Source organism: Listeria grayi DSM 20601 (genome assembly GCF_000148995.1).
GTDB classification, from domain to species: Bacteria; Bacillota; Bacilli; order Lactobacillales; family Listeriaceae; genus Listeria; species Listeria grayi.
This window is the reverse complement of record NZ_GL538352.1, coordinates 1305673-1421015: the sequence shown is the minus strand read 5'-3', so window position 1 is coordinate 1421015 and position 115343 is coordinate 1305673. Positions and strand designations below refer to the sequence as shown.

At 41.5% G+C, this 115343-nt stretch carries 110 protein-coding genes, 1 other RNA gene and 1 other annotated feature (2 of these 112 only partly in view); of the genes, 41 read left to right on the top strand and 70 right to left on the bottom strand.

Annotation, left to right across the window (positions count from 1 at the left end):
* Positions 1-210, top strand: partial view of a PTS sugar transporter subunit IIA gene (locus HMPREF0556_RS07105; protein ID WP_003756981.1) — the 3' portion only. Its footprint begins 99 nt before the window's first position; the window shows 210 of its 309 coding nt (coding positions 100-309); the start codon falls outside the window, past its left edge; the stop codon is at positions 208-210.
* Positions 211-251: 41 nt separating this feature from the next.
* On the opposite strand, the gene HMPREF0556_RS07100 is transcribed toward HMPREF0556_RS07105, so the two are convergent.
* Positions 252-791, bottom strand: coding sequence for a TetR/AcrR family transcriptional regulator (locus HMPREF0556_RS07100; RefSeq protein ID WP_003756979.1), 540 nt, complete (start codon positions 789-791; stop codon positions 252-254).
* 154 nt (positions 792-945) lie between these two features.
* On the opposite strand from HMPREF0556_RS07100, the gene HMPREF0556_RS07095 reads away from it, so the two are divergent.
* From HMPREF0556_RS07095 to HMPREF0556_RS07085, 3 genes are read left to right on the top strand one after another with little or no spacing between them, the layout of a single operon-like run.
* The gene (locus HMPREF0556_RS07095) at positions 946-1686 is read left to right on the top strand and encodes an SDR family oxidoreductase (protein WP_003756977.1); all 741 of its coding nucleotides are present in this window, start codon (positions 946-948) and stop codon (positions 1684-1686) included.
* A 31-nt stretch (positions 1687-1717) separates the two neighbouring features.
* Positions 1718-2617 (top strand): SDR family oxidoreductase, encoded by a 900-nt coding sequence (locus HMPREF0556_RS07090; protein WP_003756974.1) that lies wholly within the window; start codon positions 1718-1720, stop codon positions 2615-2617.
* A gap of 15 nt (positions 2618-2632) precedes the next feature.
* Positions 2633-2965, top strand: coding sequence for a nuclear transport factor 2 family protein (locus HMPREF0556_RS07085; RefSeq protein ID WP_036105428.1), 333 nt, complete (start codon positions 2633-2635; stop codon positions 2963-2965).
* Positions 2966-2981: 16 nt separating this feature from the next.
* On the opposite strand, the gene HMPREF0556_RS07080 is transcribed toward HMPREF0556_RS07085, so the two are convergent.
* Entirely contained in the window at positions 2982-4271 is a 1290-nt protein-coding gene (locus tag HMPREF0556_RS07080; RefSeq protein WP_003756970.1) for a polysaccharide deacetylase family protein, read from the bottom strand.
* Between the two features lie 114 nt (positions 4272-4385).
* Complete coding sequence (locus tag HMPREF0556_RS07075) at positions 4386-6161, bottom strand: oleate hydratase (RefSeq protein ID WP_003756967.1); 1776 nt, start codon at positions 6159-6161, stop codon at positions 4386-4388.
* Positions 6162-6318: 157 nt separating this feature from the next.
* On the opposite strand from HMPREF0556_RS07075, the gene HMPREF0556_RS07070 reads away from it, so the two are divergent.
* Positions 6319-7218: a helix-turn-helix transcriptional regulator gene (locus tag HMPREF0556_RS07070; RefSeq protein ID WP_036105421.1), complete on the top strand. Its 900-nt coding sequence runs from the start codon at positions 6319-6321 to the stop codon at positions 7216-7218.
* A gap of 58 nt (positions 7219-7276) precedes the next feature.
* On the opposite strand, the gene HMPREF0556_RS07065 is transcribed toward HMPREF0556_RS07070, so the two are convergent.
* Both HMPREF0556_RS07065 and HMPREF0556_RS07060 read right to left on the bottom strand, forming a co-directional pair.
* A complete protein-coding gene (locus HMPREF0556_RS07065) occupies positions 7277-7855 on the bottom strand; it encodes a PepSY domain-containing protein (protein WP_169308996.1) in 579 nt (192 codons plus the stop codon).
* 27 nt (positions 7856-7882) lie between these two features.
* Entirely contained in the window at positions 7883-8455 is a 573-nt protein-coding gene (locus HMPREF0556_RS07060; protein ID WP_003756960.1) for a TetR/AcrR family transcriptional regulator, read from the bottom strand.
* Between the two features lie 138 nt (positions 8456-8593).
* Here HMPREF0556_RS07060 and HMPREF0556_RS07055 point away from each other — a divergent pair, with 138 nt between their 5' ends.
* Positions 8594-10231: a muramidase family protein gene (locus HMPREF0556_RS07055; protein ID WP_003756958.1), complete on the top strand. Its 1638-nt coding sequence runs from the start codon at positions 8594-8596 to the stop codon at positions 10229-10231.
* Positions 10232-10353: 122 nt separating this feature from the next.
* On the opposite strand, the gene HMPREF0556_RS07050 is transcribed toward HMPREF0556_RS07055, so the two are convergent.
* The 3 genes from HMPREF0556_RS07050 to HMPREF0556_RS07040 form a co-directional block, all read right to left on the bottom strand.
* Positions 10354-10683, bottom strand: coding sequence for a cyclic-di-AMP receptor (locus HMPREF0556_RS07050; protein ID WP_036105415.1), 330 nt, complete (start codon positions 10681-10683; stop codon positions 10354-10356).
* Positions 10684-10775: 92 nt separating this feature from the next.
* Positions 10776-11408, bottom strand: coding sequence for a dTMP kinase (tmk, locus tag HMPREF0556_RS07045; RefSeq protein ID WP_040486546.1), 633 nt, complete (start codon positions 11406-11408; stop codon positions 10776-10778).
* A 47-nt stretch (positions 11409-11455) separates the two neighbouring features.
* On the bottom strand, positions 11456-12841 hold the full coding sequence (locus tag HMPREF0556_RS07040; protein ID WP_003756950.1) for an aminotransferase class I/II-fold pyridoxal phosphate-dependent enzyme: 1386 nt from the start codon (positions 12839-12841) through the stop codon (positions 11456-11458).
* 115 nt (positions 12842-12956) lie between these two features.
* On the opposite strand from HMPREF0556_RS07040, the gene dhaK reads away from it, so the two are divergent.
* The 3 genes from dhaK to dhaM are packed head-to-tail and all read left to right on the top strand — an operon-like array spanning position 12957 to position 14936.
* Positions 12957-13946, top strand: coding sequence for a dihydroxyacetone kinase subunit DhaK (gene dhaK / locus HMPREF0556_RS07035; RefSeq protein ID WP_003756949.1), 990 nt, complete (start codon positions 12957-12959; stop codon positions 13944-13946).
* Between the two features lie 18 nt (positions 13947-13964).
* Positions 13965-14561 carry a dihydroxyacetone kinase subunit DhaL gene (gene dhaL, locus HMPREF0556_RS07030; RefSeq protein WP_003756946.1) on the top strand — a complete coding sequence of 199 codons (597 nt, stop codon included), beginning with the start codon at positions 13965-13967 and terminating at the stop codon, positions 14559-14561.
* Positions 14562-14936 carry a dihydroxyacetone kinase phosphoryl donor subunit DhaM gene (dhaM, locus tag HMPREF0556_RS07025; protein ID WP_003756944.1) on the top strand — a complete coding sequence of 125 codons (375 nt, stop codon included), beginning with the start codon at positions 14562-14564 and terminating at the stop codon, positions 14934-14936.
* A 29-nt stretch (positions 14937-14965) separates the two neighbouring features.
* On the opposite strand, the gene HMPREF0556_RS07020 is transcribed toward dhaM, so the two are convergent.
* Positions 14966-15376, bottom strand: a complete 411-nt coding sequence (locus tag HMPREF0556_RS07020) for a hypothetical protein (protein ID WP_003756942.1) — start codon at positions 15374-15376, stop codon at positions 14966-14968.
* Positions 15373-15582 carry a helix-turn-helix transcriptional regulator gene (locus tag HMPREF0556_RS07015; protein ID WP_003756939.1) on the bottom strand — a complete coding sequence of 70 codons (210 nt, stop codon included), beginning with the start codon at positions 15580-15582 and terminating at the stop codon, positions 15373-15375. Before HMPREF0556_RS07015 ends, HMPREF0556_RS07020 begins: the two co-directional genes overlap by 4 nt.
* Before the next feature lie 153 nt (positions 15583-15735).
* Here HMPREF0556_RS07015 and HMPREF0556_RS07010 point away from each other — a divergent pair, with 153 nt between their 5' ends.
* Positions 15736-17391: a peptide ABC transporter substrate-binding protein gene (locus HMPREF0556_RS07010; protein WP_003756937.1), complete on the top strand. Its 1656-nt coding sequence runs from the start codon at positions 15736-15738 to the stop codon at positions 17389-17391.
* Between the two features lie 43 nt (positions 17392-17434).
* Here HMPREF0556_RS07010 and HMPREF0556_RS07005 read toward each other — a convergent pair whose 3' ends face one another.
* The 16 genes from HMPREF0556_RS07005 to tadA all read right to left on the bottom strand — a co-directional run bounded on the left by HMPREF0556_RS07005 (position 17435) and on the right by tadA (position 32818).
* Positions 17435-17695 carry a YaaL family protein gene (locus HMPREF0556_RS07005; RefSeq protein WP_003756936.1) on the bottom strand — a complete coding sequence of 87 codons (261 nt, stop codon included), beginning with the start codon at positions 17693-17695 and terminating at the stop codon, positions 17435-17437.
* Positions 17696-17712: 17 nt separating this feature from the next.
* Positions 17713-18309, bottom strand: coding sequence for a recombination mediator RecR (gene recR / locus HMPREF0556_RS07000; protein ID WP_036105391.1), 597 nt, complete (start codon positions 18307-18309; stop codon positions 17713-17715).
* Between the two features lie 109 nt (positions 18310-18418).
* Entirely contained in the window at positions 18419-18736 is a 318-nt protein-coding gene (locus tag HMPREF0556_RS06995) for a YbaB/EbfC family nucleoid-associated protein (protein WP_003756933.1), read from the bottom strand.
* A 23-nt stretch (positions 18737-18759) separates the two neighbouring features.
* Positions 18760-20502 carry a DNA polymerase III subunit gamma/tau gene (gene dnaX, locus HMPREF0556_RS06990; protein ID WP_003756930.1) on the bottom strand — a complete coding sequence of 581 codons (1743 nt, stop codon included), beginning with the start codon at positions 20500-20502 and terminating at the stop codon, positions 18760-18762.
* A gap of 137 nt (positions 20503-20639) precedes the next feature.
* Positions 20640-21095, bottom strand: coding sequence for a DUF3284 domain-containing protein (locus HMPREF0556_RS06985; protein WP_003756928.1), 456 nt, complete (start codon positions 21093-21095; stop codon positions 20640-20642).
* On the bottom strand, positions 21095-21289 hold the full coding sequence (locus tag HMPREF0556_RS06980; RefSeq protein WP_003756926.1) for a DUF3188 domain-containing protein: 195 nt from the start codon (positions 21287-21289) through the stop codon (positions 21095-21097). The genes HMPREF0556_RS06985 and HMPREF0556_RS06980 overlap by 1 nt, the downstream gene beginning before the upstream one ends.
* Positions 21286-21510 carry a hypothetical protein gene (locus tag HMPREF0556_RS06975; protein WP_003756924.1) on the bottom strand — a complete coding sequence of 75 codons (225 nt, stop codon included), beginning with the start codon at positions 21508-21510 and terminating at the stop codon, positions 21286-21288. Before HMPREF0556_RS06975 ends, HMPREF0556_RS06980 begins: the two co-directional genes overlap by 4 nt.
* 128 nt (positions 21511-21638) lie before the next feature.
* Positions 21639-23003: a PTS sugar transporter subunit IIC gene (locus tag HMPREF0556_RS06970; RefSeq protein ID WP_003756922.1), complete on the bottom strand. Its 1365-nt coding sequence runs from the start codon at positions 23001-23003 to the stop codon at positions 21639-21641.
* A 348-nt stretch (positions 23004-23351) separates the two neighbouring features.
* Entirely contained in the window at positions 23352-24020 is a 669-nt protein-coding gene (locus tag HMPREF0556_RS06965; RefSeq protein ID WP_003756919.1) for a hypothetical protein, read from the bottom strand.
* 155 nt (positions 24021-24175) lie between these two features.
* Positions 24176-24442, bottom strand: an RNA gene (gene ffs / locus HMPREF0556_RS13170) — signal recognition particle sRNA large type.
* A 95-nt stretch (positions 24443-24537) separates the two neighbouring features.
* Positions 24538-26043, bottom strand: coding sequence for a gluconokinase (locus HMPREF0556_RS06960; protein ID WP_050777013.1), 1506 nt, complete (start codon positions 26041-26043; stop codon positions 24538-24540).
* Between the two features lie 90 nt (positions 26044-26133).
* Positions 26134-27876: a thiol reductant ABC exporter subunit CydC gene (cydC, locus tag HMPREF0556_RS06955; RefSeq protein ID WP_003756916.1), complete on the bottom strand. Its 1743-nt coding sequence runs from the start codon at positions 27874-27876 to the stop codon at positions 26134-26136.
* Positions 27873-29597 carry a thiol reductant ABC exporter subunit CydD gene (gene cydD, locus HMPREF0556_RS06950; RefSeq protein WP_003756914.1) on the bottom strand — a complete coding sequence of 575 codons (1725 nt, stop codon included), beginning with the start codon at positions 29595-29597 and terminating at the stop codon, positions 27873-27875. Before cydD ends, cydC begins: the two co-directional genes overlap by 4 nt.
* Positions 29597-30610 carry a cytochrome d ubiquinol oxidase subunit II gene (cydB, locus tag HMPREF0556_RS06945; protein WP_036105380.1) on the bottom strand — a complete coding sequence of 338 codons (1014 nt, stop codon included), beginning with the start codon at positions 30608-30610 and terminating at the stop codon, positions 29597-29599. The genes cydD and cydB overlap by 1 nt, the downstream gene beginning before the upstream one ends.
* Positions 30597-32003, bottom strand: coding sequence for a cytochrome ubiquinol oxidase subunit I (locus HMPREF0556_RS06940; protein WP_003756910.1), 1407 nt, complete (start codon positions 32001-32003; stop codon positions 30597-30599). Before HMPREF0556_RS06940 ends, cydB begins: the two co-directional genes overlap by 14 nt.
* 332 nt (positions 32004-32335) lie before the next feature.
* Complete coding sequence (gene tadA / locus HMPREF0556_RS06935) at positions 32336-32818, bottom strand: tRNA adenosine(34) deaminase TadA (RefSeq protein WP_036105375.1); 483 nt, start codon at positions 32816-32818, stop codon at positions 32336-32338.
* A 181-nt stretch (positions 32819-32999) separates the two neighbouring features.
* On the opposite strand from tadA, the gene HMPREF0556_RS06930 reads away from it, so the two are divergent.
* Positions 33000-34577, top strand: a complete 1578-nt coding sequence (locus HMPREF0556_RS06930; protein ID WP_003756906.1) for an acetate--CoA ligase — start codon at positions 33000-33002, stop codon at positions 34575-34577.
* Between the two features lie 45 nt (positions 34578-34622).
* Here the strand turns inward: HMPREF0556_RS06930 and HMPREF0556_RS06925 are convergent, their stop codons facing one another.
* Positions 34623-34907, bottom strand: a complete 285-nt coding sequence (locus HMPREF0556_RS06925; RefSeq protein ID WP_003756904.1) for a hypothetical protein — start codon at positions 34905-34907, stop codon at positions 34623-34625.
* Positions 34908-35036: 129 nt separating this feature from the next.
* Here HMPREF0556_RS06925 and HMPREF0556_RS06920 point away from each other — a divergent pair, with 129 nt between their 5' ends.
* Positions 35037-35915 carry a helix-turn-helix domain-containing protein gene (locus HMPREF0556_RS06920; protein ID WP_003756903.1) on the top strand — a complete coding sequence of 293 codons (879 nt, stop codon included), beginning with the start codon at positions 35037-35039 and terminating at the stop codon, positions 35913-35915.
* A gap of 72 nt (positions 35916-35987) precedes the next feature.
* Here HMPREF0556_RS06920 and HMPREF0556_RS06915 read toward each other — a convergent pair whose 3' ends face one another.
* The 12 genes from HMPREF0556_RS06915 to serS all read right to left on the bottom strand — a co-directional run bounded on the left by HMPREF0556_RS06915 (position 35988) and on the right by serS (position 46661).
* Complete coding sequence (locus tag HMPREF0556_RS06915) at positions 35988-36593, bottom strand: HAD family hydrolase (RefSeq protein WP_003756901.1); 606 nt, start codon at positions 36591-36593, stop codon at positions 35988-35990.
* A complete protein-coding gene (locus HMPREF0556_RS06910; protein ID WP_003756899.1) occupies positions 36586-36936 on the bottom strand; it encodes a hypothetical protein in 351 nt (116 codons plus the stop codon). Before HMPREF0556_RS06910 ends, HMPREF0556_RS06915 begins: the two co-directional genes overlap by 8 nt.
* Positions 36937-37001: 65 nt before the next feature.
* The gene (locus tag HMPREF0556_RS06905; protein WP_003756896.1) at positions 37002-37961 is read right to left on the bottom strand and encodes a LacI family DNA-binding transcriptional regulator; all 960 of its coding nucleotides are present in this window, start codon (positions 37959-37961) and stop codon (positions 37002-37004) included.
* A gap of 127 nt (positions 37962-38088) precedes the next feature.
* Positions 38089-38778, bottom strand: coding sequence for an NAD-dependent protein deacylase (locus tag HMPREF0556_RS06900; RefSeq protein WP_003756895.1), 690 nt, complete (start codon positions 38776-38778; stop codon positions 38089-38091).
* 14 nt (positions 38779-38792) lie between these two features.
* A complete protein-coding gene (locus HMPREF0556_RS06895) occupies positions 38793-39989 on the bottom strand; it encodes a multidrug efflux MFS transporter (protein ID WP_040486545.1) in 1197 nt (398 codons plus the stop codon).
* 139 nt (positions 39990-40128) lie between these two features.
* Positions 40129-41571 carry a phytoene desaturase family protein gene (locus HMPREF0556_RS06890; protein WP_003756890.1) on the bottom strand — a complete coding sequence of 481 codons (1443 nt, stop codon included), beginning with the start codon at positions 41569-41571 and terminating at the stop codon, positions 40129-40131.
* Positions 41568-42635: a glycosyltransferase family 2 protein gene (locus HMPREF0556_RS06885; protein ID WP_003756888.1), complete on the bottom strand. Its 1068-nt coding sequence runs from the start codon at positions 42633-42635 to the stop codon at positions 41568-41570. The genes HMPREF0556_RS06890 and HMPREF0556_RS06885 overlap by 4 nt, the downstream gene beginning before the upstream one ends.
* A 14-nt stretch (positions 42636-42649) precedes the next feature.
* Positions 42650-43363, bottom strand: coding sequence for a lysophospholipid acyltransferase family protein (locus HMPREF0556_RS06880; RefSeq protein WP_003756886.1), 714 nt, complete (start codon positions 43361-43363; stop codon positions 42650-42652).
* Positions 43341-44042, bottom strand: coding sequence for a carotenoid biosynthesis protein (locus HMPREF0556_RS06875; RefSeq protein WP_050776997.1), 702 nt, complete (start codon positions 44040-44042; stop codon positions 43341-43343). The genes HMPREF0556_RS06880 and HMPREF0556_RS06875 overlap by 23 nt, the downstream gene beginning before the upstream one ends.
* Before the next feature lie 175 nt (positions 44043-44217).
* Positions 44218-44562, bottom strand: coding sequence for a hypothetical protein (locus HMPREF0556_RS06870; RefSeq protein WP_003756882.1), 345 nt, complete (start codon positions 44560-44562; stop codon positions 44218-44220).
* 14 nt (positions 44563-44576) lie between these two features.
* The gene (gene fsa, locus HMPREF0556_RS06865) at positions 44577-45224 is read right to left on the bottom strand and encodes a fructose-6-phosphate aldolase (RefSeq protein WP_003756879.1); all 648 of its coding nucleotides are present in this window, start codon (positions 45222-45224) and stop codon (positions 44577-44579) included.
* 147 nt (positions 45225-45371) lie between these two features.
* Positions 45372-46661: a serine--tRNA ligase gene (gene serS / locus HMPREF0556_RS06860; protein WP_003756878.1), complete on the bottom strand. Its 1290-nt coding sequence runs from the start codon at positions 46659-46661 to the stop codon at positions 45372-45374.
* A 61-nt stretch (positions 46662-46722) separates the two neighbouring features.
* Positions 46723-46946 (bottom strand) — a binding site (T-box leader).
* Positions 46947-47061: 115 nt separating this feature from the next.
* Here serS and HMPREF0556_RS06855 point away from each other — a divergent pair.
* Positions 47062-47652 carry an anthranilate synthase component II gene (locus tag HMPREF0556_RS06855; protein WP_003756876.1) on the top strand — a complete coding sequence of 197 codons (591 nt, stop codon included), beginning with the start codon at positions 47062-47064 and terminating at the stop codon, positions 47650-47652.
* The gene (gene pabB / locus HMPREF0556_RS06850) at positions 47633-49351 is read left to right on the top strand and encodes an aminodeoxychorismate synthase component I (RefSeq protein WP_040486544.1); all 1719 of its coding nucleotides are present in this window, start codon (positions 47633-47635) and stop codon (positions 49349-49351) included. Before HMPREF0556_RS06855 ends, pabB begins: the two co-directional genes overlap by 20 nt.
* Before the next feature lie 45 nt (positions 49352-49396).
* On the opposite strand, the gene pbpD1 is transcribed toward pabB, so the two are convergent.
* From pbpD1 to HMPREF0556_RS13795, 7 genes are all read right to left on the bottom strand, one after another.
* Positions 49397-50716 (bottom strand): D-alanyl-D-alanine carboxypeptidase PBPD1, encoded by a 1320-nt coding sequence (gene pbpD1 / locus HMPREF0556_RS06845; RefSeq protein WP_040486543.1) that lies wholly within the window; start codon positions 50714-50716, stop codon positions 49397-49399.
* A 125-nt stretch (positions 50717-50841) separates the two neighbouring features.
* On the bottom strand, positions 50842-52536 hold the full coding sequence (locus tag HMPREF0556_RS06840) for a CocE/NonD family hydrolase (protein ID WP_003756870.1): 1695 nt from the start codon (positions 52534-52536) through the stop codon (positions 50842-50844).
* Positions 52537-52563: 27 nt separating this feature from the next.
* Positions 52564-54711 (bottom strand): DNA topoisomerase III, encoded by a 2148-nt coding sequence (locus HMPREF0556_RS06835; RefSeq protein ID WP_003756869.1) that lies wholly within the window; start codon positions 54709-54711, stop codon positions 52564-52566.
* 5 nt (positions 54712-54716) lie between these two features.
* Entirely contained in the window at positions 54717-56498 is a 1782-nt protein-coding gene (gene recQ / locus HMPREF0556_RS06830; RefSeq protein WP_003756866.1) for a DNA helicase RecQ, read from the bottom strand.
* Between the two features lie 198 nt (positions 56499-56696).
* The gene (gene guaB / locus HMPREF0556_RS06825; RefSeq protein ID WP_003756862.1) at positions 56697-58163 is read right to left on the bottom strand and encodes an IMP dehydrogenase; all 1467 of its coding nucleotides are present in this window, start codon (positions 58161-58163) and stop codon (positions 56697-56699) included.
* Positions 58164-58483: 320 nt separating this feature from the next.
* Positions 58484-60106, bottom strand: a complete 1623-nt coding sequence (gene abc-f, locus HMPREF0556_RS06820; RefSeq protein WP_040486542.1) for a ribosomal protection-like ABC-F family protein — start codon at positions 60104-60106, stop codon at positions 58484-58486.
* 103 nt (positions 60107-60209) lie between these two features.
* Positions 60210-60332: an RAxF-45 family protein gene (locus tag HMPREF0556_RS13795; protein WP_390620695.1), complete on the bottom strand. Its 123-nt coding sequence runs from the start codon at positions 60330-60332 to the stop codon at positions 60210-60212.
* A 233-nt stretch (positions 60333-60565) separates the two neighbouring features.
* On the opposite strand from HMPREF0556_RS13795, the gene HMPREF0556_RS06815 reads away from it, so the two are divergent.
* From HMPREF0556_RS06815 to HMPREF0556_RS06800, 4 genes are all read left to right on the top strand, one after another.
* Positions 60566-62005 carry a glycoside hydrolase family 1 protein gene (locus HMPREF0556_RS06815; RefSeq protein WP_040486541.1) on the top strand — a complete coding sequence of 480 codons (1440 nt, stop codon included), beginning with the start codon at positions 60566-60568 and terminating at the stop codon, positions 62003-62005.
* 134 nt (positions 62006-62139) lie between these two features.
* Positions 62140-63498 (top strand): PTS sugar transporter subunit IIC, encoded by a 1359-nt coding sequence (locus HMPREF0556_RS06810; RefSeq protein WP_003756854.1) that lies wholly within the window; start codon positions 62140-62142, stop codon positions 63496-63498.
* 21 nt (positions 63499-63519) lie between these two features.
* Positions 63520-64422, top strand: coding sequence for an ROK family protein (locus tag HMPREF0556_RS06805; RefSeq protein WP_003756852.1), 903 nt, complete (start codon positions 63520-63522; stop codon positions 64420-64422).
* Positions 64422-64733 carry a PTS sugar transporter subunit IIA gene (locus HMPREF0556_RS06800; RefSeq protein ID WP_003756851.1) on the top strand — a complete coding sequence of 104 codons (312 nt, stop codon included), beginning with the start codon at positions 64422-64424 and terminating at the stop codon, positions 64731-64733. The genes HMPREF0556_RS06805 and HMPREF0556_RS06800 overlap by 1 nt, the downstream gene beginning before the upstream one ends.
* Before the next feature lie 82 nt (positions 64734-64815).
* Here HMPREF0556_RS06800 and HMPREF0556_RS06795 read toward each other — a convergent pair whose 3' ends face one another.
* From HMPREF0556_RS06795 to HMPREF0556_RS06780, 4 genes are all read right to left on the bottom strand, one after another.
* Positions 64816-65565, bottom strand: coding sequence for a MurR/RpiR family transcriptional regulator (locus HMPREF0556_RS06795; protein WP_040486639.1), 750 nt, complete (start codon positions 65563-65565; stop codon positions 64816-64818).
* A 67-nt stretch (positions 65566-65632) separates the two neighbouring features.
* Positions 65633-66277: a DUF1129 domain-containing protein gene (locus HMPREF0556_RS06790; RefSeq protein WP_050777012.1), complete on the bottom strand. Its 645-nt coding sequence runs from the start codon at positions 66275-66277 to the stop codon at positions 65633-65635.
* 105 nt (positions 66278-66382) lie between these two features.
* Complete coding sequence (locus HMPREF0556_RS06785; RefSeq protein ID WP_050776996.1) at positions 66383-67462, bottom strand: ABC-2 transporter permease; 1080 nt, start codon at positions 67460-67462, stop codon at positions 66383-66385.
* Between the two features lie 72 nt (positions 67463-67534).
* Positions 67535-68422 (bottom strand): ATP-binding cassette domain-containing protein, encoded by an 888-nt coding sequence (locus HMPREF0556_RS06780; protein ID WP_040486540.1) that lies wholly within the window; start codon positions 68420-68422, stop codon positions 67535-67537.
* A gap of 127 nt (positions 68423-68549) precedes the next feature.
* Here HMPREF0556_RS06780 and gshAB point away from each other — a divergent pair, with 127 nt between their 5' ends.
* Together gshAB and ychF are read left to right on the top strand one after the other, a co-directional pair.
* On the top strand, positions 68550-70898 hold the full coding sequence (gshAB, locus tag HMPREF0556_RS06775) for a bifunctional glutamate--cysteine ligase GshA/glutathione synthetase GshB (RefSeq protein WP_003756837.1): 2349 nt from the start codon (positions 68550-68552) through the stop codon (positions 70896-70898).
* 60 nt (positions 70899-70958) lie between these two features.
* Positions 70959-72059, top strand: coding sequence for a redox-regulated ATPase YchF (ychF, locus tag HMPREF0556_RS06770; RefSeq protein WP_003756836.1), 1101 nt, complete (start codon positions 70959-70961; stop codon positions 72057-72059).
* 59 nt (positions 72060-72118) lie between these two features.
* Here the strand turns inward: ychF and HMPREF0556_RS06765 are convergent, their stop codons facing one another.
* From HMPREF0556_RS06765 to serC, 13 genes are all read right to left on the bottom strand, one after another.
* A complete protein-coding gene (locus HMPREF0556_RS06765; RefSeq protein WP_003756834.1) occupies positions 72119-73585 on the bottom strand; it encodes a catalase in 1467 nt (488 codons plus the stop codon).
* A gap of 106 nt (positions 73586-73691) precedes the next feature.
* The gene (locus tag HMPREF0556_RS06760; protein ID WP_003756833.1) at positions 73692-73892 is read right to left on the bottom strand and encodes a DUF951 domain-containing protein; all 201 of its coding nucleotides are present in this window, start codon (positions 73890-73892) and stop codon (positions 73692-73694) included.
* Between the two features lie 27 nt (positions 73893-73919).
* On the bottom strand, positions 73920-74771 hold the full coding sequence (locus HMPREF0556_RS06755) for a ParB/RepB/Spo0J family partition protein (RefSeq protein ID WP_003756831.1): 852 nt from the start codon (positions 74769-74771) through the stop codon (positions 73920-73922).
* Positions 74764-75525, bottom strand: a complete 762-nt coding sequence (locus HMPREF0556_RS06750) for a ParA family protein (RefSeq protein WP_003756830.1) — start codon at positions 75523-75525, stop codon at positions 74764-74766. The genes HMPREF0556_RS06755 and HMPREF0556_RS06750 overlap by 8 nt, the downstream gene beginning before the upstream one ends.
* A gap of 167 nt (positions 75526-75692) precedes the next feature.
* Positions 75693-76421: a helix-turn-helix domain-containing protein gene (locus HMPREF0556_RS06745; RefSeq protein ID WP_003756827.1), complete on the bottom strand. Its 729-nt coding sequence runs from the start codon at positions 76419-76421 to the stop codon at positions 75693-75695.
* Between the two features lie 146 nt (positions 76422-76567).
* The gene (locus HMPREF0556_RS06740) at positions 76568-76828 is read right to left on the bottom strand and encodes a hypothetical protein (RefSeq protein WP_040486539.1); all 261 of its coding nucleotides are present in this window, start codon (positions 76826-76828) and stop codon (positions 76568-76570) included.
* A gap of 12 nt (positions 76829-76840) precedes the next feature.
* On the bottom strand, positions 76841-77695 hold the full coding sequence (gene noc, locus HMPREF0556_RS06735) for a nucleoid occlusion protein (protein WP_003756824.1): 855 nt from the start codon (positions 77693-77695) through the stop codon (positions 76841-76843).
* A 102-nt stretch (positions 77696-77797) separates the two neighbouring features.
* A complete protein-coding gene (rsmG, locus tag HMPREF0556_RS06730; protein ID WP_003756822.1) occupies positions 77798-78514 on the bottom strand; it encodes a 16S rRNA (guanine(527)-N(7))-methyltransferase RsmG in 717 nt (238 codons plus the stop codon).
* A 22-nt stretch (positions 78515-78536) separates the two neighbouring features.
* A complete protein-coding gene (gene mnmG, locus HMPREF0556_RS06725) occupies positions 78537-80429 on the bottom strand; it encodes a tRNA uridine-5-carboxymethylaminomethyl(34) synthesis enzyme MnmG (protein WP_040486538.1) in 1893 nt (630 codons plus the stop codon).
* A 17-nt stretch (positions 80430-80446) separates the two neighbouring features.
* The gene (mnmE, locus tag HMPREF0556_RS06720; protein ID WP_003756819.1) at positions 80447-81820 is read right to left on the bottom strand and encodes a tRNA uridine-5-carboxymethylaminomethyl(34) synthesis GTPase MnmE; all 1374 of its coding nucleotides are present in this window, start codon (positions 81818-81820) and stop codon (positions 80447-80449) included.
* A 309-nt stretch (positions 81821-82129) separates the two neighbouring features.
* Positions 82130-83368, bottom strand: a complete 1239-nt coding sequence (locus HMPREF0556_RS06715; protein ID WP_003756817.1) for a DUF1015 domain-containing protein — start codon at positions 83366-83368, stop codon at positions 82130-82132.
* Positions 83369-83400: 32 nt separating this feature from the next.
* Positions 83401-84588 carry a phosphoglycerate dehydrogenase gene (locus tag HMPREF0556_RS06710; protein WP_003756814.1) on the bottom strand — a complete coding sequence of 396 codons (1188 nt, stop codon included), beginning with the start codon at positions 84586-84588 and terminating at the stop codon, positions 83401-83403.
* Positions 84581-85678 carry a 3-phosphoserine/phosphohydroxythreonine transaminase gene (gene serC / locus HMPREF0556_RS06705; RefSeq protein WP_040486537.1) on the bottom strand — a complete coding sequence of 366 codons (1098 nt, stop codon included), beginning with the start codon at positions 85676-85678 and terminating at the stop codon, positions 84581-84583. Before serC ends, HMPREF0556_RS06710 begins: the two co-directional genes overlap by 8 nt.
* A 277-nt stretch (positions 85679-85955) precedes the next feature.
* Here serC and HMPREF0556_RS06700 point away from each other — a divergent pair, with 277 nt between their 5' ends.
* On the top strand, positions 85956-86555 hold the full coding sequence (locus tag HMPREF0556_RS06700) for a nitroreductase family protein (RefSeq protein ID WP_003756810.1): 600 nt from the start codon (positions 85956-85958) through the stop codon (positions 86553-86555).
* A 130-nt stretch (positions 86556-86685) separates the two neighbouring features.
* Positions 86686-87420: an oxygen-insensitive NADPH nitroreductase gene (gene nfsA / locus HMPREF0556_RS06695; protein WP_003756808.1), complete on the top strand. Its 735-nt coding sequence runs from the start codon at positions 86686-86688 to the stop codon at positions 87418-87420.
* A 108-nt stretch (positions 87421-87528) separates the two neighbouring features.
* Here the strand turns inward: nfsA and HMPREF0556_RS06690 are convergent, their stop codons facing one another.
* The 6 genes from HMPREF0556_RS06690 to rpmH all read right to left on the bottom strand — a co-directional run bounded on the left by HMPREF0556_RS06690 (position 87529) and on the right by rpmH (position 90411).
* Positions 87529-87855, bottom strand: a complete 327-nt coding sequence (locus HMPREF0556_RS06690) for a thioredoxin family protein (protein ID WP_003756805.1) — start codon at positions 87853-87855, stop codon at positions 87529-87531.
* Between the two features lie 126 nt (positions 87856-87981).
* Positions 87982-88188: a hypothetical protein gene (locus tag HMPREF0556_RS06685; RefSeq protein ID WP_003756803.1), complete on the bottom strand. Its 207-nt coding sequence runs from the start codon at positions 88186-88188 to the stop codon at positions 87982-87984.
* 150 nt (positions 88189-88338) lie between these two features.
* Complete coding sequence (gene jag, locus HMPREF0556_RS06680) at positions 88339-88962, bottom strand: RNA-binding cell elongation regulator Jag/EloR (RefSeq protein ID WP_003756800.1); 624 nt, start codon at positions 88960-88962, stop codon at positions 88339-88341.
* Positions 88959-89774, bottom strand: coding sequence for a membrane protein insertase YidC (gene yidC / locus HMPREF0556_RS06675; RefSeq protein WP_050777011.1), 816 nt, complete (start codon positions 89772-89774; stop codon positions 88959-88961). The genes jag and yidC overlap by 4 nt, the downstream gene beginning before the upstream one ends.
* An 82-nt stretch (positions 89775-89856) precedes the next feature.
* Positions 89857-90210: a ribonuclease P protein component gene (gene rnpA, locus HMPREF0556_RS06670; RefSeq protein WP_036105288.1), complete on the bottom strand. Its 354-nt coding sequence runs from the start codon at positions 90208-90210 to the stop codon at positions 89857-89859.
* 66 nt (positions 90211-90276) lie between these two features.
* Positions 90277-90411, bottom strand: coding sequence for a 50S ribosomal protein L34 (gene rpmH / locus HMPREF0556_RS06665; RefSeq protein WP_003756795.1), 135 nt, complete (start codon positions 90409-90411; stop codon positions 90277-90279).
* 560 nt (positions 90412-90971) lie between these two features.
* On the opposite strand from rpmH, the gene dnaA reads away from it, so the two are divergent.
* The 18 genes from dnaA (at position 90972) to HMPREF0556_RS06575 (ending at position 112782) form a co-directional block, all read left to right on the top strand.
* Positions 90972-92309: a chromosomal replication initiator protein DnaA gene (gene dnaA, locus HMPREF0556_RS06660; protein WP_036105285.1), complete on the top strand. Its 1338-nt coding sequence runs from the start codon at positions 90972-90974 to the stop codon at positions 92307-92309.
* Between the two features lie 178 nt (positions 92310-92487).
* Positions 92488-93633 (top strand): DNA polymerase III subunit beta, encoded by a 1146-nt coding sequence (gene dnaN, locus HMPREF0556_RS06655; protein WP_003756791.1) that lies wholly within the window; start codon positions 92488-92490, stop codon positions 93631-93633.
* 68 nt (positions 93634-93701) lie between these two features.
* Positions 93702-95063, top strand: a complete 1362-nt coding sequence (locus tag HMPREF0556_RS06650; protein WP_003756789.1) for an MATE family efflux transporter — start codon at positions 93702-93704, stop codon at positions 95061-95063.
* 240 nt (positions 95064-95303) lie between these two features.
* Entirely contained in the window at positions 95304-95522 is a 219-nt protein-coding gene (gene yaaA / locus HMPREF0556_RS06645; protein ID WP_003756786.1) for a S4 domain-containing protein YaaA, read from the top strand.
* A gap of 26 nt (positions 95523-95548) precedes the next feature.
* Entirely contained in the window at positions 95549-96658 is a 1110-nt protein-coding gene (gene recF, locus HMPREF0556_RS06640) for a DNA replication/repair protein RecF (RefSeq protein WP_003756784.1), read from the top strand.
* A gap of 32 nt (positions 96659-96690) precedes the next feature.
* Positions 96691-98631: a DNA topoisomerase (ATP-hydrolyzing) subunit B gene (gene gyrB / locus HMPREF0556_RS06635; RefSeq protein ID WP_003756782.1), complete on the top strand. Its 1941-nt coding sequence runs from the start codon at positions 96691-96693 to the stop codon at positions 98629-98631.
* Between the two features lie 41 nt (positions 98632-98672).
* Complete coding sequence (gene gyrA, locus HMPREF0556_RS06630) at positions 98673-101195, top strand: DNA gyrase subunit A (RefSeq protein WP_003756780.1); 2523 nt, start codon at positions 98673-98675, stop codon at positions 101193-101195.
* 64 nt (positions 101196-101259) lie between these two features.
* Positions 101260-101778: a hypothetical protein gene (locus tag HMPREF0556_RS06625; protein ID WP_040486536.1), complete on the top strand. Its 519-nt coding sequence runs from the start codon at positions 101260-101262 to the stop codon at positions 101776-101778.
* A 467-nt stretch (positions 101779-102245) separates the two neighbouring features.
* A complete protein-coding gene (locus tag HMPREF0556_RS06620) occupies positions 102246-102542 on the top strand; it encodes a hypothetical protein (RefSeq protein WP_003756776.1) in 297 nt (98 codons plus the stop codon).
* The gene (locus tag HMPREF0556_RS06615) at positions 102539-103891 is read left to right on the top strand and encodes a tripartite tricarboxylate transporter permease (RefSeq protein ID WP_003756775.1); all 1353 of its coding nucleotides are present in this window, start codon (positions 102539-102541) and stop codon (positions 103889-103891) included. Before HMPREF0556_RS06620 ends, HMPREF0556_RS06615 begins: the two co-directional genes overlap by 4 nt.
* Before the next feature lie 21 nt (positions 103892-103912).
* Entirely contained in the window at positions 103913-104881 is a 969-nt protein-coding gene (gene mvk / locus HMPREF0556_RS06610; RefSeq protein WP_003756773.1) for a mevalonate kinase, read from the top strand.
* Complete coding sequence (gene mvaD, locus HMPREF0556_RS06605; protein WP_003756772.1) at positions 104838-105809, top strand: diphosphomevalonate decarboxylase; 972 nt, start codon at positions 104838-104840, stop codon at positions 105807-105809. The genes mvk and mvaD overlap by 44 nt, the downstream gene beginning before the upstream one ends.
* Entirely contained in the window at positions 105799-106872 is a 1074-nt protein-coding gene (locus HMPREF0556_RS06600) for a phosphomevalonate kinase (RefSeq protein ID WP_003756769.1), read from the top strand. The genes mvaD and HMPREF0556_RS06600 overlap by 11 nt, the downstream gene beginning before the upstream one ends.
* A 267-nt stretch (positions 106873-107139) precedes the next feature.
* Complete coding sequence (gene qoxA, locus HMPREF0556_RS06595; protein WP_040486535.1) at positions 107140-108237, top strand: cytochrome aa3 quinol oxidase subunit II; 1098 nt, start codon at positions 107140-107142, stop codon at positions 108235-108237.
* An 18-nt stretch (positions 108238-108255) separates the two neighbouring features.
* Complete coding sequence (gene qoxB / locus HMPREF0556_RS06590) at positions 108256-110232, top strand: cytochrome aa3 quinol oxidase subunit I (protein ID WP_003756764.1); 1977 nt, start codon at positions 108256-108258, stop codon at positions 110230-110232.
* Entirely contained in the window at positions 110220-110828 is a 609-nt protein-coding gene (qoxC, locus tag HMPREF0556_RS06585) for a cytochrome aa3 quinol oxidase subunit III (protein WP_003756762.1), read from the top strand. The genes qoxB and qoxC overlap by 13 nt, the downstream gene beginning before the upstream one ends.
* Before the next feature lies 1 nt (position 110829).
* Positions 110830-111159, top strand: a complete 330-nt coding sequence (gene qoxD / locus HMPREF0556_RS06580; RefSeq protein WP_003756760.1) for a cytochrome aa3 quinol oxidase subunit IV — start codon at positions 110830-110832, stop codon at positions 111157-111159.
* Between the two features lie 183 nt (positions 111160-111342).
* A complete protein-coding gene (locus HMPREF0556_RS06575) occupies positions 111343-112782 on the top strand; it encodes a 6-phospho-beta-glucosidase (RefSeq protein WP_003756758.1) in 1440 nt (479 codons plus the stop codon).
* 226 nt (positions 112783-113008) lie between these two features.
* Here the strand turns inward: HMPREF0556_RS06575 and HMPREF0556_RS06570 are convergent, their stop codons facing one another.
* Entirely contained in the window at positions 113009-113578 is a 570-nt protein-coding gene (locus HMPREF0556_RS06570) for an NAD(P)H-dependent oxidoreductase (protein WP_003756756.1), read from the bottom strand.
* 303 nt (positions 113579-113881) lie between these two features.
* Here HMPREF0556_RS06570 and HMPREF0556_RS06565 point away from each other — a divergent pair, with 303 nt between their 5' ends.
* Positions 113882-115343, top strand: partial view of a beta-glucoside-specific PTS transporter subunit IIABC gene (locus tag HMPREF0556_RS06565; RefSeq protein ID WP_003756754.1) — the 5' portion only. It continues 443 nt past the right edge of the window; 1462 of the gene's 1905 nt are visible here — the first part of the coding sequence; its start codon is at positions 113882-113884; the stop codon falls past the right edge of the window.

The following is a 115343-nucleotide window of genomic DNA, read 5'->3' as shown; positions in this document are numbered from 1 at the left end:
GACTTTGAACAAGCAGATGCAGGAATCGCTCAAGCAGAAGCGTCCTTATTGGAAGCTCATCACTCCCAAACAAAATTGATCCAAGGGGAGGCGCGTGGTGAACGTACAGAAGTATCTTTACTTCTTGTTCACGCGCAAGACCACTTGATGAACGCCATCACGTTCAAAGACTTGGCGAAAGAGATCGTTGACCTTTATCGCAGTAAATAAATATAAAAAGCGTCCTGAGAAGATCAGGGCGCTTTTTATATTTATTTTTTATCCTCCGAAACGAGACGCCATACTTTTTCAAACAATGCTTCATACTCCTCATTGCTCCATCTATTAGCGAAATAGGGATTATGAAAATAAATAAATGCGGTAATGATCGCTTGCCCTTCTCCCTTCCATCCACTCACTTCCTCTGCCTTTTCAGCAAGGTGCTGCAAGTGATCTTCCACTAATTCGCCATTTTTTTCTATATAATCTGTATACAAAAAGAACATCCGTTTATCTGTGTGATAAAGTTTCTTTTTCGTATTTGCTAATATCCAAAGCCAGTCATGGAGCGCTTGCTTCCCCGTACTCGTAACGGGGCTTATCCACTCAAATAGTTCTCTAGACGTTTCTTCTAGCCAATGTAGGGCCAATTTCTGAAACAGGTCTTCTTTATTACGATAATGCTTATAGAGCGCGGCATGCGTTACGCCCAAGTTTCTCGCAACATCATAAAGCGTTGTTTTCTCCATACCTTTTTCATACACGATTTTTTCCGTCATCGAAAAAATTTTTTCTTCTGTTAATTTTGCCATTATCTTTTACCCCTCATCTTATTGATATACCTATTCTACCATACTTTTTAAGAAAAAAGTTACAAAACGTTGACAAAGTAACTTAATGGTGTATAATACTATTAAAAGTTACTAATTTAATAAATTGTAACTAAATTTGAAGGAGTGATCACAAATGGCAAATGTAACGAATAAACGAGTAGCGATTGTAACTGGAGGTTCTGGTGGTATCGGGAAGGCAGTTGCAGAAAAGCTCGCAGCAGAAGATTTTGCAGTTGCGGTACATTATTCTGGTAACAAAGCAAAGGCAGACGATTTAGTGAATACGATCGTTGCAAACGGCGGCGAAGCAATCAGCGTCGGTGGAGATGTCGCGGAAGAAGCAGCAATGACAACATTATTTGACGAAGTGGAACATGCTTTTGGCGGTATTGATGTCGTTATCAACACAGCAGGTATCATGCGTTTAAGTCCTGTCGCAGAATTAGATTGGGATATCTTTGATCAAGTTCACCGTACCAATACACGCGGAGCTTTTGTCATTGCAAAAATCGCCTCAAAACGTGTTCGTGAAGGCGGAGCAGTCATTCATTTCTCTACTTCTGTAACACGTACTAATTTCCCGACTTACGCAGCATATGCAGCAAGTAAAGCAGCTGTAGAAACATTGACGAGAATCTCATCTAAAGAGTTACGCGGCAAGAATATTACTGTTAATGCAGTAGCCCCTGGCCCCACTGCTACACCGTTATTCTTAGATGGCAAAGATGAAGAAACGATCGCTAACATCGCTAATGCCAATCCAATGGCACGATTAGGTACGCCGGAAGACATCGCAGAAGTAAGTGCTTTTCTTGCGGGTCCAGGTCGCTGGGTAAATGGTCAAGTTGTTTTCGCAAATGGCGGTATGGCTTAAACACATTATTAGATGAAAGAAGGAAATTCAAATGGAACAAGTAATCGTGATCACAGGGGCATCGAGCGGTTTTGGCGCATTGACTGCTCGCGCTCTGGCAAATGCAGGACATATCGTCTATGCTGGAATACGGGAGACTACTGGGCGGAATGCGGTCAAAGTAAAAGAACTAGAAGCGTTTGCTGAAACAAGTGGTGTTAAGATATCCGCATTAGAAATGGATGTCCTTTCGCAAACTTCCGTCGATAACGCAATAGCGCAAGTAGAAAAAGAACGAGGCCAGATCGACGTTATTATCCACAATGCAGGACATATGGTCTCAGGGGCTGCCGAAGCCTTCACACCTGAACAACTGGCTCAGCTTTATGATGTGAATGTCCTATCGACTCAGCGTGTCAACCGTGCTGCTCTTCCGGGAATGCGTAAACGCCAAGCTGGGCTCATATTATGGGTATCCAGCTCAAGCGTAAAGGGCGGGACACCACCATTTCTCAGCCCTTACTTTGCTGCTAAAGCAGGCATGGACTCACTGGCTGTATCTTACGCAGGAGAGCTTGCTCAGTTTGGCATCGAGACTTCGATCATCGTCCCAGGCGCCTTCACTAAGGGCACCAATCACTTTGCTAATTCCGGTCATCCTGCTGACACAAAGATCCAGGCTGAATACGATGCGAAATATCCAGATTTGATGGAAAACATCGGTAAGAAGCTAGCAGAAATAGAACCCGCTGATGCCGATCCTTCCTCTGTAGCTGCAGAGATCATCCGCATCATTTCTCTTCCTGCCGGCGAACGCCCTTATCGCGTGCATGTCGACCCCACTGATGACGGCTCGAAAGCAGTGTCTGATATCGCCGACCAAAACAGGATCGGCTTTTTAAATCGAATCGGCCTAGCAGATTTTTTAAAGACAATAATTCAAGATAACTGATTGGAGGTTTTTTTCATGGTAAACAACGACTTGCCTATGGCGATCCAGCAGTTTATCGCTACAACGAACGTCGGAGATACGCAAGGCTTCCTTTCCCTATTCACAGCAACTGCGCTGATAGATGATTGGGGCAGAAAATTCCACGGTCCAAGCGGCGCTGCTGATTGGAACCGTACAGATAATATGGGCGTAAACGCACACTTCGATCTGGTGACTTTCGCTAAAGAGAAGCCGGACGAGTGGAAAGTTACGTTAAAAGTATCCGGCGACGGTTACAACGGCACAGGACCATTACTTTTCAAACTGGCAGATGATAAAATCGAACAACTGCTTATTATTCCGAACTAAAAAAGAACCCGCTGCTTTAAGCGGGTTCTTTGCCTTTGCGCTCTTTTTTGTCATAGACCTTGCGCACATCAAAAAAAGGGTCTAACACTTTATTTTTCCCAGCTAAATCTGAAGCCATCCTAATTCCGTCGACATTGATACGCGCATTGCGGTAAAAACCTTTCCCTTTTTGCCCCCAGGAGAAATGGGTAGCATCGACATTGCAGAATATCTGGAAACCTTGTTTTTTCAAATAGTTAAACTTCGGATTTTTCGTCGTATATGGCTGCCAGTCATTGATGTCTGCCCCAAATGGATAGATCAGTACATTTGTTTTTCCGATTATCGGCTTCACTTCCCGCTGCCATCTCTCGTTGTCTTGCTTGATTGCAGCAACAGAAGAAGTTGTCATATTAAGATGGCCCCAACTGTGAGATGCGAATCCCCAGCCTTCACGTTTCAATTCAGCAGCTACTTTTTTCGCTTCATGAATCGCTGTCTTTGTTTTTCGATTGTTCCCATACTCAGAGAGTGAAGTCCGATAGCCGAGAACGCCATTATATCCCGTTAACGCAATCGTTCCTTTTTGACCATGATAGGAAAAATCGGGATGTTTTTTCACAAAAGAATCCACGATCGGTATCAAATCATAATCGCCAATCTTTTTTTTACGATCATCCATATAAACATTCTTGATCTGATGATTTTTGGTGCGGATAAGCCGATCAGCAAAGCCGTCTCCTTTCATATAGGTATAATAACTTACATCATCTTGCGAAAGTATCAGCGGTTTTTTCCCCTTTGGCAAACGCACACCTTTAAAATGGAGATGCCCATTTTCGGTTTTTATGATCTCATCTAATCGAACTAAGACATAGCCGCGCTCATATAGCTGTTTCAATGACTTCTCAAATTCCGTTTTTGTGACCATATAATCTTTATAACCCTTGGCCTTCCGTGAATGGAATGCTTTTTGGCTATCTATTATCAAACTGTGGAAAAAGAGGTGCGGAAATTGATCTGGCTTCTTCCAATGCACCAGTTTTTCCTTTTCCTTTCCCCATTTATCCGCAAGTACTTTGCCCCGATCTCCTTGCTCTTTAAGAGTAGCAATCGCCCGATCATAATCATATTGAGCAGCGGAAAATTTGGCTGCTGCTATTTTTTTCGCTCTGATTTTTTTGGTTTTATCTATCTCGCTTGATTTAGTACGAGTCGTTTTTCTCATATTTTTATTATTAGAACTCGTGCAGCCCGACAAAAGCATCGATAACGAAACAACTGCTACAAAAATGATCCACCTATGTTTTGAGATTACTTTCAACATATACTAAGCCTCATCCCTTCTATTGAAGGTCCATTTTAACATAAATGTAATATTTTTTAAAAACATAAAAAAACCGGGCTCCTATTCCAAAAATTCGGAGTCCGGTTTTTATCGTTAAATCAATTTAGCATCCCTGAGTATCTCACCAATAAACGTATCCTTGTTTTTCTTAGCCATGCGTTCGATCACTTTTCGTTCAATAAACGGAAGATCCATATCTACCAATTTTTTCTGATCAGATAAGAAATAAGCAGCATTAGTGAGTTTGCGGATATCATAAGAAGAAGCAAATACTTCTGGAACGCCGCGCTCCACGTTTAATAATTGGTAGACGGCTTCCATCGCTGTCCGGACAGAATATTCGGTTGTAAACACCGTATCCCGTTCTGTCTCCGCAAAATTGCCGATAAATGCTAAGTTTTTCGAACCATGCGGCACGACTAATGGTCTGTCGCCTTGTTTGCGTAGCATAAAGTATGAAGTGATAAACGGCATGTAAACTGGAACGACCTTGCAGGAATCTTCGTTCGCCATGTGAGAGATCTCTACTTCTGGAACGCCTAAATGGTATAGAAGCTCTTGGACGATCTCTTCCCCGCTACATGCTTCGATTGGTTTTTTGATATAGTTTCCCGGCGTGTTCGATAACAAACCGTACACCCAAGTGACCGTTTGATTATCCTTTTGTTCCTTAAAGTGAGGTTGTCGATGCGTTGCAAAGCTCATGAGCCAATTAGAATCTTTGATCGTGATGATACCGCCACTGACGATTTTCCCAGTGCGTAGTTTCCGTTGCGTCAAGCGTTCGATGTAAGGTGCGATCGCATCATTTTCCCATGTGATCGTGGCAGACACGAACCAGCTTTCTTCCGGCAAATTTTCGTAAAAAACTTCCGGATGACCAAACTCTGGTGACTGTTTAGCCAGATTTTTCCATAATGTCCAGCTACCACCGAGATCGTGCGAGATAGGCGCCGGCGTATGATGATTTCCTTGAGTAGAACTTTCTGTAATCGAACCATTGGTCACAAATACCAGGTCCTTTTCAGTCAGCGGGATCTCTTCGCCCTGACCGTTTCTGGTGATCAGCAAACGACGAGCGGTTTTCGATTCCGCGGCAACTTCTACAGTAATATCATTTACTTGGACATCGTACTGGAAGGAGACGCCGTGATTTTTCAAATAAGCCAAAAGCGGTTTTACTAAAGATTCGTATTGGTTATATCGTGTAAACTTCAACGCTGTAAAATCAGGAAGGCCCTCAATGTGGTGGATGAAGCGTAATAAATAGCGGCGCATCTCGATTGCAGAATGCCATTTTTCGAACGCAAACATCGAGCACCAATATAACCAGAAGTTAGAAGCAAAAAACGCTTCACCGAATACATCTTCAATTCGTTTTCCTTCTAATTTTTCTTCGGTTGCCATAACGAGCGAGATAATCTCCTTTTGGGCATCTTTAGAAAGTGTGAATTTCCCATCATCAGGTACGCGTTCGCCGCGGTTGTGGATCATCCGGCAATTGGAGGAGTTTGGATCATCTAGGTCGAGCCAGTAAAATTCATCTAATACCGAGGCATCTTCGACTTCAAGCGAAGGAATCGATCGGAACAGATCCCAGAGACATTCAAAATGAGCTTCCATCTCGCGCCCACCTCGTGTGACCAATCCTTCATGCTCCACTACTTTCCCGTCAAGCGATCCTCCTGCAACAGGAAGTTCCTCTAATATCCGGATCTGGTTTCCCGGCATATGTCCATCACGAATCAAAAATGCAGCGGCTGCTAAGCCTGCCAGTCCACCCCCGACGATATACGCCGATTTCTCTTCCACTCCTGCCGGTTTCCTGCTGCGTGCAAATGCTTCATAGTTCCCATTCGTATAACGCATTTCGCCCCACTTCTTTCTTTGATTATTTTTGTGAAAAAGCTATCAATGTTAATCTCTACCCTTCCACTTATTTTATAAACGAGCCCACACGTCTGCTTTTTATAGTGATAAAATCATGGTATACTTTCAAAGATTCCAACAAAGCGAGGTGCAAGTGATGAAATCCAATCGGTTATTTAAAATGGTCTATCTCTTGATGAGCAATGATAAATTATCTGCGAAAGAGTTGGCGGATAAGCTAGAGGTTTCGGTTCGAAGCGTGTATCGTTATATGGAGAATCTCTCGGAAGCCGGTATCCCAATTTATGCCAGTCAAGGCAGAAACGGCGGGATCTCTTTGCTGCCTCAATTCCGAATGAATAGTGCTCTGGTCTCGGAAAAAGAACAAAATGATATTCTTGCATCACTGCAAAGTTTTGCCTCGATCGAGCAGAGCGATCAAGATACTTTGGACAAACTATCCGCTGTCTTCCAAAAGAAACCGATCTCTTGGATCGAGATCGATCCTTCCACTTGGAGCAACAGCCGCGAACAAAAATCTACATTGGCAATAATCAAACAAGCGATTTTCCAGTCCCAGATGCTTACTTTTGATTATCTCAATTCTAAGAATGAACAACTTGCCCGGGAAGTATATCCTTATCAAGTTGTTTTTAAAGATCGGGCTTGGTATTTAAAAGGATATTCCATAGAAAGAGAAGATTGGCGTCTATTCAAGCTGACACGCATGCACAATGTCACAATTGACACTTTCACCTCTCCAAACACTACTTTAGTGCCGAAGCAGCAGCAATTTGAAAGTACGACGAATAAAGTAGATCTGATTTTGAAAGTGGATACGCAGCTAAGTTACCGTATTTTTGAAGAATTTTCTAAAGAAGATATTTATCCCACTGATGACGATCATTATCTTGTCACCTGTTCCATCAGCGACGGCGAATGGCTGGACAGTTATTTACTTTCTTTTGGAGCGCATCTTCAGGTGATCGCTCCGACAGCAGTTCAATTACGGCTGAAACAAAAACTACAAAAAATGCTCGCGAATTATCAAACATGATTTGTTCTACATTAAAAAAGACAGGCTTCGAATTCATCGAAACCTGTCTTTCTCTTGATCAATCTCGTTCTACTTGAATTACTTTCCCATCTGTTCCTTGTACGGTGATCTCATGTTCCTGATTACCACTTTGAAGATTGATTTTATAGATCGGTTTTCCGTAAGAAGTATCGATCTCGTAGCTTGATACGTCACCTTTCTTTTCTTTTACTGCAGCAGCCATAGCTTCTTTTGGTGTAATGATTTTTTCAAAGTCGATAACCTTGCTATAGCGGGAATTGTCATCTTTATCGGCTTTCTCTTGGTTATCTTGGAGAATTTCTTTACTTTTTGCATCGATCTCCATTTCGTATTCCGTTCTAGCTTTTTTACCCTCAATATTATAAATATACCGGCCATCATCATGTTCAAGTTTAAACTGTGTGATCGGTGTATCCGGATGTTTCTTTTGGAATTCTTGTACCGCATCTTTAAAAGAAACTTGCAAATTCTGTTTCCTCAAATCATTCTTACTTTCCATGCGATTGTCCGCTTGTTGCTTATCCCGCGGAGCTTTCGATTCGTTTCCACATGCAGTCAATGCGACCATAAAAACTGCCAGTGCAAAGATGCCCAAATATTTTAAAGTTCGTTTCACCATCGTCTCCTCCTCCATTATTGTTTTTTATGCTTTTTTTACAATCCGGCGCAACACTTCCGTTAACGTTTCCGCGTTGATATCGATCAATGGCGGACGGTCATGGACGTCACTCTTTACTTTTTCTACCATCACTAATAAAATCACACTGTTCAAAATAAGCGATACTGCTTCGGCATCTTCCTTAGCCGTCTGCACATCTAAAAGCCCTTCAATCTTTTCATCCACCTTTTGGTATAAGTATTCCACTGCTGACGGATCGATAAACGCCATATCCTTACTTCCCATTTCTTTGACCGAAATAATCATAAAATCCCGGTATTGCTGATACAATGTCAAAATATAGCGGCTTGCTTCCTGCAGAAACACGTCATAATTTGCAAAATCTTGTTCAAAAAACGTATCTATTTCTGCTTTCATCGTTTCGATCTGCAATTCCAACGTTTGATGGATCAGATTTTCTTTATTTTTAAATTTCTTAAAGATCGTCGCTTCATTTATATGTGCTGCTTCGGCTAATTGGCGCGTCGTCGCACCTTTTATACCGTGCGTTGCAATCATTTTGAGGGTCGCATCCATAATGCTTTCGTTGGTAATCATTTCTGTTCTCCTTCCTAAAGCAAGTACTTACTTATCCAAGTATATCAAAACCCTTTGTGCAGTTCAAGCTGAGATAAATACGTAAGATTTGTGGATTTTTCACATAAAATGTGTAATAATTAATATTATTAGTAAAGTTTGAGGAGTGATTTTTTGCTTAAACCACGGAAAGTACGGATCGCGGAAAAGTTGTTAGCGGAAAAGGGTTTGAAGAAGAAAAAAATGACAAAGACGAGTATTGCATTAGCAGGAATCTCAGCAGTTGCTGCTTCCATTTCAGCACCTAGTCTTATTGCTTCTACCAATGTAGATGCCGCTGTTACGGATCAGACTATATATAGTTTTATCGATAGCATTGCACCGGCGGCAAAAGACATTGCGGCAAAAAACGATTTGTATGCTTCTGTCATGATCGGTCAAGCGATCTTGGAAAGCGGCTACGGAACAAGCACACTGAGCAAAGCCCCCAATTATAATCTATTTGGGATAAAAGGAGCTTATAACGGCCAATCTGTAACTGTCAAAACGCAGGAAGATGATGGTAACGGAAATATGTCTACAATTTCTGCCAATTTCCGTAAATATCCTTCGGTCGCAGCGTCGTTGCAAGATTATGCAAACATCCTGCATAACGGTACGAGCTGGGCCCCACTTTATTATCAAGGTACATGGAAAAGTGTCGCTCCCACATATGCAGATGCTACTGCTGCTCTGACAGGTACTTATGCAACGGATACGAAATACAATATAAAAGTCAACAGTATCATTGAACAATATGGTTTAACTGCTTATGACACAGGCGGCTCGCCTTCTAGACCAGCTGATGTCAATAATAATGCGAAAACTTACAAAGTGGTAAGTGGCGATAATTTATCAAAAATCGCAACAAAATATAAAGTGACTGTAGCAAACTTAAAAGCTTGGAACAGTCTGAAATCCGATACTATCTATGTCGGCCAAGTATTAAAAGTTTCTGCAGGCACTGTAACTCCAGCTCCAACACCTACTCCTCCTGCGAATAATACGACGACAACCACTTATACCGTCGTGAGCGGCGATAACTTATCGAAGATCGCAGCGAAATATAAGGTTACTGTGGCCAACTTGAAATCGTGGAACAATCTAAAATCCGACACCATTTATGTCGGGCAAAAATTGAAAGTTTCTAAAGCAACTTCTACTCCGGCTCCAAAACCGTCGGCACCGAAGCCTACTGCTCCTAGCACTTCCACAGCGAAAACGTATACCGTCGTGAGCGGCGATAACTTATCGAAGATCGCGAAGAAATATAAAGTGACCGTGGCAAACTTGAAATCATGGAACAGTCTAAAATCCGATACCATTTATGTCGGGCAAAAATTGAAAGTTTCTAAAGTAGCTTCTGCACCGGCTTCCAAACCAGCAGCATCGAAACCTGCTGCTCCAGCTGCTTCCACAGCGAAAACGTATACTGTCGTGAGCGGCGATAACTTATCGAAGATCGCGAAAAAATATAAAGTGACCGTGGCCAACTTGAAATCATGGAATAGTCTAAAATCCGATACCATTTATGTCGGGCAAAAATTGAAAGTTTCTAAAGCGACATCTTCTACTGCAAGTAAAGCAAGCACTGCTTCCAGTAGCAGTTCAAGTAGCGCGAAGACCTATACAGTTAAAAAAGGCGACACTCTGTGGAGTATTGCGCAAAAAAATAAAACGACCGTCGATAAACTAACAAAATTAAATAAACTTCATTCTTCTGCCATTTATATCGGACAGAAATTGAAATTAAAATAAAAGAACGGCAGCCAGCATTTACTGGCTGCCTCTTTTTATCTTTAAAAATCAAAAAAGCGAGCAGGCTACCCTCCTCGCTTTTCCTTTAGACATACTATATGAATCAACTAATCCATTAATTATTAGAAATGGTGGAAACCATCGACTGGCATAACAAAAACTGTCGCCCCGCCTACTTGGACTTCGATCGGGTATGGTACATACGTATCAACGGTAACCCCTAGAGAAGCAGAAGGTGTGGTCATTTGTTCGCGTGATTTACAGTTTTCGCGGATAATATCCAGTGCTGTCTCGACCCGCTCATCTTCTACCCCAATCAGAAAAGTGGTATTTCCTGATCGCAAAAAGCCACCTGTAGTCGCCAGTTTTGTTGCCCCAAAGTTCTCTTTTGTCAGTGCATCAGATAGACGATTACTATCTTGATCTTGGACAATAGCAAAGATTAATTTCATCGTTTTCACGTCCCTTCTTTCGTAAATATTTCCCCAAAAATACAATTTCTAAGCATTTGCCTTATTATACTAAATTTTACGGCAATCGAAAATCATTTTCTTCCAAGGCATGTCAGCAAATCTGCTATGATCGCGTCAGCAATAGCATCCGGTGCCTGCATGGCATCCATTCGTTTAAACCGTTCGGGAAAACGATTCATCACTTCCGCATACGCTCTTCCTACACGCTGGTGGTAAACGATATCTTCCTGATCTAGTCGATTGATCTCCCGGCCTTTATTTGCAGCGATTCGTTCCAGACCTACTTCGGCAGGAACATCTAAGTAATATGTTCTGTCCGGCATGGTGTCCTCCACCGCATAATGATTGATTGCAAGAACCTCATCCATATCTAGGTTGCGTCCTCCTGCTTGATAGGCTAGCGAACTGTCTAAAAAACGATCGCATAAGACTACTAAATTTTCCGCTAGCGCCGGACGGATCGTTTCGACAACATGCTGTCTTCGGGCTGCCGCGATCAGCAATACTTCCGTGCGCGGATCCATCGCCTCATTCCCGATGCCGAGGATCACTTCGCGCAGTTTTTCCGAGATCGGGCTGCCGCCTGGTTCGCGCGTTTTGATGTAGGCGATATTCTCCGCAGTCAGTTTTTCTGCTATTTTATTCCCCACAGTTGTTTTGCCAGAGCCATCCGGTCCCTCTAGCGTTATAAAAAATCCACTCATAATCTTTTCCTTTCCACTCATGTCTTTATTCAGATTATAGCACAAATCTATTCGCAAAAAACGCTTATCTTATTGTCAGCAAGTGCCTTTCCACCATGCCGATGAAGTTGCTTGCTCCTCTCTAGCTGGTGAACGATTTCCGCGGTAAGACGTTCCCCTCGCATGACCGCAGGAATACCAGGCGGGTATACAGCGATCGTTTCAGCAGAGATACGGCCGACGCTGTTTTTTAATGCCAGCCATTCTTCCTCTCGGTCTTGCATAGCTGCGTAATCTAACGCAAGCTCCGTTATAGAATTCTCGATGCTGGCTTTTTTTGCGGGTAAATCGGATTCTCGCTCCTCTAGCAGCAGATCTTCCTCGGGTAAAAATCGCATTCCTGTTTTAAGAAGTGGAAAAATCAGTAAAACCTGCTGTTCATCTGCTAATTCCGTGAAGTATCCCTTTTCTTCGAGTGCCTGCTGCAATTCAAAACCGCTATATCCTGTTTTACGGACGACCAGTTTCAGAGGATCATCTGGGAATACACAGGTAACACCTTGTTTCGTCAGCCACTCCACCCAAATCTCTTTCATTTCCATAAAAGCTGCGCTGTCATTCTCATTGTAATTTGCTAAGTAATGCCGTGCTTTATCGAGCGAAGCCATTACCAGATATGATGGACTGCTCGTTTGAAAGAGCTGGAGATAGTATGCGAGCTTGTTTTGGAGTTCAAGGGCATTTGTATGGATATGTAAGAACGCACCCATGGTGAGAGCTGGAAGTGTCTTATGCGCAGATTGGACAACAACATCAGCGCCCAAGTCCAGTGCGCTTTCTGGAAACAGCGAACTAGCTGCTAAATGCGCGCCATGCGCCTCATCAACGAGTGCAAGCTTGCCATATTTATGGACGAGCCGAATCGCCGCGCCAATGTCAAACGTCGTTCCGTAATAGCTCGGATATGTAAATACGCATGCCCGGCAGGATGGATATTTTTTCAAGGCGGTTTCCAACTGCGTCAAATCAACACCACTTGCTACTCCTAGCTTCTCATCGACTTTCGGTGTTAGGAAAATCGGAACCGCTCCTGCCAGCTCGATTCCATGCAAGATGGATTTGTGAGCATCGCGAACCACGATTACTTGATCGCCGCGCTGCAGTGTAGCAGACAGCATAGCTAAGTTACCGCTTGTCGTCCCGCCTACCAGCCAGTAACTCTTCCCGGCATGATAAGCCTCCGCCAGCAGATTCTCTGCCTCTAGGATCGCTCCGCGCGGCTCATGCAGATCATCAAGGCCGCTTATTTCCGTCAAGTCATAGGCAAACAATGAATCTGAGCATTCCGAATACAGCAACCCATTCTTATGTCCTGGTACATGAAAGGATTTTGTCCGCTTGCCGATGTGCCTTTCCAAAAGCTCCACCAACGGAATATTTTTTTGGTTCGCCACTCGTATCACCTCCCTCCTATTGTATCATCTTCCTCCAGCCTAGCACACACAATATCACGTTTTGTTTGTGCTAAACAGGGAAAATATCAAAGGACTAAAAAGGAGGTCGTATTCCATGAAAAAAATCATCAACGGAACAGAGGAAGTCGTAGAACAAATGATTGAAGGTCTCGCAAAATCTCATCCTGATTTGATTCACCGCATAGAAGGAACCCGCGTACTAGCTCGCAACGAAGCTCGTCCCGGTAAAGTCGGACTTGTCAGCGGCGGCGGTTCTGGTCATGAACCCGCCCACGCCGGATATGTCGGTAAAGGAATGCTTTCAGCTGCCGTTTGCGGTGACGTTTTCACTTCCCCCACACCAGACCAAATTTACGAAGCAATCAAAGCCAGTGATCAAGGAAAAGGCGTCTTATTGATCGTAAAAAATTATACAGGCGATGTCATGAATTTCGATATGGCAGCAGATTTAGCAGATGCAGACGATATCAAAGTCGCTCAAGTGATCGTAGACGATGATATCGCCGTAGAAGACAGCACTTTTACAACCGGGCGCCGCGGCGTGGCCGGTACTGTTTTGGTGCATAAAATTTTAGGTGCCGCTGCAGAAGCCGGTGCTGCTTTAGAAGATCTCGAAGCATTAGGTAAAAAACTCGTTTCTGCCATTAAAACACTTGGTGTGGCATTATCCCCTTGTACTGTACCAGAAGTCGGACATCCCGGTTTTGAATTGAAAGACGACGAAATCGAACTCGGAATCGGCATTCACGGCGAGCCCGGCTTTAAACGCGAAAAAGTCATGCCATCTAAAGAGCTCGCCAAACAGCTCTACTTCCAATTACAAAAAGAACATCAATTAAAAGCGGACGATAAAGTTGTTGTCCTCGTAAATGGTATGGGTGCTACGCCATTAATGGAGCAATATATCTTTGCAAACGATGTACATGAACTACTTGCAGATGCACATGTCGAAGTTGCCGAGACACTTGTCGGAGACTATATGACTTCACTTGATATGGCTGGTATCTCACTCACGATCTTAAAATTAGAAGACGAAAAATGGTTGGACATGATCCATCTACCTGTTGCAACGATTGCATGGTAATAAAAGGAGGAAGAAAGTATGGCATACGATAAAACATGGGCCATTAATTGGCTCAACCAATTTTGTGACCAGATCAATGAAAACAAACAATTACTAAGTGATCTGGATCAAGCGATCGGAGACGGCGACCATGGCTTCAACATGGCTAGAGGAGCCACAGAATTGAAAAAGGTTTTGGCGGAGAAAGAACCAGACTCGTTAAAAGACGTTTTCAAAACAGCCGGAATGACGCTCGTCAGCAAAGTCGGCGGCGCTGCAGGTCCTTTATACGGTACTGCTTTTCTCAGTATCAGCAAAGCGATCGAAGGCGATACGATCAGTCCGGAAGATTTAGCGAAAGTCATTGAAGCCGGTCAAGAAGGTATCGAGAAACGCGGCAAATCCCACGCTGGTGAAAAAACCATGCTCGATGTTTGGGAACCAGTCGTGAACAGTTTACATCAAGACGAACTAAGCGATGATGTAGTGGAAGCTGCACTGCAAAAGACCAAAGATATAAAAGCGACTAAAGGACGAGCAAGCTACTTAGGAGAGCGTTCGATCGGCCACTTAGACCCCGGCGCTTACTCTTCGGCGCTTCTTTTCCACACAATGTTAGAAACGGAGGTCGATTAGATGACTAAAGCTTATGGCGTTGTTATCATCTCCCACTCTGCCGATGTTGCCAAAGGAATCGCAGAGATATTGGCACAAGTCGCCCAAGATGTACCGATCACCTATTCAGGCGGCACAGACGATGGTGATATCGGCACTAGTTTCGATAAAGTCAATGCGGCTTTTGAACAAAATGCAGCCGATACAGTTTATGCTTTCTATGATCTAGGAAGTGCCAAAATGAATATCGAAACAGTGGAAGAAGTATCTGATAAGAAAATCATTCTTTTCAATGCTCCAATATTAGAAGGAGCTTATGCAACAGCTGTTCAGATCCAAATGGATGAAAAACCAGAGATTATCGAGCAAAATCTAAAAACAATTGAAGTGAAATAAAAAAATAGCCCTGCCTAACAATTGGCGGGCTATTTTTTCTTGTAGATATATAGAGCAAGCTGGAAGATGAGGAAAAAAACTGTGAAAACCAGCAACAATGTCCTTGTACTTAATTGGTCGATATGCAATAGGTGAAGAAAAATAAAACCTAACGGCAGCGCATACCCTAATCCTACAAACATGTAAAAAGAAAAGGCATTACGCTGCTTTCGATAACGCTCATCTAAATTCTGCTTTTCTTTTTCATAATCACGTGCTTCTTTTTCACGCCAGATAAAAGCTGCAAGACATATTCCCACCATCAATGCGATAGTTGTCTGGATAAAATCAGAAAGATGGTATATCTCCGAATCTCGATTTAATAACAGAGGGAATAAAAGAAGTGCATACAACATTGCCGTGAGCGTTACAACGATTCTTTTGAAAGTATATATTTTCATTTCTTCACCTCTTCCAAATAAAAAACCATTTCGATTGCCTTTTCAAAAAAAGCAGCCAGTTTTAATGCTAATTCCAAACTCGGACTGTATTTTTCTTTTTCGATCGCATGGATCGTTTGTCTAGAAACTCCCATTTTCGCCGCTAATTCTACCTGTGACAACTCTTTTTCTTCCCGTAATTTTTTTACATTATTTTTAACTTTCATAAGCCTCTCCTTGTAAAGTTATCTTTACATAAATTTTAATAAAAAATATTTTCTTTGTACAGAATAAAATAAGATTTTAGCAAATATACAGAAAACACTTTATTTTTCTGAAAACTTAGTATAAACTGATAAATAATAAAGAGGGGGAGAATTATGAAAATAAAATTACTATTACCAATCTTGTTGATTATTAGCATTGTTGGCTTAAGTGCTTGTGGGAGCACTAACAAATCCGGCTCAGCTTCCGATGGAAAAAGCAAATCTAAAGTTGTTAACTTAATGGAAAACGCGGAGATTCCTACAATGGACTCCAAAAAAGGGACAGATGGTGTAAGTTTTACAGCACAAAATGAAGTATTTGAAGGTCTTTACTACTTGGACGACAACGATCAACCTAAACCAGGTGTCGCAGCATCCGCTCCGGAAATCAGTAAAGACAAAAAAGTATATACGATCAAACTGCGTGACAACGCTAAATGGTCTGATGGCTCTGCAGTAACAGCAGATGATTTCGTTTATGCATGGCGCAAAGTCGCTGATCCAAAAACAGCTGCAGAATATTCCGTACTGTTCGACGGTATTTTATTAAATGGCACGGATATCATCAACGGCAAGAAGAAACCGGAAGAACTTGGTGTAGAAGCAGTCGACAAAAACACATTAAAAGTAACCCTTGAAAAGCCGACACCATACTTCTATTCCTTGCTGACATTCCCGACATTCTATCCGCAAAAAGAAAAATATCTTGAAAAACAAGGCGAAAAATATGCAACTTCCAGCAAGAACATGCTCTATAACGGACCATTTGTCATGAAAGATTGGACAAATACAAGTAAAAGCTGGTCTTACGAAAAGAATCCGAATTACTGGGATAAAAAGAATATCAAAGTCGATAAAATCAATCTTCAAGTCGTAAAAGAACCAGGTGCTGCCGTTAACTTGTACAACACAGGAAAACTGGATCGCGCTAACCTCTCCGGCGACTATGCGAAACAAAAACATTCCGATAAAGATTACAAAACTGCTTTAGAAGCTTTTGTCTACTATCTGAAATTCAACCAGAAATTAGATGGCAAAACAACGGATTTCCAAAACGAAAACTTGCGTAAAGCGATCGCCCTTTCCGTCGATAAAAAAGAAATTGTTTCAACCGTATTAGGAAATGGTTCAACACCGATCAACGGATTCGTTCCAGCTAAATTTACCTTCAATCCCAAGACAAAAGAAGACTTCCGCAAAGAAAGCGGCGATCATCTTGTTTACAACAAAAAAGAAGCACAAAGCTATTTTGAAAAAGCGAAAAAAGAACTTGGTAAGTCTACTTTCCAAATCGAACTGCTAGGCGATGACCAAGAGTTTTCCAAAAAAATGACCGAGTACCTACAAAACCAAATCGAAAGCACATTGAAAGGAATCAAGATCAAGATCAAAATTGTTCCTTATAAATCGAGACTACAACTTGACCAAGATCAAAAATATCAATTAGAACTAACAAGATGGGGACCTGACTATCAAGATCCAATGACCTTCCTAGCTAACCAAATCACAGATAACAACTACAACCGTGCTAGCTACTCCAACAAAGAATACGATAAACTGCTTAAAGAAGCATCGACAACATTGGCAACTAAGCCAGAAGAACGCTGGAATGCAATGTTGAAAGCAGAAAAAGTACTGCTCGACGATGCTGGTATCGCTCCGATTTATCAATCTGGAACGGCTGCGTTGCAAAAACCAACACTGAAGGGCTATACCACTCACTTATTCGGACCACCAACAAGTTACCGTTCGATCGAGTGGAGTAAATAAAACAAAAGACCTGAGGGCTACTTGCTCTCAGGTCTTTTTTATATCAGCGACCGGAATGATCATTCTTCACTTTCCGGTGACGCGCTTCTTTAAATAGATATAAATATCTGGCTTCTGCTTTTTTCTCATCATATTCCAGTTCTGGACTATATTCAAAGCTTTTCCGCAGCATTACTTTTCGGCGATGCCAATCTTCTTGCGTCACATTGATCAATTCTAATAAATAGTTATCATAGGCTTTATGAAGTTTTCCAACCTTATGCTTGCGTTTGCTGCTACTATGTTTATATTTTCTTGATTCCATGCCTAGAGCACCTCCATTTATAGTTCGCGTCTTCCTTCCAATGCTTTCGACAGCGTCACTTCATCTGCATATTCCAGATCTCCGCCAACAGGCAGGCCATGGGCGATTCTGGTTACTTTGATACCACTCGGCTTGATCAGTCGCGAGATATACATGGCTGTGGCTTCTCCTTCTACATTTGGATTCGTCGCTAAAATCACTTCTTGGATCGTATCATCTTGGAGTCGCTTGATCAAGTCAGGAATATTGATATCTTCCGGTCCGATTCCGTCCATTGGCGAGATCGTGCCGTGAAGGACATGGTAAAGTCCGTGATAGTCACGCATTTTTTCCATCGCGATAACATCTCTTGGTTCTTCTACCACACATACCACATGTTGATCCCTCGTAGTATCTGCACAGATATAACAAGGGTCTTGTTCCGTGATATGACCGCAAACGGAACAAAAGCTTAGGTTTCTCTTTGCATCTACTAATGCTTTTGCAAACCCTAATACGTCATCCTCTTTCATATCTAACACATAAAAAGCTAATCTTGCTGCCGATTTAGGACCAATCCCTGGCAATTTCATAAAACTATCCATTAGTTTTGTTATCGGCTCTGGATAATGCATCTTGTTACTCTCCTTCATTTTCCTCAAATTTACTGTTTCACGTGAAACAATAAGGACTCTAAAGACAGATTCCCTAGAGCCCTTTTGAAAATCAAATTTTATTTTGCACTTACATTCCTGGCAAATTAATACCTTGAGTGAAGCGGCCCATTGTTTTCGCCGTCATATCTTCTACTTGTTTCAGCGCATCATTTGTAGCAGCTAATACAAGGTCTTGTAACATTTCGATATCTTCCGGATCAACGACTTCTTCTTTGATCGTTACATCTTGGACAACGCGTTTACCAGTTACACGGACAGTCACCATTCCGCCACCAGCAGTACCAGTAAATTCTTGTACCTCTAAATCTGCTTGTGCTTTTGCCATTTCCTTCTGCATTTTTTGCATTTGTTTCATCATACCTTGCATATTTCCCATTCCACGCATTATAAAATCTCCTCTTTCATTTTTTATTCTTTTATTTCGAGTAAATCCTCACCGACTAATTTAGCTGCTTCTTCTAAAAATGGATCTGCTGCTTTTTGTACTTTCAGTTTTTCAGTCTGCGTTTCTTCTTGTCCACTTTCTGCTAGATCATGAGTGCTGACATATGATTCTCTTACTTCGATCCATTGATCTTCCGGTATACCGATAAATTGATAGTTTGCTTTGGTTAGTCTAGAGATCCCATTCGTCACATTATCAACGAATGTACTATTTTCCATTGCCATTTGGCAGTGGATCTCGTGCTTAAATTTTAACACAAATGTATCTTCCGATGCAGCTACTGGCTCTGCATCATTTAACAAAGCTGCTTGAGAAGCCATCAGCATGCTTAAAAGTTCTTTCCAGCAGCTGCGGATCAATTGCAGATTGTCTTTTTTGGCCTCATTTAAAACATGATTGATCTTTCCGACCGGCGCTTTGAAAGCTTTCCCATTGTTCATAGCCTGCTTTTTCTTCGTTGCTGGCCGAGATTTTTCTTCTTGAGGCGCTGTTTGCACAGTACCATTTGCCAATTGTCGTTTTAGCTGATCTAGTTCCGACTGCATTTTACGCATGCTTGCTTGTAATTCCTGCAATCGCTCATCATCTGCTGCTGGACCTGCAGTCTGTGTTACTTCTGTCTGACCAGATTGCGTCATTTGTACCATTGCCACTTCCACGTAAATGCCTGGGTGGTTAGAAAAGCGCATCTGCTGCTGCGTATCATTTAATACTTTTACGCAATGATAGATGACCGCTGCATCTGCTTTTTTAGCTAATGCTTCAAAGCTATCATCTACTAGTGCACGTTCTAAAGCTTCATCCAAATCAGGAGCCTTTTGATATAGTAAAATATCACGGAAGAACACTAATAAGTCTTCTACCAGACGTACTGGGTCTTTTCCTTCCGCAAGCAAAGAAGACAATGTTGAGATCGCTTGTTTTGGATCTTTATCCATCACAGCTTCCACGAGATCTGTAAGCAAATTCTGCGCGACAGACCCGGTGATCTCGAGCGCATCCTCCACACCAACTTCTTCGGAACCGAAAGAAATAACTTGATCCAGCAGACTTAGCGCATCTCGGAGTCCGCCTTCTGCGGCGCGTCCGATGATCTGCAGTGCCTTGTCTTCATATTGGATCGACTCGCTGTCTAAAATAGATGCCATATGAGCAGTGATGTCTTGGGTGGTGATCCGTTTGAAGTCAAACCGTTGTACACGTGAAATGATCGTTAGCGGTAGTTTGTGTGGCTCGGTAGTGGCTAAGATAAAAATAACATGCTTCGGCGGCTCTTCCAAGGTTTTTAACAGCGCATTGAACGCTCCCGTGGAAAGCATGTGGACTTCATCAATAATGTATACTTTATATTTAGAATTCGTTGGCGCGTATTTTACTTTTTCGCGGATATCCCGAATTTCCTCTACACCGTTATTGCTGGCTGCATCGATCTCTAGAACATCTGGGTTTGATCCATCTGTGATCCCTTTACATGTGTCACATTCGTTGCAAGGTTCTCCATCTGTACTGCGTTCACAATTGATCGCCTTGGCAAAAACTTTCGCAGCACTTGTTTTCCCCGTCCCGCGCGGACCGGAAAACAAATAAGCATGCGAGATCTTATTTTGAACAATGGCGTTCTGAAGCGTTTTCGTGACATGAGATTGACCGACAATGTCCTGAAAGGCCTGCGGGCGAAAAACGCGATACAATGCTTGATATGCCATTTGTCACTCTCCTCATTGTCTTGGTAGTTATATTATAGCTTATCTGAAGTCTTTTGATAAGGAGAAACTGTCAAAACTTAGAAAAGATACAGCCGCTATCCAAGCAATAAACTTGCTGGACCATAGCGGCTGTATCTTTAGGAATTGGCTGCTCCGCCGTTCTTTTTCTTGCTGTCCTCGATAATCGAATACTCGATTGCTTTTAAAAGGTTTTTGACTCTTTTTTTGCGGAAAAAACCAAGTAATAATCCGACGATCATATTGTTCATCTTGTTCATTGCTTTTTCAGTTTCGATCTTTTCGTCATACGTGACTTCAGAAGTGAACTCGCTGATACTTTTGATCGTATATGTCGTAGTGTGGGTGTTGAGCCGACCCTTTGTTTCAAATTGATAAGTTTCGTTAGGTTTCACTTGAAGAATCGTTGTTTTTGCAAAGCTGCCATTATTCATCGGGCGTGTATAGGAGTAGCCTTCTAATTTGCGGATCGGGATTTTTTTACCGATTTTCTTCTCGATATCATAGGCAGATGATTTTACCAATGTATCAAATACTTCTTTTTGCGATACCATTATTTTTTGCGTTACTTGCATTATTCTCCCCCACTCTTCTTGTTCTTTCTATTTTTCCGGATACTGGACACTAAAAAAATACTGCCCGCGATCACGATGATTAAGCCAATAACAAGCATTGGTCCATTTGCCAGTCCGTTTGAGCCGTAATTGGGGCTAAACATGATGACTAAGAGTCCAATACTGATAAGAAATAGCGCATTTGTAAATTTCATGATCCGACCACACTGACTTGGAAGTATAGAACGGCACCGATTTCTGTTGACTTGATAAGTTCTTTCGCCACTTTTGCTGCTTCTTCGCTTTCCAAATTCGATTCGAACGTCATTTTCATTCCTTGTTCCGCTACTTTTTTAAAAGAAATGCCGTTCTCCTGATAATTTTCTAATAAGTCCGTTATAAAATCACGTTTCATTGCACAATTGATGTTGATCATGAAAACGCCTCCTTATAAATATAGTTTACCTGCATTATGCTTGTGTTGCAATATATTTCGGCGCAGAATCACTCTGCATAATAGAAAACTTATCAGTGCGGCATATCGCTGCACTGATAAGCGAGTCATTAAGCTTTCATTTCTTCTTCTGGCGGTCCCACCCGGTTAGCGGTAAGGACGAACGGTGTCCAGATCACAAAGCCGATCACTAAATTGATCAGTGAGATGACTGGCGCCACCCAATCCCCGCCTGTCGCAATAAAGGAATTGAACAGTGGCGGCATTACCCATGGAACAGCAGCAATAACAGGGCCTACAAGTCCTAATGCCGTTGCAAAATAAGCTACTGTTACCATTACAAGCGGCGCGATAATGAACGGGATCAAATAGATCGTATTCAATACGATCGGCAAACCGAACATGATCGGTTCATTGATATTAAAGATCCCTGGTCCAAGTGATAGTTTGGCAACTGTACGGGCATCAGCGCGTTTGGAAAAGACTAACAGCGCGATGACTAACACCAACGTACCACCTGATCCTCCCATCCAGACATACGCGTCAAAAGATCCCCGGACCCATTGGAATGGCAAGGACGCTCCTTCCTGAGCAGCGGAAATATTCTGTAATTGTGCCGTTCCCCATAGCGATTCAAGGACTGGTGCCAATACATTTGGCCCATGGATCCCAAAGAACCAGAGGACTTGGACCAGTAGTGTCACTAGGAAAACAGCTCCATACCCTTGCGACATCGCCAAAAGTGGTTCTTGGATCGTATTCGAGATCCAAGTGATAACATCCATGCCTGTCAGTTTTGTAAAGCCCCAAACGATGATACCGCAGACATATAATGCTACTAAGGCCGGAATAATCGCAGCGAATGCTTTACTTACTGCTGGCGGAACCGCTTCCGGCATTTTGATCGTGATCTTTGCCTGCATGAGTTTTGCATAAATGATCGTAGCTAAAAATCCGAAAATCATTGCTGTGAAAAGTCCAGTTCCATTAACTTGCGCTAAGCTGAAAAAGCCATAAATACCTGAAAATTCCTTAGGCAATGTGTTGACATCAAACGACGCATTCGCTGCGCCGATCGCACTTTTTACAGTTTCTAGATCGACAGTTACAGCTAAATTCATCATAAAGGCTGCTAATGAGACCAATCCTCCAGCCAAACGATCTACATCATACGATTTAGAAATATTATATCCTAGTGAAAAAGCGAAAATAATCGAGACGATTGCAAGTGTCCCATTGTAGACATATCCATTAATACCAATCAGTGGATCCATTGCGGCAACAAACCCTGTCCAACCCCATTCTGTTGGAAAATCACGGAAAAAGACATTGAGCAGTACTGCTATGGAACCAGCCATTGTGATCGGCATGGTAGAAATAAAGGCATCGCGGAGTGCAACTAAGTGTTTCTGTGATCCGATTTTTGCTGCTACAGGTACAAAATATTTCTCTAAAAATGCTGTTAAACCATTCATGTTATTTTATATCCTCCCCTATGTCGTTGTATTTCTTCGCCCTTCCTTTTTATGTATTGCCCTTCACTAGGTATTTCTCCAAAAAACGGGCGAATCGCATATCGTCAGGTTTCCCCCTTTCAAAAACGATAGGCTTACTTTTATAAAAGCAAATACCATGCCAAGATTAGAAACAGTGTCAAATCAATATTCACAATGCTAAATATGAAGCGCTTACACTGATTGATATAACTGTGTATTTTGTTTGTGTAAAAGTAGTAGTAGGTTTATTCACACCCCTCATTAAAGCTAGTAAGAAAGCAAACAAAAAACAGTTATCCTTTTGTAAGGACAACTGTTTTCCATATTTTACTTCTCATCACGGATCTTAAACTCGATCATCTTCTTCTCTTTATCCACTGTTACTGTGACTTTTTTATTCAATTTGTCATGGAATAATTTCGTAATATTGATAAAATCATCGTAATTGCCTACTTCAGACTTTTCGTATCCTTGCAGGACGGTTGGTTTGATCCGTTCGATATATTTATCCGTAGATGTTTCCTCAGGATCATAACGATAGATCTCGTTACCTTTTTTATTATGTAACGAGAATACGGCATAAATATCTTTATCCATTTTTTTCAGTGATTCTTGAATCACATAGGCATTATCAGAGACGCTAAAATCGACCGTACCATCGTACAGCTTGCTATCTGTACTCTTTTTCACCTCAAATTGACGGTATGCCAAGCGGAAGAGATAATCTAAGTCATAATTACTGTTTATGCGGAAGTAAAGGTCTTTATCCTGCCCTCGCTTATCCACTGCGATATCCGTAATATTTATGGGCGAAATCTCCAGAGACTTCCCATCCTGCATATAAGCAAGCTGGTACTTTTCCAGTACTTCTTGTCTTTGGAAGAAACCAAATACAATGGCGAGTACTGCAATACAGGCGATCGCTACAAGAATAATAATGTAGCTGATGAGCCGTTTTCTGGAAAGTTTTAATTTATCTTGTCGCATCTTTTTCATCCTTCATATTCAAACTATTTTACTCTATTGTATCAGTTTCACAGCAATAATTACATCTATAAGTTTATTAATTCGTAGGAAAGCTTACCATAGAATGCAAAAAGTCCTTCTCTATTTTAGAAGAGAAGGACTTTTCTTTATGATAAAATTTATAGCCGTGCACCTCATATCGACTTACTATCACTCGCGTTACCTTAATAGTTAGCTCGAGCCCGGCAACCTCGCGGCACATGGGAAGCACTGCTTAATGCTGCTTCCTTCCGGACCTGACATGGTTCACAGGTTCCCATTGCGCAAGACCAAGCTGTCAACACCACTTGTTAAGGGCAGGCCAAACAATAGATAAGCCTCAAATGAGGAATTCAATCCCGCTAGAGCGGATTGCGGGTTACAGGGCGCCGCTATCTCCCCATCTAGCACGGCAAATGTGCTACCAATTTTAAGAACTCTGAAAAAGAGCTCAACTATTAGTTTACAAGCTTACCCGTAAAAGTGCAAGTCTGAATACTGACTTTCCTTAAATTTCTTGGTATTTCTCTTTCCAGGCAATAATGTTTTCATATGTCGTCAATAGACGCTGGTTTGCCTCGTTGAACAGATTTCGCAAATCGCGATAGCGGTCTCGGTATTCTGCTCGTGGTGAGAATGTTTGGGCGACCCTTTTTTCGTGACCGATCTCCAAGGTCTCCAGCCAGCCGATCGCCTTCATGCCAACGATCGCTGCGCCAAGACCGGAACCTTCAATTGTTTCTGCGACACGGACTTCGCGTTCTAAAATGTCTGCCAACATTTGACACCAGAGCGGCTCGCTGGCTAATCCGCCGGTCACGTAGATAATATCTTCTTTTTCCGCGATCGCTTCATAGACACCTGCCAAGTTCAAAGCAATGCCTTCTAAAATAGCACGAACCATCGTTTTTCTCGTATGATTGATCGTAAGGCCAATAAAATCACCGAACAGATTATTTCTCCAAAGCGGTGCTCTTCCGCCAAGTAAAAATGGCAAGAATATCAAACCATTAGCGCCGGGAGGAACATCATCAGAGAGTTTCAAGAAATCGGAAAAATCCTCTTCTTCTTTTCCAAATTGCTTGAAAGCCCACTCGACGACTTTCCCGCCGTTATTCACTGCACCGCCGATCACATATGGTCCAGCAGCAGCGTAACAGAATGTTCTGCCGGCTTTATCGACTTGAAATTCTGGAACAAGCTTCCGTACTGCACCACTAGTTCCGACTGTGACCGTGACTTCATTTTTCCCCAAAGCTTGGATACCGATATTCGCCAGGGCACCATCGCTTCCACCGATCACAAAGGCTGGATCGCCGGTAAGTCCGAGGTCTCTTGCTGTGCTATCATTGTGAAAAGCGGTGGTTTCGGACACGACACGTGGCAGTTGGTCCGGCTTCAATCCGATGATATCCATCGCTTCTTTTTCCCAATCATGCTCTTTTGGATTATACATCCCGGTTCCGGAGGCAAGCGACTCATCGATCACCCATTCATGGAACAGTTGATAGAACACATAGGATTTGATATCCGCGAAAATTTTCGTTTTGGCTATCAATTCTGGCTGTTCCTGATTCAGCCAAGAAATTTTTACAAAAGGACTCATTGGATGAATCGGTGTACCTGTTTTTTCATAGATCAGATGACTATCGTAGTTCTTCTTCAACTGCTCTGCAGCTTTCGTACTGCGATGATCCGCCCATGTGATCGCAGGCGTGAGTGGCTGATGAGTTTCATCAACCAAAATCAGACTATGCATCGCTGAACTGAAAGAGACCGCTCGGACGTCCTCACTAGGTATAGCGCTTTCATCAATAACATGGCGAACAGCATTTTTAACAGCGTCCACCATTGTATCTGGGTCTTGGACGGCTCTTCCTGCATCATCTGTGATCAAGTCGTAAGAGATCGCATGGCGGTGGATCAATTTTCCGGTATGGTCAAATAAAACCGCTTTTGTGCTTGAGGTACCAATATCGACACCAATGATATATTTTTCTTCCACTTTTCTCACCTTCAGTCTTTTATTTACACGAGCTTCATCTGTGATTTTAACAATAAAAAACACCAAAGGCAAAACAAGCAGCTTTTGGTGTTTTTTATTTTAAAGTTGTATAAATGGACGATCAAGGCGATAGAGATTTTTATAACGTTCAGAGCTCGCTAATAATTCTTCATGCGAACCTGCCATGATGAACTCGCCGTCCTCTAAGAAATAGATTTTATCCATTTTCTCTGTACCGACTAAATGATGGGTGACCCAGATAACAGTCTTGTCAGCCAGTGTTTCAAACATCGTGCGCAACAGTTCTTTTTCTGTGATCGCATCAAGTCCTACCGTCGGCTCGTCTAGAATCACGAGGGGGGTATCTTGCAGAAGGATACGTGCTAACGCGATCCGCTGCCGTTCCCCACCGGAAAACCGGGCACCCATCTCTGTCATGGAGGTGTGGTAGCCTTCTGGCATATTCATGATCATCTCATGCAGACGGACTTGTTTGGCAACCTCATATACTTCTTCATCCGTTGCGGATTGATTGCCTAGCCGAATATTATTGAGCACCGAGGTATTGAATAAATGCGCTTTTTGATTGAGCATGGAAACAAGCTTAGGAATCTGTGGACGGATCGATGCAACGGATGCTCCGTTCAGCTTTACAGCACCGGTCTGTGGTTCTAACGCGCCTTGGATCAGTTTCAGTAACGTTGATTTTCCTGTTCCGCTTTTCCCAATGATAGCGATTTTATCTTGCGGTTTTAAATGCAAATCCATATCTACAATAATCGGTCTGCTAGTTGCTTCATATCGGAAATTCGCATGCTCGATGCTTAGTTCGATGTGATCTTCGGCAACGGTCGTTTCCGCATGTAATTCTTCTTCAAAGCTTGGTAGTGATGTGTCTTCAATTTTATCCAAGCGTTCTAGCGAATCTTGATATAATGTGGAGTCGCTGACGGCGCTGGGAACAGGAATAAATACTTCGGCAAGCGACATGATCGCCAAAACGAATGCCGCGATCATTGTTCCTGAGAAAGCACCGCTCCGGGCTTCGCCTGTACTCCAATAGACCATGACGATGACCATGATTCCTGCAATCAACTGACTGAAGAAATCGCGCCAGTTCACAAATCTAAATTGTTTAGTTTCGTTTTCTAACAGTCCTTTTTCCGCTTGCTCATACGTTTGGACAAAATTCTTTGTCCGTCCGCTGAACATCCAGTCGCTGATGCCGAAAACGGCATCGGTGAATTGGCGGTAAAGCTGATTGCGTCCTTGCTTTTGATAGGCATTTTTCGCCTTTGTATATGCTAAAGATATCCAAGGGAGGACGAAAATAATGATCCCAATCAATAATAAGAACAGCAATGCGATCGGAAGCGAGAAAACGCCAAGGCCGATGACAATGGTGGCATAGATCGCGATGCTGACTATGGCTGGAAACATCGTAGTCAGATAAAAGTTTTGCAAATGTTCAATGTCATCGGCAAGCAGTCCTAAAATATCCCCCGTCCGATAACGCGATTTAAGCAATAATGCTTGCGGTTCTAAATAACGGTATAGCTGCACACGCATTTTCGCCAACATTTTAAGGACGAGCGAATGGCTGGCAAGCCGCTCTACATAACGGCTGACAGAGCGCATGATCCCAAACGCTCGGACACCTACTGTTGAAACATATACTGCCATGATCGACTCAGGCATTAGGGAAGATTTTGAAATCAAGTGTCCCGATGTGAACATTAAGGCTCCACCCGCAGCAAATGTCAAGATCCCCAAGAAGATAACGAGTGATAGCAGTCCAATATTCGCTTTGATATATGGTAAAATCCAGCGGCTCTTTCTCATTCGATCTCCTCCAGTTCCGCCTGTACCAATCGGTAGTAATAACCGGCTTTTGCTAATAGTTCTTCATGACTCCCGATCTCTACGATCTGGCCATTATCCATCACGATGATCCGGTCCATTTCCATCATCCAATGTAGCCGATGTGTCGCCAAGAAAACAAGGCGATTTTCAAACAATTTTATCATCGGTGTTTTCAATTCATATTCTGTTTCAATATCTAAGTGAGCAGTCGGTTCATCTAGCAAGATGATTGAGCGCCCTGATAAAAAGGCGCGCGCCATCGCGATCCGCTGTTCCTGACCACCGCTAAGCATACGGCCTGATTCCCCTACCACCGTTTCATATCGTTCTGGGAGCGACAGGATCAGTTCTTCTAATCCCGCAGCCCGAGCAGCTTCTTTCACTTGTTCATCTGATGCTTCCGGCTGATAAAAGCGGATATTTTCCTTGATGGATAAATGAAATAAATACGGGTGCTGCGGAATATAGGTGACTTGTTTCTGCCAGCCACTGTCGGAAAAAGCAAATGGGGTCTGATTTAAAGCAGTTGTCCCACTAGAGGGATTCAGAAATCCGCTGACAACATCGATAAAGGTAGATTTCCCTGCTCCTGTAGCCCCGATAACGCCGATTTTTTCATATCCTTGTACATCTAAGCTAATATCCTGTAGCGTTGGCTCAGCAGCCTCTTCGTGGATGACTGTCAGTCCATTTAAATTCAATTTCGTATCTTCATTAAAAGCAGGCAATTCCGGCGCCACCGCCTGTGCTTTCGCCTTTTGCGCTTCGCGGATGATTTGCTGGATATTTCGTCCAGCTTCTTGTCCGTCAAGGGTCGCATGATAATCCGAACCCAACTCGCGCACCGGCAGAAAGTATTCCGGCGACAGAATAAGCACGGCAAGCGCTACTACCAGACTCATCGAACCACCAATAAGTCCCAGTCCTAAGAAAAGTGCCACGATCGCGATCGACAACATGGTGAAAAAATCCAGTGCAAAACTCGACATGAAAGCAACGCGCAATGTTTTCATCGTCGCTTTGCGGTACCGCTCACTCACGCCAGCAATACTCTGCTCATGGCTGTGACTGATTCCTAGATATTTCAGTGTTTCCAGACCTTTTAGCGAATCTACAAAGTGGTTGGATAGGATTCGATAGGATTCAAACTGCGAATCTGCTTGTTTTTTCGCTGCCAACCCTAAAATAATCAAAAACAAGATCAAGATTGGAAAAGTAATAAACAAAATCAGCGCTGACGTTCTATCTTCAAATAAAACATAGATCCAGATCATCGCCGGTATGATCGCCATATTGATGAATTTTGGCAGGAACAATTCTAAATAACGTCTAAAATCAGCAACGCCCTCCATCACCATCGTAACGATTTTCCCGGTTCCTTCTTTCCTCGCAAACCGAGGCCCCAATAAAAACAAACTGTCCATAAAGGCTTCCCGCATATCCGTAGCCATCTTAGCAGCATAGCGATAAACAATCTGCTTCTTGATGACGTTCAATAAATGACGCAAGAAATAGGCCCCCGCAAAGAGACCTATTTCTATCATGATGCTTGCAAATGTATGGTTATGAAATAAATCAGTGATAGCACGAGATAAACTCCGTGCCATCACAATGATCATAGCGCCTTGAATGACAGTCAAAACAGCTAATGATGCGAGAATCCATTTTATTCCTGGATATTTGAAAACATCTCTTCCCATTAGTACGTCAATTTCTCCTTATCGGAAACCCGTTTACGGAAAACGTAGTAACTCCAGATTTGATAACCAAGCACGAACGGCAGCAACGTTACTGCAACGATCGTCATTACGCTCAGTGAATAATGTCCCGAAGCAGCGTTATAAATAGTAAGATTATACGCTTCTGTAATTGAACTGATCATCACGCGTGGGAATAAACCAACAAAGATAGCCCCCACTGTGAAAACAATTCCTAACCCACCAAATGTGAATGTCAAGATCTCACGGCCTTTCCATAGGAAAAAGCCAGAAAGCAGATAGAATACGACAACAAGTCCGATCATTAACGGAACTAATACCGGACGAGCCGTAAATAAGTCAGTATACACAAATGCTAATGCCACAAATATCAGTAATGCCACGACAGTTGCGAACCAGACTTTTTTCGCCAATTTCGTTGCTCGTATGCGAAGTTCGCCTTCAACACGTAAAGCAATAAACTGCAAACCATGTAGCAAGCAGATCAAGACGATCGTGATGCCTCCCCACACAGAGAAAATATTGACATAATCCGTAAACCCGCCATGCAAGTTCATTTCTTTATCGATCGGCATTCCTTTTGCCAGTGTGGAAAATAATACGCCCAATAGGAATGGCGGTAATAAACTACCAAAGAAAATGATCCAATCCCATGTTTTGAGCCAAGTTTTTGTATCTTTTTGACCGCGGAATTCAAAGGATACACCCCGTCCGATCAATGCTAGCAGCAAGACGACGAATGGCAGATAATACCCGCTGAACATCGTTGCATACCAATTTGGGAAAGCGGCGAAAATAGCTCCGCCGGCTGTGATCAGCCAAACTTCATTTGCGTCCCAGAATGGACCGATCGTATTGACAAGCATTTTACGTTCGTTACTTGATTTTGCCAGAAAGCGCGTAGCCATTCCGACACCAAAATCGAAGCCTTCTAGGAAGAAAAAGCCGATAAACAAAACGGCAACTAGTAAAAACCACAACTCATTCAGTGACAAGTTTTTCTCCCCCTTTATCGAATGGATCCACAGAGACATTTTCTTCTACTTCTTCATGTCCATCTGGTCCTTTTTTGATTTCTCGAATGAATAAATAAATCAAGACGATTGCTAAGATCGCATAGATCGTGGAGAAAGTAATGATCGAGAATAAAATACTTCCTGCTGATACATTAGGCGATACCGCATCTTTCGTTTGCATATATCCGAATACAACCCATGGCTGACGGCCGATCTCTGTCATGATCCAACCCATCGAGTTTGCTAAGAATGGGAACAAGATCATCGGAACCATCAAACGAAGATACCAAGTTGCGTGCACAAGGCGTTTTCTCCAAGCAAGTACGACTCCGATCATTGCAAAGAGAATCATTAGCATTCCAGCGCCGACCATGATACGGAAACTCCAGAAAGAAGTTTTTACCGGCGGGATATAATTACCTGGCCCATAAACTTTTTCATAATCTTTTTGAAGAGTGTTCATCCCTTCGACACTACCTGAGAATTTAGAATAAGATAAGAAACTTAGAAGATATGGGACTTTGACTTCCCAATCATTTTTCTTCTTCTTATCATTGATGCCGCCAATGAAAGTCCAAGCTGCAGGACTTCCGGTATCTTCCCAGACTCCTTCTGTTGCTGCCATTTTCATTGGTTGTGTTTTCACTAGATATTGCGCTTGCGAGTGACCACTGAAGGCAACACCAAAACCGCCGATAACCGCCATGACCATTGCGATCTGGAACGAGCGTTTGAAGAAATTGACATCTTGTTTTTTCATCATTTTGTATGCACTGACACCTGCTACGAAGAACGCACCAGTGGCAAAAGCACCAAAGATAACGTGCGGAAATTCGACTAGCAGCTGACCGTTCGTGATCAATTGCCAGAAATCATTCATTTCGGCGCGGCCATTTTTGAATGCAAAACCGACCGGATGCTGCATGAACGAGTTCGCTGCCAAAATCCAGAAAGCAGAAAGGATCGTTCCGATCGCTACTAACCAGATACAAGCAAGGTGGAGTTTCTTACCTAATCTTTCCCAGCCGAAAATCCATAGACCGATGAATGTCGACTCCATGAAGAAGGCAAGCAATGCTTCGATCGCAAGCGGTGCACCGAAAACGTCACCGACGAAACGGGAATAGTCCGACCAGTTCATTCCGAATTGGAATTCCTGAATGATCCCCGTTACTACCCCAACAGCAAAGTTGATCAAGAATAAGTGTCCCCAGAATTTCGACATTTTTTTGTAAATTTCTTTTTTCTTTACGACGTACAGTGTTTCCATAAGCGCAACCATAAATACAAGTCCGATTGAGAGTGGTACGAATAGAAAGTGAAAAATCGTGGTTGATGCAAATTGGAAACGTGCCAAAAATAGTTTATCCACTTTTTGTTGTCCTCCTTTTGTTTACAAATGCGCAATTACACAACAGGTTGTTCTTAAATTCACAAATATGATCATAAACAAACCAAATTATAAGCAATCCCATTTAATAATCATTACTAAGTATATTATTTATTTTAACTTATTTACGCCAGAATGTGTTTAGTTCTTTCGATGTCATTTTATAATACAGGAGTTTGTGAATTATAATTTAATCACAATCCCGCATAACTAGAAGAATGTAACAATGATATCCTTTTCACAAGAATTTAAAAATGGTTCTAATTACCTATAACACAGTGCCTCAAAAAGTGCTTTTTTAGGTAAAAATAACCTTATTCTGTTTTAGCTTGTTTAGCTGCTTTTTTCTTCGCACGCAGCGCTCGAAAAAACGAAGTCAGCAATTCTGCACACTCCGTTTGCAGCAAACCTGCTTCCACTTCACAAGTATGATTGAAACGATCATCTTGCAAAAGATTCATCAAAGTCCCTGCCGTTCCCGCTTTTGGGTCCGGAGCCCCATAATATACTTTTTTTAATCGCGAAAGTAAGATCGCGCCGCTACACATCGGACAAGGCTCCAGCGTCACATAGATTTCCGCTTCGCTAAGCCGCCAACTTTCTCGGTTTTGGCAAGCTGCTTGAATGGCCAATATTTCTGCATGCGTGATCGCGTTTTGGGTCGTTTCCCGCAGATTATGTCCGCGCCCGATTATCTCATTATCCAAAACAACTACTGCACCGATCGGAACTTCGCCCAGCGCTTGCGCTTTCCTTGCTTCTTTTATCGCTTCTTCCATGAAGATCGCCTTTTCCATCGCCAGACCAAACCTCCGCTTTCTTTTTATCCCCTTCATTTTACCACATAAAACTTACAGAGGTAGCTTTTTTGGTTGCATTTTATCGTTCTTTGTAATACCATATATTAGAATCAGGTACTAATATATGAAATAGTTAAAAAATTTATTATCTTTTGTCAATATAAAGGAGGTTCTTTCAATGAACAGTGCGAATTTATTAGCACCAGAAAAATATAATATCACCGATGAGATCGCAAAATTCACTTCCAATAAAACAGCTTTGATCTGGAAAAACGATCAAGATGAAACAAAAAAATGGAGTTATCATCAATTAGTGGTAGAATCCGCTAAATTTGCAAATGTAATCACCAAAGCAGGCATCCAAAAGGGTGACCATGTTATTGTGATGACGCCACGGTTATTGGAAACCTACGCGATCTACATGGGACTTTGGAAAGCCGGTGCGATCGTGATCCCTGCTTCAGAACTATTGAAAGCACACGACTTGGAATACCGCATCCACCATGCAGAAGTAAAAGCAGTTATTACCTATGACGGTCTAACAAGTGAATTCGAGAAAATCGCAGACGATCATTCTGTTCATACTAAAATACTGATCGATGGTCATTTAGAGGGTTGGCAGAATTACGGAGAACTAATGGATCAAGCACCCGAAACTTTTGAAACGATCGATACGCACCGCGAAGACCCTTGTCTGCTTGCATTTACCAGTGGAACGACCGGGAATCCCAAGGGTGTGGTCCACGCGCATGGTTGGGGTTACGCCCATATTCGTATTGCTGCGGATCACTGGCTAGATATCCATGAAGATGATATCGTTTGGGCAACTGCTGCTCCCGGATGGCAAAAATGGGTATGGTCACCGTTCTTATCCGTGCTCGGCAAAGGCGCGACTGGTTTCATTTTTAATGGTCGTTTCAGCCCTGAACGCCAACTACGACTATTAGGTGAAGAAAAAATCAACGTGCTTTGCTGTACCCCTACAGAATACCGCTTAATGGCGAAAGTATCTGATCTTGATAGCTATGATCTCGGCAGCATCCGTAGCAGCGTATCCGCCGGCGAACCGCTAAACCGCGAAGTTATCCAAGCATTCCAAGAGCATTTCGGGATAAAAGTCCGTGACGGCTATGGTCAAACGGAAAGTACTCTTTTGATCGGCACACTTGTCGATACCCCGATCCGCCCTGGCTCCATGGGTAAGCCGATCATGCCGGAATATATGGCGATCATTGATGAAAACGGACAGCCCGTCGGCGTTGATGAAATCGGTGATATTGCTGTTAAAAAAGATTTTGAAGCATTGTTCCAAACTTATTACAAAGAACCCGAGCGCCTTGAAAAAGCCATTCGCGGTGATTATTTCGTGACAGGTGATAGAGCCGTTCGTGATGCCGACAACTATTATTGGTTCCAAGGCCGAAATGACGATATTATCATCAGCTCCGGCTATACGATCGGGCCATTTGAAGTAGAAGATGCCTTGACACATCATCAAGCAGTCAAAGAAGTTGCCGTTGTAGCCAGCCCAGATGAAATCCGTGGAACGGTTGTAAAAGCATTTATCGTTTTAAAAGATGGCTTCACAGCAAGCGACGAATTAGTCCGCGAGCTTCAGACGTTTACGAAAGACCGCACTGCTCCTTATAAATATCCGCGCCGTATCGAGTTCGTCACAACATTGCCAAAAACTGATTCCGGTAAGATCCGCCGCGTAGAATTACGAAATCAGGAATTTGAACGCAAAAATAAGTGAATAAAAAAGCCGACGCTTGCAACCTTAAGCGTCGGCTTTTTCTATTTATACTGCTGTCGGATCAATAGAAGCTTCCCATTCTCCAATCAGTTGTTTGATACGTCCTTCGACTAATTTTTTATACCCGATCACTTGATCAGTTTGGACGGCGAGCCCTTCGGAAAAACGGTCTAACCGTGCAGAAGCGACACAGTTTATACAAACTTCATCCAAGTAGATACTAGCTGGAGAATCACTTTTGCTCGCATTCACTCTACCCACGATATATCCGATCGCAGTGACCAAAATGACAGGATCTTTGTCCTTTAATTCTTCGATTTGTGGTTCCATAGTTCCTTCCTCCTCGTTTCATCTTGTTACTGTTTACCCATTTTTTGTGATTACAATCACTTTAATGATGAAAGTTGACTTCCGAGAAAGCATTTGTCAGAATAGAAGGAGAAAGGAAGCGCTATCTTAATGAATATCAAAAACCTTCAAACCAAATATAAAAATATGAGACTATCCGAAAAGCCCCTGCCCACTGATAACGGGGAGCTTGCCTTATATTCCCATCCCTTTTACATATATATCCCAAAAGCCGCTATTTCAGACGACGAAGCAGTCTTACTAAAGCTGCTTTTCGAGCCTGCGCCCGTAACTTTTTCTGACAAAGCCGCTAACAACTGGTATACACGTTTATTCTCCCCAACCAGACAGCCAAACGACGAGATTCCAAACGGTTCGTATCGCTTCACTCAGATCCAATTGCAAGCTGATACGCTCTCTGCTTCCCTGAAAAAGGAATGGAAAGCAGCCTTATACAGTTTTTTCAGCTCTCATGCTGTTTTTTTACCTATCTCTCCTGATTATCACATCGTTATCGAAAAAATGGAAGACTCCTTGCTTGGTGAAGAAGAACTCGAAGCCGTTGCTTCCACCCTAGAAAATGATTTTTATGCCAAAACATATTTTTTCAGCGGTTTATTCTACCAATCCGGGCCGGAGATCCAACGTTTATTTGCGGAAGAACAAAAACTGTTCTTAGAATATCCATTTACCCATGCCGTACAGACGGTTAGTTCTGCCAGTCTGCGTGTGATCTCGAAAAATTTGGCAGATACAAGTATTTTCCAAGAAATCGCACGATTCTTAAAGAAAGAACCTGATAATATCAAATTGATAGAACGGCTTTTTCATAATCAGGGAAATATCAGCTTGTCCGCGAAGGACTTGTTTCTCCACCGGAATACGATCCAATACCGGATCGATAAATTTTACGAACAAACTAACCTATCACTACGGAAGATGGACGATCTGCTTTTCGTTTACTTATGCTCATTGGATCAAGTAGAGTAGATTTCGCTCTTTTTTGTGTAGTTGCTTATTCGCTCAGAAAAGGAGCTTTACTTTTTCAAGTAAAGCTCCTTTTTAACGATATTCCAGCAAATCAGTCGGTTTTTTCAATATGATCTCTGCTTCTTTAAACGGCGTATGATCTCTGGCCCCCCAAGAAGCTAGCGCGAAATCGGCACCAGCCGCATGGGCACACTGCATATCGTAAATCGAATCGCCGATATATACGGTCTCTTCAGGCGACACCTGGAGAAGTTCCATACACTTTAAAAGCGGATCCGGATTTGGCTTATGTAATTCCGTATCGCTTGCACAAACGATTCCATCAAAATATTTCGCAAGTCCAAATGGATAAAAGCCATGCTCCATCTCAAACTGATTTTTAGAACTTACCACGCCACAAAGCGGCAATTCCCGCAATGTTTCCTCGATCATTGGGAAAACCGTGATCTCTTCCATAAAAGCAAGTTCTTTTTCGATCCATTCATCTAAAGCGCGTTCCCGATCTTCAATCGGAAATTTCGCTAAGGCCTTATCCCCTGGGATTCCCAGTGCAAAACGCAAGTCATCCTGTTCCACTTCAATACCTTTTTCCGCTAACAGTGCTTGTAGTGAGTGCAGGACTGCGCCTTCATTATCTAGCATAGTCCCGTCGATATCAAAAATAAACGCTTTATACATGATGTCGCTCCTTATTCTCTCGATTATAATGCAGACCGCTATTCGCTCGTTTGATACTTGCGAGGCCTGTTTTCAACTCTTCCATAAACTGATTGATCTCTCTATTCGATGATCCATCCAATTCAAATTCCAGATTATCGCAGCTGAAACTTAATAAGTCTCCGCCTTTATTTGTGTGTAGTTCTGCAGCATCCAATATTTTCAACGGGAAAATCTTTCGTTTTTTTCCACCAAAACTATAATTCTGTTCAAATACTAGACACTCTTGATTAATCGAAAATTCGCCAAACTGATACTCTACGCCTAAACTTGAATGTATCTTACAAGTACCTTCCAATCGCATTTTCCCCGCCTCCTTTTGTTTACCTACTCTAGTTATAATTGATGAAACGGGTTTCAGGTCAAGCGTTATTTTGTTGTTTTTCTGATAATTAACTGATGGCTGATTTTATGTTTCTTCTTGCTTTTGGTATAAAAGAGCTGAAATGCGGTTTCCCCCATTTTCTTCAGATGATGATCTAAGGTTGTGATCTCTAGCACTTTTCCGATCGGTAAATTTTCCTCCCCAAGGATCGCTAAATCACCCGGAATCTGGAAACCGTTATTTTTGGCATAATACATGATTCCCGCCGCAACTTCATCTCCATTAGCAAAGATCGCATCTGGTGTATCCCCTGCTTCCGCGAGAAAATATTCCCCCGCTTTGATTCCGTCTGTAAAATCATAGCTCTCGGATAAAAAACGATGTTCCGGTATTTCCCCAAACACTTCTTGATATGCTTTTCGTTTTTCCTGTGTGCTCGGACTTTTCAACGAATCACGCCCCACTGAAAAAGCGATTTTTTGATAACCTGCCTTTTTCAGAAATTCAAACCCATCCTTATACGCATGAAATCTTTCTATGTATGCACAGGCGATATTCTCATGTTCCGTATATTCACAAGCAATGATTGGACCATAATCCGCAAACGGTTCGATCACATCCCAGTCATTTGCCTTGGATGTAATAATGAGAGCATCTACTTGTTTTGTTTTGAGTTGCATCAAATAACGCAGTTCCGCCTCGCTATCATAATTAGTCGGAAAAAGCGTCACCGAATACTTGTGCTTAAAAGCTGCTTCGATAACACCGTTAGCAATTTTATCGAACCATGGATGGTCGTTATACGGTAGTATGATCCCTATCGTGTTCGTTTTTCCTTTGGCTAGATTTGTTGCCAAACGATTAGGGACATAATCCAACTCCTCTATTACCGCTAGTACCTGTTTCCGCTTTTCAGCAGAGACATAGGGATGTTCATTTAAAACTCTAGAAACGGTGGTCACTGACACGCCCGCAATCTTAGCTATTTCGCGAATATTAGTCACTTTTCCCCGTCCTTTCTATCTTACATAAAAAGATGCGGCAGCACCGCATCTTCTTTTTTGTTATCAATATGTTTCACGTGAAACTATTCTATTATTAGTTTAGCATTTTCAGAAAACACAAGCAACTTCATAAGTCTGCAAAAATTTCTGCCGCATCAGCCTGGATCATCTGAAAATCGAATGGTAGTTGCAGATTATCTTTATTTATTGCTACCACTTCTGCTTTCGCATTTCGAAATTCCGTCAAGTTGCAAAAAGGGCTAACTTGAAAAGAGGTACCGACAATCAATATCAGATCCGCAAAATTTATTTTCTGAATCGACGCCCGAATCACGCCTTCGTCGATCCCTTCCCCATACAAAACGATATTAGGACGTAAAAGCCCACCACAATCTTGATGGATATAATCTGCTTGATACGTTTCAAAGGGAACATGGAGCTGGCATCTTTCACAATAAACATCTTGCAGATTACCGTGAAAGTGAAGAATCGATTTACTTCCTGCTTGATCATGTAGCCCATCGATATTTTGTGTGATCACCGTCACTTCTTTTTCCTGCTCGAGCGCTGCGATTTTCTGATGAATAATATTCGGAACAGCATCCGGATAATACATTTTACTTATTACAAAATGATGAAGTTTGGCTGGTTCACGTTCTAGGCAATCCCGGCTAAGTAGATACTCCGGACTTACTTTGTCTGCATACAAGCCGTTTTCCGAGCGGTAGTCCGGTATCCCGGAAGGCACCGATACACCAGCACCTGTTAAAATAACGATGGAGCGGCTCGCAGCGATTCTCGCTTTTAAATCAATCATTTTATTCACCTTCTTTAATTGATAGTCCCATGGATTTTTCGATTAAATCTCAACGTGATCAGAACGTTGATAAGTACAAACACTGCAACCATTAGGAAGACGTGATTGTAGCCAAAATGCGCTGCGACAAAGGAACCGAGCAACGGTCCTACCACATTTCCGATATATTGAAAGGATTGGTTGTAACCGAAAATACGACCGGCTACCTCACGTGGTGTGTTTTTAGTAAGTAGCGACTGCACTGCCGGCAGTAAAGCCCCATCTGTCATACCCAACAAGAACCGCAATACACCCAATTGGAATGGATGCGTCACGAACGCCATTGGGATTTGAAGCAACATGGAGAATATCAAAGCGCCTAACAGAATACGCTCTGTCCCGATCTTATCGCCCCATTTTCCTAACCGCGGTGCTGCTATCAATGCAGCAACCCCTGGAACAGAAGCAATCATACCGCTTATAAAAGCAACATTTTGGGTATTTCCTGCTAACTCGCGAACATAAAGCGTTAAAATCGGATTCACTGAGTTAGAAGAAACTTGGATAACCATTGTAGTAATGAACAAACTAATAATCAAGCCAGGATATTTAAGCGTAGCAAATACTTTCTTCCCAGAAAGCATATCCGCTTTTTCCACTGGTGTGAATTTTTCTTGCACGAAAAATACAGTTAAGAAAAATGTCCCTAATAATAGCGTTCCCGTTATAAAGAATACTGGCCGGACGCCGAATAGATCCGCTAAGAATCCACCGATCAGTGGCCCGATCAGTACTCCGGAAACTGCTGCGGTCGAAAGCGTCCCGAGTGCCCAACCACTACGGTGACGTGGTACTTGCGTTGCGACTAGCGCATTGGCAGTGGAAATGTACCCGGAAAAAATACCCATCAATAGACGTAAAATAACAAATTGATAGACATTTGTCACGAATCCCATGGCAATCATAGCGATCGCCATTCCGAGCGCCGCCCTCAGGAGCATTACTCGTCTTCCTTTTTGATCAGCGAGCCGGCCCCATATCGGAGACATAACAGCAGACACTAAAAAAGTTGAGCTTAGTGCTATCCCAGACCAAATACTTACTGCCTGCTGGTTATGCACACCCAACTGTTCAATGTATAAAGGCAGGAAGGGCATAATCAAGTTAAGACCTGTTCCTGTTAAAAAACAACCTAGCCATACAATAAATAAATTCTTTTTCCAACTTTCCAAATTAATCACCTGTTCTTTTTGATCTTTACCTATTATTTCACAATTTTTCATAGAAATAAACTATTTTTTATAGATAATCGCTTTCGTGGTTGTTTCGCTCTCCGACCAACCCTCTCAGCCTCTAAGTATTAGACAGGTATTAATTTTTCTCGATATTTATAATTTGTTCAGCAATTTTACGCCCTCCCAGCACGACCATTGGTGTCCCACCACCTGGGTGGATCGACCCTCCCACTGCCCACATATTATCTCCTTTCAGCTTCCCATTTGCGCGAAAAAAGCTTTGTTTCATAGAATTAGATGAGGGCCCGTAAATCGACCCTCGATAAGCAAATGTCTGATTTTGCAAATCTAAAGGAGTAACGATCTTTTGATGAAGAATATGAGCTTGCAGATCACTCATTCCGTGTGATTCCAACAAACCAATAATCTTCTGCGCATACGTTGCTTTGATGCCCTCCCAATCGGTTGCTTCCGTGAGAGCTGGAGCATTCACTAATACAAAAAGATTACTCATCCCTGCCGGCGCTAAGTGAGGATCGCTAGTGGAGCTGTTGCAAATATAAATTGCAGGCTCGCATACTGGTAAACGCTTTTCGAAAAGCTCTTGAAATTCCCGTTCATAGTTTTGGGGATAAAAAATATTATGATGCTTCAACTGTTCGTATTTTTTGTCTACACTGAGCATCATCTGAAAACCTGACAAAGACGGTTCCACTTTCGGAACTGTCTGTTCTTCAAAACTTAGGATGTCTTGATTGACCACAACGATATCCGCTTCAAAATCTCCTGCTGTAGTTTTTAGAAGTTTCCTCTGCTGCTCCCTATTCAGCACTTCCTTCACTTCTGTTTGGTAGTGAAAGGTTACATTTCTTTCCGCCAATACTTTTTGGAAGGCCTCTACCAATTTATACGTGCCCCCTTTTATACCGAAAACACCTTTTTGCGTTTCAAGCGCAGCCATTAGATTGAATACTGCAGGAGTTTGTGTCGGCTGGCCACCTACATAGGTTGCATATCTCGAAAATAAAGAAATCGTATTCGGATGATGGAAATAGCGACGAATAACAGCTGCCATTTTATTAAAAGGCTGCACCTTAAAAAAATGATAAATCAGCTTTAAATCAAGCATCTCTTTTTTCGAGGTGAATGTCTTATCAAAAAACGACTGCTCGGAGTATTTTAATAGTGTTTTTATCCTCTCGATAAAAGCTGGATAGTTTTGAGCATCGTGGACGCTATAAGCCGCTATCTGTCGCTGCATCGAATGTATATCAGCAGTCAGATCTAAATTCGTACCATCAGGAAAAAAATGTCGCTGCAGCGGATCGATCTTATAAAAGGTCACGTGATCATGAATATTATTTCCCGCGCAATAAAATGCATCTTCAAAGCTTTCTATGTATGTCAGTGTGCTCGGTCCCGAATCAAAATAAAAGTCTCCCCAACGAAAGGCTTTTAGTTTCCCGCCGAAAATAGGTTCTTTTTCCAAGATAGTGATTTGGTAATTCGGTTCGGCGCTCAACCTAAGTGCCGCGGAAAGTCCTCCTAACCCACCGCCGATAATACATACTTTTTTCATTTATATGACCTACCTTTCCATTTCATTTCAGTTTGAAAAGCGGATTTATATGCTACAAAAAGTGCTAATCCAACACTTAAAGGCAAAGCTAGTCCTTTTTTCACGCTTTTATGTACAAGAATGCCAATTGCCAAGGAAACGATTACGGTACTGAACGGTAATAGAATATCCCCAGAAACCATACCAGCAACCAGCAGTATCCATGGTAGGATATATAACCCCAGATACCAGATCGACATCGGAACAAGGACTGAGAATCGAAAACCCATTCCGGCAAAAAGGTTTTTTTGAAAACCCGCCATTACTTCGCTTGGGCTGTTGTACATTTGACAAGCAGCAAGCGCTTCAATATCCACAAAAGCCACCGGAAAGCCCGCTTTTTTTACTTGTTTGACTAACGCTACATCATCTAGCATGCTACCTTTTATCGCTTCGTGACCGCCCGCTTCCATGTATACCTTTCGCGAGGTAAGAATGAACTGACCACACGCTACCGCAAATAATGGGTTAGCTGATTGGGAGATATATCGTAATGGTAGGTGAGAGAAAATAATGAATTTCATCATAGGAACTAATAGAAAAGAGAGCAGATCCTTTGTTTTTTGTTGAGGAAAGCCTGAAAAAAAGACGAATTTTGTCTTTTTTTGGCCTACAGCAGCTTTGATTTTCCTCAACCCCGCCTCCTTTAAAACTACATCCGCATCCAGAAACAACAGCCACTCATTTTGAGCGGCAGCGGCAAGATTATAGCAGGCAAAGTTTTTACCGGTCCACCCTGTCGGCAACGTCTGCCCATGTAATATCCGGCAAGTATATTTGCTAGCAATTTCAGAAGTAGCATCTGTGGACTGATCATCATAAATCAGCACTTCATCTTGAGGCCCCAGCTGCGTTTCTAACGATTCTAACAGCTTGGAAATATTGCGTGCTTCATTCCTAGCAGGTATCAAAATCGATATCCCTAGCTCTTCAAATGGCTGATTTTCGTAAAAGTCCATGATATTCCGTTTATTCCAGTAGATAAAAGCAAATTGTGCGAGTAGCAAAAAAAGCAATATCCCCATATCTCCACCTCTTTTTATTTCAAAAATGAATCACTAATGCTTTTTGACTCCCTTTTTAAAAGTGTTTCTGCCTTTTCCAATGTATTTTTCTCGTTATAAAGAATATTGTCCCGCAACTCGTCCAATTGTGATTGTAGCCGTTTTTGCAGCATTTTTTCTTTCTCAAGCATTCTACCGTTCACCACAACGGGCGTGCTAAATTCCAAGATCGCATTCAGTTTTTGCTTTTCGCCTAAATAATAGTACATACTCACGAATTTGATTGCCACTTCATCAAACCGCTCCATAATTTTCGCTACGCCACGTTTTACATGCAAAGGCCGACTGTCTTGATGACGAATCTCACCTTGTGGGAATATCCAGACTTTTTGCCCGTTTTTCAGCTTTTCCTCGACATACCGCAAAGTCTCTACTAGTGATTTCGGTTTATCCGGGGCGATGGAGAAAGCACCCAGTCGCTGGAAGAAGCGTAATTTTTCTAACTGCGCTTCCTCCATCATCATCATATTTTCCAGAGGCACTGTATTGCGCTGATAAGCTTGGAAACATAATAGACCATCCCACCAGGAAGAATGATTCACTAAATACAAAACAGGTAAGCCATCTTCTACTTGCGCTTCGGTGTCTCCTAGTATGTAAATTTGATTAAAATAGCGAGGAAGTAGATATTTGCTTTGGTAAAATCGGAAAATCGCCGTAAAAAAGTTATTGTTTTTTGCTTCGAGCATAATAGAGACTCCCTCCTATTACTAAAATAACTATCCCGATGAGAAAGACCAGAAATTCCCCATGCTTTGCCGCGATACTGCTGAATAAAAGGATCTGCATACCATAAAGGACAAAAATCATACGTTTGGTCGTTGATTTTGAATGATGTTTGTTGAGTAATAAAGCAAATAAAAAAGCAATGACAAACCAAGATAGAAAATTTTGCAGAGGAATCCCATAATAAAATCCATTGGCGTTCCACTCCCAATATCCTTCAAAAATAGCCACTGGATCTAAGATCAAATCAAACAGCACGATATAACAAGCTGTTTCTAACGCTTGCCAAAACCGACCTGCTGATATTGCTAGCCCCCAACAATTGATAAAAACTGCGATCCATGCAAACACGATCGTGAACGGCACACCGTAAACGGGGCTTCCTAATACGGATGTGTAACCATAAGTACCAAACGGTATCGAAAAATGCACACTTGCCACCTCTAAAACATAGCAAGCGACCCCAAATCCTAAGAAAGAAAATAGCAGTTTCATATTTCTCATTACCCCGCTGATCTCCAACATGCAAAGCGCATAAAGCAGCAGGAAAAAGGGTTTGGAAAATCCTAAACTTTCGGGTACCGTCCAAAAAACCTGTAAAATATAGCCGATCAGCCACCAAATAACAAATAGCCAAGTCAAATAATATCTTTTATGTAAGTCGATCTTTTTTCTCCTCCTTTGGGGGCTTCTAACCTTATGTTCTTCCCTTTTTAGCCATAAATTACGCAGTTTTTCGGTCATTTATATTTTTTTCTATAAAAAAAATCTCTAAAAACCAGAAAATATCATCTGGTTTTTAGAGATTACACGTTTACTATTCCAGTTTATCCAAAGGCAACCAGCCAGCAGTTCCCTCTTCTGTGACGCACCATGCCCAGCCGTTAAGCTCTCGATTGCTTTCGACCTTATCGCCGGCCTCCACATTCAGCTCGCGTGCCGAGTAATCGGCATTCACCGTACCCGTGTGACCGTCGCCATCGCGTTCGATCAACTGGTCAGGAACCCATCCTTCTTTATCGCTAGCTTTTACTTTGCAAAAAAACCAGCCCGGATACTCCGAATCTTCTCGCCCTATCCGGATAGCCTCGTTTTTATTCACAAATAAAGGATCTGGGAAATTACTTGTATGTTTCGTTTTTACAGTCCAATATTTATTCATAAATGCCTCCTGCTTTACTTACCTGTTGCAGCATCCCAGTCAGCCAAGAATTTATCGATCCCTGAATCTGTTAGTGGGTGTTTCAGCATTTGTTCAAACACTTTATAAGGAACAGTCGCAATGTCTGCGCCTGCTTTCGCACATTCAATTACATGGATCGGATGACGAACACTTGCAGAGATGATTTCTGTTTTGATATCGTGTACGGCGAAAATTTCTGCGATATCACGAATCAATTCTAGACCATCTTGACCAATGTCATCTAATCTTCCTAAGAAAGGAGAAACATAAGACGCACCAGCACGAGCTGCTAACAACGCTTGCGCAGCAGAGAATACTAGTGTTACGTTTGTTTTGATTCCTTCAGCAGTTAAAATTTTAACAGCTGCCATTCCTTCACCAGTCATTGGAATCTTTACAACGATATTCGGATGGATCTTTGCAATTTCACGGCCTTCTTCTACCATTTTGTCCGCTTCTAAACTAACAACTTCTCCACTTACAGGACCATCTACGATCGAAGTGATTTCTTGGATTACCTCGTTAAAATCACGACCTTCTTTAGCAACTAAAGACGGATTAGTAGTTACACCCGCGATAAATCCCATTCGATTTGCTTTCTTGATTTCTTCTACATTTGCAGTATCAATAAAAAACTTCATGATATGTCCTCCTTTTGATCTACGCTTTCATTACAGTGCTATTATAACGCAACGCTTGCAAATTAGCATGTCAAACGCTTATGAAATTCCGAACAATCTTTATTTCCCAGGAAATAAATAAACTCGGCAGGAAATCCCGCCAAGTCCTTATTTTTCTATTGGAGCTTCGATTTTGGTAATACCACCCATATAGCTTTGCAAAGCTGTTGGGATTCTGATCGAACCATCTTCTTCTTGATAATTTTCTAAAATCGCAGCAACGGTTCTTCCAATTGCTAATCCAGAGCCATTCACTGTATGCACATATTCAGGTTTCCCTTTTGCTTCTCTACGGAAGCGAATACCTGCCCGACGTGCTTGAAATGCTTCAAAATTACTGCAAGAAGAGATTTCTCGATAGCTGTCATAACTAGGGATCCACACTTCAATATCATATTTCTTCGCTGCCGTAAACCCTAAATCAGCTGTACACATGCTAAGTACACGATATGGTAATTCCAAACGTCTTAACACTTCTTCCGCATTGTCTGTTAATTTTTCTAAGGCTTCATACGAGTCTTCCGGTTTCACAAATTGAACTAATTCTACTTTGTTGAATTGGTGCTGGCGAATCAAGCCTCTAGTATCTCTCCCCGCCGAACCTGCTTCCGAGCGGAAACAAGCACTAAATGCCGTATATTTCCGAGGCAAGTCTTTCGCTTGGAAAATTTCATCGCGGTGTAGATTCGTCACCGGAACTTCTGCTGTTGGGATCAAGAAGTAATCTTCTTTTTCCACCAAAAAGGCATCTTCTTCAAACTTCGGTAATTGACCCGTACCTGTCATGCTGACCCGATTTACCATGTAGGGTGGCAAGATTTCATCATAGCCATGTTCGTCCGCATGCAGATCCATCATGAAGTTAAGCAAAGCACGTTCTAACCGAGCACCTAACTTTTTGTAAAAAACAAAACGGCTTCCCGTTACTTTAGCAGCACGTTCGAAATCTAAAATATCTAGATCAGTCCCTAGATCCCAATGTGCTTTTGGCTCAAATGTAAAATCTCTTACTTCTCCCCACTTGCGAATCTCTACATTGTCATCTTCCGTTTCCCCAATCGGTGTCGACTCATGCGGGATATTTGGAATCGACAATAGAATACGTTGCAATTTTTCATCTATGTTTTTCAATTCTAAGTCCAAAGTTTTGATACGATCCCCAACAATACGCATTTCTTCGATTTTGGCATCTGCATCTTGCTTTTCACGTTTTAAAGCTGCAATTTCTTGGGACACTTCATTTCTTTGCCCCTTCAGCGATTCCGTTTCTACTAAGAGTGTCCGGCGACGCTTGTCTAACTCACCAAACTTCTCAAAATCCGCTAGATTTTCTCCGCGGTGAGCTAGCTTTTCTTTCACTTCGTCAAAATTATTTCGTAATACTTTAATATCTAACATTCAGCTCTCCTCCTCCTCAAAAATAAAAAACTCCCGCACCTTCTCCAAAAATTATAATTGGAGAAGGGACGGAAGTAGACCGCGTTGCCACCCTAATTGAGATGCTTAAAACACATCTCCAGCTTCATTATAAGGTTTAACGGACCTCGACCGAACTAGTTTACTGCTAAATTTCGACTAGTTTGCTCCAAGATGGATTCCCTATTATACTAACATCGGTTTTCACCAACCACCGACTCTCTATGGATAGCCATAAAAGGTACTATTTCTTATCTACGCTTTTCGTTATTTTATTACGTTTATTTTATCGTATTTGCTATTGTTTGACAAGTTATTATTGTATAAACGCTGTTAATTTGCTATAAAAGAAGGAAGTATACTTATTAAGGAGGCGATCCACTTGTTGCTCTTAATCGATCATCATGATTCATTTACTTATAATCTTTATCAATATTTTCTTGAGTTGGATGCGCCTGTGAAAGTCATTCGCGTGGATGAGCTGGCTGGATTGGAAGACACGCCTTCCGCTTTGATACTATCACCAGGACCAGGTCATCCTGCTGAAGCTAAAGCGACATTGAAGCTATTAAAAACCTATCATCAGAAAATACCTATTCTAGGAATCTGTTTAGGTCATCAGATCATAGCGCATTTTTTTGGTGCTACTGTGAAAAAAAGCCCTTATCCTGTTCATGGAAAATCCTATCCTATTACCCACACTGGAGAAAATATATTCCATAAGATTCCTTCCCCTTATACGGTTACCCGCTACCATTCTTTGGCTGTTTCACGTGAAACATTAGGCAGTTCGTTGAAAGTGACAGCTGAAACTGCCGACGGTATCATCATGGGGATCTCGCATAGGGAACTTCCAATCTTTGGCGTCCAATTTCATCCAGAAGCTATTTTGAGTGAATATGGACACGCATTATTGCAAAATTTTTTAACACTTGTAAAGGATGTGCCAAATCGTGAATCGTCTACAATTTGATTTTGAAGATAAGCAGTTGGCTTTTGAGACCCCCTTAACCGTTTACGAAACAAGTGATCTCGAAAAAGTCACTTCTGTCATGCAAGCAGTGGAAGCCAAAATCGCTGCCGGCTATTATGCCGCTGGATTTGTAAGTTATGAAGCTGCACCTGCTTTTGATTCTCATCTTGCGGTTAAAAGCCCTTCCGGCTCACTACCACTTATTTGGTTCGGAATTTATGAAAAACCTATAACACCATCCATGAAGAATAGCAAAACGTCGTCCGATATACTATTTCATTGGCAGAGTGATACGGATCTCACTGCGTATCAAAATGCGTTGCAAAGCATCAAAGAAGAAATCGCAAGAGGCAATACCTATCAGACCAATTATACGGTTCGCTTAAATAGCCCCGCAGAAAGCGCTGCTGACTACACTTCGTTTTACGAAAAGCTTTTACAAAATGGGAAGGCAACCTATAGTGCTTCACTTTGCACCGATTCTTTTCAAATTCTTTCTGCTTCTCCAGAATTATTTTTCAAATGGGAAAAGGATCGAATCACTACTCGGCCGATGAAAGGCACGATCCATCGCGGTGCTTCTGCTGAGGAAGATAGAGAACTACGAGATTGGCTGGGAAATGATGCGAAAAATCGGGCGGAGAATACCATGATCGTCGATTTACTGAGAAATGACCTTGGCAAAATCGCTGTGCCCGGAAGCGTCCAAGTGGAAGCTCTATGCCAGCTTGAGCCTTATCCGACCACTTGGCAAATGACTTCTACGATCACAGCACAAACCGCTCCTCAGACATCACTCGTAGACGTTTTTCAAGCACTATTCCCCTGTGGCTCAATTACAGGCGCCCCAAAACAAAGTACGATGTCATTGATTGAACAACTGGAAACTAGCCCCCGCGGCATTTACTGCGGTGCAATCGGTTATATTACACCTGCTAAACAGGCCGTTTTTAGCGTTCCAATTCGTACAGTTGCTATCCATGATTCCATAGCAAGTTACGGAGTCGGTGGCGGGATTGTTTGGGATTCGGTAATAGAGGAAGAATATGCGGAAATGCAGACGAAGACGAAGGTATTATTAAACAGCAACCCCTCCTTCCACTTGATTGAAAGTTTGCGCCTTGAAAATGGCGGTCTCTCACGTTTAGAAGCACATTTGGATCGCTTGGAGAATAGTGCTCGGTTCTTTGCTTTTCCATTTGATAGAGCAAAAACTAGCGAACAGTGGCGGTCGGCTAGTCAGCAATATCCACGAGGAACCTTTAAATTCCGAAGCTGTTTATTACCAGGTGGCAAGTTGTCCTTAGAGGTCCTTCCGCTTGTTGAATATCAAGAGCCGACCCGCGCCGTTTTAGCTAAAAATCCTATTTCTACTAACTCTATTTGGCTGAAGCACAAAACCTCTCATCGTTCGATATACGAGAAACACCGCCAGGAAAACACGCAAGAAACGATTTTGTTTAATAAAAATGGTCAATTGACCGAGTTTATAACGGGAAATATCGTCTTGCAAATCGATGATCAGCTTTATACTCCTATGCTGGATGCCGGAGTCCTGCCTGGCGTTATGAGGCAGACTTTGCTTACTGAGCGCAAGATCACTGAGCGGACTTTGCTGTTGGAAGATCTTAAAAAAGCGAAAAAAATATGGCTTATCAACAGCGTACGCGGTTGGGTGCCTATCTATTTTCAGCCATAAAAAAGAGGCGTTTGAAAACTTGATTTCAAACGCCTCTTTTTCTACTTAATTAAACCAACCTTTTACGCCATCCACAAAATAGCTGCCAAAACCTTTTAACATTAACACAAAGCCGTTAGATTTATCCACAGCATTTGTTGCTACTACTTGGATTTTATTTGTTTTTGAACCATCAATATAGCCTAGTCCATCATCATTTTTCAGTGCGATCTCCATCGTACCGAGTTTTTGATCTTTTTTCACTGGTGCCGTTATCTCTTTGCTCACTAGTTTTACATTTTCAGAAAGTTTCGGATTAGCTTGGTCTTTAGGAACGACCAGATTCACATTTTTGTTCGTCTCTAATTTCACGCTATCTTCTTTACCGTCTTTCACACTAATGCTAGCCGGTTTTTTGACTGCTTGTCCTGCTTTAGCCACTTGCTTCACTTTGAAATTATCAAATGCGTAATCCAACATCTTGTTTGTTTCCTTAAACCTTGTACCATCATGTTGATCGGAGCTATTTCCCCCATTAGCATGCAGGATAACTGTGATAACGCGCATGCCATCTTGCTTAGCTGTTGCTGTCAGGCACATCCCAGCGTAATCCGTTGTCCCTGTTTTAAGACCGTCTACACCTTTACGTCCATAAATCAACCCTGGCAGTAGCCAGTTCCAGTTGCTCATATTGATTTGGTCACTTGTTCCTTTTCGGAATGCTAGTTTTGTGGTACTTGCTGTCTTTAAAACATCTGGGTACGTATCGATCAGCGATTTTGCTAACTTTGCCATACCACGTGCGGTCATTTTATTTTCGCTATTTTTACCACCAATTTGTTGTTTCCCTTTTAAATCACTATTGTTCAAACCAGTGACGTTAACGAATTTATGTTTCCCTAACTTTAAGCTGTTCGCTTTTTCGTTCATCAAGCCAACAAATGCTTTTTCAGAGCCGGCGATTTTTTCTGCCAATGCAATTGCTGCCCCATTAGCTGAATAGATTGCCATTGCTTGATATAATTCTTTGACAGTATAGAATTCACCGTTTCGAAGTGGTACGTTGGAAAGTGATGTATCTTGTGAAACTTCATGGGCGTAACCTGAAATTTTCACTTTATCCGTCCATTTCAATTTACCTTGGTCGATTTTTTCTAACAAAATATATTCATCCAGCATTTTTGTCATGGATGCGATTCCTAATAGCTGATCAGGATTCTTTTCATATAAAACTTTACCTGTGCTTTCCTCGATCGTAAATGCTGCTTTCGCATTGACGTTTGGTGTTGTCGCCGCTTGAGCGTCATTAGGCACAAGTGAAAATGTGCTGATAGCCAGCAATGCTGCCATCATAGCAGCGCCTGCTCGTTTCACTAATTTATTCAATGTCATTCTCCTTCGTTAATCAAAATCTCTATATAAATAGTATCTATTCCCCTTGCTAGATAACTCTTTTTTGACAAATACTTTCTTATTTTATCATGGTTTGAAGTTTGCGTACAGATAACTTTTTACTTAATTATCGGTAGCAGAATATGTGAGGGGTGATCCGCATCATGATAAATTTGTTGCTGCGCCGGCACAGATTCTACTGTATCGATGAAAGTTTTTCCTGTGTTCGGGTTAGGATCGAATCTCGGGAAGTTGCTAGATGAGATCTCCACACGAATCTGATGCCCCACCAAGAATTTATTACTCGTCGACCATAAATCAATGGTATAAAGCAATAGCTCTCCTTGAACATTCGTATGTTGTTTGGTAGAACGAATAATTCCGTCTGCAAGGTTATACGCTGTACCGTCGGGCGCTACATCAACCAATTTAGCTGTAAAATCTGTGCTTACTGCATCTGTTTTCGCCCATAACTGAACTTGTACCGGACCTGTGACTTCTAGCGCTTCTTGAAGTGGAGCGGTAGTATAGCAGAGGATATCTTCACGATCTTCTAACACGGACTGATCGTGCGGACCATCGGGCTGTTGTTCTTTGTGAAGCGTCCCGCCACCACATGAAGGAACTGGATTTTCGGGATCATATGTATAGCTGTCCGGTACTTCTGCTTTCGGCTTCGCAAAGCTTGCTGTCCCATTTCCCGATTTGGAATTTGCTTCCCCTTCGCTATGGAAATATAGCGGTGTGAAATGCGTATTTTCCAATGGCCAATTTTTCGCTTCCTTCCACTCATTACTACCCATGACAAAATACTCAATCGGTGCCGCCGCGGTTTTTGGCTCGATACCTTTCAACCAATAATCAAACCACTCCAAATGAAAATCATGTCTACTAGCTTCTCCCCATTTGTTAGCTGCCATTCCAAAATCACGTTGTCCGATCATTTGAACAAAATTCGCATGTGTCCATGGACCAATAATCAAGCGGTCTCCTAAACCTTTACGATGACCATTCTGGAAATTTGCAATCGTTTTATCTAGAAAGCAATCGTACCAACCTGCAACATGCATACCGGGAACCTTTATTTTTTCATAATTTTTCGACGCATCGATCGTTTCCCAATGCTTGTGATCACGCTCCAATTGAAGCAGTTCCGTATAATATGGCATTGCATCTGCTTTTTTCATTGGTGGCCAATCCAGATACGGTTTGTAACCATACCATTTCTCGATATTGGAAAGATCCTTGACCAGCTCCTTCATTTTATCAGCGTATTCTGGTGTACCTGCATATTTTCGCACCATCATATCTGGTAAGATCGATTCCAGATTCCATGTTTCCCACATTCCTAATTCCAAAGCGCCGTCATGGTCATTAAAAACGTCTGTCATACTGTTTTGCGCCATTATCGGTGCAATCGTTTTTAAGTGAGGAGCACCACTTATTGCTGCTAGCACTTGTGTAAATCCGTAGTAAGATAAACCAAACATTCCTACGTTGCCATTACTGAAATCTTGGACTGCTAGCCATTCGATGGTATCATAGCCATCGTCTACTTCGGCGATGTATGGAACGAATTCCCCCTCTGAACCATATCTTCCTCGAACATCTTGGACAACAACTACATAGCCATTTTCCGCAAAAACTTGTGGCCTTAAAAAGTGCAAACCATATGTTTTGCCATAAGGTAATCGTGTGAGTAGAACTGGATACTTCCCTTCCGCAGCGGGTCTGTATATGTCTGCGGAAAGTTTTACACCGTCTCTCATTTTGATTTTCACATCTGTTTCAATAACGATTTTTTGATGTTTCACGTGAAACACTCCTTTGATTCCATTAGGTTATTTATCTAATTTCAACTTTTTAAGCGCTTCTGCCATTGGGTTATTAGTAAATTCATCATTGTCTTGTTTCTTTAGATAGTTATTGACTTCTTTTTTCGACACATTCTTATTTTTGTCTTTATCTTTGCGTTTCTTGAAGACGGATAGCTTCTCGCGATGTCCACACACACATGTGAAAATTTGATTTTCCCCTTCGCCGCGCAGCTCCATCTTCTTATGGCAATTAGGGCATCTTGCATTAGTAGTCCGAGAAACTGATTCTCTTGTATTACAATCTCTATCCTGACATACGAGCATCGTTCCTCGTTTGCCCTTCACTTTTAACATCAGCTTCCCGCAATTCGGACATTTAGTCGACGTAATATTATCATGTTTAAAATTTTTGTCATTTTGTTTGATTTCCGTCACTGCTTTTTGCGCATATTCTCGCATTTCGCCGACAAAAACACGATAATCCAGGTCACCAGCTGCTATTTTGGATAACTTTTGCTCCCATTTAGCAGTTAAAATCGGCGACTTTAGCTCATTCGGCACTAATTCTAACAATTGTTTGCCCTTAGAAGTAAGAAATATTTCCTTACCTCGTTTTTCAATCAAGAAACTATTGAATAATTTTTCAATGATATCCGCCCTTGTGGCAACTGTTCCCAGTCCTCCGGCGTTATCTAATGTCTTTGCTAATTCTTTATTGGTGCTTTCCATATACTTAGTTGGGTTTTCCATAGCGCTTAACAATGTCGCTTCATTGAAACGAGCTGTCGGCTTCGTTTTACCGGTTTCCAGCAGCAATGATTGTAGCGTGATCGCACTGCCTATTGCTATTTTTTGAGATTCCTGTCTGCGGGAGTCTTCCCCATATACTGCTTTCCAGCCAAGCTGCTTCACACTGATTTCTTTCAGCTGAAAGATTTCCTTGTCGATCTTGGCTTCGATTTTCTGCTCCATATACACATATGGAGCAGAAAGAACCGCTAGGAACCGTCTCACGACCAAATCATATATTTTCTTTTCTCGATCGTTAAACTCACTCCAGTATACGGGTTCTTCAGTCGGGATAATTGCATGGTGATCGCTCACTTTACTATCGTCTACAAATGATTTAGATGCTTTGATCGGCTTGCTGCGGATCGCTTTTGCGAACTTCGCATAGTCACCGTGCTCCACAGCTTCCAATCTTTCTTTTAGCGTAGGTACGATATCCGCAGATAAGTAGCGTGAATCGGTTCGCGGATAGGTCAGCACTTTATGTTTTTCATATAATCCCTGCATGATCGTAAGTGTCTCTTTTGCTGAAAAATCAAAGCGCTTATTTGCGTCACGCTGTAATTCTGTTAGATCATAAAGATTTGGCGCGGATTGGCGTTTTTCTTTTTCATTTACAGCAGAAATCTCCATTTTTTTGTTTTTTAGAACAGCAACTAATTTCTCTGCTTTTTCCTTTTCATAAACAGGTCCATTGTTCCACGTGAAACTTCCTAAGTTCGTTTGGGCTTTGATATTATAATAGTCTACTGGCTTGAATGTTTGGATCTCTTTTTCTCGCGTATCAATGATCGCGACAGTTGGTGTTTGAACACGACCACACGATAGTTGTGCGTTATACTTTGTCGTTAGCGCTCTGGTAGCGTTGATTCCGACGACCCAATCGGCCTCAGCTCTGGCAATAGCAGAACGGTATAAAGGAAGGAAGCTGTCGCCAGGCTGCAGACGGGCAAAGCCTTGCTTGATGGCTTTATCTGTAACAGACGAAATCCACAGACGCTTAAAAGGCTTCTTTATTTTCGCGTATTCTAAAATCCATCTCGCAACTAATTCTCCTTCTCGTCCGGCATCGGTGGCGATCACGATTTCTGAAATATCATTGCGGTTTGCCAATTTTTTTACTAATTCATATTGTTTGCGTGTTTGTTTGATAGGTTCTAATTTCATTCTATCCGGCAAAATCGGGAGATCGTTAAGTTCCCAGTTGCGGTATTTAACATCGTAACGTTCTGGGTCTGCTAATGTTACTAAATGACCGAACGCCCATGTCACGATTTCTTTATTTCCTTCGATATAGCCATTCCGTGATTGGTTTGCACCTAATACTCGAGCAATATCTTTTCCTACCGAAGGCTTTTCTGCTAATATCAATCTCTTGGACATTTATGTCAATCCTCTCTTTTGTCTTCCACATTTTGTAAAACTTCTAAAAAATAAGTGCCGTACTTCTCTAGTTTTGCTTCCCCTACACCTTTTATATCGAGTAGCGCTTCTTTGTCTTTAGGAAGATAGAGGCACATTTCGCGTAAAGTATCATCAGAAAATATAATGTATGGCGGTACTTGAAATTCGGAGGCCAAAGAACGACGGACGGTTCGTAATTCATCAAATAGTTCTTCATCTACATTCATTTTCACTTTTTCTGCACGTCTTGCTTGTTTGCGGAGTACAGCGCGTTCGCCGCGAAGCACCTCTACGGCAAGTTCTGAAAGCTGAAGCGCTGGGAATTGTCCATCTGTCGCTAATAGATAGCGTTCTGCTGTTAAATAATCTAAGAGCTGCAGCACTTCGTTTTGAGGTACGCCCTTCATTAAACCATATGTGCTAAGTTCATGGAACCGCCAGCTCTGCACTTTTTTATCCTGAGAGCCAGTAAGAACTTTGGCAACCATTGCTTTACCAAAACGTTCACCCATTCGTTTTACACAGGAAAAAGCCTGCTGCGCTTCGATTGTGATATCTACTCTTTCCCTTGTATCTAAGCAATTGCTACAATGTTTGCACTCCGGCGCTTCATCGCCGAAATACTGGACGATATATTTTTGCAGGCAGATTTCAGTATAGCCGTAGCCTGTCATTTTGCGTAGTTTTAAGTATTCATTTTGTTTGTATTCCTCGCTAAGTTCGGACTGATCGATCAAAAATTGCTGGATATGCGCATCTTGCGGAGCAAAAAGCAGGATACAGTCACTTGGCAATCCATCTCGTCCGGCGCGCCCCGCCTCTTGATAATAAGCTTCCATATTGCGCGGTATATTATAATGGATAACAAAGCGTACATTCGATTTGTTGATACCCATTCCAAAGGCGTTTGTTGCAACGATCACGGTAATATCATCATATAGAAATTGTTCTTGGTATTCCGCTCGGGCTTTATCAGACATTCCGCCATGATATTGACCGGCTGCGATGCCGTTTTTGTTTAAAATAGCTGTGAGACGCTCCACCTCTTTTCGAGTGGATGCGTAAATAATACCAGCTTGCTCGTGATTTTTCTTAAGGTAATCTAGCAAATATTTATCTTTATCTTGGCCTTTTACGACTTGAAAAGATAGATTTTCTCGGGAAAATCCTGTTTGTACTCGGTTATTGTAGGTAATACCGAGCTGATTACATATATCGCGGGCCACGTCTTCTGTAGCGGTAGCTGTCAGCGCAATAATCGGCGGTTTTGGCTGAAGTTCCGCTAATACGTTGGAAAGTACGCGGTAACTTGGTCTGAAATCATGTCCCCATTGGGAGATACAGTGCGCTTCATCCACCGCCATCAATGAGATGGAAGTTTGTTCTAATAGGCGTCTGAAACTAGGGGTTTCCATTCGTTCCGGCGCGACATATAGCATGTTTATTTCTCCAGCCGCTGCGGCTTCGAGCCTTGCATCTATTTCTTGGCCGTTTAATGTACTATTAATATAAGTAGCTGCGACACCTTCTGCAAGAAGTGCATCTACTTGATCTTTCATTAATGAGATCAAAGGCGACACAATGATTGTAAGTCCGCCAAAAAGCAAAGCAGGAATTTGATAACAAAGCGATTTCCCGCCTCCGGTCGGCATGATAGCGAGGACGTCTTGCTTGTCGATGAGTTTCTCAATAACGTCTTGCTGTCCTTCGCGAAAATCTTCATAGCCAAATTGATTTTGTAAAATTTGTTGTGCTTGTTGTATCATGCGAGCTTTTCGCCTCCTCTATCTATTAGTATATCGGTTTTGCACATAGAAATGAACCTTTTAGGCGAAAGAGATTTGTTGGGATATTTTGTTTTTTTAAAGCATTCTCCTCTACTTACCATAAAACAATGAAAAAACGTGCTTTCTTGGAGGATTTGACCCGCAAGAAAGCACGTTTTTGATATAGACATTTTTTTATTATGAAATGCTGTAGTTTGGCGCTTCTTTTGTGATTTGGATGTCATGCGGATGGCTTTCGCGTAATCCGGCACCTGTCATTTTCACGAATTGCGCTTCTTCGCGAAGATGTGCCAAATCTTTGGAGCCAGTATAGCCCATACCAGAACGGATCCCACCTACTAATTGGAAGATGATGTCGCTGATCGAACCTTTATAAGGAACACGACCTTCGATACCTTCTGGAACCAATTTTTTCGCATCTGCTTGGAAATAACGGTCTTTGGAGCCTTTTTCCATTGCAGCCAGGCTTCCCATCCCGCGATACGTTTTAAAACGGCGACCTTGATAGATCTCTGTTTCGCCAGGGCTTTCATCGGTTCCTGCTAGCATGCTTCCAAGCATTACTGCATGTCCACCAGCAGCCAATGCTTTTACAATATCTCCAGAATATTTGATCCCGCCGTCAGCGATGATCGTTTTACCGAATTCTCTTGCAACTGTCGCACAATCGTAAACCGCTGTGATTTGCGGAACGCCTACACCGGCAACAACACGTGTCGTACAGATCGAGCCAGGGCCGATGCCGACTTTTACAATGTCAACACCAACTTCGAACAATGCTCTAGCGCCCTCTGCTGTCGCCACGTTACCAGCTACGATCGTTACGTCTGCAAAAGCTTGGCGGATTTCCGCCACTTTGCTGATAACGCCTGCTGAGTGTCCGTGTGCTGTATCGATAACGATCGCATCAGCGCCGGCTTCTACTAATTTTTCAGCACGGATAAAGGTATCACCTGTGACGCCGACAGCAGCTGCAGCAAGTAGGCGGCCATGTTTATCTTTAGCAGAATTTGGAAATTCAATTACTTTTTCAATGTCTTTGATCGTGATAAGTCCTTTTAGCGTTCCGTTATCGTCCACTAACGGCAACTTCTCAATGCGATGTTTTTGCAGGATCTTTTCTGCTTGTTTGAGCGTCGTCCCTACAGGCGCAGTGACCAGATTTTCTTTGGTCATAACTTCTTTGATAACCGTCGCATAATCAGAAATAAAGCGCAAATCGCGATTCGTGAGGATTCCGACTAATTTCTTTTCCTCTTCATTATTAACGATCGGCACACCGGAAATACGGTATTTCCCCATTAGATGTTCTGCATCAAATACTTGGTGGTCTGGTGTCAAATAAAATGGGTCGATGATAACACCGCTTTCGGAGCGTTTTACTTTCTCAATTTCTTCTGCTTGTCTTTCGATGCTCATATTCTTATGGATAACGCCGATTCCGCCTTGTCTAGCAATCGCGATCGCCATTTTTGACTCGGTGATCGTATCCATTCCGGCACTCCAGATCGGAACGTTTAGTTTCACAGCGTGGGTCATCTCTACACTTAGGTCTACATCATTGGGTAAAACTTCTGAGTGAGCTGGAACAAGTAAAACATCATCAAACGTTAATCCTTCTTTTTTAAACTTATTTTCCCACATCGCTAACAAACACTCCTTTTTATTTTTTCCTAAACAAAAAACGCATAACTCTCTTCCTATAAAGAAAAAGGCGGGAAAAAAAGACTCCCACTCTGATGCGATTTGCTATAGGTTAAATGGCTTCGTTTCACTACATGAAACTTGGGTATTGATATGATGTTACAAGAAGGAAGTTATGCTTGTCAAGCACCTCAGAATAGTTATTTTATTCAGAAAAAAATGCGTTTTCTGAATAAAATAAAATTCCTTTAAAGTAAGCGCTGCCAATGAATAGCCGGATCAAAACGCTATTTCAGCAGATTCTGATCCGGCTATTCCAATCATTTATTTGTTTCTTTTCGTTTAAAATGTGCATAGGTGTAGTTGCCTTCATAACTGACTACTTGTTGATTCTCCATCCACAGCACACGACTGCATAGTTGATCGACAAAATAACGGTCATGCGAGATCGTGATGATCGTACCCGGGAACTTTTGTAGCGCTTCTTCTAAAACCTCTTTTGAGGCAATATCCAGGTGGTTCGTGGGTTCGTCTAAAACCAATGTGTTTACCTCGCGATGGATAAATTGCGCTAGCCGCAACCGCATTTTTTCGCCGCCACTTAATTGACTTACTGGCCTAAAAACGGTTTCGCCATAGAACAAGAAATTTGCCAGCAAGTGTCTTGCTTCTCCTTCTGTCACATAAACTTTATCACGGAAAGTCTCTAAAACGGTATTCTCTTCATCCAATTCCTCCATTTGCTGGCTGAGATAGGCTGCTTTGACATTCGTCCCAAGCAAACACTCTCCTTCCGACACTTTTTCCGCGCCAAGCATGATTTTTACTAAGGTCGATTTCCCTGCGCCGTTTTCACCTAAAATAGCTACACGCTCTCCCTGCCTGATCTGCAGATCGACATTCTCCCAGAGCGGTTTGTCGGTAAAAACTTTTGCTGCATTTTTTAATACGATGACTTCTGTCCCACTTCGTTCTGCCTGCTCAAAATGCAATCCCATCTGTTTCTGTTCTAAAATCGGTTTTTTGACGCGCTTCATTCTAGCTAACGCCTTTTCCATGTTTTTTGCCCGGCGAAACAACGAGTCGCTTGGTGGATTTGCTTGCAATGCCCACTCGCGAAGCTGCTTGATCGCTTGTTCCATTTTCTTGATTTTCTTCTGTTGATCTTTATAATTTTGAAATTCCAACAGCAGTCGCTCTTCTCGTTCTTTCAAATATCCACTGTAATCCGTATAGTAAATAAATAACTCCTGATTTTCCAATTCCACGATTTTTTCTGCTACTTCATCTAAAAAGTAACGGTCATGTGAAATCAAAACAATACTGCCGCGATAATTCTTCAGATAAACAGCCAGCCATTCTAAAGCGCCTAGATCCAAGTGATTCGTTGGCTCATCCAGTAATAGCAGATCTTTAGGTTGTACAAGCAAACGCATGAGAGCCGCCTTCGTCTTCTCCCCGCCGCTTAGTGAGTTGAACGGTCTTTCCAATAAATGCGGAATCCCTAAACCTGTTGCAACTTTCTGGATCATACTTTCCATTTCGTAACCGCCGTTATCCGCAAACAACGCTAATTTTTCCCCATATTGCTGTAATAATTTTTCCGAAAGATCTTCTGCCATCCGTTGCTCCAGCAAGCGCAAATCCTGCTCGATCACGTTAAGCCCTTCAAAACCTTTTTTGGCATAGTCGATCACACTTTCATTTTCCTGTGATTGAGGGATCTGCTCCAAAAGTCCGATCACACTGTTCTTTTTCGTGGCTACTGTACCGCTATCTACTGGCTCAATGCCCGCCAGTATCTTGAGCAACGTGCTCTTTCCTTCTCCGTTCCGACCAATAAAGCCTATTTTTTCGCCTTCTTCTATTTGTAGTGAAACGTCTTCCAATATTTTATTTCCTACGAAGCTTTTATTTACATTTTGTAAACTTGCAATTATCATTTTTATTTCCTCCTTGAGAACAATAAGCAAATCATCTATTGTTTCACGTGAAACAATTAAAAAAGAGCGACAGACAGCACGTCTATCGCTCCAACCTGTATACTTATACCGTTGTGGTAGATTCAATGCTTCTTTTTCGACTATTCGTTTGTTTAAAAAAGGACAGACTGATCCCTTGAACGAAAATAGTGGAAATAATTGCACGAACAAAATATAAGAATGTCATTAAATTAGAACGCGCAATTGTAAAAAGCATTGTTTCTTCACCACCTTTTTGATTTATTACCTATAGAATATAATATCTCAAAAAGCTTGTCAAACTGTATTGAAACAGCACGTTTCAATACTGAAACTTTTACCATTAACCTGAAACAATGACCAAAAACGAGAAAAGTATTTATTTTTCCGCCGAAAACGTTTACATTATAAATGCAATATTCTTTCACTGGAGGTGCTACAATGGAACACAAACGCTTGAAAGGTTTTCCTGAAGATTTTCTCTGGGGTTCCGCATCTGCTGCATACCAAGTGGAGGGTGCTTGGGAAAGCGATGGCAAGGGGCGTTCGGTCTGGGATGAATTTGTTCGTATTCCCGGTAAAACATTTAAAGAAACAACTGGCGATGTAGCTGTCGACCATTATCATCGCTATAAAGAAGATGTTGCTTTAATGGCAGAGCAAGGGCTTAAAGCATATCGCTTTTCTATCGCTTGGAGTCGTGTTATACCACAGGGCAATGGCGAGCCAAATGAAGCTGGCTTACTCTTCTATGATAATCTTATCGACGAATTGATCTCTTATGGGATCGAGCCGATCGTGACACTTTATCACTGGGATCTTCCTCAGAGCCTGCAAGACCAGTATGGTGGATTTGAATCCAGACAGATCGTCAAAGATTTCACGGATTATGCCGAACTTGTCTTTCAGCGCTATGGTGACCGTGTTCGCTATTGGGTAACGCTGAATGAGCAAAATGTCTTTATCTCGCATGGCTATAGCAGAGCTTCTCACCCGCCCGGTGTAACTGACAGTAAACGAATGTTTTTAGCAAATCATCATGCCAATCTTGTAAATGCTTCTGCAATCGCAAAATTCAGAGAGCTCGGTTTAGCAGGAAAGATCGGACCAAGTTTTGCTTACGGTCCGAATTACGCTTTGGATGCTTCTCCTAAAAATGTGCTCGCTGCTGAGAATGCAGAAGAATTCAATGCGCATCTCTGGATGGATGTTTATGCGTGGGGCGAATATCCCCCTATCGTCATGAACTATTTAGAAGCAAATGGGATCGCTCCTGTTGTCACTACAGAAGACCAAAAGCTTCTAAAAAAAGGAACACCGGATTTCATGGGAGTCAATTATTATCAGACAAACACCAATGCATATAATCCATTAGACGGTGTCAGCGAAGGAAAGATGAATACGACTGGTCAAAAAGGGACGAGCGAAGAATCTGGAATTCCAGGACTTTTCAAAACGGTAACTAATCCACATCTTGAAAAGACCAATTGGGACTGGGAAATTGATCCTACAGGACTTCGGATCGGACTCAGACGAATCGCTAGCCGCTATCATCTGCCGATCCTGATCACGGAAAATGGACTTGGTGAGTATGATAAATTGACAGCAGAGAATGAGATACATGATCAGTATCGAATCGACTATCTACGTGCTCATGCCTTAGCAGTGCAAGAAGCAATCACAGATGGCGTGGAAATGCTTGGCTACTGCACATGGAGTTTTACAGATCTGCTTAGCTGGCTGAACGGTTATCAGAAGCGCTATGGTTTCGTTTATGTAGATCGCGATGAAACGGATGAAAAAGAGTTAGCTCGTTTCAAAAAAGACAGCTTCTATTGGTATAAGGATGTCATCGCTTCTAATGGCGCCAACTTAGAATAAAAAGGGAATCTATCCTCTGATCTACCAAATGTAAGCGTCTGCAAATCATGGCTTTCTTGCTATTGAGTTTCACAATCAAGGTTATACCGCTTAATAAGCGTTAAACAAATATTAAAAATTGGGAGGTTCCAAATATGAGTATCATGTCCAAATTTGAAAGTGGTATGGAACGCGCACTTGTTCCTGTAGCGAACAAGCTTAATTCACAGCGCCATATTGCAGCAATTCGTGACGCATTTATTCTAGTTTTTCCATTAATTATGGCTGGTTCCATTATCACGCTAATCAACTTCGCAGTCCTTTCACCAGACGGATTTATCGCTAAGATCTTATTCTTAGGTAAACTTTTCCCGCACTTAGCTAGTGCACAGGTTGTTTTTGCACCAGTATTGCAGGGTTCCACAAACATAATGGCGATCTTAGTCGTTTACTTAGTAGCCCGTAACTTAGCATTGTTCTTTAAACAAGACGAACTCCTCTGTGGGTTGACCTCGATCGGTGCGTTCTTTATCGTCTATACACCATACCAAATGATCGACAACCAAGCATTCGTCACTACAAAATTCTTGGGAGCTCAAGGGCTTTTCGTAGCAATCATTGTCGGCGTTATCACTGGGGAAGTTTTCTCCCGTCTAGCTCGAAACGAACGATTGACGATCAGAATGCCGGAACAAGTTCCTCCAGCAGTATCTCGTTCTTTCAAAGTATTGATCCCAGTAGTTATCATCATGGTATTGTTCTCCATCTTGAACTACGTAATCACATTAGTAGCACCTAAAGGTATCAATGACCTTGTTTATACTGTAATCCAATCACCACTTAAAGATATGGGTACAAACATTGTATCTGTTATCATTATCGGACTTGTTTCCAACTTACTATGGGTTCTTGGTATCCACGGACCAAATACAGTTGCAGCTATCCGCGACAGTATTTTCACCGAACCAAACTTAGCTAACCTTTCTTATGTAGCAAAACATGGTTCTGCTTGGGGAGCTCCTTACCCAGCAACATGGGCTGGCCTGAATGACGGATTTGCAAACTACGGTGGATCTGGTATGACACTTGGTCTATTGATCGCGATCTTGATCGCTTCTCGCCGAGCTGAGTATCGTGATATCGCTAAACTATCGATCGCACCAGGGTTATTCAACATCAACGAACCAGTTATTTTCGGTCTTCCGATCGTGTTGAACCCGATCATGTTCATTCCGTTCATCATCACTCCAGCGGTTTGTACATTAGTTGGTTACTTCTTCATCTCACTAAAAATCATTCCACCGGTTGCTTATCAAGTCCCTTGGACTACTCCAGGTCCACTGATTCCATTCCTTGGAACTGGCGGTAACTGGCTTGCCCTTCTAGTCGGGTTGCTGTGTGTCGTTATCTCAACGATCATCTACTTACCGTTTGTACTTGTAACAAACAAAGTAGCAACTTCTGACAAAAACATGGATGAAAAAGCAAAAGCTGACGCACAAGAAGCACTTTAAGCAACTTAGGAAGTGAATATAATGACAACAAGTAAAACTCAATTTGCAGCTTTCGATATTGGTGGAACGGCCCTTAAAATGGGGGTCGTTTTGCCAACTGGAGAAATAACTGCCATCGAGTCGAAAAATATAACCGCCTTTAACGGCCAAGAGATCTTAGACGGAATAAAGGGCTGGATAGCTACTCATCCGGAAGTTACAAGAATCGCGATCAGCGCGCCGGGATATGTGAACCCGGAAACAGGTCTGATCACTATGGGAGGAGCTATTCGTGATTTTGATGATTTCAACATTCTCGAATGGATCGAAAAAGAAATACATTTGCCGGCAAGTATCGAAAATGACGCAAATTGCGCACTGCTTGCTGAAAAATGGTTGGGAGCAGCACAAGAACTAGATGATTTTCTTTGCCTGACGATTGGAACAGGAATCGGCGGCGGCATCTTTTCAAGTGGGAAATTGATCCGTGGGGGGCGTTTCCGCGCTGGGGAGTTCGGCTATATGTTCAGTTCCCGTCCCGGCTCCTTCTCTCCTGGGAGCTATACACTGAATCAAACAGCTACCATGCACATTTTGCGGAAGCAATACGCGGAGCAAACAGGCAAAGCCTATGCAGCTGTAACAGGAGAAGAGATTTTTGCTGGGTATGACAACCATGACCCTGTCTGCATTCGTCTTGTAGAAAATTTCTATAATGATATTTGCGCGGGGTTGTACAACTTGATCTACTTGTTCGATCCGACGCACATTTTTATTGGCGGCGGGATAACAAGCAGACCTACTTTCATCCAAGAACTACAAGAAAAAATGGACTGGTTCGGCCTGCGGGACACGATCCTGCTAAGTGCTACCCATAAAAACCAAGCTGGCTTGCTTGGTGCTGTCTATCACCATTTGAGCAGGCATAAGGAGGTAAATGTATAATGAATGAATTAGAGATAATCATTTTCAACATGATCAGTGAAGTCGGTTCAGCAAGAAGCTCTTACTTAGAGGGGCTCAGAGCGGCTCGTGAAGGTGATTTTGAAGAAGCCGAGGCGAAGCTCAAGGAAGGCAACGAAAACTTGAATAACGGCCACCACGTCCATCACGGACTTATTCAAAAAGAGGCTTCCGGCGAAACGATCGAATTCAAACTGCTACTTATCCACGCAGAAGATCTATTGATCACGACTGAAACACTGAAAGAACTCGTTGCAGAGTTCGTCCATGTTTATCGTAAAATCGAGAAATAAGGCAAAAACAGCTATCTGTAATCAGGTAGCTGTTTTTTTTTGTATTAAAAAAGACGACCCTATTAGCGAGCCGTCTTTCAGTTTATTTATTACTATCACGCTGCTGCTTGAGTTCCAAATTATAGTTTTTCTTCGCCATTGCTTCTAATAAGAAAAGCACAGGTAGTTGAGTAGTAACGTTCGTTTTCCCCACCATCTCTTGCGTTACGAAATAAGGGATATTGATATCGGACAATTTTGAAAGGGTATTGCGGTTATTATTCGTGATACTAATGATCTTGCTGCCATAAAGCTGCATATTTTGCGCCTGTTCGATGACTTGATCGGTCTCGCCAGATTCAGAAAGAATGATCATTACCGCGTTATCAAACTGTTCGCCAGGATTGGGATAAAACGGATCTTTGATATAAAAAGTTCGTTTACGCAAGTTTGAGAAAAAGCGCGAGCCATATTCTGCTAGAATACCGGAAGTCCCGATCCCGAGAAATACTACCAAGCTGGCAGCATGAATCATGTCGACAGCCTCTTCCAGCTGCTTGTCGTAATCACGGTTCAATGTTCTCTCAAAAAAGGCTTCCAAGACTTCGACCGAATCCAGCGCCTTTTTCTCCCCGATCCGTAGTGCTTCTTGTTTTAACTTCACCTTGAACTCAGAGAAGCCTTCACAGCCCAGTTTACGAGTAAAACGTACAATGGATGCCGGCGACACATGTGTCGCCTCTGAGAGCTCTCTGACGCGCATATACATCACTCTATCTTTATTCTCTACTATATACCGATACAAGTGATGCTCTGTTTCTGTAAATTTGCTGACAGTTTCATATAAAAACATCTCATCCCCACTTTCCTTCTTCCAATCATTTCCTGGGAAATAAGTTTCCATTAGGACCAGTTGTTACTTAAATCGATGGGATATTCTTCTTTTTCTTCACGTAAAAACGTGCTGCGATCGCGATTGCTCCGATAATAACTGCTGCGATCGGATTGACCGGAATATTGATTTGTTTTGGAATAAACGCTTGTACGACCGTCATAATGATCATCCACGCTACTACGATACCCAGCGCAACCAAGATATATCTCGCTGTCCCGCCTTTTGACCCACGCTTCATTTCCTGTGCATATTTACGGAAAATGATCATGGCAAATCCACCAAGTACACCCGTAAGGATAAGAACCAGCAGTCCTAGCTGATCCACATTACCACTATTTTTTTGGAAAAGAGAAGTCAATCCAGTTACAAGCATCATTACTCCGAAAATAAGCAGACCGCCGTCGATACCGATCCACAATCGGCTCGTTTCGCCCTCTTCCTGTCTACTGCCGCCACGTTCTGGTTTAGCGTTCAGCGACCGGACATATTCTGTGGGTGTTGCATTGAATAACTGTCTAGCCGTTATTCCTTGTTTTTGTTTTTCTAAAATTTTAGTGCACATTTCTTCAATTTTAGTTGTCAATTGCGCTTCAGAATAATTCTGCAGCTTTAATTGTTTCTCCACTTCTTGTATATATTGAAGATTGCGCTTCGTTAATTGCGCTTTCATTTGTTCATTATCTGCTTGCGTTTGCTCATTCGTCAAAACTGTATCCTCCCTTTTTAGGTTCTATTACCATTATACCTAATAACTCAGCTCGGGGGAATGATTAATTTAATTCGTTTTCGCCATTTGGAAAAGACCTTTTGCTTTTACCAAAATGAGAATAATGACCGCCATACTAATCGCCATAAATCCAATCATCCAGCCAAGATATATCCATAAATTATTGCCTCCGCTCATGTTCGCTACCAAGATGCCGATACTCAACGAAGTCAAAAAAATGAACGGCCATTTTACCCATCTGAAAGCAAACATCTGCCCATTTCGCTCCAACTTTTGAAAGTGGAATAAAAGGACTGCGATCACGATCAGAAAAACAGCAATGCCTGAACTTACCGTCAATAGCAGCCAGCCTGAACTTTCATAGCTAAACGGATTGAACATGCTGAAATAGTCACTCATCTCCACGAATTTTTTCGATGCTGACCCTTCTAAGTTGGGATGAATGATATCATTTATTTTACTTATCCCGCTCATAAAGAGCAGCGGTACCAATTCTGCGCAGGCCGCTACGATAACGCCAGCCGCTGGAGACGCGACCAATAATCCGATGATGATCGCGAGCATAAAAATCAAAATAAAGGAAATCAGCGCCCCACCCATATCGATCAGAAATTTGTGTACGTCCACGTCCAAATATCTATCCGGAATCCTGCTCGTGAAATAAGACCATCCCATAAAGGCACTAAATATATAACTAAAAATGATCGTCCCAATCCCAAGTATCAGCTTCACCGCCATGATACTGGAACGCTTGTACGGCAACATCGCCGTAAACCGATTTCCTCTCGTATACCTCTCAAACACGACCGCCGTTATTCCCAGAGCAAAAACCGCGACATAAAGAATCGTCATAAATGAGTCCGAAGTAAAAGATAATACATAAGGAATATTGTCCCGATATTTCTGAGGTAGAAAATCATCATATAATGGCATTGTTACATAGACTACGGTCAGATCTGCTTTGATCTCAGCTTCTGTGACCGGATGATCATCTTCTTTTTGTTGTTTTGCAAACTCCTTCGATGCATAGAAATCCTTCGAGCTTTGCCATTGCTTGGCATCATTGCTAAGTCCCCAGATAAACGCCAAACCAAACAGTACGAATACAACTAACATCATCCATCTCATATTACGCCATTCCTTGTACCATAAACCCTTTGTGTTCATTTCCGCGCTTCATCCCTTCTTACCAAATTAAGACTAGATCTCGTAATACTCCACTTTTTCATCCGCCAGATATACTCGGAAAATATCCGCGATCTTGATTGGCAATTCCTCATATAAGATCGGCTGTTGTCCTTGGATCTCTTTACAGAACGCTTCGACATTTTCTTCGATCAATAATGTATAGATCCGCCCATTCCGCGCTAAAAGTTTCGCCCCGGATTTAACAAAGGCAGGCACTTTGTTCGTCTTGAACGCAACTTGAATCTTCAAAGCACGCGTACGGATCTCATCCATATAGTAGTCCAATTCGATATGTGAGCCTTTTAAGATCAAGACCCGATCCGCGATCTCTTCCAATTCGTCTAACCGGTGAGAAGCAATCAACACACTCGTTTGCTTAGCAGCCACGGCTTCCGATAAAAATGCCAAGATCTTATCTTTAACAATATAATCTAACCCATCCATTGGCTCATCCAACAAAAGATACCTTACATTTAATGAAAATGCTAAAATAATAAAAAACAGCGCTTTCCTTCCTTTTGAAAAAGACATCAATTTCGCCTTTATCGGCAGATTGAACTTGTTCATCAGCATCAGAAAATACTCGCGGTCAAACGACGAGTAAACAGACTGATAGATCTGCACTACTGCCTTAACACTATATGTATTGAAATAATTCATATTATCTTCCAAGAAGAAAATATGCCGTTTCACCTCTGGCTGTCTGTACACGTTTTTCCCGTCGATCATGACATCCCCTGCATCCGGCGTATAGATTCCCGTCAGCGTCGAAAATAATGTGGTTTTACCAACGCCGTTCCTACCGATCAATGCAGTTATCTCCCCTGGCTTCAAATCAAAGTTAATATCACTTAGTACCGACTTGTTTTCAATCGTTTTGGCAAGCCCATGTACATGCATTATCATCACCTCCCCATTATTATATCGTTTTATCCAAGCATTTGCATTGACAAAATCAATTATTAGGCTATTTGCCTTAATTGTTGTACTATTATTTTAGTAATTATCCGAAGGCAGGAGTGAAAACATGGAACTACTCAATAAACAGTTATTGCATCTTTTAGAAAAGGATGTTGCTCTCTCAAAAGCATTTTTCAAAGGGAACTTTGGTCTGGAAAAAGAAAATTTACGGGTGGATCGGAACGGGCACTTGGCACTTACCCCTCATCCAGCGATATTCGGCCCTAAAGAAGACAATTGCAACATCAAAACCGATTTTTCCGAAAGCCAAGTGGAAATGATCACGCCCGTGTGTGGTTCCGTAAATGAAGTTTACGATGCTTTACACAACCTTAATAATATCGTGAACAATGAAATCGGCGAGGAATTATTATGGCCATCCAGCAATCCGGCGATTTTGCCGCCAGAAAAAGATATCCCTATTGCCGTCTACAAAACCAAGGATAGCGAACACCGTGTTTACCGCGAACATTTAGCGAAAGAATACGGGAAGAAGATTCAATTATTATCTGGCATCCACTATAACTTCTCTTTTGCTGAAGATTTTCTAAAACAGCTATACGAAAAAAGCGCTCCAGAAGATACGACTTATCACACCTTCAAAAATCAGCTGTACATGCAAGTCGCTAGCTATTTTATGAAGAAACGCTGGCTGCTCGTATATCTGACAGGTGCAAGTCCTGTATTTGAAAACGACTTTACTGCGATCTCAAATGCAAGGCCTTTAAATCAAAACAGCAGCTATCTTCCAACAGGAATGTCGCTCCGAAACAGTGCTCACGGGTATAAAAACAGTGAACCTTTAAATGTTAAATATGATACTTTTGAAAATTATATTCAGTCGATCGCTAACTATATCGAAGCCGGCACTATTGATAGTATGCGAGAATATTACAATCCGATTCGCTTGAAAAATGCTCATACAGATCAGACATTGGAAAGTTTAGCCGAAAAAGGCGTTGAATATCTCGAAATTCGTTCCATTGACCTGAATCCGTTCGAATTAAATGGCATTTCCAAAAAGACGCTGCATCTCATCCATTTGATGTTCCTAACAGCATTGCTTACAAATCAAGATGATATTACATGGGAAACAGCAGCAGCAAGTATCGAAGCCAACGAAGACTTGATTGCCCGAAACGGTTTATCGCAACCAGATCTACAACTCCATCCCGAAGGCAAGATCGCCTTCCAAGAAGCAGCTCAACAGGAATTAGACAAAATGCAACAGATCATTGAAACATTGGCACCCGATCAACAGCACCTGCTGGAGGTTATCAGCGAACATCGCGCCATGGTAGACGATCCTCAGCAGACAATCGCAGCCAAATCGATCTCTGCAGCACAAAAAGACGGCTTTATCGCAAGTAATCTTGCTCTTGCAGCCGATTATCAAGAAAAATCCTACGGTCTTGCGTACCAGCTTAAAGGTGCAGAAAACATGGAGCTATCCACCCAGATCATCTGGAAAGACGCTTTAAAACGCGGTATCAAAACAGAAGTGTTAGATGCTACCGACAATTTCTTGGCATTTTCTGTAGGCGATCATATCGAATACGTGAAACAAGCCAGCAAAACCGCTAAGGACAACTATGTTTCTGTCTTGGTCATGGAAAATAAAGTCGTAACTAAAAAGATCCTTGCCAAACATGGCATGAACGTTCCATTCGGCGAAAATTTCACCGATATCGAAACCGCACAAAGCGCCTATCCCCTTTTCACGGGAAAAGCGATTGTTGTGAAACCAAAATCTACTAACTATGGCTGGGGAATCAGTATTTTTAAAGATGCTTTTACCGAAAAAGACTTTCAAGAAGCATTGAAGATCGCTTTTAGCTACGATGAAGCTGTGATTATCGAGGAATTTATCGAAGGTGATGAATACCGTTTTCTAGTTATTGATGACAAAGTCGAAGCAGTCCTGAAACGAATTCCGGCAAATGTAACTGGCGATGGCAAACATACCGTCCAAGAACTTGTCGATCAAAAAAATGCAGATCCATTACGTGGGACCGATCATTTGAAACCTTTAGAAAAGATCCTTACTGGTCCGGAAGAAACACTGATGCTTTCAATGCAGCAATATAGCTGGGAATCCATTCCCGAAACAGGCAAAACGATCTATCTTCGTGAGAACTCCAATATCAGTACTGGCGGAGACAGCATCGATTTCACCGATCAAATGCCCGATTTTTACAAAGAAATCGCGATCCAATGTACACAGATCGTCGATGCGCATATCTGCGGCGTTGATATCATCATTCCCTCGATCCATGACGAAGCGCATAAACATGGTATTATCGAACTTAATTTCAATCCTGCGATGCATATGCACTGCTTCCCTTATGAAGGAGAACGCAAAAAAATAGGCGACAAAATCTTAGATTATCTTTTCCCAGAAAAACGAGGCTTTTAATTTCTAAAGAAAACCGCTATAATAGTCGATAGTGATAAAATGCGAAAAGGAGATTAAAAAATGGCATTAACTGCTGGTATTGTTGGACTTCCGAACGTCGGGAAATCCACACTTTTCAACGCAATAACAAAGGCTGGTGCAGAAGCAGCGAACTACCCTTTTGCTACCATTGATCCAAACGTCGGTATCGTCGAAGTTCCTGACAACCGATTAAATAAACTAACAGAACTAGTCAAACCTAAAAAAACCGTTCCAACAACATTTGAGTTTACGGATATCGCTGGAATCGTTAAAGGCGCAAGTAAAGGTGAAGGTCTAGGAAATAAATTTCTTTCTCATATTCGCCAAGTAGACGCTATCTGTCACGTGACTCGCTGTTTTGACGACGAGAATATCACCCACGTTGAAGGTCGGGTCGATCCTATCGACGACATCACGACAATCAACTTGGAATTGATTTTGGCAGACTTAGAAAGCGTTGAAAAACGTTTCAGCCGCGTCGAAAAATTGGCAAAACAAAAAGATAAAGAAGCTGTTATCGAATTTAATGTTCTAACTAAATTAAAAGAAGCTTTTTTGAACGATTTACCTGCCCGTACAGTTGAATTCAACGAGGAAGAAGAGAAAGTGGTACGCAACCTGTTTTTACTTACTAGAAAACCGGTCCTATACGTTGCTAATGTAAGCGAAGAAGAAGTTTCTGATCCAGATAACAATAAATATGTTCAAGCAGTAAGAGAATTTGCTGCCAAAGAAAATTCTGAAGTAATCGTCGTTTGTGCCCGCGCCGAAGAAGAAATCGCGGAGTTGGAAGACGATGATAAAGCTGAATTTTTAGAAGCTCTAGGCATTGAAGAATCCGGACTTGATAAACTTATCCGTTCGGCTTACTCCCTCCTTGGTCTTGCTACCTACTTTACAGCTGGTGTTCAAGAAGTTCGTGCTTGGACCTTTATAAAAGGAATGAAAGCTCCTCAGTGTGCTGGAATCATCCACACTGACTTTGAACGAGGCTTTATTCGAGCAGAAGTTGTCGCTTATGACGCTTTAGTAGAATATGGCTCCGAACATGCTGCTAAGGAAGCTGGTAAAGTTCGGTTAGAAGGAAAAGAATACGAAATGAAAGACGGCGATGTTGTCCATTTCCGTTTCAATGTTTAATTGTTTCACGTGAAACAAAAAGAGCGATGGCTAATTAATCAGCCATCGCTCTTTTTATTTTATTTCAAATCCGTAATATGCGCTTTTAAATCAATACCAGTTCCCTCTGCTACACGCTCAGCAAATTCCGACTCGATTTGATAGAAATTCCGTAAATTTCTGATCTTAATATCTTCTCTTACACCTTCCCAATCATCCACAATGTTTTTCACTAATGCTGCTCGTTCTTGATCGGAATAACGTTTCCATACTTCTTTCGCATGCCCAAAGTTATTCGGCTTCTCCGCTGCCAAACGACCAAACAATTCGCCCCGAAGTGCTTGATTCTGCTCTATATATGTCGGATCTTCTTTCGGCTCTGAATCATAACTATTTGGTTCATAATTAATGGAACTTGTTTGCTGTTTGATAGGCATAGCTCCATCACGCTGGTTATTATGAACCTCCGATTTCGGACTATTAATTGGTAATTGCAGGTAATTAGTTCCTACACGATGTCGTTGTGTATCCGAGTAAGAAAACAAGCGCCCTTGTAACAGACGATCTTCAGAAGGCAATATACCCGGGACTAAAACGCCTGGATTGAACCCTACTGATTCTGTTTCCGCAAAGACATTTTCAGGATTACGGTTCAATGTCATCGTCCCAACAAACTCATAAGGAAAAACATCTTCAAACCAGTCTTTTGTAGCATCAAGCGGATTAAAATCAAATTTATCCAAGTCCGCTGGATCTAAAACTTGCACAAATAGATCCCATTCTGGATACTCTCCTGCTTCAATCGCTTCGTGCAGGTCACGTGTCGCATGGTTAAATTCTTTTGCCTGAATCTGCGAAGCCTGTTCTGTTGATAGATTAACGATTCCAGCTTTTGGAATCCAGCGTAATTTCACGTAAACCGTCTTTCCTTCTTCATTCACCCATTTAAAAGCATGAACGCTCGATCCCCGGATTTCACGGTAAGAAGCCGGTGTCCCTTCATCACTAAAAAGATACATGATCATCGTCGTTGCTTCTGGCGACATACTGAAAAAATCCCAATACCGATTTCCATCTTGGATATTTGTCGTTGGATCTGGTTTCAAGGAATGGATCACATCTGGGAATTTGATGGCATCGCGAATAAAGAATACCGGTAAATTATTTCCCACAAAATCATAATTGCCCTCTTCCGTATAAAACTTGATCGAAAAGCCACGCGGATCTCGTAAAGTTTCCGGCGAGTGCTGTCCATGAATAACCGTCGAAAATCGTGCAAAAACTTCTGTTTCTATACCTTCTTCTGCAAGGAAAGCCGCCTTCGTATATTTTCTCATGCTTTTTTTAGTTACAAAAACACCGTGTGCTCCTGCACCACGAGCATGAACCACTCGTTCCGGGACCCTTTCTCTATCGAAATGTGCTAATTTTTCAATCAATTGGTAGTCTTCTAATAGCGTTGGTCCTTTGATACCCGCAGTCATCGAATTCTGATTATCCCCGATCGGAACCCCTTGGTTTGTTGTTAATTGTTTCTTTTCTGACATATGTATTCCCCTTCCTTAAAATAGAATTATTATCATCTAATATAAATTATATTTTACGGAGGGCTTTTTTACAAATATTCTGTTTACAAGAAAAGAAGAGCGCTTCTCAGCACTCTTCTGCTTTCACAACTATTCGTTTTATTTTTCGTGCAAACTCTCTTCTTGGAAGCATCACACTATGGCCGCAGCCTTCACATTTTATTCGAATATCCATCCCCATCCGAATGATTTTGAATTTATTCACACCACAAGGATGAGGCTTTTTCATTTCTACTATATCATTCAATCCAAATTCTTCTTTTTCCATAATGGTCAACCTCAATATCTTATTAATTTATTCTTCATCAAATTGAACATCTAAGATTTCAAGAATTCTATCTAAGTCATCATCGGATAAAAATTCAATTTCAATTTTCCCTTTTTTATCTCGACGTTTAATATTGACAGCTGTACCAAATTTATTGCGTAATTGGCTTTCTGTTTCGCGAATGAAAATTGGAACACGAGGCGCTTTCACTGTTTCACGTGAAACATTCTCATTTATATCAGTGACGAGTTTCTCTAATTGACGTACTGTCAGAGCCTCTTTGATCGACTTTTCAGCAAGTGGAACAATATTTTTTTTGGTTTTAAGTCCTAATAAAGCTCTACCATGTCCAGCAGACAAAGATCCGTCACGCAAATAATCTTGTACAACTTCTGGTAAGGTCAATAGACGTACAAAGTTAGCAATATATGGTCTGCTTTTACCAACACGTTCTGCCAATTTACTTTGAGTCAATTCTAAATTACTCATTAAGAACTGATAAGATTCCGCTTCTTCCATGGGAGATAAGTCTTCGCGCTGTAAGTTCTCAATTACGGATAGTTCCATCATTTCTGCATCCGTCATATCGCGTACAACAGCTGGTATCTCTTTTAACCCGGCCTCTTTACTTGCTCGAAATCTTCTCTCTCCAACGACAATTTGGTAACCTTTTTTAGCATTTCTTAAAATGATTGGTTGTAGTACGCCATGGATCTTGATTGAATCACTTAATTCATTGATCGCTGCTTTATCAAAATTTTTACGTGGTTGAAATGGATTGGGTTCAATCAACTTCAATTCGATGTTTTGAACGGATTCTTCTTCTCCCTCAACATTGTTAAAAAGTGCATTGATTCCTTTTCCAAGTCCTTTAGCCATGAGCAATCACTTCCTTTGCTAACTCTAAATATACTTCAGCACCCTTCGATTTGGCATCATATAAAATGATTGGTTTGCCATGACTTGGCGCCTCGCTTAGTCTTACGTTTCTAGGGATGATCGTTTGGAACACTTTGTTTTGGAAGTATTTCTTCACTTCTTCGATAACTTGAATACCCAAGTTTGTTCGTGCATCCAACATCGTCAGCAGTACACCTTCGATTTGAAGGTCCTCATTTAAATGTTTTTGCACGATTCGCACCGTATTCAATAACTGGCTCAATCCTTCAAGTGCATAATATTCACATTGTACAGGAATTAAAACCGAATCTGCTGCTGTCAATGCGTTCAATGTCAAAAGGCCTAAAGATGGCGGACAGTCAATAATAATATAGTCATAGTTGTCTTTCACTGTATTGATTGCTTTTTTAAGACGTATTTCTCTTGAAATGGCAGGAACTAGTTCCACCTCTGCACCAGCAAGCTGGATCGTAGCAGGGATCACATCTAAATTATCAAGTTCTGTATGTAGTAAGACATCTTTTAATTCGACATCATCTACTAAAACATTATAAATGCAATTTTCTACTTCCCCTTTGTTAACACCCACTCCACTTGAGGCATTTCCTTGTGGATCGATGTCAACTAACAACACTTTTTTACCAAGAAAAGCCAAACTAGAACTTAAATTCACAGAAGATGTAGTCTTTCCCACCCCACCTTTTTGGTTTGCAAGTGCGATAATTTTGCTCAAATTGTTTCACCAACCCTCGATTTTTCCGTAATATACGGTTCTTCTACTATTCTACCAAAAAAATAGTGATTAGTCCTAGTTTTAGCAAAATAATTTTTTTGCGAATGTTTCACGTGAAACATTCATAAAAAAAGCGATTTCCCTAAATAACCGGGAAATCGCTCTTTTTATTTCAAATTTAAACCTGTATCACCTAGCTGTGCCTCAATTTCTAATAATTGCACCGCTTTTTGATACATTCTCATAGAAATATCTGGATCACCAGCTTCTACTCGTTCCACAATACTTGGAGAAAGTCCTGTCTTCAATGATAAATCTAATTGAGACCATTTTTTCTTTATCCGTTTTATAAAAATATATTGACCGAGGGAAGCTGAAAAGCTTTCTAAATAATGCACGATACCATCATTTTGCCATGCCAACTTCTTCAATTCATTGAAATCTGGACTTCTACTAATATCTAAGTTTCCGCTACGAATAAAGATACGCTTGGTTTCTTCACGGTAGGAATCTATTTTATCCATAAATGGATTCTTCTCACGAAATGATCCTTTTACAAAGCAGTAATAAGTCTCATCGTCCCATATCGCTACAAAATATGTCAATATACAGCTTTTATCTTTGAATATTACTCTGAGCTCTTGAATCGGTTGATCTACAGAGTTCTCTATCTTTCTTGTTTGAAGCTGGTAAGTATTTCCATTCCCGATCGCTAAGTGAATATCGGGAGTGATCTGCTTGCCAGTTGTGAGCTTTCTTGTGGGCGCCTCCTCTAGTTGAAGTAATCCTTGGAATAATAACGTTGCCATAAGGGGTTGATTTGTAATTAAGTCTTGAATGAATTGATACGCACTATATGTTTCTTGTTCATCCTGAGCAAATATTATCTTGGCCATTATTTTCGCGGAACACAGATTGTTCCACTTCCCTCCTTTACTTCTTTCCTACTTCCATTGTAAGGGTTTTCTGTCAAAAAAGCACTTAATATGTGAAAACTTTTTCAACAAAAAAACTACTCTATATAATATAGAGTAGTCTTCTATTACGCATTCGCCTTTTTATACCAACCATAGATCTTTCGGACCGTATAAATCACATATAGAAACGCAATGACGTACATGACATAAGACCTAATACTATGTACAATATCTCCCGTTAATGCTGGAGCGGTGAAAAAATAAAGGAGATATTTCAAATTGAAACCAAGCATGCTTTCTGTCAACATGCTAAAAAAGAATGGGAGCACCAACAGAGAGCTGATAATTCCAATAATGTGCCAAATATTAGTAACTAATTTAGTCAATAATCCTGCTCCTTACTTTTTTTTAGGAATTTGAATGGTGATCCGATAAAAATCATCGGACTCTTCCTCTTCGACATCTAGTTCCATTCCATTATCTTTGACCATTGTGACTGACTGTTTGATGGTATTTAAAGCAATTCGAATATCTCTACTTATGGATTGGTGCTTAGGTTTAGTTTTTTTCGGCTTGGTTTCTTTTTTAGTGATCAATTCTTGGATACGTGTTTCGGTTTGTTTGACATTCCAATGATTTGCAAGTACTTCTTTTAAAATCTCCAACTGCTGTTCTTCTGTTTCCAATACTAATAGCGAACGTGCATGGCGCTCGGAAATCTGTTTATCTAATACAGCAGCTTGTATTTCTTCTGGAAGTTTTAGCAAGCGAAGTTTATTTGCAATTGCCGATTGGCTTTTGCCAAGGCGTGTTGCTAATAATTCCTGGGTAACATCTTGGATATCCAATAAATTGCGATAGGCTTTTGCTTCTTCAATTGGCGTCAACTGTTCACGCTGCAGGTTTTCAATAAGTGCGATTGCTGCGACTTCTTCATCATCCATTTCTTGAACGACCGCCGGAATTGTTTCCATTTCCAATGATAAGGCAGCCCGGAAACGGCGTTCTCCAGCGATGATTTCATAATAATCTGGGTCCATTTTCCTAACAACAATTGGCTGGATAATGCCATGTTCTTCGATTGTTTGCGCTAGCTCTGCAATTTTATCTTCATTAAATACTGTCCGTGGCTGGAATTGGTTAGGGAAAATCTTGTCCATCGGTAAATCTTCGACACGCTGAAATGTCTCCAACTGCTCTTGTTCTGATTCTTCATTTGTTTTATCTTTTTTTCCGAATAAACGAAAAGCCATAAGGACCCTTCCTTTCTGAAATTCTTAAGCAGTAATAGCCGTCCTGCTTCTCTTACTATTTTAGCAGAAAAGAGTATGAAAAACATACCCTCCTCTAAATTTCTATTCAATTGGTTGTTTATTAGGCATTCCTGCTTTGCGAGGATACTTATTCGGTGTTTCTTTTGTTTTTAAAATCGTGTAAATATGGCGTTCACTGTGCTCAACTGGCAATTCAAAAGCAAATTGCTTTTCTAGTTTTCCACCCAACACGGTGATTGCTTTATTCCCTTGCTCCATTTCCGCTTCTGCTTGTGCAGCTTTCATCGCGATAAAGTAACCACCTTTTCGTACTAATGGCAAGCAAAGCTCTGCCAGGACACTCATTCTGGCTACTGCTCTGGCTGTTACATAGTCATAAGATGCGCGGAAATCTTTGTTTTTACCAAAATCTTCTGCTCGGCTATGGAAAAACTGAACATCTGTCAGATCCAATTTTTCCGCCAGTGAATTTAGAAAAGTGATTCTTTTCTGCAGCGAATCTACGATACTGATCTTTAAATGCGGAAAGCATATTTTGATTGGAATACTGGGGAAGCCGGCTCCCGCTCCGATATCGCAAAGGGAAGCCTGATTTTCAAAATCTACATAAAAAGCGGCAGAAATCGAGTCATAGAAATGTTTTAAATAAACTTCTTCTTTATTGGTAATAGCTGTCAAATTCATTTTTTCATTCCATTCTACCAACATATGGAAATAATCTTCAAACTGCTGCAGCTGCTTTTCACTTAGTTCAATACCTTTTTCTAGCAATGACTGTTTGAATGTTTCTGGATTCATTCTCTGTCCTCCCCGCCTCTTGTTATGCTTGTGCTACTTTTGCTATCTTCCCTTGTTCGATATACACTAGCAAAATCGAAATATCAGCTGGATTTACACCGCTGATTCGGCTTGCTTGTGCAATAGATAAAGGCTCGATCTTCTTCAATTTTTCCAATGCTTCGGTAGCAAGACCACCAATTGCATCATAATCGATGTTTTCCGGTATTTTTTTATCTTCCATACGCTTCATCTTATCCACTTGAGCGCTAGCTTTTTCAATGTAGCCTTCATATTTGATTTGGATCTCAACTTGTTCTTTGATTTCATCACTTAAAGATGTTTCACGTGGAACAATTTGCTCGATAATCGGATAAGTGATTTCCGGACGTCTTAAAAAGTCAGCTGCTAATACGCCGTCTTTAAGTTCATTGGCACCCATTTCCGTTAATAGTATTTGTACTTCTTTTGTAGGTTTGATGCGTACCTTTTTCAAGCGAGTGATCTCATCAGCGATAAGCGCTTGTTTTTCTTTAAAAGCAGCATATCTTTCATCGCTGATCAAGCCGATTTCATGACCGATCTCAGTCAATCTTAGATCAGCATTATCATGACGAAGCAATAAGCGGTATTCAGCTCTCGATGTCAACAGACGATAAGGTTCTTCCGTTCCTTTAGTCACGAGATCATCGATCAAAACGCCGATATAGGCTTCATTTCTTCCTAAAATGACCGGTTCTTTATCCATTGCTTTGCGTGCAGCATTGATACCCGCCATTAATCCTTGACCAGCAGCTTCTTCATAGCCACTTGTACCATTTATTTGTCCAGCAGTATAAAGATTCTCTACTTTTTTCGTTTCTAATGTTGGCCATAATTGGTCAGGCATGACTGCATCATATTCAATTGCATAGCCAACACGCATCATTTCAACGTTTTCTAAGCCAGGGATCGTTTGTAGCATTTCGCGCTGAACATCTTCCGGTAAACTTGTTGAAAGACCTTGTACGTATACTTCTTCTGTATTGCGGCCTTCTGGTTCCAAGAAGATTTGATGTCTTGGTTTGTCACTGAAACGTACGATCTTATCCTCGATCGATGGACAGTAGCGTGCGCCTGTTCCTTTTTTCGTTGCGGTAAACATTGGGGAGCGGTGAAGATTGGCGTTAATAATTTCATGTGTTTGCTCATTTGTATACGTCAACCAGCATGGTAATTGATCCACGAGCATATCTACGGTTTCGTAGCTGAACGCTTGCGGTTGCTCATCACCTGGTTGTTCTTCTGTCTTCGTGTAATCGATCGAGCTTGATTTTACGCGCGGCGGTGTTCCCGTTTTAAAACGACGTAGTTCAAAGCCCAGTTCTTCCAGATGTTCAGATAATTTTACAGAGGGTTGTTGATTATTGGGACCGCTTGAATAACGTAGCTCTCCTACAATGATCTCCCCACGAGAAAATGTACCAGTCGTGATCACGACTGTTTTTGCGTGGTATTTTGCTCCGCTGTTTGTGATTACGCCTACGCAGCGGCCGTCTTCAATAATAAGTTCTTCTACTAAGCCTTGGCGTAATGTAATGTTTTCTTCTTTCTCGATTGTATGTTTCATTTCATGTTGATAGTCCCATTTGTCTGCTTGTGCCCGAAGTGCCCTTACAGCAGGGCCTTTCCCAGTATTAAGCATCCGCATTTGAATATATGTCTTATCTGTATTACGACCCATTTCACCGCCTAGCGCGTCGATTTCACGAACAACGACTCCTTTGGCCGGGCCGCCGACAGATGGATTACATGGCATAAAAGCGACCATGTCGAGATTTATTGTCAGCATCAACGTTTTAGCGCCCATGCGTCCGCTAGCAAGACCAGCTTCTACGCCTGCATGTCCAGCGCCGACAACGATAACGTCATAATTTCCTGCATCATAGGTTTGCATATGATAGCCTCCCACATTTATTTTCCTAAACAAAATTGATTGAATAATTGATCGAGTAATTCATCTTGAACAGAATCTCCGGTTATTTCGCCTAGTAGATCCCAAGCACGAGTCATATCGATTTGGACGATATCAACTGGCATTCCCACGGAAACCCCTTCGACAACGGCATCTAATGCCTCGATGGCTTGATGCAGCAGCGCGATGTGACGGACGTTCGAGATATATGTGGCATCTCCTGCATCGATTTCTCCTTCAAAGAATAAAGAATTGATTGCTTCTTCTAAATCCCTCATTCCTTCATCTTTTAAAAGCGATGTTTCGACGATCGCATTGCCATTTGCCAATTTTTCTAGTTGTTTTCGGTCGATTTTAGATGGCAGGTCTGTTTTATTTAAAACCACGACAAAAGTATGTCCTTTCGCTGCTTCGAAAAGAGCTTCGTCTTCTATCGTCAAGGCTTCGTTTTGATTTAATACAAGCAGAATAAAATCTGCATCTGCTAGTGCTTTTCGAGAGCGTTCTACACCAATTTTTTCCACGATGTCTTCGGTTTCGCGTATTCCAGCGGTATCGATCAGACGAAGTGGTACGCCGCGTACATTAACGTATTCTTCAATGATATCACGAGTTGTACCGGCAATATCGGTAACGATTGCTTTTTCCTCTTGGATAAGCTGATTCAATAAGGAAGATTTTCCAACATTTGGTCGACCGATAATTGCTGTAGCTAATCCTTCACGCAAGATTTTTCCTTGTTTAGCAGTCAAAAGTAGTTGCTCTACGGAATTTTTGACTAATTGCGTTTTTTCTAGTAGCATGCGCTGGGTCATTTCTTCTACATCATCGTATTCTGGATAATCAATATTCACTTCCACTTGAGCAAGTGCATCCAAGATCTCTTGGCGCAGACTACGGATAAGTTTGGAAAGATTCCCATCTAGCTGGCGCAAAGCCACGCCCATTGCGCGGTCGGTCTTTGCTCGGATCAGATCCATCACCGCTTCTGCTTGGGATAGATCGATTCGCCCATTTAAAAAAGCTCTTTTGGTGAATTCACCCGGTTCCGCAAGTCTTGCTCCTTTTTCAAGTAGCAGTTGCAGTACGCGATTAACAGAGACGATCCCACCGTGTGCATTGATCTCTACCACGTCTTCTCTTGTGAAAGTTCGTGGCGCACGCATCACGCTGACCATCACTTCCTCGATCGTTTCTCCATTTTCTTTTATATGACCATAATGAATGGTATGACTGTCTACTTTTTCTAAACGCTTTTTGGCATAAAAAATACGATCCGCTATTTGAATCGCCAAGGGGCCGCTCAATCTAATAATAGCAATGGCTCCTTCTCCCGGCGGCGTTGAAATTGCAGCAATAGTATCAAACTCCATTCTTTACCCACCTTTCTAAGTAAAATATTTTCATTTTACTCCACGAATAAATATTGGCACATGATTTGCCTCAGATATCAACAACTTACGCTCCGCTTTCACCAAAGCAATTAAATTGTCAGCTTTATTTAATTGTTGGGATAAGTTATACACATATCCACAGTTTTCCAATTATTTCAATAACCTATATTTTAACTTATCCACATGTGAATAACAAGGTTTTATACTTAATTTATTAAAAATTCTCTGCCTGCAGAAAAATACATACCTGCCTTTTTATTATAAAAATGGACAAGTATGTATTTCTAATTATTTACTTTCTAAATCATGCACAAAAAGCCCACTTAATAATTTAGGCTCAAACCAAGTAGATTTAGGTGGCATGATCTCATTTGCATCAGCAACTTGCAGTAGATCCTCAATCGTGGTGGGATACATTGCAAAAGCAATCGTTTGTTTTCCGCTATCTACTAAGCGCTCCAACTCTTCCAACCCACGGATCCCACCAACAAAATCGATTCGCTCATCTCGTCTGATGTCCGTTATCCCAAATAATGGCGTCAATACTTGTGCTTGCAAGATCGACACATCTAGTTTACCTACAGCATCACTAGGAATATAGGCTGCTTTTACTTTCAGCTCATACCACTTACCAGCTGTATACATGCCCACATGTTTTGGCGATGTTGGTTTATAACGCGCTGGCTGTTCTTTCACTTCAAAAGCCGTTTCCAGCTGCTGCCGGAAAGTAGTTTCTAGCGGAATATCGATCACACGATTGTAATCCCAGATCGCCAATTCATTTTCGGGAAATAAGACGGCTAAGAAGGAATTGAATTCTGCAGATTCATTCCGATCCGGATACTGTTCCCTTCGTTTAAGCCCCACTTTGACGGCAGATTCTGTGCGGTGATGACCGTCTGCGATGTAAAGTGCCTCCACTTCTTCAAATGCTTTTGCCAGTCTTTCGATCGTTATATCGTCATCAATCGCCCACACGCGATGCTGAACATCGTGGAAACTTGTAAAATCATAAAGCGGCTCATTGGCAATGCTCCAATTTGCGACTATTTGATCGATCGTTTGCTGATGCCGATAAGTGAGAAAGATCGGACTTGTATTAGCATCACAAGCATCTACATGGCGAATACGATCCAACTCTTTTTCTTCACGAGTAAATTCATGCTTTTTGATTTTTTTATTGATATAGTCATCGATGGAGGTACATGCGACGATTCCCGTCTGCTTGCGACCACCCATTATTAATTGGTAAATGTAAAAGAAAGCTTTACTATCTTTTTTTAACCAGCCTTTATCTAAAAAGGTTTGTAAGTTAGTCTGTGCTTGTTCATAAACTCGGTCATCATATGGCGAGATCGTATCTTCCAGATCAATTTCCGCCTTGTCGATATGTAAAAAGGAAAAAGGATTTTCTTTTCCTAATTCCCTTGCTTCCTGCGTGTTTAAAACATCATAAGGAAGTGACGCCAGCTTATCTGCGATGGCTTCTTTTGGTCTGATTGCTTTGAATGGACTTACTTTTACCAATTTATTTCCTCCTTTATTTCCCGGGAAATTATTTATACATACGTTTTGACAGGTTCCAAGATCCGTACTCGTAAAACGCCTTGAATAGCGCTTAGTTCTCGTTTGATATCTCTTAGATCTGCTTTCGTATTCGCTTCATCCAAGTCGATCAACGTATAGGCATAATCGCCTTTACTACTATTCCGCATATCAATGATATTAAAGGTGTTTTTGGCAAGTTCCGTGGTTATTTGTCCTACCATGTTGGGAATGTTTTTATGACAAATACTGATGCGTGGCAATCCTTTATAAGGCATATCGACATTAGGATAATTGACTGCATTCTGGATATTTCCTGTTTCCAGATATTGCTTCAATTCTTTGGCTGCCATTTTCGCACAATTGATCTCTGCTTCTTCTGTTGAAGCACCTAAATGCGGAAATACCCGGACATTAGGATGCTTGATCAATTCTGGGGTAGCAAAATCCGTCATATATAGGCGGAAGCTTCCTTCATCCAGTAAAGCTTTGACTGCTTTTTTATCAACGAGTTCTCCTCTGGAAAAGTTGAGCAAGACTGCATTGCTTTTCAGCAGTTGCAATGTTTCTTCATTGAACATTTCTTTCGTATTTTCCATAAGTGGCACGTGGACGGTGATATAGTCGCATGTGGCGAGCACCTCTTCCAGCGTGATTGCCCGCGTAACTTCTTTGGAGATCCTCCACGCAGTGTCGACCGAAACAAATGGATCATAGCCGACGACATCCATTCCTAGATGAAGTGCATCATTAGCTACTAATGCGCCGATCGCGCCTAAACCGATGATTCCTAATTTTTTACCAGCTAATTCTGTTCCGGCAAATGCTTTTTTTCCAGCTTCTACTTTTTTCTCGATATCTTCACTCTCCAGCTGGTTGATCCACTGATTTCCTTCGATGATCGGACGAGCAGATAAGAATAATCCGGCCAAGACTAATTCTTTTACAGCATTCGCATTTGCTCCAGGTGTATTAAAAACGACAACTCCCCGCTCCGCACAATCCGTTGTAGGAATATTATTTACACCTGCACCTGCCCGAGCGATGGCTTTGATAGATTCTGGGATCGTGATCTCATGCAGGTTCTGACTTCTGAGCAGATAACCGTCTGGTGGCTGATTACCATCGATCAGATATTTTTCAATGTCAAATACTTGCAAGCCTTCTTTGGCGATATTATTAAATGTTTGAATATTAAACATGGACACGTCCTCCTTTTTGGACCTTAGCAAATTTATCCATAAATGAAATAAGTGCTTCGACGCCTTCTTGCGGAAATGCGTTATATAGACTTGCACGCATTCCCCCAACGGAACGGTGTCCTTTTAAATTAACTAGCCCGTTTGCTTCCGCTTCTTCGATAAAGCGTTTGTCCAGCTCTGGAGAAGTGGTTTGAAATGGAATATTTGTCAGGGAGCGGTCTCGTGGCAAAACTGGCGAACGAAAAAAGTCTGATTGATCGATATAATCATATAACAACCCTGCTTTTTTACGATTTTGTGCTTCCATCGCAGAAACGCCACCCAAATCATCCAGCCATTCAAAAACAAGTTTTGCTACATAAATAGCAAATGTCGGCGGTGTATTGTACATCGAACCGTTTTTGATATGCGTTTGATAATCAAGGATTTTCGGTATTCCTTGAACGCGGCCTACTAAATCATCCCGAATAATAACGATCGTCAATCCTGCTGGTCCGATATTTTTTTGTGCCCCTGCGTAGATTAGACCAAACTGATGGATATCATAATCGCTAGAAAGAATATTAGAAGACATGTCTGCCACGATTGGTACCTCGCCGTAATTGGGGATCTCATAGATCGTAGTTCCTTCAATTGTATTATTAGTAGTGAGATGCACATAAGCATAGTCCTCTGACAGCAATGGGAAATCTGGTATATAAGAAAAATTTTTATCTGCCGAGCTGGCTAATTCCTCTACTTCTATAGCTGAAAATTCCTGCGCTGCTTGAATCGCCTTTTCCGACCAAGAACCAGTGTGGATAAAACCGACTCTTTCTCCCTCTCGCACTAAATTACGGGGAATCATATCAAATTGCAGACTTGCCCCGCCTTGTAAAAATAGGACATGATAGTTGGAAGGGATATGCATCAATTTCCTGAGTAGTGCTTCGGCATCTTGAATGATCGCTTCAAATAAGGAGGAACGATGACTCAGCTCCATCACTGACATGCCTGACCCTTGATAAGACAACAATTCTTCTTGTACCTTTTTCAGCACGCTCTCCGGTAAAACGGCTGGTCCTGCTGAAAAGTTATAGACTCGCTTCACTCTCATCTCTCCTTCATAATTAGTAGATAACACATAATATTCCGATTTTTCAAATTTAGGGCTTACTTATTTGTACATTATAGCAGATTCTTTTGCCAATAACAGACTTATTTTTGGCAAATTTCACTAAAAACAGAACTTTATCCGCTTACAAGGAAGAATAATTCGTTTTTCAACTTTTTTTCATTTTCCAGATAAAATAACTTGAAAAATAAAAAATAGCTTCTATACTAAAGTAAGTTACTAATAATAAACATATAAAAGGAGTTTTTAAAAAATGGTTAGTGCTTTCTTAGAAACAATCAAAAATCGTCGTTCTATCTATGCAATTGACAAAAACGTTACTTTATCTCAAAGCGAGATCGAAGCAACGATCAAAGAAACGGTTAAAAATACACCAAGTGCTTTTAACTCGCAAAGTTCTCGTGTAGTTATCTTATTCGGTGAACACCATGAGAAATTATGGACGATCGTAAAAGATACACTGAAAAACATCGTTCCTGAAGATGCTTTTGAAGCAACAGAACAACGTATCAATTCTTTCCAGGCTGGATTTGGAACAGTATTATTTTTTGAAGATACTGCTGTTGTAAAAGGACTTCAAGAACAATTCGCTGCTTATGCAGAAAACTTCCCGCTTTGGTCGGAACAATCTACTGGTATCACGCAACATGCTGTATGGGTTGCACTTGCTGAAATCGGTTTGGGCGCAAGCTTGCAACATTATAACCCGCTTATCGATGATGCGGTAAAAGCAGAATGGGACATCCCAGCTAGCTGGAACTTACGTGCTCAAATGCCGTTTGGTAACATTGCACAACCTGCTGGTGAAAAAGAATATATCGCTGACGAAGATCGTTTCCGCGTATTCCGTTAATTTTTTAAAAAGCAGAGCCTACAAGCTCTGTTTTTTTTTTGAGTAAAATGACTTGCTTCTCTCTAAAGATAGCGCTAAAATTTGTACATCTTTGAAAAAAACTACAATATTTCTAAAGGAGCAGTGAAAAATGAATCCTGTCATTCAACAATTACAAAATCACTATTCCATTCGTGATTTTCAAGAAAAGCCACTTTCCACGGAGCAGATCCAAGAACTTGTCAAAAGTGCCCAAGCTGCTTCTACGTCCAGTTTCATCCAAGCCTACTCGATCATCGGCATCAATGATATCGAAAAACGAAAGAAATTATCCGCAATCGCTGGTAATCAGCCTTATGTGGTAAAAACCGGGCAATTCTTTGTGTTTGTAGCTGACCTTGCTAGACATGAGCGTATTGCGCAAAAACTGGGCAGTTCTTCGGAAGCACTATCCAGCACGGAAAAAATGCTTGTCGCTATTGTCGACGCTTCATTAGCCGCTCAAAACATGGCTGTGGCCGCAGAATCAATGGGATTAGGTGTTTGTTTCATTGGTGGTATCAGAAACGCGATTGAGGAAACGGCTGATATTTTGGAACTGCCGCCTTATACGATTCCTTTATTTGGCCTGACAGTCGGCTATCCCGTGCAGTCTTCCAAGCCAAAACCGCGGTTGCCAGAAGCGGCGATTTATCATGAAGACAGCTACCAGTTTAAAGATGACAGCATCGCAGCTTATGACGAGGCCATCCAAAACTATTATCAAAAACGAACCAACGGCGATCGAGTAGAAGCTTGGTCCGAGCAAATATCTCGCTTTTTAGAGCGTCCTAGCCGTTTGGATCTGAAACAATTCATTGAAAAGCAACAATTTATGAAAAAATAAAGTATGGCTTATATAAAAAAGCGCGTGGAATTTGTTCTTTAAGAACTTTTCCACGCGCTTTTAATTACTTTTTCCCCTTGATCATCATCCTTATACTCTAACCTTAGATCATTCTCTTTCTTCTGCCAAAATTGTATCTATCTTTTGCTTCAGTACTTCATAACTACATTTTCCTTTGATCTCTCCTATTTTTTCCCCGTTTTTTAATAAGATCGAATAAGGAAGTCCCTGGACTTCAAATCGTTTCATCAATTCTTCTTCCCGCTGCGTGTTGATTTTCACCACTTGTACCGGCTCATTTTCGTCAAGTGTCACTAACGTTTCGATAAATGCTCGGCACGGTGCGCACCATTCTGCCCAGAAATTCAGCAAAATAAGTGGATGGTTTTCGAGTATCTCTTCAAAATTTTCTTTTTTTGCGTGAAGGATCGCCATTACATTCACCTCACTACTAGCTTAGTATGCTCTGTACGATGAGTCAAGAAAACGGCTTAAATCCAAAAAACTACCTACTCTATATGAGTAAGTAGTCAGCTGCTTTTTAAGTTTTATTTGTCGTTTTTAGACTTCTGCTACAGTTACAGCAGTGACATTATTGTCATAAGCGTAAATCAAAGCATTATTGTCATCTTCAAAAACAAAATGTGTATCATTCTTTTCTAAGACTGCTCGACCAAACGCTTGCCCTTGGTCCGTTGCTTCAACTGTTTTTGAATACTTTTCTCCATCGATTGTCTTTACTGTCACACAGTAAGTACCCATATCCATGAATGTTCCACCTCCGATAATAGGGTCTATCCTAACATAGGAAGTAAGATTATTCCAACGATAACCCTTATAGATGATTGATTTTGCTCACTTTCCCCTAAAAAAAACCTTGCGATCCGCCGAAAAAATCAGCATGTCGCAAGGTTTTTTTTAATGTTTTCTTACTGGTTTGATAATGATATAGCGATAAGGATCTTTCCCCTCGGAATGTGTTTCCACATCTGTCCGGTCACTCAATATCGCATGGATGATTTTTCTTTCAAAGGAAGGCATTGCTTCTAAATGAACAGCTCGTTTCGTTTTAAGAGCTTTCGTCGCCATCTTGGTTGCCAAATGCGATAACGTTTCGTAGCGGCGTTCCCGATAATCACCTACATTGATCATGATGTTATAAAATTGTTCCGTCGTTCGGTTGACGATCAATTGCGTTAGATATTGTAAGGAGTTAAGTGTTTGACCGTGCTTCCCGATCAGTACACCTAGATCTGCGCCATTGACCTGGAAAGTGACATCTTTTCCGTCTTCTTGTACTTCGATTGAGATATCCGCACCCATTTTTTCAGCAACATCCATTAAATAGTTCTTCGCGGTTTCAATTCCATTTTCTTTTTCCACCACTTTGACCATTGCCAGCCTAGAACCAATTCCAAAAATACCTTTTTTACCTTCATCGATAACTTCGATCTCGACTCTATCGCGAACAGTATCTAAACTTTTTAGTGCATTTTGAATAGCGTCTTCAACGGTTTGTCCTTGAGCAGTTATATCTCTCACTTTCTTTTCTTACCTCCTTTTTTTGAGGCCTTCATGTTCGCTGCTTTCTTCTTCAATCTCTCTTCTTCTGCCGCTGCAGCTGCCAAAGCCTCTTGCTCACGTTTGTTTTTGAAAGGATTGTTTATTAAAAGCGTTTGTAAAAATGTAAAAATATTCCCGATGATCCAATATAGTGCCAGCGCGGACGGTAGCGAAATACCCATTACCAAAATCATGACTGGCATGATGTAAGTAATCATAGCCATGGATTTATTTTGCTGCACTTGTCCCATCATACCGATTTTGGAAGAAAAGAACGTTGTGATCGCTGCTAAGATCGGCAAAATGAAAAACTGATCCGGATGACCGAGTGTCATCCATAAGAATGTATCGCTTTTGATCTCAGCTGTCCGACTGATAGCTTGGTAAAAACCAATCAAGATCGGCATTTGAATCAGTAGCGGTAAACATCCCATCATTGGGTTTACATTGTGTTCTTGATAGAGACGCATTGTTTCTTGTTGCAGTTTTTGTTTCGTTTCGTTGTCTTTAGAAGCATATTTTTGTTGCAATTCTTTCATTTTCGGCTGGATCTTCGTCATTTCTTTTTGACTTTTGATCTGTTTGATCATTAAAGGCATAATGATTAAACGAATAATGATCGTTACAACGATAATACCGATCGCGTAACTGCCGCCTAGATTGTCGGAAAACCATCTGATCAACCATGATAATGGAAAAACGATATAATGGCTCCAAAAACCTGTTGAATCTTTTGTGATCGGGTCCGTGGAATAACCACATCCTGATAGCACCATTGCAAGTCCGATCATGATCCCAACGATCCATAATTTTTTATTCTTCAAAAGCTGTAACCTCCACTTCTTCCGCCTGGATAGAATTCATGTTGTTTCATTACTTGACTGTTTTGCGTAAAACACGCGCTAACTTGAGCACATGCGTCAAGCTCTTTTTAACTTCATGAAAACTCATATTGGCCGCCGGATTTCTGGCGATAATAATATAGTCATGACCGGAAGCTACTTCTCCTTCTAGTTCATGAAAAGATTGTCTGATGTATCGTTTCACACGATTACGGCAGACAGCGTTTCCAATTTTTTTGCTTACAGATAAACCAATGCGAAAATGTGTATCCGCACTTTCCTGTTTTAATAAATAAACAACAAATTGTCTATTCGCTACTGATTTTCCTCGTTTGAAAACTGTTTGAAACTCTTGATTTTTTTTGATTCGATATGCTTTTTTCATTATTTCCCCAACTTTAATGTAGTCATTTTTTCTAAAAAAAAGAACCACTGAGTCGTATTCAGTGGTCTACGCAGATAAAACTTTTCTTCCTTTACGACGACGACTTGCTAAAACTCTGCGTCCGTTTTTAGAACTCATACGTGAGCGGAAACCATGCACTTTTTTTCTCTTACGTTTACTTGGTTGATATGTTCTTTTCATTAATTACACCTCCCATAAAAGGGTCCAATCGATTTAATCTATTAGACAGTCTTGAATATTGTATGGTAATAGTTAGATTTTGTCAATAGACATTTCACTTTCTATCGGCATTCTATTAATAATCATATCATATTCGTGCGGCAAAAAAAATATCTATTTTTCAAAAGTAGAAATTTAGCTGTGGATAAATAGTTCCTTTTTTCAAAAGTTATACACAGGTTGGATAAAACACTTGGATATCTTTGTGGATAATCGAAATTTCAAAAACAAGTTATTTTTTATTTTTCAACAAGTTATACACAAGTTCAGTGCTGTGGACAAGCAGTTTTGCACATCTGGATAAGTTTGTGAGTAACTAAAGGCAAACCTTGCTATCAAAGAACTTTTCTGCTATTATAAACTTTGTCGAAAAAGCAAAAATACTGGGGATAATTTTATTTATCCACAATTAAATTTAAACTTGTGGATATTTTTTAAACAGCCTTGGGATAAGGTTATCCACCATTTTTTTATTTTTGTGGATAACTATGGTTTCTTACATAGATAAGGGAGGGATATTATTGCAATCAATAGAAGCTATTTGGCAAGAGGCACTTCAAGTGGTCAAAAAGAATATGAGTAAGCCTAGTTATGATACTTGGATGAAATCTACCACCGCCCATTCATTAGAGGGAAATCATTTTATTATTTCCGCGCCAAATAATTTTGTACGGGATTGGCTGGAAAAAAGTTATACCCAATTTATTGCCACCATTTTACAAGAAATAACTGGCAATACGTATGATGTTCAGTTCATTGATGGAGAACAAGAAGAAAAATTTGAATATGTCACTCCTAAAAAACATTTAGATGATATAGAAGAAAATCCGGAAAACAGCAAACATATGCTCAATCCGCGTTATGTTTTTGATACATTCGTCATTGGATCTGGAAATCGTTTCGCCCATGCGGCTTCTTTGGCAGTGGCCGAAGCACCTGCAAAAGCCTATAATCCGCTATTTATTTACGGAGGTGTTGGTTTAGGGAAAACGCATTTGATGCATGCCGTTGGTCATTACGTGCAGCAGCACAAAGAAAATGCTAATGTCATGTACTTATCTAGTGAAAAATTCACCAATGAATTTATTAGCTCGATCCGCGATAACAAATCGGAAGAATTCCGTGCTAAGTATCGTAATGTCGATGTTTTGCTCATCGATGATATTCAATTTTTAGCCGGAAAAGAAGGAACCCAGGAAGAATTCTTCCACACCTTCAACACTTTATATGACGAACAAAAACAAATTATCATTTCCAGTGACAGACCGCCTAAAGAGATCCCTACACTCGAAGACCGACTTCGTTCCCGCTTTGAATGGGGCTTGATAACAGATATCACACCGCCGGATCTGGAAACTCGGATCGCGATTCTGCGTAAAAAAGCAAAAGCGGACGGATTAGATATTCCTAATGAAGTCATGCTTTACATCGCTAATCAGATCGATTCAAATATCCGGGAATTAGAAGGTGCGCTTATCCGGGTCGTGGCCTACTCGTCACTTGTCAACAAAGATATTACTGCTGGCCTTGCCGCAGAAGCACTTAAAGATATTATTCCAAACAATAAACCGACTGTGATCACGATCAAAGCGATCCAAGCAGCGGTCGGCGAATATTATCATGTTCGCTTAGAAGATTTCAAAGCTAAAAAACGCACGAAAAGCATTGCCTATCCAAGACAAATCGCGATGTATCTATCTCGTGAATTGACGGATGCATCGTTGCCGAAAATCGGCGATGAATTTGGTGGACGAGATCACACTACTGTCATTCATGCCCATGAAAAAATCACGCAATTGATAAAAAGCGATATGAATCTAAAAAATGATATTGCTGAAATCGAAAAGCAGTTGCGCTAGCTTCCTGTGAAAATTGTGGATAACAAAATAAAGTTACCAACAAGTTATCAACATGTGGAAAACTTTTTAAAATCTATTTCCACAGTACTTATCCACTTATCCACAGCGCCTATTACTATTACTACTATTTTTTATTAATTAATTAAGACTATAATTCTATAAAATCTGGAGGTTACTCATGAAATTCATAATTAAACGTGATCGTCTTGTCCAAGCTGTTAATGAAGTCTCTCGTGCTATTTCATCTCGCACAACGATACCGATACTTACAGGAATAAAAATTACCGTCAACGATGAAGGTGTTACTTTGACCGGTAGTGATTCTGATATTTCCATCGAAGCATTTATTCCACTTATTGATAATGATGAAGTGATCGTCGAAGTAGAATCTTTCGGCGGGATCGTTTTACAAGCTAGATATTTCGGCGATATCGTTCGTCGTTTGCCGGATGAAAATGTAGAACTCGAAGTAGTCAGCAGCTACCAAACCAACATTCGTTCCGGGCAAGCTTCCTTTACATTAAATGGGCTCGATCCTTTGGAATATCCAAAACTACCAGAAGTAACGGACGGTAAGAAGATCATTTTACCGATCAATGTTCTTAAAAATATTATCCGTCAAACCGTTTTCGCGGTTTCTGCCATCGAAGTAAGACCTGTATTGACCGGTGTAAACTGGCTGATCAAGGAAAACTTGCTTACAGCTGTCGCAACAGACAGCCACCGACTTGCGTTACGCGAAATACCGCTGGAAACTTCCTTGGAAGAAGATTACAATGTCGTCATCCCAGGAAAAAGCTTGTCAGAATTAAACAAGATCTTGGATGATGCCAGTGAATCGATCGAAATGGTGATCGCGAACAATCAAATTTTATTCAAACTAAAAGATCTGCTATTCTATTCGAGACTTTTAGAAGGCAGCTATCCAGATACTTCTCGTTTGATCCCTACAGACATCAAGTCTGAACTTGTCATTAATTCTAAATCTTTCCTACAAGCGATCGACCGGGCGTCATTGCTGGCTAGAGAAAACCGCAACAACGTTATCAAACTTTCGACTTTAGAAAGCGGTCAGGTGGAAGTTTCTTCTAACTCACCGGAAATCGGGAACGTTTCGGAACGTGTTTTCAGTCAGCAATTTTCTGGCGAAGAGCTTAAAATCTCATTCAATGGTAAATATATGATGGATGCGTTGCGCGCATTTGAAGGTGACGATATCGTTATTTCCTTTGCAGGCACGATGCGGCCGTTTGTTATCAGACCGAAAGATGCTACGAATCCAAATGAAATCTTACAATTGATCACACCAGTAAGAACTTATTAAAAAAGGAGATCCGCCATTTAGACGGCGGGTCTTTTTTATTGTTTATAAGAAAGGAGTGTCTGCCAATAATGATGAAAGATATGACGACTGGGAATCCCACCAAGATCATCTTTTTATTTGCATTGCCTATTTTTATTGGAAATTTGTTTCAGCAATTCTATACCATGATCGATGCCATGATTGTCGGTAAATTCGTTAATGTCGATGCTTTAGCTGCAGTCGGTGCAACCAATTCCATCAATTTCTTTATGATCTCATTGATCATTGGTTTAATGAGCGGAGTTTCTGTAGTCGTAGCACAATATTTCGGCTATAAAAATTTTGACAAGCTGAAAGATGTAATCGCTACCGCCACTTATGCTGTAGTGGTCACGGCTATTGTACTGACTGTTCTCGGCATTCTTCTCGCGAAACCATTACTGCTTCTCTTGCGCACGCCGCCGGAAATAATGGATGATGCGACTATTTTCTTGACTACTTTGTTTATCGGTATTCTCCCGATGAGTTTATATAACGGGATCGCAGCTATTCTAAGAGCACTCGGAAATTCATTCACGCCACTCCTCTTTTTGATTTTTTCTTCTTTGCTGAATATCGGCTTGGATTTTTTACTCGTTGTTTATTGGCATATGGGTGTTCGCGGGGCAGCGCTCGCAACTGTACTATCACAGTTTATTGCCGCTATTTTATGTATTTACTATGCTTATCGTCACGTTCCGTTTATGCGGATCGAACGAGCAAAATTTAAAGTGACACCTTCTTTGCTCAAAGAAATGATCCGGATTGGATTGCCTTCCGGATTGCAAGGGTCGTTTATCTCAGTTGGGAATATGATCCTGCAGACATTGATCAATGGTTTTGGTTCTGCTGTCGTAGCGGCTTACACTGCTGCAAGCCGGATCGATTCGCTTACCTATCAGCCGGGGATAGCTTTCGGGCAAGCTTCTTCCATGTTCGCCGGACAAAATATGGGAGCGGGAAAAATCGATCGTGTCAAGAAAGGTTATTGGGCAGGAATCAAAGTAGTAACGATCATCAGCATCATCATCACGATCTTAGTCCAATTATTTGCCAAACAGTTTCTACTACTCTTCGTGGATGCAAAAGAAACCGAAGTTATCAAGATCGGTATGAGCTATTTAGTGGTAGTATCGTTATTCTATGTCGTTGTAGGTATTTTATTCGTTGTACGGGAAACACTGCGCGGCACTGGTGATGCGATCGTGCCACTTGCGATGGGTATCTTTGAATTAGTTTCCCGGTTAGCGATCGGATTTGCCCTATCACTCGTGATGGGCTATCTAGGATTATGGTGGGCGACTCCGGTAGCATGGATCACAGCAACCTGCTTAGGTGTCTGGCGCTACAGCTCCGGAAACTGGATGAAAAAAGCAGTTGTCAGGCAAGAACGTGAAGAAATAAACCCATAATTATGGTATAATAGATTCATATAAGCAGAAAAAGCGAAATCCTTGTTAGATTTCGCTTTTTCTTATCCCTTTCATTTAAACGGCGCAGAAGTCGTTTTTTTAGCTTTTTTATAAAATAGTAGGGGGATACTATTTTAACTAAAAAACGGAAATAAACCGTTTCTGAAAAAATTATTTTGTATTATTCCCAAATCTTTAGTAAAATAGAATTAAGAAACAAAAAAGAATGGACGTGACATTTTGGCTGATAAGGTAAAAATAAACAGTGAATATGTAACACTTGGTCAATTTTTACAAATGGTCGATGTAGTTTCTACCGGAGGGATGGCAAAAGCTTTTCTCAGCGAGCACCCGATCTATATCAACGGCGAACAGGATAATAGACGTGGCAGAAAATTAAGAAACGGCGACATTGTACTCATTCCAGGCAAAGGTAAATTGAAAATTGAGCAAGACTAATTTTTTATGTTAGGAATAAAACACATATGCATTTAGAAAATATGGTACTGAGAAATTTCCGCAATTACCCTTTTTTAGAAGTTGATTTTTCTCCGGCAGTCAATGTCTTTCTAGGGGAAAATGCTCAGGGAAAGACGAATTTATTAGAGGCCATTTTGATGTTGGCATTAGCCAAGTCGCATCGAACCGCAAACGATAAAGACTTCATTAACTGGGATTCCGAAGAAGCAAAGATCGAAGGTAGAGTATTCAGGCGCGGCCAATCCGTTCCGCTTGAATTGATGATCACCCCAAAAGGAAAAAAAGCAAAGGTCAATCACTTAGAGCAAAAGAAACTGAGCCAATATGTGGGTAATCTGAATGTAGTTATGTTCGCTCCAGAAGATCTGTCATTGGTAAAAGGCGCTCCCGGCGTGCGCAGACGCTTTTTGAATATGGAAATCGCTCAAATGCAGCCCGTTTATTTACACGAATTGAGTCAGTATCAGCGAGTCTTGCAGCAACGCAATCAATATTTAAAAGCAGCACAGATGAGCAAAAAGGCAGATCCGATCATGTTGGATATCTTAAATGAACAATTTGCAGAGATTGCGATCACGATCACCAAACGGAGAAGTGAATTTGTAAAAAAACTCATTCGTTTTGCCGCCCCTCTGCATTATCAAATATCGCGCGAGCTAGAGCAGCTGACGATTCGCTATGCAGCATCCATTGATTTGCAGGAAACAGACGAGTCAACGAAGACAAGCGTCATGGAAAAACTGCAAAAAAATAAAAAACGCGAGTTGGAACGTGGCGTGACACTTATCGGTCCGCACCGTGACGACCTTCATTTTTATATCAACGAGCAGGATGTTCAAGTATTTGGTTCGCAAGGCCAGCAACGAACGACCGCTTTATCGATTAAATTGGCAGAAATCGATCTGCTTAAAGAAGAGATCGGAGAATATCCGGTTCTATTATTAGATGACGTCCTCAGTGAATTGGATGATTTCAGACAATCTCATTTACTAGGTGCGATCGAAGGAAAAGTACAAACGTTTGTGACGACAACAAATATAAGCGGCATCGATCATAATACGATCAAACAAGCCACTACTTATACAGTGACACAAGGTAGCGTAGAAAAAAGCTAACAGAAATTTGAAGAAAGTGCGGTGAATTTTTAATGTCAGAAGAGAATATTACAAATGTACAAAGTAATGCCTCTGATTATAACGATGATCAAATACAAGTATTAGAAGGATTAGAAGCTGTTCGTAAACGTCCAGGGATGTATATCGGTTCCACAAGTCAGCGCGGACTGCATCATTTAGTGTGGGAAATCGTGGATAATGCGATCGATGAAGCATTAGCAGGTTTCTGTTCGGAGATCGAGATTACGATTGAAGAAGATAATAGTATTACAGTAAGAGATAACGGCCGGGGGATCCCCACTGGTATCAATGAAAAAGTCGGCCGCCCAACAGTCGAAGTTATTTTCACAGTACTGCATGCCGGTGGTAAATTCGGCGGCGGCGGATATAAAGTATCCGGCGGTCTGCATGGCGTAGGGGCTTCGGTCGTGAATGCTTTATCGACGGATCTGGAAGTATATGTCCACCGTGATGGTCAAAAGTATTATCAACGTTTTGAACAAGGAAATGTCGTTATGGATATGGAAGAACGCGGCGAAACAGACTACCGCGGGACAATCGTCCATTTCAAACCAGATCCTGAAATTTTCACAGAAACAACAGTATTTGATTTTGATACCTTACGCACGCGCGCAAGAGAACTTGCCTTTTTAAATAAAAATTTACGAATCTCGATCGAAGATAAACGTGAGGAGCATCAAGTACGCAAAGATTATCACTATGAAGGCGGGATTCGTTCTTATGTCGAACATTTGAATAAATCCAAAGAAGTCATTCACGAGCCACCGATTTACTTAGAAGGGGAACGTGAGGATATCATGGTTGAAATCTCCATGCAGTACAACACAGGATTTGCCAGCAACCTGATCTCGTTTGCCAACAATATCCATACCTATGAAGGTGGAACCCATGAATCTGGTTTTAAAACTGCTCTGACACGTGTTATCAATGATTATGCGCGCCGTAACAAGCTATTTAAGGATAGCGATGATAACCTGTCCGGGGAAGATGTTCGGGAAGGATTGACAGCGATCATTTCGATCAAACACCCGAACCCGCAATTTGAAGGTCAAACAAAAACTAAACTGGGAAATTCAGAAGCTCGTACAATTACCGATAAACTCTTCTCAGAGGCTTTAAATAAATTTATGATGGAAAACCCGGATGTCGGCAAAAAAATCGTTGAGAAGGGCGTTGTGGCTTCTCGTGCGCGTATGGCAGCTAAGCGTGCGCGTGATGTAGCCCGTAAAACAAGCGGATTGGAAATTTCCAACTTGCCGGGTAAACTGGCAGACTGTTCTTCCCGTAACCCAGAAATCAGCGAATTATACATCGTTGAGGGCGACTCGGCCGGCGGTTCTGCAAAACAAGGACGTGACCGTTTATTTCAAGCGATCCTGCCGATTCGCGGTAAGATTTTGAACGTTGAAAAAGCACGTTTAGATAAAATCCTTGCAAATGAAGAGATCAGAACGATCTTTACAGCCATGGGGACAGGTTTTGGCGGCGATTTCAATGTAGCGAAAGCACGTTATCACAAATTGATCATCATGACCGATGCCGATGTCGACGGCGCACATATCCGTACGCTGTTGCTCACCCTGTTTTACCGCTATATGCGTCCGCTCCTTGATGCAGGCTACATCTATATCGCTCAGCCACCGCTTTATCAAATCAAGCACGGCAAAGAAGTAGAATATGTTTACACAGATAAACAATTAGATGATTACCTCGCTTCCATCGGCAGCGACACAAAATATGCGATCCAACGTTATAAAGGTCTGGGCGAAATGAATCCAGAACAACTTTGGGAAACAACAATGAATCCGGAACACCGGACATTACTACAAGTCAACATCAATGACGCGATCGATGCGGATGAGACATTTGAGATGCTGATGGGCGACCGCGTAGAACCGCGCCGCAAATTTATCGAAGAAAATGCGCAGTATGTGAAAAACTTGGACATTTAATACGGACTAGAATGGCAATTTGAAAGGGAGGTTTCTCTTAAATGGCGGAAACACCAAACGATAGAGTTACAGAAATCAATTTAAATAAGGAAATGCGGACATCATTTTTAGATTACGCAATGAGTGTTATCGTAGCTCGGGCCTTGCCAGACGTGCGTGATGGGTTAAAACCAGTACATCGCCGTATTCTTTATGCAATGAACGATCTAGGAATGACCTCCGACAAAGCGTATAAAAAATCAGCGCGTATCGTCGGCGAAGTAATCGGTAAATATCACCCGCATGGTGACTCAGCCGTTTACTTTACAATGGTTCGGATGGCACAGCATTTCAGCTATCGAAACATGCTCGTTGACGGACACGGTAACTTCGGTTCAGTCGATGGTGATATGGCTGCAGCGATGCGTTATACAGAAGCAAGAATGTCGAAGATCGCGATGGAATTATTGCGAGATATCAATAAGGATACGATCGATTATGCGGATAACTATGACGGATCAGAAAAAGAACCAGTTATTTTACCAGCGCGTTTCCCTAACCTGCTAGTCAATGGGTCTTCTGGTATCGCTGTAGGGATGGCTACCAATATCCCTACGCACCATCTCGGTGAAGTGATCGACGGAGTTCTGGCGCTCAGCCGCGATCCAGAAATCGAGATTCGCGAATTGATGGAATATATTCCAGGGCCGGATTTCCCGACAGCTGGATTGATCATGGGAAGAAGCGGAATCAGACGTGCTTATGAAACTGGTCGAGGTTCGATCGTAGTTCGTGCACGCGTGGACATCGAAGAGAAAAAAAATGGCAAAGAAACGATCATTATCACGGAAATACCGTATCAAGTTAATAAAGCTCGTTTGATTGAGCGTATCGCAGAATTAGCGCGTGAAAAGAAAATCGACGGCATCACTGACATCAATGATGAATCCGACCGTTCTGGTATGCGGATCGTCATCGAAGTCCGTCGTGATATAAGCGCAAGCGTGATCATCAATAACTTATATAAAATGACTGCATTACAAACGACTTTCGGGATCAACATGCTTGCATTGGTGGATAATCATCCTAAAGTCCTTAACTTGAAGCAGATCTTATATCATTACTTAGAACATCAAAAAATCGTGATCCGCAGACGGACCGAATTTGAATTACGCAAAGCAGAAGCAAGAGCGCATATCTTAGAAGGTCTGCGTATCGCGCTGGATAACATCGATGCCGTGATCGCTTTGATCCGTAGTTCTAATACTACGGAAACCGCTAAAGAAGGCTTGATGACAAAATTCCAATTGTCCGACAAACAAGCGCAAGCGATTTTGGATATGCGTTTGCAGCGTCTGACAGGCTTAGAACGCTCGAAAATCGAAGAAGAGTATCAAAACTTGATGACTCTGATCAACGACTTAAAAGCGGTTCTAGCGGATGAAGAGCGCATCTTAGAAATTATTCGTGAAGAATTAGAAGAAATCAAAATCAAATATGCCGATAAGCGTCGTACAGAGATTTTAACAGGCGATATCGTCAACATTGAAGATGAAGACTTGATCCCAGAAGAAGAAGTAGCTATTACCTTGACAAAACGCGGTTACATCAAGCGTTTGCCACTTTCTACTTACCGCAGCCAACGCCGCGGCGGGAGAGGTATCCAAGGAATGTCGACTCATGAGGATGACTTCGTAGAACATTTAGTTGCAGCAAGCTCTCATGATACGCTTCTTTTCTTTACCAATACAGGAAAAGTTTACCGTGCGAAAGGCTATGAAATCCCTGAATATGGCCGTACAGCTAAAGGGATTCCACTTATCAACTTATTAGGCATCGAAAGCCAAGAACAGGTAAATGCGGTGATCAACGTTTCTGAATTCACGGAAAACAGTCATTTATTCTTCACTACCAAACATGGTGTCGTGAAGAGAACTGATATCTCGCAATTTGCCAAGATTCGCCAAAGCGGCTTGCGTGCTGTAGATTTACGAGAAAATGACGAATTGATCTCCGTTCAGATCACAGATGGCAATAAAAATATTATTATTGCGACCAAACAAGGCCAGTCGATTTATTTCCCGGAAAATAATATCCGTGTAATGGGTAGAACTGCCGCTGGTGTCCGTGGAATCCGCTTACGCGAGGATGATGAAGTAATCGGCATGGAAATCCTGGAAGACGATCAAAAAGTCTTGATCGTTACCGAAAAAGGATATGGAAAACAAACTCCAGCTGCGCAATATCCACTTCGTAATCGAGGCGGGATGGGCGTTAAGACGGTGACGATCACTGAGAAAAACGGTAATCTAGTAGCAATGAAAACTGTTTCCGGCGAAGAGGATATCATGCTTATGACAGTTAGCGGTGTTATGATCCGTTTCGAGATCGGAACAGTTTCCCAAACCGGCCGGAGCGCAATGGGTGTAAAACTTATCCGTTTAGATGAAAACGAAAAAGTAGCGACTGTTGCCAAAGTACCAAAAGAAGAAATCCTAGACGAGGAAGAAGAAATTTCAGAAGAACTGATCGTAGAAGTTCCAGATGAAAATTTTGAAGATACCCCGCCAAGTGATGAAATATAAAAGTAAATACAGGATCTGCCTATTAGGCTGATCCTGTATTATTTAGGATAATGGAGGAAATAGGTTGATACAATTAATTTTCATTATTGCTTTTGTGATCTTGGTGATCTTGATGCCCAAAAATAACAAAAGTGAAAAAGAAGCGGCAAAAATATTTATGGAGCGATACAACATACATACGAAAATAAAGGGAAATGTGATTAAACAGTTAGAATTGATCGAAATCGAGGCAAATACGCTCGTCTATCGTACTTACCGTAAACGTTTTTTTAAACAATCACTTTTTTCGTTTTTAGGCTTGTTGGTTTTGGGAGCTGTTGTAATCGGAGCAATGTTTGTTATGCAAGATTTCACGATAGGAATCATTGGTTTGATCGTATTTTTACTTGCACTGATCGTGTATCTGATTTTTATATCGATTAAAATGATCACGCTTCAAACATCTATTCGGACACGAGCATGGGTAGCAGTTGTTCAGCATTATGATCCTGCAATTCCGATTGCGATTTTTAACGAAAGTAAATGGCAAGTGGCATTTTTGAATTATTTGCAGAAAACTAATATGCCAGAAGAAATTATATAAGACATAAGAGAGCTTGGGACATAAATCAGATCTTTGTTTAGAATGAAAAATAATGGTAAAAAAGAATCGCTTAAAGGAGCCATTTCTAAAAATGGATTTTAAGCGATTCTTTCGTTTCATTTTAAACTGCTAGAAGTTTATGAAAAAGGAGGGCAATTCGATAATAATGACCGCATTATTTTACCAAAATATTTTGCTGAAAATGAGTGTTTTGAGGAATATGCTGTTGTGAAAGACCTTATTATTGAAGGGGAGAAGGATTCATTTTTTGAACGGTATTATCTCTGCAACCAGATAAAGACGACAAAAATAAATGGGTGATTACCAATCAAGCTGCATTTATTCAAGTAGTAGGCCAATTTTATAGGGGCGGTATGTAAGCCGTCTTACCTAATAGCAAACAAACCATGATTTCGGCGAAAAATCGAAATCATGGTTTGTTTTTTATATTGAAAAAAGCCGGATAAATGCTTATTATGGTGAATGTAAGTAAAAAACAGAAAGCTGAGGTACTTCTCATGGGTAAATCTCAAAAAGAGGACCAAAATATTGAAATTTGGGCTGATCTTGTTCGTATTAAAGACTTGATCATAGCAATTATTATATGTGTAACTTTAACCTTAGGAGCTTATTTTCTTGCGCCTGACAAACCACCAATGCCGCTTTTCTTCGGATTAGGTGGCGCATTTATCGGTTTTATCATCGCTTGCATCGTAATCAAGCCGAAACGTGAACTCCGGGAAGAGGAGGAAAAAGACGTATGACGATACAACTTGTCCTCGAAATGATTGCTGCGGCGGTTTTGGCAGCTGGTTTTTATACGATCATTGGAGTAGCCCCAGGAACGGATGAAACGGCTGTTTTAGCACCAGTAACACTTGCGCTTGTATTACTGGGCGTCCCTCCAGTTGTTGTGCTAGCTTTTTTTGTTTCAGCAGTTGTTACATTGAATTTGACGGATGCCGTTCCTGTAGCCGTAGCAGGGACTCCAGGAGGCGTTATGGCGTCACCAATGGTTCCCTATGGTCTAACACTCAAACAAGCCGGACAATCTGTCATCGGCATTAGAAAAATGGCTTCTGGTGCAGCGATCGGAACGTTGGTGGCTGTGCCGGTGAGTTTACTGCTTGCAGGAGCACTCGCACCGTTGTCTGAGGTAATAACCAAATATTCTGCTCCTGTATTTTTTGTGGGCGCCCTATTTTTAGCGTTATTGAGTAAAAATCGTCTTTTGTCGATCTTAGCTATTTTTCCATTCGCACTTCTGATTGAAGGTTTGCGATATTTATATTGGGGAATTCATGCACTACCGACAGATAAAACAGTGACGATCTCCTTTTTCTTAGGAATCACGATCGGGCCAATGGTGTTCAGTATTATTTCATTATTAAATAAAGAATATCGAGAAAGCCTGCCTAAACTGGGAAAAAAAGAAATCACCATTGTTAGATCAGAAAATCAAAAAGGTTTTCCTAATCCTTTCCGTGTGTTGGATCGTAAAGAATTGTGGGCAACGGTGAGCACTTCGCTGGCAGGTTGCTTTACCTTTTTTATGAGCCCTGTAGGAATGACGGTTCTGTTTGGTGAGGGAATCGTCAGCCGCGTAAAAGATCCAATCAAAAAAGCGAAAATAGCCCTAGCCAGCATGGAAGGGTTAGCCCATTCGACCTATTTAGCAGGGTTACTTATTCCCCTTATTGCGTTAGGTGTTCCCTTATCACCAGTCGCGATCGGTCCTGCAAATGCGCTATTTAACGCACCGCCTGTCTTTACTTTGGGGAGAAATATGCATCATGTTCTCGATATGCCCGGCTTTATATGGGCAACAGCAATCGGTTCGATTGTTGGTTTAGGACTGACATATTATGTTATAATGAAGTATTCTGGGCAGATATGCCGTTTTGTTTTTAAATATATTCCCCATGAAGCCATTCTTGGATTGTTCATTGCATTAGTCATGATGCTCAGTTATATGGATGGTGGCTGGATCAATGTATTCGGTGTATTGTTAGTAGCAATTGTTTCAGGTGCGCTCAGCCGCTTAGGTATAAATTTTGGCGTATTATTCATGACGCTTTATGCTGCACCGTGGATTGTAACTGTCTTATTTTAATCAAGGAAGGGATGGCTTCGAGTGTCTACAGGGATTTCGACTGCAAAAATGATTTTATTTGGAGAACATGCGGTAGTATATGGAGAACCAGCAATTTCAGTTCCCTTTACGCAAGCATTAATCAAAACGGAAGTGAGTCCTTCCACTGAAAATCAATTCGCTTCGACCTTTTTTACTGGTCCAATCGAAGAAATGCCGCCTTTTTTAGACGGAATCAAACGGCTGATCCTATCGATCCAAAAACTTTTAGAGCAGCCAGAACCATTGACGGTCAAAGTGCTGTCAGATGTTCCGGTCGGCCGAGGCTTGGGATCAAGTGCTGCAGTAGCCACCAGCGTAACTAGAGGACTTTATAATTATTATGAAAAAAAACTTACAGAAGAAATGCTGCTTAAACTCGTAAATCATGCAGAAGACGCTGCCCATGGCAATGCAAGTGGTGTGGATGCGATCACTGTAGTAACAGAAAAACCAGTCTGGTATGCAAAAGGTAAAAATATGGAGACTATCCATTTTGCAGGAGAATTGACTTTTGTAGTAGCAGATACAGGGATACCAAGTGAGACAAAAGCTGCAGTAGCAGATGTTGGTGTGCTTTGTAAAAAGGAACCCCTGGAATATATGCCGCTGATCAAAGAACTTGGTGGTATTTCCCGGGAAATGAAAGAACTTTTAGAGACAAATATAGATAAAATAAGGATCGGCGAAGCAATGAATCGTTCGCAAAGTATCCTGAAAAAACTAACAGTCAGTGATCCGAAGCTGGAAAATTTGATTCAAGTAGCCTTATCAGCAGGTGCTTATGGAGCAAAATTGACAGGTGGCGGTCGTGGTGGCTGTATGATCTCGATTGTAGAAAATAGGGAAATAGCAGAAAAAGTAGTAAAAGCTTTACAAGCAAATGGTTCTGCCAAAGAATGGATATTTACGATTGGAGAAGGTAAACATGAAGGCGATCGCCCGAGCACATACGAATGTGGCATTAATTAAATATTGGGGAAAACGAGATGAAACACTCATGTTACCTGCAAACAGCAGTTTATCGCTGACAGTTGATCAATTTTATACGACAACTGCTTTAGAATGGGACGAATCTTTGCAAAAGGACAGTTTCGTTCTAAACGGGAAAGAAGTCGAAGATGCTAAAGTGAGCCGCTTCCTATCCATTATGCGACAGCAATTTCAGTTAACAAGTTTTGCGCGGATCTCCTCTGAAAATCATGTGCCTACAGCAGCCGGTCTTGCTTCTTCTGCTTCTGCCTTTGCAGCCTTGGCCTTAGCCGGATCTGCTGCAGCTGGTCGTAATGATGATCGCAAATATCTTTCTAAATTAGCGAGGCTTGGTTCTGGATCTGCCTCGCGGTCCTTATATGGGGACTTGGTGATCTGGGAAAAAGGCAATCGCGATGATGGCGAAGATTCTTTTGGCGTCCCTTTTACAAGCGAACTAACGAAAGACCTAGCCATTGTGGTAGCTGTCGTTTCAGACGAAGTGAAAAAGGTGCCTAGTCGGCTAGGTATGCAATCTACTGTAGCAACCTCCCCTTTCTTTCCAACATGGGTGCAGGAAGCTGAGAAAGATCTGGTTGCAATGAAAGAGGCTTTCGCAGCCGCAGACTTTATCACGATCGGGGAAATAACCGAACATAATGCCATGAAGATGCATGCTACTACTCTGGGAGCTAATCCACCGTTCACTTATTTCCAACCTAAAAGTTTACAGGTGATGGATAAAGTGAGAGAATTACGGTTGCAAGGCATCGCCGCTTACTTTACAATGGATGCTGGACCTAACGTCAAAGTATTGTGTGAGCGGAAAAATGAAAAATTAGTTGCTAGCGAATTGACTAAAGTCGTAAAAGACGTATTTATTTGCCACGCAGGTGAGGAAGCGAGTGTGCGTATCGATGAAGCATGAGATAAAAGTAAAAGTGCCCGGTAAACTTTATGTAGCTGGAGAATATGCAGTGGTGGAGTCTGGAAATACGGCCGTTTTAACAGCGGTAGATAAGTATATTTCTCTGACATTGACCGACCATGAACGCAATGAATTATGGATTCCGCATTATAAAGAACCTGTTTCTTGGGAAATCGGCGATGAACTGAAGCCGGAGGGAGAACATTGGGTCTTTACAGCGGAAGCTATTAATATTGTGACCACATATTTAAGAAAAGAAGGTATTGCACTTAGTCCTGTTAAACTTGTGATCGAAACAGAGTTGATCGATGACTCAGGGGCGAAGTATGGACTTGGTTCCAGCGCTGCCGCTACCGTTGCAGTTGTAAATGCTTTGACAGCACGCTTTGCTCCGGAAACTTCTATCATCAAACGCTTTAAACTTGCTGCCTTATCTCATCTGGTCGTGCAAGGAAATGGTTCTTGCGGCGACATTGCTTCTTGTATGTATGGTGGTTGGATCGCCTACACGACTTTCGACCAAGAATGGGTCAAACATCGTTTGGCTTATAAAACATTAGACTACTTTTTAGAAACAGACTGGCCGCAATTAAAAATCGAGCCATTAGAATCTCCGGAAATGATTTTTTCCGTAGGCTGGACGGGGAATCCGGTCAGTACAGGGAAATTGGTTTCGCAGATTGCTGCATTCAAAGCGGAAAATCACGCAAGCTATCAAGAATTCATTGAAGGAACGAAAAAAGCGGTCAAAAAAATCTTAACCGCCTTCCGTGAGAAAAATAATGCTATATTGATTGAAGCAATCACAGAAAATCGTTTATGGCTGCAAAAATTAGGTCAGTCTGCTGGCGTGGAGATCGAGACAGCATTACTGCGCAAACTAGCGGATAGCGCGAAGGAATTAGGAGGCGTTGGCAAATCCTCTGGTTCAGGCGGGGGAGATTGCGGCATCGCTTTTTCGAAAACAAAAGAAGCTGCTTTGCAATTGAAAGAAGCATGGAAAGCGCTTGGGATTCAACCACTACCATTTAAAGAAGGAACTGCGCAAATTCAAATAAATTAAAGTATTTCACAAACTTTAGTTAAAAAAATGAAAAAGTTTGTGAAATAAAAAATATGTGTAGATTTTTTGTATAAATTAAGAAAACGAGCTATAATAAGAAAGTATGGACTTATAGAGATATGATTGGGTTATTATTGGGTATATAATTGTGAACGATGCGCAATCTTTGCAAAGGAAAATAATCACAATACACTTTTTATAATGTCTTCGCAAAAGTATTTAAGCGCAAAATACTGCAATCACATCAAAAGGAAAGAGGGGATTTTAGTGTCAAAGCTACTTAAATCATTACTACTAACGGGAATAGTTGCTACTATCGCATTTGTTAGTGGATGTGGTGATTTGACAGTACTTGATCCAAAGGGGCCAGTAGCAAAAGAACAATCTAACTTGATTTTATACTCTGTTATTTTTATGTTAGCTATTGTGCTTACGATTTTCGTGTTGTTCACGATCATTTTATTTAAGTATCGTGATCGAAAAGATGATTCTAATTACGAGCCAAATATGCATGGAAGCAAAAAATTGGAAGTCTTATGGACGTTGATTCCAGTCATTATCGTTATTGCATTATCTATACCGACCGTTAAGACGATCTATTCTGCCGAAGAAGCACCAAAAGTAAGTTCGCATAAAGAACCGCTTGTTATTTATGCAACAAGCGCGGATTGGAAATGGATTTTCAGTTATCCGGATCAATCGATTGAAACGGTAAACTACGTTAATATTCCAACCGACCGCCCGGTATTATTTAAATTGACTTCTGTCGATACGATGACAAGTTTTTGGATACCACAATTAGGTGGACAAAAATATGCAATGACAGGTATGACAATGAATCTGTACTTACAAGCAGATGAAGCGGGTACTTATAAAGGCAGAAATGCCAATTTTAATGGCGAAGGTTTTGCCGACCAAAAATTCCAAGTCGTTGCGCAAAGCGACAAGAAATTTGATGCATGGGTCAAAAAGGCACAATCAAGCGCTCCAAAAATCACGCAGGATAAATATGACCGTCTGATCTTGCCGGGACATTCCAAAGAGCAAACCTATACAGGTACACATTTGGCATTTGTTGATCCAGCTGCAGATCCGGAATATGTATTTTATGCGTACAAGCGTTTTGGTTATAAATTAAACAATCCGCACAATCCAAATGTGAAAGAACATATTGCAAAAGAACCATTACTTCCACCAAGAAAAGTTCAAATCACAAATCCTCAGTTTGAACGTCACAACATGAAGCCACAGCTTATCAAAAACGGCGAAGGCTATCATGTAGATCAACATCGTGAGAAAGAAATGAAAAAATTAGAAGATGATATGCAAACAAATGACTTCAATAAAAAAGAGGACGATAAATAAAAAGGGGGAACATTTGTCATGAAATTAAACGAATTTATCATTACTGGCGACCCTCTGATTTTAGGAGCACAGGTATCTATTGCCCTTGTTTCGATTGCAGTCGTCGTCTTGCTTACCTATACGAAAAAATGGAAATGGCTGATCACTGAGTGGATCTCTTCCGTTGACCATAAAAAAATCGGGATCATGTATTTGATCTCAGCAGTTCTTATGTTCTTCCGCGGTGGTGTTGATGCGCTGATGATGCGTACACAATTAGCACTTCCTGGAATGAAATTTTTAGATTCTCAGCACTATAACGAAGTATTTTCTACACATGGCGTTATCATGATCTTGTTCATGGCGATGCCTTTCATTATTGGTTTGATGAATATCGCCGTTCCGCTTCAAATCGGAGCGCGAGATGTTGCTTTCCCATTCTTGAATAACCTTAGTTTTTGGCTATTCTTCATGGGTGCGATGCTATTCAACTTATCTTTCGTTATCGGAGGAAGCCCTGCGGCAGGTTGGACAAACTATGCACCGCTGGCAGAGGAATTTGGACCTGGATACGGAATCAATTTCTATCTATGGGGGATCCAGATCGCTGGTATCGGTACATTGATGACAGGGATCAACTTCTTTGTAACAATCATCCGAATGCGAACCAAAGGCATGACATTAATGAAAATGCCAATGTTCACGTGGACTGTCCTAGTGACATGTTTGATTATTATTCTTGCGTTCCCGGTTCTTACCGTGGCGCTTGCATTGATGACATTTGACCACTTGTTCGGCACAGCGTTCTTTACACTCGGAAATGGTGGTTTGCCGATGATGTGGGCGAATCTATTCTGGGTTTGGGGACATCCGGAGGTATATATCGTTGTCTTACCGGCGTTCGGTATTTTCTCGGAAGTTATTTCCACATTCTCGAAGAAAAAATTATTTGGTTATCCAGCAATGGTAGCAGCAGTTGTACTGATTTCTGTACTAAGTTTCTTAGTTTGGGTCCATCATTTCTTCACGATGGGTTCAGGAGCGCTTGTTAATACATTCTTCTCCATCACCACGATGATGATCTCGATACCTACAGGGATCAAGATCTTTAACTGGCTGTTCACCATGTATAAAGGTAAAATCACATTCACGACACCAATGCTTTGGTCGTTAGCGTTCATTCCGAATTTCGTTGTCGGCGGAGTAACGGGTGTTATGCTTGCGATGGCCGCAGCTGACTATCAGTATCACAATACCTACTTCTTGGTTTCTCACTTCCACTATGTATTGATCGCCGGAACCGTATTCTCTTGTTTCGCCGGCTTTATCTATTGGTATCCGAAGATGTTTGGTTATAAATTAAATGAAAAAATCGGTAAATGGTTCTTCTGGGTCTTCGTTGTCGGATTTAACGTATGTTTCTTCCCGCAATATTTCTTAGGCCTTGATGGTATGCCTCGTCGTATTTATACATACGTGCAAGGTGACGGCTGGACAACACTTAACTTTATTTCTACAGTTGGTGCCTTTGTCATGGGGATCGGTTTCTTGATTCTTTGCTACAATATCATTTACAGTTTCAAACATTCTAAACGTGAAGTTTCCGGCGATGTCTGGGATGGCCGTACGTTAGAATGGGCTACAAGTTCAGCAGTTCCTCCGAAATATAATTTCGCCGTTCTTCCTGAATGGAATGAATTAGATGGTTTCTGGGAAATGAAACAAGCTGGCAAAAAATATGATAATAAAAATTACAAGTCTATCCATATGCCGAGCAACACGATGCTAGGCTTTATCATGTCGGTGTTCTTATTCATCGCCGGATTCGGATTCATTTTCTACTGGTACTGGATCGGATTCATTGGTATCGCTGGTACGCTGGCATGTATGATCTATCGTTCTTTCCAAGTCGATGACGGCTACCACGTAGAAGTCGAAGAAATCGTGGCAACAGAAGCGCACATCGAAAAAGAACAGCAAACTGGTGTTAAGGAGGGGAACCCATGGAATCTGTAAAGAAAAATGATGACCGTCCTTTAGAGTATCAATCGGAACAAGGAAGTCTTAATATCATTGGATTCTGGACATTCCTGACAGCGGAAATTGCTTTGTTCGCAACGCTTTTCGCTACCTATTTCGTTATGGAAAAAGCAGGTTCGAATGCGGGGCATCCGCCTTCGGAAATGTTTGAATTATGGCTTGTATTAGTAATGACATTCTTGCTATTAACAAGTAGTTTTACCTGTGGTCTTGCAATCGGAGAAATGCGCAAAGGTAACGTGAAAATGCTCGTGGTCTATATGATTATCACGTTGCTTCTAGGCGCTGGCTTTGTCGGTTTTGAAATCTACGAGTTCTCGCATTACGTCATGGAAGGTGTGACCATGCAAGTAGGTTCTTACTGGTCTTCTTTCTTTGTTCTACTAGGAACTCACGGACTCCACGTAACAATCGGTTTGTTCTGGATCACCTTTATTCTTATTCAACTTAAACGAGGTTTGACGCCTAAAAATGCATCGAAACTATTTATTACCAGCTTATATTGGCACTTCTTGGACGTAGTTTGGATCTTTATCTTCACAGGTGTTTACCTATATGGGATGGTGAACTAATATGGCGGAAAATAAAAATTCGACGCAGACACATAAAGCTCATGGCCCTTGGCAACATATCATTGGTTTTGCACTTTCCATCATTCTGACATTGCTCGCTGTTTGGGTAGCACTTTACTCGACACTTGATCATAGCGTGAAAGTGGTTATCATCTTCATTTTCGCATTTATCCAAGCGATGTTGCAGCTCTTCATGTTCATGCACATGACAGAAGGGAAAGACGGCAAAGTCAACACAAGTGGTATCCTGTTCGCTCTATTCATCGCGATCATCGTCGTGATCGGCTCTTACTGGGTCATGGAGATCGGACATATGAATCATTTAATGTAAATATTTCCAGTTTGCCCGACAAATGGTCAGATTCTAGGCTGTAATAGTGAAGAGGAGCGTTTTTTGGGCAAGCTAAAGTACTTATTCGTGATCCGAATAAGTACTTTTTTTATTTTATCCTTGCTCTGTAATGCATTACATAATTTATACTAACATCAGACAGATTGAAAGGAGCAAATAACTATGAATCAACAAAAAAGTCAATTTCCAGAAGGATTTCTCTGGGGAGGCGCGACAGCTGCGAATCAAAGTGAAGGCGCTTACTTAGACGGTGGAAAAGGTTTATCTCTAGTGGATATCATTCCAGCCGCAGAAGAAGACCGGTTTGAAGCGCTACTAAATCCAGCGCAAGCATTAGACACAAAGTATCGCTTTTACCCAAGCCACGAATCCATTGATTTCTATCATCACTTCAAAGAGGATATTCGTTTGTTTGCTGAAATGGGTTTCAAATGTTTCCGGATGTCGATCAGCTGGCCACGGATTTTTCCTAATGGAGATGAAAGTGAGCCTAATGAAGAAGGATTAGCATTCTATGACGAAGTATTTGATGAATGTCATAAGTACGGCATTGAGCCAGTCGTGACGATCAACCATTTTGATACACCGCTGGAGATCTTCAAAAAATACGGAGGCTGGAAAGATCGACGCTGTATCGATTTTTATTTAAACTTTTGTGAAGCGATCTTCACACGTTATAAAGATAAAGTGAAATACTGGATGACATTTAATGAGATCAATATGATCCTGCATATTCCGTTTCTTGGCGGGGCTCTGGATGTGACAAAAGAAGCAAATCCAGAAGAAGTCAAATATCAAGCGGCGCATCACCAATTAGTAGCATCTGCAAAGGCAACCAAGCTGGCGCATGAAATCAATCCTGACAATCAAGTAGGTTGTATGCTGGCGGCTGGGAACACCTATCCGTTCACCTGTAATCCCAATGATGTCTGGAAATCCATCAATGCCGACCGCGAAGGTTATTTCTTCATCGATGTACAGTCACGCGGCTATTATCCAAGTTATACGAATCGCTTCTTCAAAGAAAACAACATTGAGATCGTCATGGAAGAAGGCGACAAGGAAGTGTTAAAAGAAAACACCGTGGATTACATCGCTTTCAGCTACTACTCCAGCAGATTGACGAGTGCTGATCCTGAAAAAATGAAAGAAACGGAAGGCAATGTTTTCGCAACCCTGCGCAACCCATACCTAAAAGCAAGCGAATGGGGCTGGCAAATTGATCCACTAGGTCTGCGCATCACAATGAATCTTATCTACGATCGTTATCAAAAACCCTTGTTCATCGTTGAAAATGGGCTAGGAGCAGTGGATACGGTTACTGATGCAGGTATGATCGAGGACGATTATCGCATTGACTATATGCGCGAGCATGTCCGCGAAATGGGTGAAGCGATCGAAGACGGCGTAGAATTGATCGGCTATACACCATGGGGCTGCATTGACCTTGTGAGCGCTGGAACCGGCGAGATGAAGAAACGCTACGGTTTTATTTACGTCGATCGAGATAATAAAGGAAACGGGACCAACAAACGATTGAAGAAAAAATCATTTGACTGGTATAAGAAAACAATTGCTTCTAATGGAGCAGATATCGAATAATAGCAACGAAAAGCACTTCTTTTAAGAAGTGCTCAGCTTGTCGAAAAACGATCATCTTCGTCGTTAAAGCCTGCGTTCCGATGCTCACGTACACAAGTACGCTCCGCTTCGGTACTCGACTTTGCCTAGAATCTAATCATTTTTCGAAAAGCTGAAAACAGTAAAATAATGATTGAAATAGTGTTTTTCTTCAGTCTGAGCACTTCTTTTAAGAAGTGCTTTTTGATTACAATGTTTTACTGATTTGCTCGACTTTTTTCAAAAAAGCAGTTCGCTTTTTCAGAGAAGAGCCGCGGATGTAGGAGCAAGTCGTGTGTGTGACTGGTTTGATACCACACATATTTAATACTTGCTTTTTTAGGACCTTGCCATAGTCTTGCTGAACCAAATGCGCATAAAATGAGGGTGTATCATGTGTATTGATGATCCAAGCCCGTTTTCCAGGCAAAAGACCAACCGGACGGACCCCCTTATACGCATAAGCGAAATCCTTCACAAACACTTTGTCAATAAATCCTTTTAAGATAGCCGGCATTCCGCCCCACCAGATCGGGAAAATAAAAACGAGATGATCGGCCCATTCAACGAGCGTTCTCTCTGCTTTTGTCGTTTCATCAAGGTAAAGGTCCCGTCGTTTTTTATCCTTTCCAAAGTGAAGCAGAGGATCATAATTTTCCGCATATAGATCCAATACTTTAATGGTGTGCTGCTGGGACAGATTAGCTGTAACTTTTTGCAAAATCGCATAATTCAAACTTTCATGGTTCGGATGTGCATAGATAATCAAAAAATTCATTCGCTGACAAGACCTTCCTTCAAGTAGATTGAATTACTGCTTTCCTCTTAATTATGCAGCGGATAATCTGTTTTTAAAACAGACCTAAGATGTAGTTTCCACGGACCAAAATCAGAAGTTGAAAATTAATGTTGCAATCGCTTTCAGAATATGATATATTTCAACTATCAACAAAGGATTGTTACCTTTTTGGGCAAAACCTAAGCTGATTCACAGGAATCGTGTCATTAGATACGAGTTTCCTGGGATGAGCTTAGGTTTTTCTTTTTGCCCAAATATCAAAACAGAAAGAGGGTCAGTTAGATGAAATACGAAGAATTAGCAAAGCAAATTCTGGAAAATGTCGGTGGAAAGGAGAATATCAACAGTGTTTTTCATTGTATCACTCGACTAAGATTTAAGCTAAAAGATGAAAGCAAAGCCAACACCGACGTCATCGAAAAATTAGACGGCGTCATTACCGTTGTCAAAAGTGGCGGCCAGTATCAAGTAGTTATTGGTAATCACGTTCCAGATGTATACAGCGCTGTTTTAGCAGTCGGAGGTATTTCTGCTGATGGAGAAGGCGGTGGCAATGATGAAGCGAAGGGCAGCCTATTTAACCGATTTATCGATATGATCTCCGGTGTATTTACACCAGTTTTGGGTGTACTGGCAGCAACAGGTATGATCAAAGGCTTCGCCGCCTTATTTATCGCACTTGGTTGGATCACGGACCAATCTGGAACGTACCAAATCTTATATGCGATCGGTGACAGCTTATTCTACTTCTTCCCGATATTCTTAGGATTTACCGCAATGAAAAAATTCGGCGGGAATATTTTTATCGGAATGGCGATCGGTGCCGCGCTGGTTTATCCGACATTGGCAGGCGTATTAGCAGGGAAACCACTGTATACATTGTTCAGCGGCACATTGTTTGAGTCGCCGATCCATATTACTTTCTTAGGGATTCCAGTTATTTTAATGACGTATTCATCTTCCGTTATCCCAATAATCTTGGCCGCTTACTTTGGTTCCAAAGTAGAAAAGGGCTTTAAAAAAATCATTCCAGATGTAGTGAAAAACTTCCTTGTTCCATTTTGTACATTGCTAGTTGTTGTTCCGCTTACTTTCTTAGTGATTGGACCTGTTGCAACATGGGCAGGAAACTTGTTAAGTGCATTCACGTTATGGATCTATCATTTGAGCCCGATCGTTGCCGGTATTTTCTTAGGTGGTTTCTGGCAAGTATTTGTTATCTTCGGATTGCATTGGGGCTTCATTCCTGTCGTCATCAACAACCTTACAACTAAGGGATTTGACCCAGTATTAGCACTGACTTTCGCCGCTTCCTTTGCCCAAATCGGTGCAGTAGCAGCAGTTATGGCTAAAACAAAGAGCGCTAAATTGAAGTCGCTTGGGATCCCAGCTTTTGTTTCCGGTATTTTCGGTGTAACAGAACCCGCTATTTATGGGATCACCTTACCGCTTAAAAAACCATTTATCATCAGCTGTATCGGTGGTGCAGTCGGCGGTGCGATCATTGGACTTTTCAATGTAAACAGCTATATCATGGGAGGACTTGGGATCTTCGGTTTCCCGAACTTCATCCATCCTAAAAATGGCGTCGACGCAACAATGTGGGGAGTAGTCATTGCAGTAATCGTTGGTTTTATCGTTACCTTCATTCTCACTTATTTGATCGGATTCAAAGATCAAACAGATCCAATCGCTGAAAAACCCGTAGAAACGCAAGTTGAAACGTTGATTGAAAAGGAGACCC

What these genes read in the sequence shown, in the direction of transcription:
- HMPREF0556_RS06965 (WP_003756919.1), bottom strand. Translation starts at nt 24,020, where the DNA reads ATGAAAAAGATGCGACAAGATAAATTAAAACTTTCCAGAAAACGGCTC.
- HMPREF0556_RS07085 (WP_036105428.1), top strand. Translation starts at nt 2,633, where the DNA reads ATGGTAAACAACGACTTGCCTATGGCGATCCAGCAGTTTATCGCTACA.
- HMPREF0556_RS06765 (WP_003756834.1), bottom strand. Translation starts at nt 73,585, where the DNA reads ATGTCAGAAAAGAAACAATTAACAACAAACCAAGGGGTTCCGATCGGG.
- HMPREF0556_RS06985 (WP_003756928.1), bottom strand. Translation starts at nt 21,095, where the DNA reads ATGCAAGTAACGCAAAAAATAATGGTATCGCAAAAAGAAGTATTTGAT.
- HMPREF0556_RS07080 (WP_003756970.1), bottom strand. Translation starts at nt 4,271, where the DNA reads ATGTTGAAAGTAATCTCAAAACATAGGTGGATCATTTTTGTAGCAGTT.
- yidC (WP_050777011.1), bottom strand. Translation starts at nt 89,774, where the DNA reads ATGATCGGACTTGCAATGGTGCTATCAGGATGTGGTTATTCCACGGAC.
- HMPREF0556_RS13795 (WP_390620695.1), bottom strand. Translation starts at nt 60,332, where the DNA reads ATGACATTCTTATATTTTGTTCGTGCAATTATTTCCACTATTTTCGTT.
- HMPREF0556_RS06620 (WP_003756776.1), top strand. Translation starts at nt 102,246, where the DNA reads ATGCTTATTATGGTGAATGTAAGTAAAAAACAGAAAGCTGAGGTACTT.
- HMPREF0556_RS06915 (WP_003756901.1), bottom strand. Translation starts at nt 36,593, where the DNA reads ATGTATAAAGCGTTTATTTTTGATATCGACGGGACTATGCTAGATAAT.
- HMPREF0556_RS06975 (WP_003756924.1), bottom strand. Translation starts at nt 21,510, where the DNA reads ATGATCAACATCAATTGTGCAATGAAACGTGATTTTATAACGGACTTA.
- HMPREF0556_RS07100 (WP_003756979.1), bottom strand. Translation starts at nt 791, where the DNA reads ATGGCAAAATTAACAGAAGAAAAAATTTTTTCGATGACGGAAAAAATC.
- HMPREF0556_RS06650 (WP_003756789.1), top strand. Translation starts at nt 93,702, where the DNA reads ATGATGAAAGATATGACGACTGGGAATCCCACCAAGATCATCTTTTTA.
- HMPREF0556_RS07095 (WP_003756977.1), top strand. Translation starts at nt 946, where the DNA reads ATGGCAAATGTAACGAATAAACGAGTAGCGATTGTAACTGGAGGTTCT.
- HMPREF0556_RS07075 (WP_003756967.1), bottom strand. Translation starts at nt 6,161, where the DNA reads ATGCGTTATACGAATGGGAACTATGAAGCATTTGCACGCAGCAGGAAA.
- HMPREF0556_RS07090 (WP_003756974.1), top strand. Translation starts at nt 1,718, where the DNA reads ATGGAACAAGTAATCGTGATCACAGGGGCATCGAGCGGTTTTGGCGCA.
- rnpA (WP_036105288.1), bottom strand. Translation starts at nt 90,210, where the DNA reads ATGAAAAAAGCATATCGAATCAAAAAAAATCAAGAGTTTCAAACAGTT.
- gyrA (WP_003756780.1), top strand. Translation starts at nt 98,673, where the DNA reads ATGGCGGAAACACCAAACGATAGAGTTACAGAAATCAATTTAAATAAG.
- HMPREF0556_RS06570 (WP_003756756.1), bottom strand. Translation starts at nt 113,578, where the DNA reads ATGAATTTTTTGATTATCTATGCACATCCGAACCATGAAAGTTTGAAT.
- HMPREF0556_RS06995 (WP_003756933.1), bottom strand. Translation starts at nt 18,736, where the DNA reads ATGCGTGGAATGGGAAATATGCAAGGTATGATGAAACAAATGCAAAAA.
- dhaK (WP_003756949.1), top strand. Translation starts at nt 12,957, where the DNA reads ATGAAAAAAATCATCAACGGAACAGAGGAAGTCGTAGAACAAATGATT.
- tmk (WP_040486546.1), bottom strand. Translation starts at nt 11,408, where the DNA reads ATGAGTGGATTTTTTATAACGCTAGAGGGACCGGATGGCTCTGGCAAA.
- HMPREF0556_RS07010 (WP_003756937.1), top strand. Translation starts at nt 15,736, where the DNA reads ATGAAAATAAAATTACTATTACCAATCTTGTTGATTATTAGCATTGTT.
- mnmE (WP_003756819.1), bottom strand. Translation starts at nt 81,820, where the DNA reads ATGGAGTTTGATACTATTGCTGCAATTTCAACGCCGCCGGGAGAAGGA.
- HMPREF0556_RS06780 (WP_040486540.1), bottom strand. Translation starts at nt 68,422, where the DNA reads ATGCATGTACATGGGCTTGCCAAAACGATTGAAAACAAGTCGGTACTA.
- HMPREF0556_RS06745 (WP_003756827.1), bottom strand. Translation starts at nt 76,421, where the DNA reads ATGGCCAAGATAATATTTGCTCAGGATGAACAAGAAACATATAGTGCG.
- HMPREF0556_RS06870 (WP_003756882.1), bottom strand. Translation starts at nt 44,562, where the DNA reads ATGAATAAATATTGGACTGTAAAAACGAAACATACAAGTAATTTCCCA.
- recQ (WP_003756866.1), bottom strand. Translation starts at nt 56,498, where the DNA reads ATGATACAACAAGCACAACAAATTTTACAAAATCAATTTGGCTATGAA.
- recF (WP_003756784.1), top strand. Translation starts at nt 95,549, where the DNA reads ATGCATTTAGAAAATATGGTACTGAGAAATTTCCGCAATTACCCTTTT.
- HMPREF0556_RS06900 (WP_003756895.1), bottom strand. Translation starts at nt 38,778, where the DNA reads ATGATTGATTTAAAAGCGAGAATCGCTGCGAGCCGCTCCATCGTTATT.
- HMPREF0556_RS06710 (WP_003756814.1), bottom strand. Translation starts at nt 84,588, where the DNA reads ATGTTTAATATTCAAACATTTAATAATATCGCCAAAGAAGGCTTGCAA.
- HMPREF0556_RS07070 (WP_036105421.1), top strand. Translation starts at nt 6,319, where the DNA reads ATGAAATCCAATCGGTTATTTAAAATGGTCTATCTCTTGATGAGCAAT.
- mnmG (WP_040486538.1), bottom strand. Translation starts at nt 80,429, where the DNA reads ATGCAAACCTATGATGCAGGAAATTATGACGTTATCGTTGTCGGCGCT.
- HMPREF0556_RS06575 (WP_003756758.1), top strand. Translation starts at nt 111,343, where the DNA reads ATGAATCAACAAAAAAGTCAATTTCCAGAAGGATTTCTCTGGGGAGGC.
- guaB (WP_003756862.1), bottom strand. Translation starts at nt 58,163, where the DNA reads ATGTGGGAAAATAAGTTTAAAAAAGAAGGATTAACGTTTGATGATGTT.
- fsa (WP_003756879.1), bottom strand. Translation starts at nt 45,224, where the DNA reads ATGAAGTTTTTTATTGATACTGCAAATGTAGAAGAAATCAAGAAAGCA.
- HMPREF0556_RS06690 (WP_003756805.1), bottom strand. Translation starts at nt 87,855, where the DNA reads ATGGCGATCCTTCACGCAAAAAAAGAAAATTTTGAAGAGATACTCGAA.
- HMPREF0556_RS06600 (WP_003756769.1), top strand. Translation starts at nt 105,799, where the DNA reads ATGAAGCATGAGATAAAAGTAAAAGTGCCCGGTAAACTTTATGTAGCT.
- noc (WP_003756824.1), bottom strand. Translation starts at nt 77,695, where the DNA reads ATGGCTTTTCGTTTATTCGGAAAAAAAGATAAAACAAATGAAGAATCA.
- HMPREF0556_RS06700 (WP_003756810.1), top strand. Translation starts at nt 85,956, where the DNA reads ATGGTTAGTGCTTTCTTAGAAACAATCAAAAATCGTCGTTCTATCTAT.
- gshAB (WP_003756837.1), top strand. Translation starts at nt 68,550, where the DNA reads ATGGAACTACTCAATAAACAGTTATTGCATCTTTTAGAAAAGGATGTT.
- HMPREF0556_RS06795 (WP_040486639.1), bottom strand. Translation starts at nt 65,565, where the DNA reads ATGTTTTTATATGAAACTGTCAGCAAATTTACAGAAACAGAGCATCAC.
- HMPREF0556_RS06800 (WP_003756851.1), top strand. Translation starts at nt 64,422, where the DNA reads ATGAATGAATTAGAGATAATCATTTTCAACATGATCAGTGAAGTCGGT.
- dhaL (WP_003756946.1), top strand. Translation starts at nt 13,965, where the DNA reads ATGGCATACGATAAAACATGGGCCATTAATTGGCTCAACCAATTTTGT.
- HMPREF0556_RS06890 (WP_003756890.1), bottom strand. Translation starts at nt 41,571, where the DNA reads ATGAAAAAAGTATGTATTATCGGCGGTGGGTTAGGAGGACTTTCCGCG.
- qoxD (WP_003756760.1), top strand. Translation starts at nt 110,830, where the DNA reads ATGGCGGAAAATAAAAATTCGACGCAGACACATAAAGCTCATGGCCCT.
- HMPREF0556_RS06805 (WP_003756852.1), top strand. Translation starts at nt 63,520, where the DNA reads ATGACAACAAGTAAAACTCAATTTGCAGCTTTCGATATTGGTGGAACG.
- qoxB (WP_003756764.1), top strand. Translation starts at nt 108,256, where the DNA reads ATGAAATTAAACGAATTTATCATTACTGGCGACCCTCTGATTTTAGGA.
- HMPREF0556_RS07050 (WP_036105415.1), bottom strand. Translation starts at nt 10,683, where the DNA reads ATGAAATTAATCTTTGCTATTGTCCAAGATCAAGATAGTAATCGTCTA.
- HMPREF0556_RS06755 (WP_003756831.1), bottom strand. Translation starts at nt 74,771, where the DNA reads ATGGCTAAAGGACTTGGAAAAGGAATCAATGCACTTTTTAACAATGTT.
- HMPREF0556_RS06925 (WP_003756904.1), bottom strand. Translation starts at nt 34,907, where the DNA reads ATGGAACCACAAATCGAAGAATTAAAGGACAAAGATCCTGTCATTTTG.
- HMPREF0556_RS06920 (WP_003756903.1), top strand. Translation starts at nt 35,037, where the DNA reads ATGAATATCAAAAACCTTCAAACCAAATATAAAAATATGAGACTATCC.
- HMPREF0556_RS07020 (WP_003756942.1), bottom strand. Translation starts at nt 15,376, where the DNA reads ATGAAAATATATACTTTCAAAAGAATCGTTGTAACGCTCACGGCAATG.
- HMPREF0556_RS06885 (WP_003756888.1), bottom strand. Translation starts at nt 42,635, where the DNA reads ATGGGGATATTGCTTTTTTTGCTACTCGCACAATTTGCTTTTATCTAC.
- ychF (WP_003756836.1), top strand. Translation starts at nt 70,959, where the DNA reads ATGGCATTAACTGCTGGTATTGTTGGACTTCCGAACGTCGGGAAATCC.
- dnaN (WP_003756791.1), top strand. Translation starts at nt 92,488, where the DNA reads ATGAAATTCATAATTAAACGTGATCGTCTTGTCCAAGCTGTTAATGAA.
- cydC (WP_003756916.1), bottom strand. Translation starts at nt 27,876, where the DNA reads ATGAGAAAGAGCCGCTGGATTTTACCATATATCAAAGCGAATATTGGA.
- abc-f (WP_040486542.1), bottom strand. Translation starts at nt 60,106, where the DNA reads ATGATAATTGCAAGTTTACAAAATGTAAATAAAAGCTTCGTAGGAAAT.
- nfsA (WP_003756808.1), top strand. Translation starts at nt 86,686, where the DNA reads ATGAATCCTGTCATTCAACAATTACAAAATCACTATTCCATTCGTGAT.
- HMPREF0556_RS06930 (WP_003756906.1), top strand. Translation starts at nt 33,000, where the DNA reads ATGAACAGTGCGAATTTATTAGCACCAGAAAAATATAATATCACCGAT.
- dnaX (WP_003756930.1), bottom strand. Translation starts at nt 20,502, where the DNA reads ATGGCATATCAAGCATTGTATCGCGTTTTTCGCCCGCAGGCCTTTCAG.
- gyrB (WP_003756782.1), top strand. Translation starts at nt 96,691, where the DNA reads ATGTCAGAAGAGAATATTACAAATGTACAAAGTAATGCCTCTGATTAT.
- HMPREF0556_RS06980 (WP_003756926.1), bottom strand. Translation starts at nt 21,289, where the DNA reads ATGAAATTTACAAATGCGCTATTTCTTATCAGTATTGGACTCTTAGTC.
- HMPREF0556_RS06760 (WP_003756833.1), bottom strand. Translation starts at nt 73,892, where the DNA reads ATGGAAAAAGAAGAATTTGGATTGAATGATATAGTAGAAATGAAAAAG.
- HMPREF0556_RS06910 (WP_003756899.1), bottom strand. Translation starts at nt 36,936, where the DNA reads ATGCGATTGGAAGGTACTTGTAAGATACATTCAAGTTTAGGCGTAGAG.
- HMPREF0556_RS07060 (WP_003756960.1), bottom strand. Translation starts at nt 8,455, where the DNA reads ATGATTACCAACGAAAGCATTATGGATGCGACCCTCAAAATGATTGCA.
- cydD (WP_003756914.1), bottom strand. Translation starts at nt 29,597, where the DNA reads ATGGGAAGAGATGTTTTCAAATATCCAGGAATAAAATGGATTCTCGCA.
- HMPREF0556_RS06970 (WP_003756922.1), bottom strand. Translation starts at nt 23,003, where the DNA reads ATGAATGGTTTAACAGCATTTTTAGAGAAATATTTTGTACCTGTAGCA.
- rpmH (WP_003756795.1), bottom strand. Translation starts at nt 90,411, where the DNA reads ATGAAAAGAACATATCAACCAAGTAAACGTAAGAGAAAAAAAGTGCAT.
- mvaD (WP_003756772.1), top strand. Translation starts at nt 104,838, where the DNA reads ATGAAGGCGATCGCCCGAGCACATACGAATGTGGCATTAATTAAATAT.
- HMPREF0556_RS06785 (WP_050776996.1), bottom strand. Translation starts at nt 67,462, where the DNA reads ATGAGATGGATGATGTTAGTTGTATTCGTACTGTTTGGTTTGGCGTTT.
- qoxC (WP_003756762.1), top strand. Translation starts at nt 110,220, where the DNA reads ATGGAATCTGTAAAGAAAAATGATGACCGTCCTTTAGAGTATCAATCG.
- recR (WP_036105391.1), bottom strand. Translation starts at nt 18,309, where the DNA reads ATGCATTATCCAGAGCCGATAACAAAACTAATGGATAGTTTTATGAAA.
- dhaM (WP_003756944.1), top strand. Translation starts at nt 14,562, where the DNA reads ATGACTAAAGCTTATGGCGTTGTTATCATCTCCCACTCTGCCGATGTT.
- HMPREF0556_RS06615 (WP_003756775.1), top strand. Translation starts at nt 102,539, where the DNA reads ATGACGATACAACTTGTCCTCGAAATGATTGCTGCGGCGGTTTTGGCA.
- tadA (WP_036105375.1), bottom strand. Translation starts at nt 32,818, where the DNA reads ATGGAAAAGGCGATCTTCATGGAAGAAGCGATAAAAGAAGCAAGGAAA.
- HMPREF0556_RS06685 (WP_003756803.1), bottom strand. Translation starts at nt 88,188, where the DNA reads ATGGATATGGGTACTTACTGTGTGACAGTAAAGACAATCGATGGAGAA.
- HMPREF0556_RS06815 (WP_040486541.1), top strand. Translation starts at nt 60,566, where the DNA reads ATGGAACACAAACGCTTGAAAGGTTTTCCTGAAGATTTTCTCTGGGGT.
- HMPREF0556_RS06880 (WP_003756886.1), bottom strand. Translation starts at nt 43,363, where the DNA reads ATGCTCGAAGCAAAAAACAATAACTTTTTTACGGCGATTTTCCGATTT.
- HMPREF0556_RS07015 (WP_003756939.1), bottom strand. Translation starts at nt 15,582, where the DNA reads ATGAAAGTTAAAAATAATGTAAAAAAATTACGGGAAGAAAAAGAGTTG.
- HMPREF0556_RS06790 (WP_050777012.1), bottom strand. Translation starts at nt 66,277, where the DNA reads ATGAAAGCGCAATTAACGAAGCGCAATCTTCAATATATACAAGAAGTG.
- rsmG (WP_003756822.1), bottom strand. Translation starts at nt 78,514, where the DNA reads ATGAATCCAGAAACATTCAAACAGTCATTGCTAGAAAAAGGTATTGAA.
- HMPREF0556_RS07005 (WP_003756936.1), bottom strand. Translation starts at nt 17,695, where the DNA reads ATGGAATCAAGAAAATATAAACATAGTAGCAGCAAACGCAAGCATAAG.
- HMPREF0556_RS06810 (WP_003756854.1), top strand. Translation starts at nt 62,140, where the DNA reads ATGAGTATCATGTCCAAATTTGAAAGTGGTATGGAACGCGCACTTGTT.
- serS (WP_003756878.1), bottom strand. Translation starts at nt 46,661, where the DNA reads ATGTTAGATATTAAAGTATTACGAAATAATTTTGACGAAGTGAAAGAA.
- HMPREF0556_RS06835 (WP_003756869.1), bottom strand. Translation starts at nt 54,711, where the DNA reads ATGTCCAAGAGATTGATATTAGCAGAAAAGCCTTCGGTAGGAAAAGAT.